The organism is Frigidibacter sp. MR17.24 (assembly GCF_037095655.1).
Classification (GTDB): domain Bacteria; phylum Pseudomonadota; class Alphaproteobacteria; order Rhodobacterales; family Rhodobacteraceae; genus Frigidibacter.
Window position 1 is genome coordinate 384,118 of the sequence record NZ_JBAWKE010000001.1, and the last position, 112,073, is coordinate 496,190.

Genomic DNA, 112,073 nt, shown 5'->3' on the forward strand with positions numbered 1-112,073 from the left:
CACGGCGCGGTGCGGGCGGTGCCGGCGGCGCTGGTGGCCCCGGTGCTGGCGGGCCTCGTGCGGGCGATGGCCGACGACTACGGCGCGCTGGCGCTGATCGACCTGGCCGAGACCGCGCCCGACCGGTTCGAGATCGTGCTCGACCTGCTCGAGGATCGCTATGCCCCCGGCCGCGGCTTCCGGCTCGCGGCGGCGGCGGGGGGCGAGTGAGCGATGGGCGCCGACCGCCTCCGTCGCCCGGCGCGGCTCCGCCCCGTCGGCGCCTGCGCCCCGCCCGCCGGCCTTGGCCGCGAGGGGCGCCAGGCCCTGGTCGGCGCCGCGGCCCTGTCACCGCCCGCGCCCGCGCCCGCGACGGCGACCGCGACCGCGACGGCGACCGGGCCCGACGCCGCCGCCATCCCGTGCCCGACCGAGGGCCGCCGTCCCGACCGGCCCGCGCGCGCCATGACCGGACTGACCGGAGCCCCTGTCGGCGACCCTGACGGCGACCCTGTCGGCGGCCGGGCCGACGCGGACGGGTCGCCGGTGCCGGGCGCGGCCCCTGATCCGCGGGCCGGCGCGGCAACCGGCCGCGCCCCCACGACAGCCGGCCCCGGCTGCCGCTCCGGCACTATCGCGGGGACCATCGCCGGGACGGTCGCAGCCGGCCAAGCTCCGGCCGACTGCGCGGGCGCGGGTCCCGAGCACGCCCCCGGCCCCGCGCCCGTCGCGGCCTCCGGCCCGGCTCCCGCGCCTCGCCTCCGGCCCGGCCCGAAGTCCGGCCCGCAGTTTGGCCCGCAGTCCGGCCCTCGGTCTTTCCCGCAGTCCGGCGTCCTGTCGGTTCCCCTATCCGACCTCCTGTCCGGCCCGGCGGGCCCGGGCGAGGCGACGGTCGCCGGCGGCCGCGTCGGCGGCCCGCCCGTCGCGGGGGACGGCCCGGCGGCGCCCCCGGGTGCGGGCGGGGACGGGCTCGCCCGCCCGCCCGCCCCGACGCCGGAGCCGGCCGAGGGCCGGCGCAGTACCGATCCGGTCGCCGACGGTGGGGGCGGCGCGGGCGGCGGCGTGCAGACCGGCTGGCCCGAGCTTGGGCGGCTGATGCCGCTGTTCCTCGCGGTCTCGGCCACGGGCGAGGTCGTGGCGACGGGGCCCACGCTCGCGCGCATCCTCGGCGCGCCGGCGCCCGGCCGGCCCTTCGACGCGCTGTTCCAGCTGTGCCGACCGCCGGGCGCGGCGGGCTTTGCCTGGCTCGTCGCGCATCGCCCGCGCCGGATCGAGCTTCTGGTGACCGCGGGCAAGGGCACCCGGCTGCGCGCCCAGGCGGTGCCGGCCCGGCTGCCGGACGGGGCGGGCTGGCTGTTCAACCTCGGCTTCGGGCTCGACGTCGCGGGGGCGGTCGCCGACCACCTGCTGACCGATGCCGATTTCGCCCCGACCGATCCGACCGTCGACATGCTCTACCTGCTCGAGGCGAAATCCGCCGTCGCGGCCGAGCTGCGCGGGCTGGCGCTGCGCCTGGAAAGCGCGCATCGCGACGCGCTCGCCCGGGCGCTGACCGATCCGCTGACCGGCCTTGCCAACCGCCGCGCCTTCGAGGCCGCGCTGGCCGACGCGATGCGCACCGCCCGCCGGGGCGAGGATGGCTTCGCGCTCGCCCATCTCGACCTCGATCACTTCAAGCAGCTCAACGACAGCGCCGGCCATGCCGCGGGCGATGCGGTGCTGTGCGACGTGGCCACGATCCTGCGCGCCGAGATCCGGGCCCGCGACATGGCCGCGCGGCTTGGCGGGGACGAATTCGTGCTGCTGCTGCGCGGCCCGCTCGACCAGGCGCAGGCCGAGGCGATCTGCACCCGGGTCATCGACCGGATCACCGCGCTCGGGCGCGGCGCGGTCGCGGCGGAACCCGGCGCCGCGCGCACGGGCGGGGTCAGCGGCAGCTTCGGCATCGCCCTGTCGCGCGACTACCCGGCCGGCGATCTGGGCCGGATGCTGGGCGATGCCGACCGCGCGCTCTACGCCTCGAAGGCGGCGGGCCGCGGCATCGTCACCCGCGCCGCGCCCGAGGGCTGAGGCCCGCCGCCGAGCCTGAGCGCACCGGGTCGCGGTCCGCCCGCGCGACCGGCCGCCGCCCGCCCTCGCGGCGCCGGTCACGCGCGCGGGTGGCCATCTGGTCCGGCACGGCGCCGCGGACGGCCCCTCGACCTGCCGCCACCGCGGCGCCGGCGCGTCCGGGCGCCGCCCGTGCCCGCGGGGCAGGCGACGGGCCGCGGCGGGCTGGTGGTGCGGGTCGGCCGCGAACGGCACCCCGGGGCGCCGCGCGAGCCGGGCGCGTCAGTCGGGGAGGGCGACGAGATGGGCGGGGATCAGCCCGCGCAGCGCGTTGCCGCACCACAGCTGCGCCCGCGGCAGGTCGCAAAGCGGCAGCGGCGCCTCGCGCAGGCGCCCCTCGGCCAGCAGCGCCGCGCGCAGCACGCCCGGCAGGCAGCCCTCGGCCAGCGGCGGCGTCGACAGCCCGTCGCCCAGATCGAAGACCAGCGTCGTGATCGTGCCCTCGACCATGCGGTCCGCGCCATTGGCATAGACAAGCTCGTCGATCCCCGCCGGCAGCGCCGCCCGGTCGCGGTCGTAAAGCGCGCGCGCCGTGGTCTTGTGGCCGCGCAACGGATCGCCCGCGTCGATCCGCGTCGGCGCCAGCGCCACGCGCCAGCCCGCGGGTCCGGCCGGCAGCGGTGCCGCCACCGCATCAAGCGCCCCGTCGCGCGCCAGCGTCAGCCGCAGCCGCAGCGGCGCCCGTCCGAACCCCGGTCCTGACCCCAGTCCCAACCCCGATCCGGCGACGGCGGCCGCCAGCGCCGCCTCGGCCGCCGCGCGGTCGAAGGCAAAGCCCAGCGCGCGCGCCGATCCCGCCATCCGGTCCAGGTGCCGCCCGGCGCGCGGCGCCGCCTGCCCGGACCACAGCAGCGTCTCGATCAGGCGGTCTCCGGCGGCCAGAGCGGCCTCGCGAAACGGCTTTTCCACAGCGCTTCCTCCCATTCGCCGCGCGGCGTGCTGTCGTGCACGATGCCGCCGCCCACGTCCAGCCGCGCGCGCCCGTCCTGCACCGCCAGCGTCCGGATCGCGACGTTGAACGCCGCGCGCCCGTCGGGCGCCGCCCAGCCGATCGCGCCGCAATAGGCCCCGCGCGCCCGGCCCTCGAGCGCGGCGATCACCTGCATCGCGCGGATCTTCGGCGCCCCGGTGACCGAGCCGCAGGGGAACAGCGCCGCGATCAACTCGGGCAGGTCCAGGGGCCCTGCAAGCGTGCCGCGCACCTCGGAGACCATCTGGTGCACCGTCGCGTAATGCTCGACCCGCCACAGCTCGGGCACCCGCACCGTGCCCGGCCGGCACAGCCGCGAGATGTCGTTGCGCAACAGATCGACGATCATCAGGTTCTCGGCCCGGTCCTTCTCGGACCGCGCCAGCGCGCGCGCGGCGGCCGCGTCGCGCGCCGGGTCCGGGTCGCGCGGCCGCGTGCCCTTCATCGGCCGCGTCGCGATCCCGCCCGCCCCGTCGAGCGCGAAGAAACTCTCGGGCGAGAGCGAGACCAGCGCCGGCGCCTCGGGCAGCGTCACCAGCGCGGCATGCGGCACCGGCTGGCGCGCCCGCAGCGCCGACCAGAGCGCCGCGGGCGCGGCGGCGCAGCGGGCCTCCATCGGGAAGGTCAGGTTGACCTGATAGCAGTCGCCCGCCGCGATGTAGTCGAGCACCCGCGCCACCCGCGCCTCGTGCTCGGCCTGGGGCACGAGGGGCGCGAAGGCGCCAAGCGCCTCGGGGTCGGGACGGGCCCCGGGCGAAGGCGGCTGCACGGGCGGCGGGGCGGCCGGCGCCAGCGGCCCCGGCGCGTCGAACACGCCAAGGTGCACCAGCGGGCCTGGCCCCCGCGGCAGGTCGGCCAGCCGCGGCTCGAAGGCGGCGGCGGCCTCGTAGGCGATCATCCCCGCGATCCAGCCGCCGGCGCGGCGCGCGGCCTCGGCGGCCTCGAGCACGCCCCAGACCTCGGCCGGGGTGTCGGCGCGCAGGACCGCCCGTGGGCGGTCGAACGCCACCGGCTGCCCGCCCGGGCCGTTCACCAGTTGCATCATCGCCCCCAACCCGGCATGCCCCCGCCTGTTCGCGTCATGGCCCCGAAGCGGCCGCAGTTCGGCGCGACCATTCGCCCAAAGCCCGGCCCCGGGCAAGGCCGCGCGCGGCACCGCCGGGCCGAAACCGACCTGGAAGATCCTGCCATGCGCCGCCTGACCCGCCTTGTGCCCCTGATCGCCGCCCTCTGCCTCGCGGGCGCGCCCGCCGTCGCGCAGGTGCTGACCGGCCGGCCGCAGGTGCATGACGGCGACACGCTGCGGCTGGGGGGCGAGCGCATCCGCCTGTTCGGCATCGACGCGCCCGAACTCGCGCAGTCCTGCACCAATGCCGAAGGGCGGGACTGGGACTGCGGCGGCTGGTCGCGCCATCACCTCGCCGCGCTGGCGGGGCGCGAGATCCGCTGCGAGGGGATCGAGCGCGACCGCTACGACCGGCTGGTGGCGCGCTGCTTCCGCCGCGGCCGGGACCTTGGCGCCCAGATGGTCGAGGACGGCGCCGCCTTCGCCTACCGCGCCTATGCGCTCGATTACGTCGATGCCGAGAAACGTGCCGCGATCGCCGCGCGCGGCCTGTGGGCGGGCGCGGCCGAGCGGCCGGCGGACTGGCGCGCGGCGCAGCGGGCCGCGGCGCCCGACCCGGCCCCGCCGCAGGCCGGCTGCGCGATCAAGGGCAACATCTCGGGCAACGGCCACCTGTATCACCTGCCGGGCATGGCCAGCTATGGCGCGACCCGGATCGACACCGCGCGCGGCGAGCGGTGGTTCTGCTCCGAGGCGCAGGCGCGGGCGGCGGGCTGGCGGCGGGCCGGGGGATCGTGACCCGGTCTTGATCCGGATCAAGGCGGGCGCGGCGGCGGGGTGCTTGACTGGTCCCGTCGCAAGAAGGGAGTGCCCCAGATGACCCATGTTCCCCACCAGATCGCCGAGGATTTCCCCGAGCATGTGGAGCGGCTGCACCTGCTGAAGATCGCCGACCCGCGCTTTGCCACGCTTGTGGCCGAGTATGACGAGGTCAACCGCGCGGTCTACAAGGCCGAGACCCTGGTCGAGCCGATCGCCGCCGCCGCCGAGACCGAGCTGCGCCAGCGCCGCGCCCGGCTGAAGGACCAGATCGCGCATTTCCTGACCGGCGGCATGGTGCCCGCGCAGGGCTGAGCCCCCGCAGGCGACGCCCCTGCGCAGGCGACGCCCCGCGCAGACGACGCCTGTCCGCAACCGGACCCGCCCGTCACGCCCGCGCTGAGCGCGCGGCGGGCGGGCTCAGGCGATCTCGTAGGGCAGCAGCCCGCGCCGCTCGGGGTCGACCCGCAGCCGCCGCTCCAGCGGCGGGACCGAGCGCTGGTGGCAGTCGCGCCGCTCGCAGATCCGGCACGAGATCCCGATCGGCTGGTAGGCGCGCGGGTTCGACGGGTCGAGGTCGTCGGCATAGACCAGCTGCGCGGCATGGGCGACCTCGCAGCCCAGGCTGATCGCATAGCGCCGCACCGGGGCGGTGAAGCTGCCCCCGGGCTTGGAGACATCGCGCGCGAGCGAGAGATAGCGCACCCCGTCCGGCGTCTCGACCAGCTGGCGCAGGAAGCGCCCCGGCGTCTCGAAGGCCTGGTGCACGTTCCACAGCGGGCAGGCGCCGCCGAAGCGGGCGAACTGCAGCCGCGTGGCCGAATGGCGCTTGGTGATCGTGCCGGCCTGATCGACGCGGACGAAGAAGAACGGCACCCCCTTCAGCCCCGGCCGCTGCAGCGTCGACAGCCGGTGCGCCACCTGCTCGATCGAGGCGCCGAAGACATCGGCCAGCCGCTCGAGATCGTGGCGGCTCTCGCGCGCGGCCTCGATGAAGGCGGTATAGGGCATCAGCGCGGCGCCGGCGAAATAGTTCGCCAGCCCGATCTTGGCGATCGCCCGCGCCGTCTCGGTCTGGAAGCGCGCCAGATCCAGCGTCGCCTCCAGCAGGTCGTTCTGCGTCAGGAGCGCGATCTGGTGCAGCACCTGGAACCGCCGCGTCGCATCCGCGATCCGGGTCGAGATCACCAGCCGGTCCGGGACCTGCTGGCGGAATTCGGCGATGTCGGCGAATTCCAGCGCGATCCCGCGCCGCTCCAGCGCCGCCGCCGCCGCCTCGACCACGTCGCGCCGCCGGCCGCCGGGGCAGGCGAAGCGCTCGGCCGCGCGGTCGACGGCGTCGATGTAGTTGTCGCAGTAGTGGAAGAAGTCGCGCACCTCCTCCCAGGGGCTGGCATGGACCGAACTGCCGTCGCGCCCCAGCGCCTCGTCCAGCGAGGCGAGCCGTTCGTGCGTCTGGCGATAGGCGCGGTGCAGCTCGAGGAAGGCGCGCGCCAGCGCCGGCGCGTTCGACGCCGCCAGCCGCAGGTCGGCGAGCGGCGGCGCGGCATCGGCGAAGACCGGGTCGGCCAGCGCCTCGCGCATGTCCGACACGATCCGCTCGGCATCGCCCGCCGTCAGCTCGGTCACGTCCAGCCCGAACTCGCCCGCCAGCGCCAGCACCACCTGCGCCGAGACCGGGCGATGGTTGTTCTCCATCTGGTTGAGATAGGGCAGCGACACCCCGAGTTTTTCGGCGAAGGCCTTCTGCGTCAGGCCCAGCCGCCCGCGCGTCTCGCGCAGCTTCAGCCCGGCATAGAGCTTCTGCGTCGCCATCCGTCCCTCCCCAGCCGGTTTGCCAAGTGAAAGGTACCCTTTGCAAAGCGCCGCGGAAAGCCCCCGCGCGCGCCGCGCCCGGCCCGTTACAGCCCCAGCCGGCGGGCGCGGTGCCGCACCCACAGGATCGACGGGATCGCCAGCAGCGACGAGGTCAGCATCAGCCCGATCAGCGGCGTGGCGCCGGTGTCGTCATGCAGCATCGCCCCGGCCAGCGCCGCCAGCGCCGCGCCGGTGCCGATCGCCATCATCCCGCCCAGGCCCGCGGCCGAGCCCGCAAGTTCGGGGCGCACCGACATCGTGCCGGCGGTGGCCGACGGCAGCAGCATCCCGTTGCCAAGCGCCATCACCCCCACCGCCGGGAAGAACACCGCCGGATGCATCGCCCCCGCCAGGTCGACCGCCAGCGCCACCGCCATCGGCAGGCTGCACAGCACCGCCCCGATCAGCACCGCCCGGTCCATCCCCAGCCGGATCGCGAACCGCCCCGACAGGAAGTTGCCCACGGCATATCCCAGCGCCGGGAAGGCGAAGAACATCCCCACCTGCCCGGGGCTCAGCCCGAAGACGACCGAGCCGACGAAGGGCGCGCCGCCGACATAGGCGAAGAACCCGCCCGAACCCAGCGCCGCCGCCAGCGCATAGCCCCAGAACCGCTGCGAGCGCAGCAGCGCCGGATAGGCCGCGAACTGCGCCCGGAACGAGCTTTGGCGCACCACCACCGTCTCGGTCATGTCGCACCAGGCGATGACCAGCGCCGCGCAGGACAGCGCGAACAGGAAGCCGATCGACGCGCGCCAGCCGAAGGCCTCGTCCAGCGCGCCGCCGATCATCGGCCCCAGCATCGGCGCCAGCGCCATGCCCATGGTGATGTAGCCGATCCGGCTTGCCGCCTCGGGGCCCGGCATCACGTCGCGCACCGCGGCCCGCCCCAGCGGCACCGCCGCGGCGATCACCGCCTGGAACATCCGCGCGACCAGGAAGGCCGCCGCCGTCTCGGCCACCATCGACCAGAAGGTCGCCACCGCGAAGATCGCCAGCACCGCCAGCATCAGCGGCCGCCGCCCGAACCGGTCCGAGACCGGCGCGATCACCAGCTGCGCCAGCGCCGAGGCCGCGAGATAGCCCGAGACCGCGAACTGCATCACCGCGTAGTCGACGCCGAAATACCGCGCCATCCCGGTCAGCGAGGGCAGGAACAGGTTGATCGACAGCGCGCTCATCGCCGAAAGCGAGACCAGCGTCAGGATGTGGGGGCTGCGCGGCACGCTCATGGCCGCGCCCCGGGGCCCAGGAAGATCAGCGCCGCGCCGCAGCCGATCAGCGCGAATCCCAGCAGGTGGCGCCAGGTCGGCGCCTCGCCCAGCCAGGCCCAGGCGAAGATCACGAAGACCGACAGCGTCACCACCTCCTGGATCACCTTCAGCTGCGCGGCCGACAGCTGCCCGTATCCGATGCGGTTTGCCGGAACCTGCAGCAGGTATTCGAAGAAGGCGATGCCCCAGCTGGCCAGGATCGCCACGGCAAGGGGGGCCGACTTGAATTTCAGGTGGCCATACCAGGCGAAGGTCATGAAGATGTTGGAAGCGACCAGCAACAACACCGTCCAGAGCGCGGGCGGCAGGGCGGGCAGGGCGAAAGGCATCGACATGGCTCCGGGGGCGGGAATGGTTGCACTGCTACCCTTTGCCGCGGCGCAGGGCCAGCGCCCGCCGCGCGGTCGTTGCGGAATTTGCGGATACGCAATTTGCAGAACGTTGCTTGCCAACACTTTGCAAATTTTCGCAATCGGACTTGGTAACAATCTTGCGCAGCGCTAGCTTGCGCAGCAATGGCGGGGTCTTGCCCCCGCGACGAACGGGGGGATCGCGATGAAGGACATCCTGCAACAGCTCGAGGAGCGGCGTCAGCAGGCGCGGCTCGGCGGTGGCCAGCGCCGGATCGACGCCCAGCATGCCAAGGGCAAGCTGACCGCGCGCGAGCGGATCGAGCTTCTGCTCGACGAGGGGTCTTTCGAGGAATTCGACATGTTCGTCGCCCACCGGGCGGTCGATTTCGACATGCAGGCCGACAAGCCGGCGGGCGACGGGGTCGTCACCGGCTGGGGCACGATCAACGGCCGCATGGTCTATGTCTTCTCGCAGGACTTCACCGTCTTCGGCGGCTCGCTGTCGGAAACCCATGCGCTGAAGATCTGCAAGATCATGGACATGGCGGTGCAGAACGGCGCGCCGGTGATCGGGCTGAACGACTCGGGCGGGGCGCGGATCCAGGAAGGTGTCGCCTCTCTTGCGGGTTACGCCGAAGTCTTCCAGCGCAATGTCATGGCCTCGGGCGTGGTGCCGCAGATCTCGGTGATCATGGGTCCCTGCGCCGGCGGCGCGGTCTATTCCCCGGCGATGACCGACTTCATCTTCATGGTGAAGGACACGAGCTACATGTTCGTGACCGGCCCCGACGTGGTGAAGACCGTGACGAACGAGGTGGTGACCGCCGAAGAGCTGGGCGGGGCCTCGACCCATACCCGGAAATCCTCGGTCGCCGACGGCGCCTTCGAGAACGATGTCGAGGCGCTGGCCGAGGTGCGCAGGCTCTTCGACTTCCTGCCGCTCAACAACCGCGAGAAGGCGCCGGTGCGGCCGTTCTTCGACGACGTCGCCCGGGTCGAGGAAAGCCTCGACACGCTGATCCCCGACAACCCGAACCAGCCCTACGACATGAAGGAGCTGATCGCCAAGGTCGCGGACGAGGGCGATTTCTACGAGATCCAGAAGGACTTCGCCGGCAACATCATCATCGGCTTCATCCGGATCGAGGGGCAGACCGTCGGCGTCGTCGCCAACCAGCCGATGGTGCTGGCGGGGTGCCTCGACATCGACAGCTCGCGCAAGGCCGCGCGCTTCGTGCGCTTCTGCGACTGCTTCGAGATCCCGATCCTGACCTTCGTCGACGTCCCGGGCTTCCTGCCGGGCACGAGCCAGGAATACGGCGGCGTCATCAAGCACGGCGCCAAGCTTCTGTTCGCCTATGGCGAGGCGACGGTGCCGAAGGTGACCGTGATCACGCGCAAGGCCTATGGCGGCGCCTATGACGTCATGAGCTCGAAGCACCTGCGCGGCGATTTCAACTATGCCTGGCCCACGGCCGAGATCGCGGTGATGGGCGCCAAGGGCGCGGTGGAAATCCTGTACCGGTCCGAACTGGGCGCGCCCGAGAAGATTGCCGCGCGGACGAAAGAGTATGAAGATCGCTTCGCAAACCCCTTTGTCGCCGCGGAAAAAGGCTTCATCGACGAGGTGATCCAACCGCGCTCGACCCGGCGGCGGGTGGCCCGCGCCTTCGCCTCGCTCCGCGGCAAGCGGCTTGAGAACCCGTGGAAGAAGCACGACAACATCCCGCTGTGATCACGACATGAGCCTGTTCCATCTCCTTGCCCAGGGCCCGCGCCCGGTCGCGCCGTTCAGCCACGCGACCGAGGCCGATGGCTGGGTGTTCCTGACCGGGCAGATGCCGACCGATCCGGCGGCGCCGGACGCGGCGCTGCCCGAGGGCATCGTGGCGCAGACCCGGCGGGTGATGGACAACCTGGCGCTCGTGCTGGAAGGTATCGGCCTTTCCTGGTCGGATGTCCTTCAATGCCGTTGCTACCTCACGCAGTTCGAGCGGGATTATCCCGCCTTCAACGAAACTTACGCCGCGTACTTCACGCCAGATCGCAGGCCCGCTCGCACCACGATCGGGGTGACCGCCCTGGCGGTCGGCGCCCTGGTCGAGATCGACTGCCTGGCGCGGCGCCCCGAGCGGCCGCACCGGCCGGAGGCCGAGCGATGATCCGCCTTGCCGCCCTGCTGCTGCTGCCCGCGCCGGCGCTGGCCGCGCCGATCGTCACGCCCTCGGGGCTGGCGGTCGAATGGGTCGAGACGCTGCAGGACGCGCACGGCCCCGAGGGGCTGACGGCGCGGTTCCGCTTCCTCGCGCCCGGGATCGCCGGCGGCGAGGCGGCGGGGCTCGACCTCGATGCGGTGTCGGCGGACATGCAGTGGCTGTGCGACAGCTTCGCGCTGCCGCGGATCGCGACGACGGGCCCGCAGCCGCGCCAGATCGTGATCTCGCTGGCGGACCGCGAGATGCCCTTCGGCGAGACCGATCCCGAGGCGACCCAGTTCTTCGAGGCCTACCAGCCCGGCGAGGGCGCCTGCGAATGGGAGATGTTCTGATGGCGCGCGCGACGGTCCGGCGGGGTTGCGGCGCGCGGGCGGGCGTGGTGGTCTTCGCACCGACCGCCCCCCTGCACGGAGACCTGCCTTGCCCCGAACTTTCCTGCTTTTCGCGCTCTGCGGCCTTGCGCTTTGCGCCTGCTCGCGCGAACCCTCGCCGCTGGTCTACATCGAAGACCCCGCCGCCCCCGCGGCTGCGGCCAACTGACACCTGCCGGGCCGCCGGCCCTGGCCGGCGCGCCTGCGCCCCCCGGTCGCGCGGCCCCCTGAGACGGAGCGCGCCATGCTGAAGCATCGCGGTTTTCCCGGCCGCCTGACCGGCACCGATTTCCAGTTCACCATCCGCCGCGCGGTCAACCGCAAGGGGGTGACCAAGATCATCCGCCGCGAGCGGTTCAAGGACCGCGCCGCGATGGACCGCCGCGCCGACGAGGCCTTCATGGCCGCGTTGTGGAACCATTTCGGCGAAGAGCCTTTCGAGCGTGGCAACCTGGATGCGGGACGGCTGTCCTGGCTGTTCGGCCGCGAAGTCGTGGCCGCAGAAGATCCTTTCGATCCGCAAAGTTACGAGGCGATGTTGAAAATCGACCTCAAGCGCGCCCAAGCGTCTTTCCCCGCCGTCTTCGCCGAGGAGCAGGACGACTGGGGCTTTGACGACGACGAGGATGGCGACTGGGAAGACGAGGACTGAGCGCGATGCTGCCGACGCCTGTTCAGCCTTGGCCGGAATTCGCCGACGCAGCTTCGGGCGTTCAGCTTTGCGTTGCATCGCAACCATTAGCCACGCATCGTCGGGATGTGGCGGCCGGCGCGATCAGCGACGCCGCACCGGTTCGTTGTAACCGTTACCCTTCCCCTGACTTCCGACCCGGTCCCGCGCGGACCGGGTCGGCTTTTCCCCCGGCCCGGCATGACGGCCCGGGCAATGCCCGCGCGTGCGACGTGCGTCGGCAAAGCGGCGCCCATGCGCGCGCTATCTGCTTTTCGGAACCGAAACCGCCGTTAATATGTTGCAAGACAACAACCCGTACGGAAGGCGGAGCATCATCATGCGCAATTCGAAACTTTTCCTCCTCGCGATTCTCGGCGCCGCGGCCGTCGCCGGATGCACCCAGACTGACGGCGGCCGCGCCGCTCTGGGCGCCGGCGCGGGGGCTCTCGTCGCCGACGCGACCGACAACAACGTGCTCGCCGGTGCCGCGATCGGCGGTGCCGCAGGCGCCCTGTGCGACGACGCCGGCATCTGCCGCCGCTCGTACTGAGCCGGGCCGCGCCGTCGGGGCGCGCAGCGATGTTGTGGCCGCCGTACCCGCCGGGTGCGGCGGCCTCGTCGTTTCCGGGCCGGCGCAGCGGCCGCTTTTGCCCGCAGAAACAATGCGTGTCGGGAACCTGTCGCGCCATGACCGGTTGCGGTTGCGATACTGCAACAGTGTGAAGGGTTCCCCATGCAACGGACTGCACTCGCCATCGGCCTCGTCCTCGTCACCGGACTCGCGGCCTGCGGACAGAACGACCTCGAACGCGGCGCGGTCGGCGCCTCGATCGCCGGCATCGGGGCCGTCGCGACCGGCAACGGGCTGGGCACCGTCGCCGCGGCCTCGGCCGCGGGCGCGGCCGCCGGTGCGCTTTGCGACGACGTCGGCGTCTGCAACTAATACGTCTTTCGACATGATCCGCTGCGGGCCGCCGGGGGGTGACACCCCCGTGCGGCCCGCTGTCGTTCGCGTCGCCATGTCCGGCCCGCGCGCCGGGTTCCAGTCACTTCGGGGGGAGCGCCGATGTTCAAGAAGATCCTGATCGCCAACCGGGGCGAGATCGCCTGCCGCGTCATCAAGACGGCGCGGAAGATGGGGATCCAGACGGTGGCGGTCTATTCCGACGCCGACCGCAACGCGCTGCACGTGAAGATGGCGGACGAGGCGATCCACATCGGCCCGCCGCCGGCCAACCAGTCCTACATCGTGATCGACAAGATCATGGAGGCGATCAAGGCCACGGGCGCCGAGGCGGTCCACCCCGGCTATGGCTTCCTGTCCGAGCGCATGGATTTCGCCGCGGCGCTGGAGAAGGCGGGCGTCGTCTTCATCGGCCCGCCGAGCCCGGCGATCGAGGCGATGGGCGACAAGATCACCTCGAAGAAGCTGGCGCAGGAGGCCGGCGTCTCGACCGTGCCCGGCTACATGGGGCTGATCGCGGATGCCGAGGAGGCGGTGCGGATCTCGGACGAGATCGGCTATCCGGTGATGATCAAGGCCAGCGCCGGCGGCGGCGGCAAGGGCATGCGCATCGCCTGGAGCGCGCAGGAGGCGCGCGAGGGGTTCGAATCGTCGAAGAACGAGGCCGCCAACAGCTTTGGCGACGACCGGATCTTCATCGAGAAGTTCGTGACCCAGCCCCGCCACATCGAGATCCAGGTGCTGGCCGACAAGCATGGCAACTGCGTCTACCTGCACGAGCGCGAATGCTCGATCCAGCGCCGGAACCAGAAGGTGATCGAAGAGGCACCCTCGCCGTTCCTTGACGAGGAGACGCGCCGCGCGATGGGCGAGCAGGCCTGCGCGCTGGCCAAGGCCGTGGGCTACACCAGCGCCGGGACCGTCGAATTCATCGTCGACGGCAACCGCAACTTCTACTTCCTCGAGATGAACACCCGGCTGCAGGTGGAACACCCGGTGACCGAGCTGATCACCGGCGTCGACCTGGTCGAGCAGATGATCCGCGTCGCGGATGGCGAGCCCTTGCCCTTCAGGCAGGAGGATCTGCTGATCCAGGGCTGGGCGATGGAGAGCCGGCTTTATGCCGAGGACCCGTACCGCAACTTCCTGCCCTCGATCGGCCGGCTCACGCGCTATCGCCCGCCGGAAGAGGGCGAGGATGCGGGCGGGATCGTCAGGAACGACACCGGGGTGTTCGAGGGGGGCGAGATCTCGATGTACTACGACCCGATGATCGCCAAGCTGTGCACCTGGGCGCCGACGCGGCTGGAGGCGATCGAGAAGATGCGCGTCGCGCTCGACACGTTCGAGGTCGAGGGGATCGGGCACAACCTGCCGTTCGTGGCCGCGGTGATGGATCACCCGCGCTTCGTGAAGGGCGAGATCACCACCGCCTTCATCGCCGAGGAATATCCCGAGGGCTTCCAGGGCGCGACGCTGACGCAGGGCACGCTGCGCCGGGTGGCGGCGGTGGCGGCGGCGATGAACCGCGTGGCCGAGATCCGTCGCGCGCGGATCTCGGGGACGCTGGGCAACCACGAACGCCGCGTCGGCACCGACTGGGTGGTGACGCTGCAGGGCGAGAGCTATCCGGTGACGATCGCGGCCGACCGCGAGGGGTCGACCGTGACCTTCGAGGATGGCACCGCGCATCGCGTCGCCTCGGACTGGACGCCGGGGATGGCGCTGTGCCGGGCCGAGGTCGACGGCACGGCGCTGGTGATGAAGGTGGGCAAGATCCCGCAGGGCTTCCGGCTGCGCCACCGCGGCGCGGATCTGAAGGTCAACATCCGCAGCCCGCGCGCCGCGGCGCTGTCGGCGCACATGCTTGAGAAGCTGCCGCCCGACACGTCGAAATTCCTGCTGTGCCCGATGCCCGGGCTGGTGGTGAAGATCAACGTCGCGCCCGGCGACGAGGTGCAGGAGGGCCAGGCGCTGGCCACGGTCGAGGCGATGAAGATGGAGAACATCCTGCGCGCCGAACGCAGGGCCGTGGTCAGCCGCGTCAATGCCGCCCCGGGCGAAAGCCTGAAGGTCGACGACGTGATCCTGGAGTTCGAGTGACCCGGGCAGCGATCGGGGCGGGCAGGGGATCAGCCGCCGAAGCGCTGGCGGCGGATCTCTTCCTGGCGCACCGGCATGCGGTCGATGCTGCGGGTCAGTTCGCGCAGTTCCTGCGGGAAGGGCTTGCGCTGGTTGACGATGCCGTCCTTGTCGACCAGCACCACCGAGAAGCCGCGCGGGCGCAGCCCCTGGCGGATCGGGCCGGGGCTGTCGGGCGCGGTGTCGGTCAGCACGATGACGTCGCGGGTGATCAGGTCCCCGGGCCGGGCGGCGATCCAGGCCATCTGCTGGCGGAAGGCGGGGTCCTGCTCGGTGTCGGCGAAGACGACGACCAGGCGGTGATCCCAGCGGAAATCCTCGATCCGCTGGTCGGCGGCGGGATGGATCAGCCGGTCCGCAGGGTCGGTCGCAAGGTCGGTCGCAGGGCCGGTCGCGGTGCCGGGGGCAGCATCGCCCGCGGCTTCGGCCACCGGAGGAGAGAGCGCCTGGGCGGCGATGCCGCCCGGGATCGCTGCCGCCAGCAGCGAGGCGAGGGCAAGGGCATGGGGTCGCGGCATCGGTCCTCCTGTCGCTTGGAATATAGGCGGCGGCACCGGCCCGGGGAAGGGCCGGCGGCCGGCCGCGGCGCAGACGACCCGCGCGGCGGGGACCAGGTCAGGGAGAGGTGAGATGAGCGGCAAGATCGAGGACTGGACGGCACTGGCGGCGCGCGAGCTGAAGGGCCGCGACCCGTCCGGGCTGGAGTGGCAGACGCTGGAGGGGATCCGGGTCAAGCCGCTGTACACCGAGGCCGACACCGCGGGCCTTGCGCATATGGGCAGCCTGCCCGGGATCGCGCCCTTCACCCGCGGCGTGCGCGCGACGATGTACGCGGGCCGGCCCTGGACGATCCGGCAATACGCGGGCTTCTCGACGGCCGAGGAATCGAACGCCTTCTACCGCCGCGCGCTCGCGGCCGGGCAGCAGGGCGTGTCGGTCGCCTTCGACCTGGCCACGCACCGCGGCTATGACAGCGACCACGCGCGCGTCGTCGGCGATGTCGGCAAGGCCGGCGTCGCGATCGACAGCGTCGAGGACATGAAGATCCTCTTCGACGGCATTCCGCTGGAGAAGATCAGCGTCTCGATGACGATGAACGGCGCGGTGATCCCGATCCTCGCGAATTTCATCGTCACGGGCGAGGAGCAGGGCGTTGCCCGCGCCGATCTGTCGGGCACGATCCAGAACGACATCCTCAAGGAGTTCATGGTCCGCAACACCTACGTGTATCCGCCCGAACCCTCGATGCGGATCATCGCCGACATCATCGAATACACCGCCGCCGAGATGCCGAAGTTCAACTCGATCTCGATCTCGGGCTACCACATGCAGGAGGCGGGCGCGAACCTGGTGCAGGAACTCGCCTTCACCCTCGCCGACGGGCGCGAATACGTGCGCGCCGCCATCGCGCGCGGCATGGATGTCGACGCCTTCGCGGGCCGGCTGTCGTTCTTCTTCGCCATCGGCATGAACTTCTTCATGGAGGCCGCGAAGCTGCGCGCCGCGCGGCTGCTGTGGTCGCGGATCATGGCCGAGTTCGATCCGAAGAAGCCCGGATCGTCGATGCTGCGCACCCATTGCCAGACCTCCGGCGTCAGCTTGCAGGAACAGGACCCCTACAACAACGTCATCCGCACCGCCTACGAGGCGATGGCGGCGGCGCTGGGGGGCACGCAGTCGCTGCACACCAACGCGCTCGACGAGGCGATCGCGCTGCCCACCGACTTCAGCGCCCGCATCGCGCGCAACACCCAGCTGATCTTGCAGGAAGAGACCGGCATCACCCATGTCGTCGACCCGCTCGCGGGCAGCTACTACGTCGAGAGCCTGACGGCCGAACTGGCCGAGAAGGCCTGGGCGCTGATCGAGGAGGTCGAGGCGATGGGCGGCATGACCAGGGCGGTGGCCTCGGGGATGCCGAAGCTTCGGATCGAGGAAAGCGCCGCGCGCCGCCAGGCCGCGGTCGACCGCGGCGAGGACGTGATCGTCGGCGTGAACAAGTACCGGCTGGCGAAGGAGGATGCGATCGACATCCTCGACATCGACAACGTCAAGGTGCGCGAGGCGCAGGTGGCCCGTCTCGGGCGCATCCGCGCGACCCGCGACCAGGCGGCCTGCGACGCGGCGCTGGCCGAGCTGACGCGGCGCGCGGCCGAGGGCGGCAACCTGCTCGCGGCGGCGGTCGAGGCCGCGCGGGCGCGGGCGAGCGTCGGCGAGATCTCGATGGCGATGGAGGCGGTGTTCGGCCGGCACCGGGCCGAGGTGAAGACCCTCGCCGGCGTCTACGGCGCGGCCTACGAGGGCGATGCGGGCTTTGCCCAGATCCAGCGCGATGTCGAGGCCTTCGCCGAGGACGAGGGGCGCCGGCCGCGGATGCTGGTGGTGAAGATGGGCCAGGACGGCCACGACCGCGGCGCCAAGGTGATCGCGACGGCCTTCGCCGACATCGGCTTCGACGTCGACGTGGGGCCGCTGTTCCAGACCCCGGAAGAGGCCGCGCAGGATGCGGTCGACAACGACGTGCATGTCATCGGCATCTCGAGCCAGGCCGCCGGCCACAAGACGCTGGCACCGAAGCTGGTCGAGGCGCTGAAGGCGCAGGGCGCGGGCGACATCCTGGTGATCTGCGGCGGCGTGATCCCGCAGCAGGATTACCAGTATCTCTACGACCACGGCGTGAAGGCGATCTTCGGCCCCGGCACCAACATCCCGGCCGCCGCCCGCGACATCCTCGCCCTGATCCGCGAGGCCCGCGCCGCCTGACCGGTCGCGCGACCAGCCGCCCGACGAACTGCCTCGCTGCGGGCATCCCGTGGCGGGCCTGCTTTCGCCTTGGCTCAAATATCCCCGGGGAGGTCCGGAGGGGCAGGCAGCCCCTCCGGCCCCTCCGCCTGCGCCGAGGCCGCCGCCCCGGCCGCGCGCTCTTGCTCCCCGGTCCTCCCCGTGCCCGCGCGCCCTGCCTGCCCCCCCGGGCCGTCCCGCTCACATCCCCTTGAACGCCCCGGAACGCCCCCGCCCGTCCCGCGTTGACCCATCGACGCTCACGCAACGGAAAGGACGCCCTGATGCGCACCCCCGAAGATCTCAAGCACCACCTGTGGAAACATCTCTCCAGCGACCGCACGCTGATGATCGGCCTCGAGACGCCGGCCGACGACCATCCCCGGCCGATGACCGCGCTCGTCGACGAGGAGACCGGCAAGCACGAGGGTCCGCTGTGGATCTTCACCGCCAAGGACACCTCGCTCGCCCGCGCGCTCGCCGGCGGGGCCGAGGCCGCGGTGGCGACCTTCGTCGCGAAGAACAATGACCTTTATGCGACGATCCGCGGCTCGCTCACGCTCGACACCGACCGCGCGGTGGTCGAGCGGCTGTGGAACCCCTTCGTCGCCGCCTGGTACCCCGAGGGCAAGGACGACCCCTCGCTGGTGCTGCTGCGCTTCGACCTCGACCGGGCCGAGATCTGGGAAACCGGGTCGAGCCTCGTGACCGGGACCAAGGCGCTGTTCGGCAAGGACCTGCGCGACGACTTCCGCGATCGCCAGGCCGAGGTCTCGCTGCACTGAGGCCGGGGGCGGGGGTCACACCCCGTCCGAAGGCGCCTCGTTCTAGGTCGCCCTGTGCGAAGACGCCCGACCGTGCCCGCCGCTCCGCGCGGCCGGGCCCGGTCTGCTGTCCGGGGCTCGCACAGGGTGCGGCGGCGACCGGGCTGGGCCGACAGGCTGAAGGACGCCGACCCTACGCAGCGATGGGCGGCTGGACGGGCTGCCGCACCGCGCCGCGGCTTGCCCGCGTCGACGCCGGGCCGACAAGGATCGGCCGGAGGGGCGGTTCGCGGCCCTTCCGGCCATCCGTACGCTCGCAGAGGAGACCGGGCAGGCGACCTCTGTCGCCGGGAGCTGGCGAAGCCACGTCATCTCGGTGACTGCGCCGGAGATGCGAAACAGTCGTCGCCTTGGTCGTTGCGGGTATCAGGTTGGCAGGGCGGTGCGTTCTGACCGGAAGGGCCGACGCCTTCACGGACCCGTCGGCCGCGCGGTTGCGGCATGAACGGGTGTTGCCCGGTGCGCGGTCGTGTCGCGTGGCGGCAGGTGTCGTGGGCACGGGCGGAGGATCGTCGGGCGTCTTGCGCGCGGATACGACAACGCGCCCGCCGGGTCGGTGGGGGCGCCGTAGGCCCGGGGGGCCGATCCGGTCGCGATCCGGTCCGGGCGCCGTGGCGGCCAGGACCGGACTGCGACCGGCGCGGGATCACATCTGCTGCTGGGTCTGCGAGGCTTCGCTGGTGAGCGCGGCGCCGCCCGACTGGATGTCGCGGCCCGCGCCCTTCATCGTCTCGCAGGCGGTGAGGGCGAGCAGGGCGGTCAGGACGAGTGCGATGCGCATGGGGATCTCCTTGGTTGGATCAGGCGCTGGATGGGGGGCCGGCACGCGCTGCGGTCCGGGCTCCGGGTTCGGGGGGCAAACGCCGCCGCCCGGCGCGCGTTCCCCGAAGATCGCGGAAAATTATGCCTGACGCTCGGGCACGCCCCGCGGACAGCCCCGGCCGGCGCCGGATGCCGCGTCCGGCCACCGCCCGGCGTTGCCGTCCGCCCTTAACCCTCTGTTAATCATGTGCCGCGCAGGCTCGGGCGATGCACCCGCGCCTTGGCCCCGTTCTGGTCCCGTGCCTCGTGCTGGCGGGCTGCGCCTCGCCGGCACCCGAATTCTTCGGCGCGACGCGCACCGACCTCGTGCTGTCGGGGCTGCGCTTCACCGTGTTCCAGAAGGGCGAGCGGGCCGAGGTGATCCGGCTCGACTACCTGACGCTGCCGCAGCGGGCGGGCGTGCAGACCCTGATGATGCAGGCGGCCGAGCAGGCCAGCGGCTGCCGGGTCGAACGCGGCAGCTTCACCACCGGCGTCCCCGGCGATACCGGCGAGGCCCGCATGGACCTTGATTGCAGCCGCGCGGGCCCGGGCGCTTCGGGCGGGTGACGGGGCGGGTGACAGGCCGGACGACAAGCCGGGCTGGCCGCGGGCCAGCCGCCGGTCAGCCGTGGGCCGGGCAGGGAACGGGCTGGGCAGGGAACAAGCTGAACAGGATACGGGCCGGGCAGAGTACGTGCTGGGCAGAGTACGGGCCGGGCAGAGTACGGGCTGGGCAGAGTACGGCTGGGCAGAGTACGAGCCGGGCCGGGGATGGACCGGGCAATACACGGGCCGGGGGGCGGGGCGGGCGGTGGGGGTGGTCAGTCGCGCTCTTCCGCGCCGCCGCCGCCGGTCAGGATCTCGGGCAGCCAGCTGCGCCGGCCGTGGCGCCAGTCGGCAAATTCGGCGGTGACGGTCTCGGGGTCGTAGACCTCGCTGACCCAGTCGTGGAAGCCGATGCCGGTTGCCGCCTGCGCCGCGGCGTAGCTGCGCAGGAACTGGTCGAGCACGCCGGTCGGCCCGCCCCGGAAATGCAGGAAGCGCCAGTGCAGTTCGCGCATCGCCTCGGCCACGGGGCGGTTCTCGATCATCAGAAGCCACAGCGCGGCGGCAAAGCCGGTGCGGTCGGCCCCCGACTTGCAGTGCATGATCACCGGCGTCTCGATCCGGCGGAACAGCGCCTCGAGCTCCAGCAGCCGGTCGCGGCCGGGCAGGCGGCGGGCGCGCAGCGAGGCGTCGATCAGCGTCAGCCCCAGCGCCTCTGCGGCCTCGGCCTCGAACAGCCAATAGCTTTCGGGCCGGTCGCCGCGCAGGTTCAGCACCGTGCGGAAGCCGCGGTCCTTCCAGATCCGCATCCGCTCGGGCGAGGGCTGGTTGGCGCGCCAGACGCCGTCGCAGACCTTGTGGTCGTTGGCCCAGAGCAGCCGCAGGATGCCGTGGTCGCGGAAGTTCATGTGCAGCCGCGCCCGCAGCCGGCCCCAGGGCGCGCTGAGATCGAAGGGCGCGCGGCCGCCCGAGCGCTGGGTCGGGCGCGGGCGCGGCAGCGTCAGGCGCCGGCCCTCGGCGCGGGCGCCGTCATCGGGCGCCTCCGCATCCGTCGCCGGATTGCCCTTCGCGCCGCGCTTCGCCGCGCCCGTCGCCGCGTCCGTCGGCTTGCCAGCCGGGTCGCACGGCGGCGCCGGGGGCGGGGCGCCGGGATCGGCGGGCTCGTCCTCGGGGCCTCGGTCGGTCATGCGGGTCCTTCGCGCAAGCGTGGCGGGATCGGTTGCGCCGGACTTAGCGACTCGGCCCCGGGCTGGCAAGCGAGGCGGATTGACCTTGCCTGTCGCCGGGCATACGCATTTGCCGCCGGAGCCGCACCCGCAGGGGCGCGATCCCGCGCCATCCAGCAGATGAAGATCCCGGAGTCTCCATGTCCCTTGCCCACGGTCGCAGCTATCTCGCCATTCCCGGCCCCTCGGTGATGCCCGACCGGGTGCTGAACGCGATGCACCGCGCGGCGCCCAACATCTACGAAGGCGCCATGGTCGAGATGACCAAGGGGCTGATCCCGGATCTCAAGCGGGTGGCGCTGTGCTCGGGCCATGTCGCGATCTACATCGCCAACGGCCACGGCGGCTGGGAGGCGGCGATCGCCAACATGTTCTCGCGCGGGGACACGGCGCTGGTGGCGCTGACCGGGCGCTTCGGCGTGGGCTGGGCGGAGGCCGCGCGGCGCATGGGCGTGCAGGTCGAGACGATCGACTTCGGCCTCAAGACCCCGGCCGATCCCGAGGCGATCGCGGACGCGCTGGCCAAGGATGCCGGGCACCGGATCAAGGCGGTGCTGGTCACCCATGTCGACACCGCGACCGGCGTGCGCAACGACATCGCCGCGATCCGCGCGAAGATGGACGAGGTCGGCCACCCGGCGCTGTTGGCGGTGGACTGCATCGCCTCGCTCGGCTGCGACGAGTTCCGGTTCGACGACTGGGGCGTCGACGTGATGGTCGCGGCCAGCCAGAAGGGGCTGATGGTGCCGCCGGGCCTGTCGTTCGTGTGGCTGTCGGACAAGGCGGTCGCGGCCTGCGCGGGCGGCGACATGGCCACGCCCTACTGGGACTGGACGCCGCGGATCGACGTCAACGAATATTACCAGTTCTTCTGCGGCACCGCGCCGACCCACCACCTGTTCGGCCTGCGGGAATCGCTGACGATGATCCTGGACGAAGAGGGGATCGAGAACGTCTGGGCCCGCCATCGCACCCTGTCCGAGGCGGTCTGGGCCGCGCTCGAGGCCTGGGGCAAGGGCGGCGACATCGCGATGAACATCGCCGACCCGAACCGGCGCGGCCGGTCGGTCACCGCGGTCAGGATCGGTGGCGGCGGCGCCGGGCGGCTGCGCAAGTGGCTGGAGACCGAGGCCGGCGTGACGCTGGGGATCGGGCTGGGCATGGCCGCCCCGTCGGACCCGAACTATGGCGACTTCCTGCGCATCGCCCACATGGGTCACCTGAACGCGCACATGGTGCTGGGCGTGCTGGGCACGATCGAGGCGGGGATGATCGCGCTGGGGATCCCGCATGGCAAGGGCGCGCTCGAGGCCGCCGCGGCGGTGATCGCCCGGGGCTGAGGCCCCGGGGACTTTCGCGAGAGATCCGCGGGACATCCGCCTGACCATCGCGATCACGGGACCCCCGTGATCGCACCCGTCAGATGGTCCGCTCGGGCCGCCTGCTTGATCCGCGTGATCGGGCGGTCAGCTCGGGCCGCCTCCTCAGCCCGGTTCCTCAGGCTGTCTGGGCGGCGTCGAGCTTTTCCTGCGCCGCGACCCACATCGCCTCGGCCCGGTCGAGCCCGTCCATGACCTCGGCGTATTTCTTCTGCCAGACCTCGATCTCGCCCGCCCGCGACGCCTCGTAAAGGTCGGGATCGGCAAGCTTGGTGGCCAGCTTGCCGCGCATCTCCTCGATCTTGGTCACCCGCTCCTCGCATTTGCGGACCTCGGCCTTCAGCGCGAGGATCTCGTCGCGGGTCGCGCGCTTCTTCTCGGGCTTCGGCTTCTCGGCCTTGGACGGGGCGTCCGATTGCAGCAGCAGCGCGCGATAGGCCTCGAGATCCTCCTCGTAGGGCGTCACCGCGCCGCCCTTCACCAGCCACAGCCGGTCGGCCACGAGGCTGAGAAGATGCATGTCGTGGCTGACGAGGATCACCGCGCCGGAATAGTCGGTCAGCGCCTCGATCAGCGCCTCGCGGCTTTCGATGTCGAGGTGGTTGGTCGGTTCGTCGAGGATCAGGATGTGCGGCGCCTCGATCGTCGACAGCAGCAGCGACAGACGTGCCTTCTGGCCGCCCGAAAGCCGGCCCACCGCCGTGTCGGCCTGATCGGCGCCAAGGCCGAAGCCCGCGAGCCGGGCGCGCAGCCGCGGCGGCGCCTCGCCCGGGCGGACGCGCTGCACGTGCTGGATCGGGGTCTCGTCGAGGTAAAGCTCGTCGACCTGATGCTGGGCGAAATAGCCGATCCGCAGCTTGCCCGAGCGGCTGATCTTGCCCGCCATCGTGTCGAGCTTGCCCGCGAGCAGCTTCGACAGCGTCGACTTGCCCTCGCCGTTCTTGCCCAGAAGCGCGATGCGGTCGTCCTGATCGATCCGAAGGTCGAGGCCCTTCAGCACCGCGCGGCCGTCGTAACCCACCGCCGCGCCTTCCAGATTGACGATCGGGGGCGAGAGTTCCTCGGGCTTGGGGAAGTTGAAGACGTGTTTCGCCGCATCCTCGGGCGCGGTGATCGACACCATCCGTTCAAGCTGCTTGACCCGGCTCTGCGCCTGGCGCGCCTTCGAGGCCTTGGCCTTGAAGCGGTCGACGAAGCTTTGCAGGTGGGCGCGGCGGGCCTCCTGCTTCTTGGCCTCGGCCGCCTGCACCGCGCGCTGTTCGGCGCGCTGGCGGGCGAACTGGTCGTAGGGGCCGGTCCAGAGCGTCAGCTTGCGGCTGTCCAGATGCAGGATCGCGCCGACGGCGCGGTTCAGAAGGCCGCGGTCGTGGCTGATGATCAGCACGGTATGGGGATATTTCGCCAGATAGCTTTCCAGCCACAGCGCGCCCTCGAGATCGAGGTAGTTGGTCGGTTCGTCGAGAAGCAGGTAGTCGGGCTGGGCGAACAGCACCCCCGCCAGCGCCACCCGCATCCGCCAGCCGCCCGAGAAGTCGGAACAGGGGCGCAGGATGTCCTCGGCCTCGAACCCGAGGCCGCGCAGGATGGAAGCCGCGCGGCCCTCGGCCGACCAGGCGTCGATATCGGCGAGCCGGGTCTGGATCTCGGCGATCCGGGCGGGGTCGGTGGCGGTCTCGGATTCGGCCATCAGGCCCGCGCGCTCGGTATCGGCGGCCAGCACCGTGGCCAGGAGCGTGTCCGAGGACGACGGCACCTCTTGCGCGACGCCGCCGATCTTGGCGCGGGCGGGGATCGTGATCGATCCGCCCTCGAGCGTGAGTTCGCCCCGGATCAGCTTGAACAGCGTGGTCTTGCCGGCGCCGTTCTGGCCGACGATGCCGACCTTGTGGCCGGTGGGGATGGTGGCAGAGGCGCCCTCGAACAGGGGGCGGCCCTCGACGGAATAGGTGATGTCGGCGATCCTGAGCATGGCGCCTGCCTGCCCGATGCCCGCGTCCGCGTCAACGTCCCTCGCGGGGGGGGCGACCTTGGTCCGGGTGTTGTCGGCGGCGCCGGGGCGGCAGGGTGGCGCGAAACCGGGCAGGAGGCGGCGATGCAACCGATCAAGGCGACCCCGGCGGCGCTGGCGCTGCTGGAGGAGATCCGCGCCGAGGCGGGCGAGGTGCTGTTCCACCTGTCGGGCGGCTGCTGCGACGGCACCGCGGCGATGTGCTTTGCGGTGGCGGACTTCGCGCTGGGGCCCGGCGACCAGTGCCTGGGGCAGGTCGCGGGGGCGGGGGTCTGGGTGTCGGCCGGGCTCGCGCCGCTGTGGCGGGACGCGCGCCCGCATCTCGATGCGGTGCCGGGGCGGGCCGGCGGCTTCAGCCTCGACGGCGGGCGGGGGCGGCGCTTCCTGCTCGGCACAGAGATCTGCGCGCGCGGCTGAGGGCCGCGCGCCAAGGACCGCCCGCGCCCGTGGTAGCGCCCGACGTCAATCCGCGGTGACGGGTCGGCCCGGCGCCGGCAGGTCGGCCAGCGCCGCGGCGAGGCGGCGGAATTCCTCGGCCATGGCCGCCTGCAGCGCGAATTCGGGGCTGGGCAGCAGGCCCGGATCCTCGTCGCCGCCCTGGAAGGCCGAGCGGTCGGCAAGCCAGGCCTCGATTTCCGGCCGGATCGGCGAGCCCGCGCACAGCCGCACCAGAAGGCGGCGCTGCGCAAGCTGCATGCCCTCGATCCGCGCCAGCCGCGCCTCGGTCGTGGCGTTTTCAGGACGGGTCGTGGCCATCAGTTCGACCCGCCCGGAGGCTGCTGCTGGCCGACGGCGGGATCGCTCGGGGCCGGATCGACGGTGGTGGTCGGGTCGGGCGTTCCCGGGGCGGCGGCCGTCGGCTCGACGGCGGTGGCATCGTCGGTCGGTCCGGGGGCCTCTGCGCTCTCGTCGGTCAGCCACCACAGGATCAGGCCGACCGCGAAGACCACCACGGCCAGCATGCCGACCAGCGGCGCGACGTGGCGGCGCTTCTGCGCCTCGATGTTGGTGCGGGGTGCGGACATCGGATCTCCTCCCTCTCCCGCCTCCCTCGACCGGCGATGGCCGGCTGGGTGGCGGCAATCTGCAGGGGCAACGCTCGGAGCGCGTGATCGTTCCCGCCCGGCCACAGCGGGCCAGAGCGGAGGGTCAGCCAAGCCTGCCGCGGCGCCACCGCCCAGGCCGGCGCTCGCCCCCGACACTCAGCCCGACACTCAGCCCTGCACTCACCCCTGCGCGGCGCCGATCACCGGCGGCGGCTCGGCCGGGGCCGCGGCGGGCGTCGCCGCGGGGGCCTCGGTCGCCTCCAGCGGCGGCTGCGCCGTGCCGGTCATGCCGACGTCGTTGCCCGCCGCCTCGGCCCCGACAAGGCCCAGCGTCGCCGGATCCGCCGGGTTGTAGGCCGGCACCGCCATCAGCTGCTCAAGCGTCCAGGGCGCGACCAGCACCTCGGCGCCCGACTGCGCATCGGGCCGGATCCGCAGTTCGGACACCGGGATCGCCACGGTGTGGCTGCCCATGCCCATGAACCCGCCGAGCGCGACCAGCACGTGGCTCACCCCGTCCTCGGCCGCGTCGTCGCGCACGAGATCGCTGACCTCGCCCAGCGGCTGTCCGGCACTGTCGCGCAGCGGCATGCTGCGCAACGCCTCGGGCGAGGGGCGCAGCACGATCTGCGGCTCGCGCGGCACGATCTGCGGCCGGGCAAGCGCGGCGGTGCCCGGCAGGGCGATCGCAAGCGCGAGGAACAGCGCCCCTGCGGCGCGGCCAGCGCCCTGCGGCGCGGATGCGGCTTGGGTCATTCGGTCGGTCCTTTCGCGGGTGGCAGGCCGCTGACCGGCGGGATCGTTTCCGATCCGCACCGGATCCTGGCCGGTTCTCGGGGACTGTGCCGTCACAGGCTCACCCCGCCAACGCGAGAGTAGCGATTTGGTTCGCCGGTTTCGCTGCGCTGCAGGATGCCGCCCGCGCGGGCGGCCGAAACCGGCGGGAACCCGCCGTCAGAGACCGCGCGACAGCGCCGCGACGCCGGTGCGGGCGACGTCGGTCAGGCCCAGCGGCCGCATCAGCTCGGCGAAGGCGTCGATCTTCTCGGGTGCGCCGGTGATCTCGAAGACGAAGCTCTCCAGCGTCGAATCGACGACATTGGCGCGGAAGATCTCGGCCAGCCGCAGCGCCTCGATGCGCTTGTCGCCCGCGCCCGCCACCTTGAACAGCGCCAGCTCCCGCTCGACCGAGGGGCCCTCGACCGTCAGGTCGTGCACCTCGTGCACCGGCACCAGCCGGCCGAGCTGGGCCTTGATCTGCTCGATCACGCCGGGCGTGCCGCGCGTCACCACGGTGATGCGCGAGCGGTGCCCCTTGTGGTCGATCTCGGCCACGGTGAGGCTCTCGATATTGTAGCCCCGCCCCGAGAACAGGCCGATCACCCGCGCGAGCACGCCCGCCTCGTTGTCGACGATCACCGCCAGCGTGTGGCTTTCCACCACGTCGCCATGCGGCGATTTCAGGTCATAGGCCGAATGGCTCGACGAGCCCTTCTTGATGTTCAGCGCATTCATGGTCTTCGACTTTGTCCAAATATCCTCGGGGGTCCGGGGGCAGACAGCCCCCGGCGCTCGCCACTCGCGCTGTCAGACCAGCGCCGCACCCTTGCCCGAGATCGCGTCGCTCTCGGTGACCTCGCCCAGGATCATCTCGTTGTGCGGCTTGCCCGACGGAATCATCGGCAGGCAGTTCTCGTGCTTCTCGACCAGGCAGTCGAAGATCACCGGCCCGTCGTAGTCCAGCATCGCGAGGATCGCGTCGTCGAGATCGGCCGGGTCGTCGCAGCGGATGCCCTTGCAGCCGAAGGCCTCGGCCAGCTTCACGAAATCGGGCAGGCTTTCCGACCAGGAATGCGAGAAGCGGCCGCCGTGCAGCAGGTCCTGCCACTGGCGCACCATGCCGAGGCGCTCGTTGTTGAGGATGAACTGCTTCACCGGCGCGCGGAACTGCACGGCGGTGCCCATCTCCTGCATGTTCATCAGCCACGACGCCTCCCCCGCGACGTTGATCACCAGCGCGTCCGGATGCGCGATCTGCACCCCGATCGAGGCCGGCAGGCCATAGCCCATGGTGCCGAGGCCGCCGCTGGTCATCCAGCGGTTCGGATCCTCGAAGCCCAGGAACTGCGCCGCCCACATCTGGTGCTGGCCGACCTCGGTGGTGATGTAGCGGTCGCGGCCCTTGGTCAGCGCCTCGAGCCGCTCGAGCGCGTACTGCGGCTTGATCACCTTGGCGTCAGGCTTGTAGGCAAGGCAGTTGCGCGCGCGCCACTGGGCGATCTGCGCCCACCACTTCTCCAGCCCGGCCGCGTTGACCTTGCGCCCGCGCGCCTTCCAGACCTTCAGCACGTCCTCGAGCACGTGGCCGACATCGCCGACGATCGGCAGCTCGACCCGGATGATCTTGTTGATCGACGAGGGATCGATGTCGATATGGGCCTTCACCGATTTCGGGCTGAAATCGGCGGTGCGGCCGGTGATGCGGTCGTCGAACCGCGCGCCGACGTTGATCATCAGGTCGCAGCCGTGCATGGCGAGGTTGGCCTCGTAGAGGCCGTGCATCCCCAACATCCCCAGCCAGTTCTTGCCCGATGCCGGATAGGCGCCAAGGCCCATCAGCGTCGAGGTGATCGGGAAGCCGGTGGCGCCGACCAGCTCGCGCAGCAGCTGGCTGGCCGCGGGGCCCGAGTTGATGACGCCGCCGCCGGTGTAGAACACCGGGCGCTCGGCCTGCTCGATCAGCTCGACCAGGCGCGTGATCGCCTCGATGTCGCCCTTGACCTTCGGCTGGTAGGGCGAGGGCCGGATCTGGCGCGGGTCGCAATAGGTGCCGGTCGCGAACTGGACGTCCTTGGGAATGTCGATCAGCACCGGGCCCGGGCGGCCCGAGGTGGCGACATGGAAGCCGTTGTGGATCGTCTCGGCCAGCTTGTCGGGCTCGGTCACCAGCCAGTTGTGCTTGGTGCAGGGCCGGGTGATGCCGACGGTGTCGGCCTCCTGGAAGGCGTCGGTGCCGATCATGAAGGTGGGCGCCTGGCCCGACAGGACCACGAGCGGGATCGAATCCAGCAGCGCGTCGGTCAGGCCGGTGACCGCATTGGTCGCGCCGGGGCCCGAGGTGACCAGCACCACGCCCGGCTTGCCGGTCGAGCGGGCATAGCCCTCGGCCATGTGCACCGCGCCCTGCTCGTGCCGCACCAGGATGTGGCGGATGTCGTTTTGCTGGAAGATCTCGTCATAGATCGGCAGCACGGCGCCGCCCGGATAGCCGAAGACCACCTCGACCCCCTGGTCCTTCAGCGCCTGAACCACCATCTTCGCGCCGGTCATCTGCCGTTGCATGATCCGTCTCTCCTCTGGTGCGCCGGGCCTGTCCTGGCCCCGCGCCAGCCTCCGTGTAGGGCACTTCCGTGTAAGGCAATAAAAAACCCCCGTCGGACGGGGGCGCATGGGGAACCGTTATGGTCTGCCGTCACCGGCCCATGCGCCATCGTCCCCGAAGTACAAGAATGCCGGACATCGCCGTCAGCCCCTATTGCCAGTGGCGCGGACATTATGAACGGGCGCGGGGGGCGTCAAGGGCGGAAATGCGATGTTTCTGTCCCCGGGCGTCGCAAATCTTTGCATTTGTTTCGCCCCGGGGTCGCCTTGCGCAATCACGCCGTGGCCATGCTGACGACATAGGCCGCATAGCCGCCAAGGAAGCCCAGGCCCGCCAGCCGCCCGAGCCGCCCGAGCGCAAGGCTTGCCGCCACCACCAGCAGCGCGACGCCAAGCGCGATCGGCAGGTCGAGCGTGGCGAAGCGGGCATCGGCCTGCATCGGCGCGATCATCCCGGTGATGCCGAGGATGCACAGGATGTTGAAGATGTTCGAGCCGAGCACGTTGCCGACGGCGATGTCGCCCTGCCGGCGCATCGCGGCCACGACCGAGGTGGCGAGTTCGGGCAGCGAGGTGCCGACCGCGACCACGGTCAGGCCGATCACCGCCTCGGAGAAGCCGAGGTCGCGGGCGATGGTGGTGGCCGAGGTCACGAGGAGCCGGGCCGAGACCAGCAGCACGACGAAGCCCGCAAGTGTGACCAGCACCGAGCGGCCGAGCGCGGGGGCGGGGCCCTCGGTCGGCGTCTCGCCGGCCCCGGTGCCAGTGTCGCCGCCGACCTCGCCGCCGGCGGTCTCCGGCGCCCCGGTGCCGCGGATCGCGACCCAGAGGTAGATCACGAGCGCGACCGCGAGCGCCGCGGCCTCGGGGCGGGCCAGCGTCCCGCCAAGGATCGCGAGCCACAGCGCGACCGTCGCCCCGACCATGACGGCAAGGTCGCGCCTGAGCCGCCCGAAGGCCAGCCCCACCGGGGCGATGGCGGCGGTCAGCCCCAGGATCAGCAGAACGTTGGCGATGTTCGAGCCGACGACATTGCCCAGCGCGATCGCCGGGCTGCCGGCGAACGCCGCCTGCAACGAGACCAGCAGCTCTGGCGACGAGGTGCCGAAGCCGACCACTGTCAGGCCGATCACCAGCGGCGACAGGCCGAAGCGCCGGGCGATGCCCACCGCCCCCTTCACCAGGAACTCGCCACCGAAGAACAGCCCGACGAGGCCTGCGACAAGAAGGAGGTAGGTCACGTATCACCCTGAGCAGATTTCATTTCCGCTTCGGATGTCGGGTGCGCGGTGCCGGTTTTCAACCATGGCCCCCCCGGAAGTCCGCGCCGCCCCGAAGTTCGGGCCCGCGCGCGCGTGGGATGGCCGGTGGTGGGATGGCCGGTGGTGGGCCGGCCGGGTTCGGCAGCGGGGCCGGGCGCGCGGGAGGGTGTGCAGCGGCTGGAAGGAGCGCCGCCCGGAACCCGCCCGCCACCGCCCGGGCGGCGGCGCCCTGGGGGCCCGCGCTCAGCCCTTGACGGGCCGGGTCTCGGGCAGGGCGATGCGGGCGACCTGCTCGGCGATCGGGTCGACCGACAGCGGGTGCGTTTCGGCGCTGTGCGCGGCCGGGTCGCCGATCGGCTGCCACTCGCCGCCCTTGTAGATCTCGAGCGCCGAGAAGTTCGACTTGTAGCCCATCTTGCGGCTGCCCGGCACCCAGTAGCCGAGGTAGACGTAGGGCAGGCCCACCTGCCGCGCCAGCTCGACATGGTCGAGGATCACGTAGGTGCCGAGCGAGCCCTTGATCCGTTCGGGATCGTAGAAGCTGTAGACCATCGACAGCCCGTCATCGAGCACGTCGGTCAGGCAGACGGCGGTCAGCCGGCGGCGGCGCTCGCCCTCGGGCGGGGGGGCGCTGTATTCGATGACGCGGGTCTTGACCGGCGTCTCCTCGATCATCGCGGCGAATTCGAAGATGTCCATGTCGGCCATGCCGCCATCGGCGTGGCGATGGTCGAGATAGCGGCGGAACAGCGCGTACTGGTCCTCGGTCGCCCAGGGGCTCGTGGCCTCGCGCCGCAGGTCGGCGTTCTTGCGCGCGATCCGCTTCTGGGTCTTCGAGGGTTCGAAATCCGCGACCCGGATCCGGGCCGAGAGGCAGGCCGCGCAATCGGCGCAGGACGGCCGGTAGAGCACATTCTGCGACCGCCGGAACCCCTGCTTGGACAGCGAATCGTTCAGCCGCGCCGCCCCGTCGCCCTGCAGCGCCGTGAACAGCTTCCGCTCGGCGCGGCCGTCCAGATAGGGACAGGGCTGCGGGGCGGTGACGTAGAACTGCGGCGCGATCGGAAGCGTGTGGCGCATGACTGCTCTGCGGTTCGCGGCGGAACGGTGGGTTGCGGGGAGGAATTGGCCGGGATGGCGGCACGTTACCAAGCCGTCACAGATCCGCCAAGCGGATTTCTCGTGGCGCGCCGGTGGCGCCCGGATGGCTTGCCGGTGGTGCCCGGGTGGCGCCCGCGGCGGCGGGGCCGCGCCCCGCGTGGCAGGACCGCCGCGCAAGGCGCTGATCTTTCTGGGTGCCTGCGGGCCGCCCGGGGGCGCGGGCCCGGCGCGGCGGGCGCGGCCGGGCGGCGGGTGGTGGCCTCAGCCGGGGCGGTTGATCGCGGTGGTGCCCAGCACGATGTCGTGCAGGCCCTGGCCACGGGCGGTGGTCGCCATCATCACCGCCGACAGGATCTGGGGAATCACGAAGGCCACGGTGACCGAGTAGGCCAGCGTGTGGATCAGCGCCATGCCGGTGTCGAAGCGCTGGCCGGCGCGGTCGCGCAGCTCGATCCCCATCAGCCGCATGCCCCAGGTCGCCGAGCGGTTGGCGATGGTGATCCAGCGATAGAGGAAGCCCAGGCACAGGAACAGCAGCGGCAGGAAGAACAGCGCCGTGAAGGCGGTGAACGGGATCGCCACCAGCGTCAGCAGCCCGATCAGGACGACGTCGACGATCCAGGCGAACAGCCGCTTCGCCGGCACGCTGGCATAGAATTCGGGCTCGGCCCCCGGGTCGGGCAGGCCCCAGAACTGGTCGGTCATCGGATCGGTGCGGTCGCGGAAGCCTTGGGTGTTCATGCTGGACAATATGGTGTCTCCGGACACGGGGGGAAGGGGCGACGGGAAGCGGCGACGGCGGGCAGGGGCGACGGGGCGCCCCGGTCCCCGGGGCGCGTGCCGGCGGCGGGGCCGGGCTGGCCTCTGGCCGGCTGGCCCCGAAGCGCGGGCCCTGAACTGGACCTGAACCGGCTCCGAAAGGCTGGCCCCCGCAAGGCTTGATCTCGTGCGGCCGCCACCCGTGCCGGCTGGCGTCGGCACGGGTGGCGGGGGGCGCGCGGGCGGGACGCCAGCCCCCGGGCCGCGCGGGGCGGCCCGGGCGGCGTCGGATCAGGCGCCGGTGGCCGGCAGCGTGTCGTCGCGCGACGCCTCGTCGCGTGCGGTGCGGGCGCGTTCTTCCATGTACTGGTCGAACTCGGCCTTGTCCTTGCTCTCGCGCAGGCGGCGCAGGAAGCCCTCGAACGCCTCCTGCTCGCGCTCGAGCCGGTCGAGCGTGTCGGCCTTGTAGGCGTCGAAGGCGGTGTTGCCGGACGAGCGGAACCGCGTTGCCGAGAAGGCGCGGGATTGGCCGCCCTCGCGGCGGCGGGCACAGCTGAACATGCGTCTGCTCCAGATCATGTAGGCAAGAAGTGCCAGCCCGACGGGCCAGCAGAAGACGAAGCCAAGGACCATGGCCGCGATCCATGCGGGCTTGCCGCGATCGTCGAGCCAGGCCTCCGCTCGCCGGAACCAGTGAAGCGGGCCGCTGGCGGCGGCGCCGTACCGGTCGACGGTGGAAAGGGTCATTCGGGTCCTCCGGGTTGGGGTGGTCGTTTCTCTTCATGTGAAGCCTGTTCACATGGATCGATATGGCCAGCCCGGAGCCCCGATCAAGAGGCTATGTGAAAATAGTTCACATGCCGTCCGCCGCGGCGCGAGGATCAGGCGGTGAAGGCCGCGACCGTGGCGCCAGAGGCTGCGCGCAGCGCCTCGGGGGCGATGGCGAAGATGTGGCGCGGGGTGCCGGCGGCGGCCCAGACCTGCGCGAACTCCATCAGCCGCGGGTCGAGGAAGCTTGGGCAGGGCGTCAGGTGGCCGAGCGGCGCCACGCCGCCGATGGCAAAGCCGGTCGCGGCGCGGATCTCGGCGGCGTCGGCCTTGCCCAGCGGCTCGCCGGCGATGGCGGCGGCGCGGGCGGGGTCGACGCGGTTGCCGCCGGCGGTGACGAACAGGATCACCCTGCCCGTCGTCTCGCCGCGGAAGATGATCGACTTCGCGATCTGGTCGATCTCGCAGCCCGCGGCCTCGGCGGCCTGCTGCGCGGTGCGCGTGCTCTCGTCGAACTCGACGATCTCGACCGCGACCCCGGCCGCCTCCAGCGCCGCCGAGACCCGCTTCAGGCTCTTGCTCATCCCGTCTCTCCCGTGTCGGCCCGCCGCGACGCGGCCTGATCCGGCGCGAGACTTTCCGATCCGGCCCCCCCGCGCAAGGCCCCCGCGCAAGGCACCCGTGTGCAAGGCACCCGCGCGCAAGGCCCACCCCGCGGCCGCGGCGGCCGCCGTCGGGCGCGACCCGCCCGCAGCGCCGCCCGGGGAGGGGGTGGGCGCCCGGGCGGTGATCGCGCGGCGCGCGGCTGGCGATTGACGGTGCCGGGGGGGCGGATAGTCTCGGGCCATGTCCGGCTTCGACTTCTCCTCGCGCCTCGCGCGGCTGCCCCTCGCCTTCGACCCCGCCCGCGGCGCCGAGGCGCGCGCGGCGCTGCCGGGGCTGACCCCCGCGCTGGGGGACCTCGTCGCCGGCGCGGCCGGCTCCTCGCCCTATCTCGCGGGGCTGGTCGGACGCGAGGCCGGCTGGCTGGCCGAAGCGCTCGACGGCAGCCCCGAGCAGGCGCTGTCGGACTGCCTCGGCGCGCTGGGGGGCGAGCCGGCCGAGCGGCTGCCCGAGGCGCTGCGGCAGGCCAAGCGCCGGGTGGCGCTGGTGGCGGCGCTGGCCGATCTCGGCGGGGTCTGGCCGCTGGAGCGGGTGACCGGCGCGCTGACCGCGCTGGCCGACCGCGCCGTCGATGTCGGGCTGCGGGCGCTGGTCGCGGCCGAGATCCGGCGCGGCAAGATCCCCGGCATCGCCCGCGGGGACGAGGGCGATCCCGCCGGTCTCTTCGCGCTGGCGATGGGCAAGATGGGCGCGGGAGAGCTGAACTATTCCTCGGACATCGACTTGATCTTCCTCTACGACGACGACCGCTTCGATCCCGCCGACCGCCCCGAGGCGCGGGCGGCCTTCATCCGGGTGGTGCGCAGGCTGACGGGCTGGCTGTCGGACGTCACCGCGGGCGGCTACGTCTTCCGCACCGACCTGAGGCTGCGCCCCGACGCCTCGGTCACGCCCGTGGTCATCGCCACCGGCGCGGCCGAGCAGTATTACGAGGCCGAGGGCCGCAGCTGGGAACGCGCGGCCCACATCAAGGCGCGGCCCTGCGCGGGCGACCTTGCCGCCGGGGCGCGCTACCTCGCGCGGCTGACCCCCTTCGTCTGGCGCCGGCACCTCGATTTCGCGGCGATCCGCGACGTGCACGACCTGCGGCTGAAGATCCGCGATCACAAGGGTCTGGGCGGGCCGATCGTGCTCGATGGGCACGACATGAAGCTTGGCCGCGGCGGCATCCGCGAGATCGAGTTCTTCACCCAGACCCGGCAGCTGATCGCGGGCGGCCGCGACCCCGGCCTGCGCGACCGCACGACGCTTGGCGGGCTGGCGGCGCTGGCCGCGCGCGGCTGGATCCCGCAGGACGTGGCGACGCGGCTGGCCGCGCATTACCGCGCCCACCGCGAGACCGAGCACCGGCTGCAGATGGTGAACGACGCCCAGACCCACAGCCTGCCCACCGCGCCCGACGCCTTCGATAAGCTGGCGCGCCTGTCGGGCGAGGCCGATACCGCGCGCTGGCGCGAGGCCATCCTCGGGCGCCTGCGCGAGGTCGAGAGCCTGACCGAGCCGTTCTTCGACCCCGAGGCCACGCCCTGCGCCCCGGCGCCCGCGGGCCCGGTGCCCGAGGGCGCGGCCGAGGTGACGCGGCGCTGGCCAAGCTATCCGGCGCTGCGCTCCGAGCGCGCGCGCCAGATCTTCCGCGCGCTCGAGCCCGAGCTGCTGGGGCGGCTGGGGCGGGCGGCCGATCCGACGGATGCGCTGCGCCAGTTCGACGGCTTCCTCGCCGGGCTGCCGGCCGGGGTGCAGCTGTTCTCGATGTTCCGCGCCAACCCCTCGCTGATCGAGCTGATCGTCGACATCTGCGCCACCGCGCCCAGCCTCGCGCGCTATCTCTCGCGCAACGCGCGCGTGCTTGATGCGGTGATCGGCGGCGGCTTCTTCGCGCCCTGGCCCGGGCAGGGCGCGCTGGCCTCGGAGCTGGCGGCGCAGATCTCGGGCCTGGCCGATTACGAGGCGGCGCTGGACCGCGCCCGGGTCTGGCAGCGCGAATGGCATTTCCGCATCGGCGTGCACAACCTGCGCGGCCTGATCGACGCCGACGAGGCGGGGGCGCAGTATGCCGATCTTGCCGGAGCGGTGCTGAACGCGCTCTGGCCCCGCGTCACCGCCGAGATCGCGCGCCGCCACGGGCCGCCGCCGGGCCGGGGCGCGGCGATCGTCGGCATGGGCAGCCTTGGCATCGGCCGGTTGAACGCGGCCTCGGACCTCGACCTGATCGTGATCTACGACGCGGCCGGGCAGGAGGCCTCGACCGGCGAGCGCCCGCTGGCGGCGCGGGCCTACTACGCGCGGCTGACGCAGGCGCTGGTGACGGCGCTGTCGGCCTCGATGGCCGAGGGCCGGCTTTACGAGGTCGACATGCGGCTGCGGCCCTCGGGGCGGCAGGGGCCGGTCGCGACCTCGATCGCGGCCTTCGAAAGCTACCAGATGACCGAGGCCTGGACCTGGGAGCATCTGGCGCTGACCCGGGCCCGGGTGATGGCGGGGCCGCCGCCGCTGGCCGAGGCGATCGAGACGATCCGGCGCCGGGTGCTGGCGGCCAAGGCGGCCAATCCCGCCATCGCCGCCGATACCCAGGCCATGCGCGACCGCATCTTCGCCGCGCGCGGCCGCGACGGGGCCAGGGATGGCGGCGGGGTGAAGACCGGCGCGGGGCGGCTGCAGGACATCGAGCTGTTCGCCCAGTCGCTGGCGCTGCGCACCGCCGACCCGGCGCGCGCGCTTGCGGGGCAGCTGCGTGCGGGGCGCCGGGCGGGGCTGATCGCGCCCGACGAGGAGGCGGCGCTGAACGCCGCCGGCCGGCTGCTGTGGCGGATGCGCGCGGCGACGCGGCTGGTCGCGGGCGAGCGGATCGAGCCCGGCGAGGCCGGCGAGGGCGCCCGCGCGGTGCTGCTGCGCGAGACCGGCACGCGGGATCTTGCAGACCTCGACGCGGGGCTGTCTTCTCGCACCGCCGAGGCGGCCGCGATCATCGACCGCCGCCTTGCGGCCGATGCCGCGCGGGCCGGGCAGGGCACGGGTGACGGCGCGGCTGAGGGCTCGGCTGACGGCGGCGCGGACGAGGGGGCGGAGCATGGCACAGGCTGAGAACCCGGATGATCCCAAGGGGCTGATCCGCGAGAGTTACCGGATCGAGGGCATCGGCGCCGCCGAATGCCGGTCGATCTTCCTCGACTGGGCGCTGTCGCTGCCCGCGGGGGTGGCGCCCGAGGCCGCGATGGGGCGGCTGGCGGCGCGCCACGGCGTGCTGGCCCCGACGCATCCGATGACCGCGCTTCTGGCCGAGGGCCGGCTGCCCGCGCCCACGGCGGCCGCCGGGCGGCGCGGCGGCGCGATGGGGCGGCGGCGCCCGCAGTAGCGCCGGCGCCGGCTGCGGCACTCAGGGACGGGACACCGGGGCCGGGGCCCCCGGGTCATGCCTGCGGGTGACGGGCTTTGGGGCCCGTGGCGGGAACACCGGCGGAACTTGGCCGGTATTGTGGTGCAACAGTCTGGAAACAGACTGTTTTCCTTGGCAGATGGGCAGTTCGGGTCCAGTCTTTGGGCCAGACGATCCCCGTGCCAGACCCCGCGACTCCCCCCCGAAGGATCTTGCATCATGACCCTGAAATACCTGGCCGGCCACTGGTGGGACGGCGATCTGTGCTGGGACGGCCTTGGCTGGTCGCGCCGCACCCGGTTCCATGACGGCGGCCCGCAACGCCCCGCGCCCGCCCGGGCGGCCCCCCCGCGCGAGGCCGCAGCCCACAGTGCGGATCACGGCGGGGACCACGGGTCTGACCGGGCCGGGACCTGCACGCTCTTTTACGGCGCGCGGCGGCCCGACTGCCCGGTGCCCTGCTTCACCCCCGGCACGCTGGTCACCACCGTGCGCGGCACGATGCCGATCGAGGCCCTGCGCCCCGGCGACCGCGTCGTCACCCGCGACAACGGCCCGCAGCCGGTGGTCTGGATCGGCGAGAACTTCATCGCGCCCGACCGGCTGGCGACGACGCCGGGCCTCGCGCCGATCCGCATCGGTGCCGGCAGCCTCGGCGGCGGCCTGCCCGAGACCGACGTCGTCGTCAGCCCGCGCCACCGGATGCTGTGCGGCGGCGACCGGGCGCTCGACCTCTTCGGCGATACCGAGGTGCTGGTCGCGGCGCGCGATCTCGCCGGGCTGCCCGGCGTCGCCACCGACACGGTCGCCGCGGTCACCTACCTGCACCTGCTGTTCGAACAGCATCAGGTGGTGATGGCCGACGGCGTCTGGTCCGAAAGCTTCCAGCCCGGCGACTGGATGGCCGAGGGCATGGATTCGGCGCAACGCACCGAAATCCTGTCGATCTTCCCGGAACTGGCCGACCGTCCCGCCGCCGACGTCTACCCCGCCGCCCGCCGCGGCCTGTGCCCCGACGAGGCGCGGATGCTGGTCGACTGACGGTTTGAGCCGGGAGGCAATCGACCGGGGGCCGGTCGATCGGGAAGCCAGTCGATCAGGAAACCGGTCGACCGGGGCGCTTGCCGGGCCAGAGGCGGAGGCGTCCCGCGGCAAGGCCGGGGGCGCGCGCCCGCCGCGGCGGGGCTCAGCCGAGCGCGGCCTCGAGCGCCTTCAGCGTCGCCACCGGGTCCTCGGCGCTCCAGATCTCCTCGCCGATGCCGACGAAATCGGTGATCGGCGCCAGTGCGGCCAGCGTCGCCGCGTCAAGCGCGCCCTCGGCCACCACCGGCACCTCGATCATCTCGGACCACCAGGCGAACAGCTCCGCCTCGGCCCGGGTGCCCGACCCCAGCGCGGTGGCGCCGGCCGGGCCGAAGGCGACGTAATCCGCGCCCAGCTCGCCCGCCGTCATCCCGTCGTGACGCGACACGCCGCAGAAGGCGCCGACGATCGCATCCTCGCCCAGCTCCTTGCGCGCGGCCCGCACCGAACGCGCGCCATCGGGCAGGTGCACGCCGTCAAGGCCCAGCCGCTCCACGAATTTCACATGGGTGTCGATGACGATCGGCACGTCGCGGTCATGCGCCACCAGCCGGCAGGCATCGGCGGCGCGCAGCAGCCGGTCCTCGTCGCGCGTGGCAAGCGCGAGGCGCAGGCAGGCGATCTCGACCGCGTCGAGCACGCGGGCCAGCTGATCGGGGAAGCTGTCGATCTCGAAGGCGGGCGGGGTGATCAGGTAGATCTGCGGGCGGTCTTCGGCGGCCATGGTCAGTGACGGTCCCGTGGTTTGGATCGCGGCTTCCTAACGCAGATCCGCGGGCTTGACCACAGTCTGCGGTCGCGCTCGCCGATGCAGCCCGGCCGGTCCCCGGTCAACCGCACCCGGCCCGTGCACCCGGCCACGCGCCGTGCCCGGGCGTCGCCCGGTTCAGCGCGCGGGCTGCGACAGCACCCGCAGCGCGGCGCGCACCACCTCGCCCAGCGTGAGGTCCTGCGTGCGGTGGCGCTGCGCGGCGGCGCGGGCGGCCTCGGCCCGGGCGATGCGGCGCTGGCGCACCTTCTCGGGATCGGGGCGCGTCGGCGGCCCCGCAAGGGCCACGGCCGGCAGCGCCAGCTGCGACGCGGCGCCCTCGACCGGCTGCAACAGCGCGATCTTGCGCGCCGAGCCCAGCGCGGCCAGCTCGGCCAGCGTGAGGTCGGCGGGCAGCACCTCGGCCCGGCCGGCGACCCGGGGCGCAAAGCCCAGCGCATCGCTGCTCTCGCCCAGCCGGAAGCCCGCGTCGTCGCGCGGCGGGGTCCCGGCCCGCGGGAACACCTGCGCCACGACTTCTTGCTGGCCGAACGCCTCCTCCCCATCCGCCGCGGGGGCGAGCGCGAGCGCCTCCGCGCCGGCTTCGGCGTCGATGGTATCGGCGCTGTCGGCCTCGGGTCCGGCCTCGGCGATCATGCCACCCGGCGGCACGGCCAGCCCGGCCGGGGCGGGGGCGCTGCCCTGCTGGATCTCGCTGGTGGCGGACATGATCAGGTTGACGGCGGCAAAGCTGCCGACGGCGGCGCCGATCATCGCCGCGATGCCGATCGCCACCACCGCGGCAGTGTCGCGGCGCCTGCGGGCGGTCGCGGGCTGCGCGCCCGGCTTCACCTCTGCCCCGGGCGCGGCGACGACGGGCGCGTGGTCCAGCGCGCCCGACAGCAGCAGCGGCTCGGGCGGCGCGGCGCGCGGGGCGGGGACAGTATCGCGAACCGCGTCACCGACCGCGGCGGGGGCATCCTCGATCAGCGTCAGCCCCGGCCGGGACCCGCGCGTCACCACGGCGCCACCGGTCGGCGCGGCGGCGGGCGTCAGCGGGGGCGTGGCCTCGGCAAGGACGGTGGCGGTGCGGCCCGGCGGCCGGCCAATCCAGCCGGCGCCGGCCTCTGCCATCCCGTCGGGCCGCGGCGAGGCGTGCCGGCGGGAAAAGCCGTAGGCGGGCGCTGCCGGTGCCGCGCCCGGCCGGCGGCCCGGGGCCGCGTCCTCGCGGGCCTCCGCTTGCGGCCGGGGCGCGATCCGCAGCGGCACCGGGCGCGCGCCGCGCTCGGGCAGCGTGAGGCGGGCGTAGGGACGCGGCGGCAGGCCCTCGGCAGCCTGCCCGGACGGGGTGACGGATGGGATGTCGCACGGGGTGTCGAGGGGCGCGAGCGGGCGCGCGGGCGGCGCGGGCTCGATCGTCGCCTCGACCATCCGCTGCGCGGGGCCAAGCGCCACGCCGGGCGGCGCGATGCCGAACAGCCTGCCGTCGCGATAGGTGGCGGTCAGCGACAGCGTCGCCCGCTTGGTGCGGAACATCGGTGGGCTCGGCGCAGGGGTCGGCGGCGCGGCCGGTGCCGCCTGCGGCCAGCCCGGGACGGGGCCAAGGCGGGGGCCGGGCGCGGGCCGCTCGGGAGCCGGGACGGGGGCCGGGGGGGCGGCCTGCTGCAACTGGCCACGCGCGGCGATCGCGGCCTGCCGCTGCAGCCGCGCCGCGGCGAGCCGCTGGTCCCAGTCGCCGCCCTCGATGAGCTCGGCAATCGAGGGGGCAGTGTCGTGCCGGTCCTTCATCCCATGCTCCTGCTGAAAAGGCAGTGGCCGATACTCAAATACCATCAAAAGTTGTTCTACCATACGTAGCATTGGTCGCCGCAGGGCGACAATGGCGCTGTGCCGCAGCGACGGTCCATCGGGGCTAGATGCTGCAGATTTCCGCTGTTTCAAGCGCGAAAAACCGCCGGCCCGGGGGGCCGGCTGCCGTCGGGGCAGCGTTGCACCCCCGGATCGGACCCCGGTTTCTGCCCGGGCGAATCCCCCGCGGCGCCGCACCGCCGCAGCCGGAAGCACACGCCACGGATGCAAAGACCCCCGGCGCGGGCGGCGCCGGGGGTCCTGTCCTGCTGCGGTCCGGCCGGATCGGCTCAGAGCTTGCCGGCGTTCTGCTGCACCATCATGAACGTGTCATAGTTGTATTCGGCGATCTGCGCCCAGGTGTAGTTCTCGGAGCGGAAGGCCTTGATCGAGTCCCAGATCTTCTTGAAGTTGGCGTTCGAGGCTTCCATCTCGGCATAGACCTCGTTGGCCGCGTCGAAGCAGGCCGACAGGATCTCGGGCGAGAACGGGCGCAGCTGGGTGCCCTGGCCGACCAGCGACTTGATCGCCGTCGGGTTCTTGTAGTCGTATTTCGACAGCATGTCGTGGTCGACGGCCTGCGCGGCGGTCTTCAGCAGCGCCTGATAGGCCTTCGGCAGTTCCTCGACCTTCGACTTGTTGAAGAAGAAGTGGACCGTCGGGCCACCTTCCCACCAGCCGGGATAGTAGTAGTAGGGCGCGACCTTGAAGAAGCCGAGCTTCTCGTCGTCATAGGGGCCGACCCACTCGGCGCCATCGATGGTGCCCTTTTCCAGCGACGGGTAGATGTCGCCGCCGGCGATCTGCTGCGGCACGACGCCGAGCTTCTCCATCACCTTGCCCGCGAAGCCGCCGACGCGGAACTTCAGGCCCTTCAGATCCTCGACGGTGTTGATCTCCTTGCGGAACCAGCCGCCCATCTGCACGCCGGTGTTCCCGCCCGGCAGGCCGTAGAGGCCCTGGGTCGCGAGGAACTCGTTGTAGATGTCGATGCCGCCGCCGTGGTAGTCCCACGCCGCCTTGCCGCGCGCCGAGAGCGAGAACGGAACCGCCGCGCCCAGCGCATAGGTCGGGTCCTTGCCCCAGAAGTAGTAGGCGACGGTGTGGCAGGCCTCGACCGTGCCCTGGCTCACCGCGTCGGCGGCCTGCAGGCCCGGCACGATCTCGCCCGCGGCGAAGACCTGGATCTGGAAGTTGCCGTCGGTCGCCTCGCTGAGGTATTTCGACAGGACTTCGGCGCCGCCATAGATCGTGTCGAGCGACTTCGGGAACGACGAGGTCAGGCGCCAGGTCACCTTCGGCATCGACTGCGCGATCGCGGGCGCGGCGAGGACCGAGGCGGCGGCCGCACCGGCGCCACCGATCGAGGCCTTCGTCAGGAATGAACGACGATCCATAAGGGCTTCTCCTCCCAGAGATAAGTAGACGTTCGCCCAGTGCCTTGCGGCCTCCCCCCGGGCGACTGGATCGTTGATGGCATGGGCGCCAAGCCTCTGTCCAGCAAAGACGTGCCGCGATGCGGCCACCACGGCGGGTGACGCAGGGCCATCCCGTCCGCGACCCGGCGCGGTCGCATTCAAAGGCGGCAAATGCGAAGGCCTTGGGCGGCGGCCGCGTGGCTGTGCCCGGAAAATGGGCGCGCCGGCCCGGGGCGGCGCCGGCTGCCGGGCCGGCCTCAGGACCGGCGGGCAAGCCCGTGAGTCGTCTGACTTATTGCGCGCCGCCGCAGGTCCGACGGGCTTTGGTCATAGCGGCCGCGGAACGCCCGCGCCAGCGTGCCCGCCGACGAGAAGCCGGTGGCCCGCGCGATGTCGGCCACCGCCATGCGGGTGTCGGTCAGCAGCTCGCGCGCGGCCTCCAGCCGCAGGTTCAGCGCAAAGCCCCCGGGCCCGGTGCCGAACTCGGCCCGGAACAGCCCCTCGAGCCGGCGCGGCGACAGGTTCAGGTCGCGCGCGATCTCGGCGGCGGAGGGCGGGTCGGCGATCGAGGCGCGCATCCGCGCGATCGCCGCCGCCACCCGCGGATCGGCGGCCTCGGGGCGCGGCGCCTCGGTCTCGGGCGGCTCGGCCTCGGGCGCGGGGGCGGCCGGGCCAAGCCCCAGCGCCCGCGCGGTCTCGGCCGCGGCCTCGGCGCCGATGCGCGCCTCGATCAGCGCGAGCGCCAGCTGTGCGGCCGCCCCGGGCGAGGCGGCGCTGAGCCGGTCGCCGTCCAGCCGGACCGCGCCGTCGGCGAATCGCAGCCGCGCCGGGATCGCGAAGGGGGCCGGCAGGCCGTCGTCGTCGAGCGGACAGGCGATGGTGCGTCCCTCCAGCAGCCCGGCCTGCGCCAGCAGCGCAAGCCCGCCACCCACCGCCCCGACGATCGCGAACCGCGCCGAGGCGCGGGCGATGGCCCGGGCCGACTCGCGCGCCTCGGCCCCGGGCGGGGCCAGGACGATCAGGCAGTCGCCGCCCGCCTCGCGCAGCGCGCCAAGACCGCCCAGCTCGCTGCCGTCGGCAAGCGTCACCGCCCGCCCGGTCGCCGAGACCGGGCGCAGCGCGAAGGCGTCGTGTCGCGACAGCGGGTCGACCAACCCCGCGAAGGCCAGAGATCGCGTTCCCGGAAGCACGAGGATCGTGACGGCCAGCGGGGCCTGCGCGGGAGTGAGGAGAGGGTGAAGCGCGGGCATGGTCAAAGGGGTAGCCCCGCGCGCGGCGCTCTTCAACCCGCGGCAGAGCGCCCGCGGCCGCAACCGGCCGGTCGCCGCCGGTGGCCCCGCCGGCGGCTGGTCCGTTTGCGGCATCCGCGCGTCGGAAACAGAGGGGCGCCGGTGGCCCCGGCAGTGCTGCTCTGGCCGGGGCTAGGGGGCGGGCCGCCGCGGGCGCCGGCCCCGGGCGCGAGGGGATGCGATGGACGTCGACTATGTGATCGTGGGCGCGGGCTCGGCCGGCTCGGTGCTGGCAGAGCGGCTGAGCGCGGGCGGCCGCGCGCGGGTGCTGGTGCTGGAGGCGGGCGGCACGGACCGCAGGCTTTTCGTAACGATGCCATTGGGTTACGGAAAGCTTTTCTATGACCCGAAGGTCAATTGGTGCTTTGCCGCCGAACCCGACCCAGGCCTGGCCTGCCAGTCCGACCACTGGCCGCGGGGCCGCATCCTCGGGGGCTCGTCCTCGATCAACGCCATGGTCTGGATCCGCGGCCATGCCTCGGATTACGACGACTGGCAGGCGGTGGCCGGTCCCGACTGGGGCCCCGCGGCCGCGCTCGCGGCCTATCGCGCGATCGAGGACAACGAGGCGGGCGCCGATGACTACCGCGGCCGGGGCGGGCCGCTTCACATCTCCGCGAACCGCCGGAATCTGCACCCTTTGACTCAGGCTTACCTCGAGGCCTGCGCCACGGCGGGACTCGCGCCCACCCCCGACTTCAACGGCGCCCGGCAGGAGGGCGCGGGGGTGTACCAGCTGACGGTGAAGTCGGGCCGGCGGATGTCGACGGCGCGCGCCTTCCTGCGCCCGGCGATGGCGCGCGACGGCGTGCGGGTGCTGACCGGGGCCCAGGTCACGCGGGTGCTGTTCGAGGGGCGCCGCGCCGTCGGCGTCGAATACCGCCGCCACGGCCGCACCGAGACGGTGCGCGCGGGGCGCGAGGTGATCCTGTCGGCGGGCGCGGTGCAGTCGCCGCAGCTTCTGATGCTGTCGGGGCTCGGCCCGGCGGCCGAGCTGCGCGCGCTCGGCCTGCCGGTGATCGCCGACCTGCCGGCGGTGGGGCGCAACCTCAACGACCACCAGGGGCTGAACTACACCTGGCGGATGAAGGTGCCGACCCTGAACGAGGTGCTGCGCCCCTGGTGGGGCAAGGCGCTGGCCGGGGCGCGCTGGCTGCTGACCGGCTCGGGCCCGCTCGCGGCCTCGATCAACCAGGGCGGCGGCTTCTTCCGCACCGACCCGGCGATGACGCGGCCGAACATGCAGCTTTACATGCAGGCGTTCTCGACGCTGCTGCCCCGCGCGGGCGAGCGGCCGGTGCTGACGCCCGATCCGTTCCCGGGCCTGTCGCTGGGGCTGTCGAACTGCCGCCCGACCTCGCGCGGAACGATCACGCTGCGCTCGGCCGACCCGTTCGCGGCCCCGCGCATCACCGTCAACGCCTATTCCACCCCCGAGGACGTCGCCGAGATGCTGGCCGCGGTGAAGATGCTGCGCACCATCGCCGCCCAGCCCGCGCTCGCCGCCCTGATCGATGCCGAGCTGCGCCCCGGCCCCGAGGTGACCGAAGACGCGGCGCTGATCGAGGATTTCCGCGCCCGCTCGGGCACGGTCTACCACGCCAGCTGCACCGCCCGGATCGGCACCGACCCCGCGACCTCGGTCCTCGACAACCGCCTGCGCGTCCATGGCATCGGGGGGCTCAGGGTCTGCGACGCCTCCGCCTTCCCGACCCTGATCGGCGGCAACACCAACGCGCCCTCGATCCTGACGGGTTGGATCGGGGCCGCCCTGATCGCGGCGGACCACGCCTGACGAAGCGGCGCCCCGTGTCGACTTTGCACAAATATCCCGGGGCCCGGGGCAGAGCCCCGGTCCGCCCCGACCGGCCGCGCGCCGCCCTCAGACAAACCCGCGGGTCGGCCGGTCGAAGACCTTGCGCCCCAGCAGGCTCGCCACCAGCTCGACCATCAGCACCGCCGTGCGGCCGCGTTCGTCGAGGAACGGGTTCAGCTCCACGAGATCGAGCGAGGTGACGAGCCCCGATTCGTGCAGCAGTTCCATCACCAGATGCGCCTCGCGGAAGGTGGCCCCGCCCGGCACCGTCGTGCCCACCGCCGGCGCCACCGACGGGTCGAGGAAATCGACATCGAGCGAGACGTGCAGCATCCCGTCCGCGGCCTGGACCGCGTCGAGAAACTCGCGCAGCGGCGCCACGATGCCGAATTCGTCCAGCACCCGCATGTCGTTGATGTCGATCTCGGTCTTCTGCAGCGCCGCATGTTCGGCCGGGTCGACCGAGCGGATGCCGTACAGGCTGATGCGCTCGGTCGGGATCGGGGCGGGGAACGGCGGGAAGGCCTCGAACCCCTCGCGCCCCGAGATGTAGGCGACCGGCGTGCCGTGCAGGTTGCCCGAGGTCGTGGTCAGCGGCGTGTGGAAATCGGAATGTGCGTCAAGCCACAGCAGGAACAGCGGCCGGCCGACGGCATGGGCATGGGCCGCGACCCCGGCGACCGAGCCCAGCGACAGCGAGTGGTCGCCGCCCATGAAGATCGGGAAGCCGCCCTCGGCCAGCGCGGCCTGGCCCATCGCGGCCAGCGCCTCGGTCCAGCCGACGGTCTCGGCCAGCGAATGCACGGCCGGGTTCGGGCTCGTGACCTCGCGCAGCGCGGGCAGGGTGGCGTCGCCGCGGTCGGTGCAGCCGTGGCCAAGCTCGCGGATCGTGCGCGCAAGGCCCGCGGTGCGATAGGCGGCCGGGCCCATCAGGCAGCCGGGGCGCTTCTGGCCGCTGTCGACCGGCGCGCCGATCAGGTGGCAGTTCAGGGGCATCGGGCCCTCCCGTTCGCTTCGGTGTCGCCGCGACGATAGGGCGCGCGCCGGGGCTCGGAAAGCCGCGCCCTCGCGGCAGGCCGGGGCCGGGCGCGAAGGCCGGCCGCCGCGGCGGCCCGGGGCGCGCTGCGCGGGGTCTTGCCGACACGCGAAAAAGGCGCCGGGGACAACGGCGCCTCTTCGAGGGAAGGTGATCGGTCGTGAGGTCTCAGCTGCCCCAGGTGCGCACCGGGCCGCAGTCCATGTGCACAAAATTCGAGCGGGTGTACTTGCCGACGCCGCCGCCGGTGCAGGCCATCGCGGCCTTGTACATCTGGTTGACCGAACGCGACGACAGCCGCAGGTCGGCCGCCTGGCCCTTCATGTGCAGCGAGTGCTTGGCGACCCCGCGCGAGCGCGAGCGCAGCATCGCGTTCGTCTCGGGCGAGCGGTAGCCCGACAGCATCATGTAGGGTTCCGACGTGTCCATCAGCCGGTGCGCGGCCGCGGCGACATCAAGGTTGCGGGCGTCGTAGTTGATCACCTTGTCATTGCGCCAGTCGCGCATGAAGTGATTGATTTCGCCCAGTGCTTCCGGGATGTACTCGCCGTCGATCCAGTAGATCGTGTCGATGCTCTCGCCGGTGCGGCCCGAGTACATCCGCACCCGTCGGACGTCGCCCGCACCGCGCAGGAAGCCGAAGGCGTTGGAGTAGGTCGGAGCCGCGACCGCCGCGGTCGCCGCGAATACCCCGAGGAGCCCGCGGCGCGAGATCCCGTTCGAGTTGAAAAGTGTCATGCTTAGCGCCTGTCCCGTCGCCCAGGGTCGCGTTCGGCGCGACCTCTGCTGAAGTTGTCCCCAAGTGCCCGGTTTTTATGCCATGGCTTCGCTTGTGTGCCAACTGTGGAAAACTCTTCGTTCACGATGACACGAGCGGATCGGCAGGATTTTGCGCATCGCGTGCCGCGACTGCTCAATTCCCGGGCAACGTGGCCGCCCCGCCACAGTCGCGTGACCCCCGAAGATGTGCAATTTACACTTCCCGAGAGAACCGGGAAACTCGGGTTTATTCCATACTTCCGTGGGGCGAGGGACGCATGTCGGAGCGAATGACGAACCGTGCAACTGTGGCATCCGGGTTCCGTCGGCGCTCTGCCGCACTGCGGCATCTGGTGGGCTCCGCGGCGCTGGCCGGCCTTGTTTCCCTCGCTCCGGCGAAGGCGAGCGAGCTTTGGATCCCGCCGCTGACCGTCGCCGGCGACGAGACCGCCGCGGTGTCGGCGCAGGCCGCGGGACCCGAGTCGCTGATGACCGTGGCGATGACGCCGTCGCGCCCGGCGACGCCCTTCGCCCGCAGCCTTGCCGACGCCGCCTCGGGCGCGGGGGACGAGGCGATCGCGGCCTATTACGCCGAAAGCGACTGGCAGCCGCTGTTCACCGCGCCCGATGCCGCGCCGCGCCGGGTGGCGCTGATGCGCGCGCTCGACGGGGCCGGGGCGCACGGGCTGCCGGTGGCGCGCTATGACACCGACGGGCTGCGCGCGCGGCTCGGCACCGTGCGCACCGAGGGCGACCGCGCCCGCGCCGAGGTCGCGATGGCGCGCGCCTATCTCGCCTATGCCTCGGACGTCGGCTCGGGCGCGCTGAACCCGGCACGGGTCGATCCGCAGATCGTGCGCGCCGTGCCGCACCGCGACCGGCTGGAGCTGCTGCGCGCCTTCGCCCGGGCCGAGCCCGCGGCCTTCCTGCGCGCGCTGCCGCCGCAGGTGCCGGAATACGCGCAGATGATGAAGGCCAAGCTCGATCTCGAGCAGGCGATCGCGCGCGGCGGCTGGGGCGCCGCGGTGCCCGAGGGCGCGCTGCGCCGGGGCGACCGCGGCCCGGCCGTGGTCGCGCTGCGCGACCGGCTGATCGCCGAGGGCTATCTGGCCCGGACCGCGACTGCGGTCTTCGATGACGCGATGCTGCGCGCGGTGCAGGATTTCCAGATCGACATGGGGCTCGAGCCCGACGGCGTCGCCGGCGCCGGCACCATCGCCCAGATCAACGCCCGCCCCGAGGCGCGGCTGCATGCCGTGGTCGCGGGGCTCGAGCGGCTGCGCTGGATGAACGGGGTCACGCTTGGCCGGCGCCATATCTGGGTGAACCTGCCCGACTTCACCGCCCGGATCTACGACGACGGCCGGCTGACCTTCGAGACGGTCGCGGTGATCGGCATGGATCAGGCCGACCGGCGCACGCCCGAATTCTCGGACGAGATGGAATACATGGTCGTGAACCCGAGCTGGCACGTGCCGCGCTCGATCACGGTCAAGGAATACCTGCCGATGATGCAGCGCAACCCGAACGCGGCGAGCCATCTCGAACTGGTGGATTCCCGCGGCCGCGTGGTGCCGCGCGGGGCGGTGAACTTCGCCGCCTACACCCCGCGCAGCTTCCCCTACGCGATGCGCCAGCCGCCCTCGGACGGCAATGCGCTGGGGCTGGTGAAGTTCATGTTCCCCAACAAGTGGAACATCTATCTGCATGACACGCCGTCGAAATCGCTGTTCCTCAAGGAGGTCCGCGCCTTCTCGCACGGCTGCATCCGCCTGCAGCAGCCCTTCGACTTCGCCTACCAGCTGCTGGCCAAGCAGTCCGACGATCCCGAAAGCCTGTTCCAGCGCGTGCTCGCCTCGGGGCAGGAGCAGTCGATCACGCTGAAGGAGCCGGTGCCGGTGCATCTGGTCTATTACACCGCCTGGCCGACGCCGCGCGGGCGGATGGAGTACCGCAACGACATCTACGGCCGCGACGCCGAGATTTTCCGCGAGCTGACGGAGGCCGGTCTGGTCCTCGCCTCGGCCAGCGATTAAGTCCTCGGCCGGGCGGGGGCGACCCCGCCGCGCAAGACCGGAGGGCCCGAGCCATGACCGAACCGCATTCCGTCACCATCGCCGACATCGCCGCCGCGCTTGGCGCGCGGGCCGAGGGCGACACCTCGATCCGCGTCACGTCGGCCTCGGAACCCGGGGCGGCGCGGGCCGATCAGGTGGCGCTGGCGATGGACCCGAAATATGCGCCGGGCCTTGCGGCGGGCGCGGCGCGGGCCGCGGTGCTGTGGGACGGCGCGGACTGGCAGGGGCTGGGGCTGGAGGCCGCGGTCTTCGTCACCCGGCCGCGGCTGGCGATGGCGGGGCTGACCCGCGCCTTCGATCCCGGCCCGGCGATCGCGCCCGGCATCCACCCGATGGCCGTCATCGACCCCACGGCCGAGATCGGCGACGGCGCCGCGATCGGCCCCTTCGTGGTCATCGGCCCCGGCGCGCGGATCGGCGCGCGGGCGCGGATCGCGGCGCAGGTCTCGGTGGCCGAGGGCGCGCGGATCGGCGATGACGCGCTGATCCTGCAGGGGGCGAAGATCGGCGCCCGGGTGGTGATCGGCGCGCGCTTCATCTGCCAGCCCGGCGCGGTGATCGGCGGCGACGGCTTTTCCTTCGTCACCCCCGAGAAATCCGGCGTCGAGGAGATCCGCGAGACGCTGGGCCAGCGCGCGGGCTTCGCCCAGCAGCACTGGACCCGGATCCATTCGCTGGGCACGGTCGAGATCGCCGACGATGTCGAGATCGGCGCCAATGCCACGATCGACCGCGGCACGGTCAAGGCGACGCGGATCGGCCGCGGCAGCAAGCTCGACAACCTCGTGCATGTCGGCCACAACGTCGAGATCGGCGAGGATTGCCTGCTGTGCGGGCAGGTCGGCATCGCCGGCTCGTCGCGGATCGGCGACCGGGTGGTGCTGGCGGGCCAGTGCGGCGTGTCCGACAACATCTTCGTCGGCGACGACGTGATCGCGGGCGGGGCGACCAAGATCTTCACCAACGCGCCGGCGGGCCGGGTGCTGCTGGGCTATCCGGCGATCAAGATGGAAAGCCACGTCGAGGCCTGGAAGAACATCCGCCGCCTGTCGCGGCTGTTCGCGCAGGTGGCAGAGCTTAAAGAAGCTGTTACAAGGCTGGGCCAGAAGGACTGACCGGCCGCAGGGCCGCGTGGAAAGCCCGGAGAAGACCATGGACGTCCATAGCCGCATCATCGCCATCCTCGCCGAGCAGGCGGTTCTGGACCCGTCCGAGGTGACGCCCGAGGCCACGCTGGACAGCCTTGGCATCGACAGCCTGGGCCTGGTGGAGTCGATCTTCGCGATCGAGGAGGCCTTCGACATCTCGGTGCCGTTCAACGCCAACGACCCCACCGCCTCGGAGTTCGACATCTCGTCGGTGGCGGCGATTGCCGCCGCGGTCGAGGGGCTGATCGCCGAGCAGCACGGCTGAGATGGCCCGCGTCGTCATTACCGGGGCCGGCACGATCAACGCGCTGGGCCATGATGTCGCCTCGACCTTCGAGGGCTTCCGCGAGGGGCGCTGCGGCATCGGCCCGCTGGCCTTCCGCGATGTCGACCGCCTGTCGATCCGCATCGGCGGGCAGGTCACCGGCTACGACCCCGAGGCCCGCTTCAACCGCCAGCAGATCGCGCTTTACGACCGCTTCACCCAGTTCGCGCTGATCGCTGCGCGCCAGGCGATCGAGCAGTCGGGCCTCTCGTTCTCGGGCAACCTCGGGTATGAGACCGGGGTGGTGCTGGGCACCGCCGCCGGCGGCATGAACACCTGGGACGACAATTACCGGCTGGTCTACGAAGAGGGCAAGAACCGCGTCCATCCCTTCGTCGTGCCGAAGCTGATGAACAATGCCGCCGCCAGCCACGTCTCGATGGAATGGAACCTGCGCGGGCCCGCCTTCACCGTCTCGACCGCCTGCGCCTCGTCGAACCACGCGATGGGGCAGGCGTTCAACATGGTGCGCTCGGGGATGGCGAAGGTGATGATCACCGGCGGCTCCGAGGCGATGCTGACCTTCGGCGGCATCAAGGCCTGGGAAGGGCTGCGGGTGATGTCCAAGGACGCCTGCCGCCCGTTCAGCGCCAACCGCAACGGCATGGTCCAGGGCGAGGGCGCGGGCGTCTTCGTCTTCGAGGAGTTCGAGCATGCCCGCGCCCGCGGCGCCGCGATCCTGGCCGAGGTGATCGGCTTCGCGATGTCCTCGGATGCCTCGGACATCGTCATGCCCAGCCAGCAGGGCGCCGAGCGCGCGATCATCGGCGCGCTGCGCGACGCGCGCATCGACCCCTCGGCGGTCGGCTACATCAATGCCCACGGCACCGGCACGGCCGCGAACGACAAGACCGAATGCGCGGCGGTGGCCCATGCCTTCGGCACCCATGCCGACCGGCTGATGATCTCGTCGACGAAATCCGCGCATGGCCATTGCATCGGCGGCACCGGCGCGGTCGAGCTGCTGGCCTGCCTCATGGCGCTGACCGAGGGCGTGATCGCGCCGACGATCGGCTACGAGGAGGCGGACCCGGAATGCGCGCTGGACGTCGTGCCGAACGAGGCGCGCGCGGCGCGGGTCGAGGTGGCGATGTCGAACGCCTTCGCCTTCGGCGGGCTGAACGCGGTGATCGCGCTGCGCCGCGTCTGACTGCGCCGCGTCTGACCGGCCCGGCGGCGCGCCCGACCTTCCGACAGGCATCCGTCCCGGGGTCCCGGCACGAAAAGGGGCGGCCCCGCGAAGGGCCGCCCCGATCGGCCGCGGTGCGGGGCGATCAGTTGCGCGGCTTCAGCACCGAATCCTTGTTGGCCTCGTTCACCGCGTCGAGACCGGCGGTGAAGCCCTTGAGCGAGATGTTCAGCGCGACGCGCTCGTTCGGGGCGGCCAGCGGCGCGATCGCCAGCTTGGCGCTGTTGCCCTTCTTCATCGCGTCGATCTCGGCCTGGGTGAAGCCGACGCGGGCGACGCAGCCCTGCGGCGCGCAGAAGGTGAACGGGTAGCGCTTGGCCTCGCCGTTGTCGATCTGGAAGGTCACCTGCTCGGTCAGCAGGGTTTCCAGCGGGGTCATGATCGTGGCGCCGGCCACGGCCTGCTGGCCCGGCGGCAGGCCGAACAGGCTGAACTCGGCGACCGAGTTGCCCTGGCCGTCCTTGAGCAGCTGGAACAGCTGGCAGGGATCGGTGCCGTCCTCGGTGTGCACGCAGCGCTGCTGCCAGTCGCCATGGGTCGCGGCGATGTAGGTGCTGCCCGGGGCATCCTCGGCCGGTGCGTCGGCGGCGGGGGCGTCCGCGGCCGCCGCGGGCGCGTCGGTCGCGGGGGCTGCGGCGGTCTGCGCGATGGCGGCGAAGGGCAGCGCCAGGCCGAGCCCGAGGGCCGCAACCGTCGCCGCAAGCCGCGCGCGGGTGATGTCGCTCATCTTGTTCCGTCTCCTCAGACACGAGTCTGACGCGCGGTCTAGCATGGGCACCGGGAGGTGTCAGGCGCAAAACCCAAACTTTTCCGTGCGTCTGGTCCGTCCCTCTGGTCCCTGCGCCTGATCCGTTCGCCCGACCGGCCGCCATGCCGCGGGCTGGGTGGGAGGGCGGGTCGGGTCTGAAGGTGGGTGTCCCCGAGGGCGGTGCCGCAATGCAAAAGGGCCCCGGCAAGGGGCCCCTTCACGCGATCAGTTCTCCCCGTCGGACTGGCCGACTTAGTCATTGATCAGAACGTTACGGTTTCGTGACCCCTGCGTCAACAGCGCCGCGTGGCCCGGGCAGGGCTGCCCGGTGCCGCGGCGCGCAAATGCGCAGGGGCGCTGAAAAAAGCCGCATCCGGCAAACCCGGACGCGGCCAGTTGACAGGGAGGAAGAGACCGGAGGACGCACAGGCCGCGCATCCCCCGCAGCCCGAGACTGGCATGCAGGCCTTAACAAGGTATTGTGGCACCGTTGGAAACGGCGCCGGCGGGGCGCGCGGCGGCGGCAAGGGCCGGCGCGGGCGGCGCCCGGGGTGGCAGCGCGATGGGGGCGGGGGCGATGACGGAAGCCGGATCGGGAATGATCGACGAGACCACGATCTTCGTGGGCGGCGGCGGCGCGGGCCATGCCGAGGCGCAGCGGATGCTGCTGAAATACGGCAACCGCCACGGGCTGGTGGCCGGCGCCACCGGCACCGGCAAGACGGTGACGCTGCAGACGCTGGCCGAGGGCTTCTCGGCCGCCGGCGTGCCGGTGATCCTGGCCGACGTGAAGGGCGATCTCGCCGGGCTGGCGATGCCCGGCTCGGACGCCGCCAAGCTGCACGCCCCCTTCGCCGAGCGCGCGGCCACCATCGGCTACGCGCTGTCCTACGGCGCCTTCCCGGTCGCGTTCTGGGATCTCTGGGGCGAGCAGGGCCACCCGGTGCGCACCACCGTGGCCGAGATGGGGCCGCTGCTGCTGTCGCGGCTGATGGACCTGACCGAGGCGCAGGAGGGCGTGCTGAACATCGCCTTCCGCATCGCCGACGAAGAGGGGCTGGCGCTGCTGGACCTCAAGGACCTGCAGGCGATGCTCGCCCATGTCGGGCAGAACGCCAAGGAGATCGGGCTGCGCTACGGCAATGTCTCGGCCGCCTCGGTCGGCGCGATCCAGCGCCAGCTGCTGGTGCTGGAGGGCGAGGGCGGGGCGCGGCTGTTCGGCGAGCCGGCGCTGGCGCTCGGGGACATGCTGCGCCGCGCGCCGGACGGGCGCGGGCAGGTCAACATCCTGGCCGCCGACCGGCTGATGGCGGCGCCGCGGCTTTACGCGACCTTCCTGCTGTGGCTGCTGTCGGAGCTGTTCGAGGAGCTGCCCGAGGTCGGCGACCCGGACCGCCCGACGCTGGTGTTCTTCTTCGACGAGGCGCACCTGCTGTTCGACGATGCCCCGAAGGCGCTGGTCGACAAGGTCGAGCAGGTGGCCCGGCTGATCCGGTCGAAGGGCGTCGGCATCTACTTCGTCACCCAGAACCCCGAGGACGTGCCCGACGACATCCTGGGCCAGCTTGGCAACCGGGTGCAGCACGCGCTGCGCGCCTTCACCGCCAAGGACCAGAAGGCGCTGGCGCGCGCGGCGCAGAACTACCGCGCCAACCCCGCCTTCGACACCGAGACCGCGATCCGCGAGGTCGGCACCGGCGAGGCCGTGACCTCGTTCCTGCAGGCCAAGGGCGTGCCGGGCATGGCCGAGCGCACGCTGATCCGCCCCCCGGCCAGCCGGCTGGGCCCGATCAGCCCGGACGAACGCGCGGGCGTGATCGCCGCGACCGGGCTGCAGGCGAAATACGCCACCGCCGTCGACCGCGATTCGGCCTTCGAGATCCTGCGCGACCGGGCCGAGCGCGCGGCCCGCGCCGCGGCCGAGGCCGAGGAGGCCGAGGAGCGCAAGGCCGAAGACGAGCGCGAATTCGCCCGCGCCCGGCGCTACGAGGGCAAGGCGGTCGGCCGGTCCTCGGCCAAGCGGGCGCCGCGCGCGAGCCGCTCGGACAGCATCGTCGAGACCTTCGGCAAGAGCCTCGCGCGCCAGCTCGGCAGCCAGGCCGGGCGGACGCTGGTGCGCGGCATCCTCGGCGGGTTGTTCAAGTCGCGCTGACGGCGCACGCGGGCCTCCCGCGCCGCCGGCCGTGCCCACTGACGGGCCACGCGTCCGCCCCGCGCTGGCGGGCAGGTGCGCATCTTGCGCTGACAGGGGCACGCGCCTCGCGTTGCCGCGCGCCGCGCTGGTCCCCGGCGGTGGGGCCTCCGCCGCCCCCCCCGGCGGCTCGGCGGAATTTCGCGGCTCACGGAACCGTTAACGCGCCGGGGCGTTGACCGGGCATTCCAGCCACCGTCCTACGGGAGCCGACGATGTCCCTGCTGCGCCCGGCCGCCTTCGCGGCCCTTCTCCTCGTGCCTGCCAGCCTGCTGGCCGGTCCCGCCGCCGCCTCGAGCGATTGCCGCAGCGGCAGCTCCGAGAACCTGTTCCGCGACCATTGCAGCCTGAGCATCGTCTCGATCGCCAAGGAGGACGCCCGCCCGGCCCGCAGCCTCGGCGCCAAGCGCATCGTTGTCGAACGCCATCAGCCCGCCTTCCAGATCGGCGACGATTTCCCGGTCTACAAGCACAACATCCTCATGGACCCGCCCCGCTACGGCCTGCCGCCGGTCAACGGCAACTGGCGCTATTACCATGTCGAGGGCGACACCTACCGCGTCGATGCCGGCAACCAGAAGGTGCTCGAGATCGTCGATACCTCGGCCAGCCACCTGCTGCGCTGAGACAGAGCCGACAGCACGGACCCGACACCACTGACTGACGGGCGCGGGGGAGCCACCCTCGCGCGCGTCCTGCGTCGAGCGCCAACCGCGTCGGTCAGCCCGGCCTTTGCGCAAGGGAGCGACCATGGACGCAGTGCGGTCGGGTCGACCCGGGTCCGCGAGCCGCCGTGCCGCTCCTGCCCGATGCCCCGGTCCGACCACTCGGCCCCGCGCGGCGCCTCGCCTTGATCAGGCGCGCCGTCCCGACCCGCCGCCGCCAGCTCCCCGGGTCCTGTCACCTCGTCCCCGGCCCGCACCTGCGGACAGCCATGGCTGAACCGCCCGCCGCCCGCATAGCCGCGATCCCGGCCGCCGTCACCGCGGGGCCCCCACGGTGTGCGCCCGGCGGGTTACCGCCAGCGCCATCCCCAGTCAGCGCGATCACGTCCACGTCTGTCAGTGCCGGATCGATCCCGTGCGCCCGCGGCCGGCAGGGCGGTACCGACGCCGATGATCCGGCCGCCGCCGAGCCGCAGCCCGGCCAGCCCCTCGGCCGGCACCGGGAGGGTCCCGCCGCCCTGCATCGCGATCCCCTCGGCCCCGGTCGGCGGCACGCGCCGCCACGGGCAAGGGCAAGGCTCACCGTCGTGCGGATGATCGACACCGCCGGGCTGCCGGTCACCGCGGACTTGCCGGGCCCGGACCCGCGCGCCGTCGGTGCCGCCCGGCCTGCCGATCTGTGCCCGGCCGCGCAGTCCCCGCGGAATGACGGGTTTTGCGCGGCGCCTTCGGCCCCGTCCCGGGCACCGGGGGCGCGGCAGGGCCCGGATTGCGGCCCCTGATCAGCGTGTTCACTATTTGTTTGCGGTTCGGGGTTGGAGACTCGTCGAACCTGTCCTAGATCTGCGCAGACCCCGCCGCTCTCCCCCGCGGCGGGCAGCCCGGGGGTGTCGGATGGCCGAGCAGAAGTTCATCGAGGTGCGCGGCGCGCGCGAGCACAACCTCAAGGGCGTCGATGTCGACATTCCCCGCGACCAGCTCGTGGTGATCACCGGGCTGTCGGGGTCGGGCAAGTCCTCGCTCGCCTTCGACACGATCTATGCCGAGGGGCAGCGGCGCTATGTCGAAAGCCTTTCGGCCTATGCGCGCCAGTTCCTCGACATGATGGGCAAGCCCGATGTCGACCACATCTCGGGCCTCTCGCCCGCGATCTCGATCGAGCAGAAGACGACCTCGAAGAACCCGCGCTCGACGGTGGGGACCGTCACCGAGATCTACGACTACATGCGTCTGCTGTGGGCCCGCGCCGGCACGCCGTTCAGCCCCGCCACCGGCCTGCCGATCGAGGCGCAGCAGGTGCAGGACATGGTCGACCGGACCATGGCGCTGCCCGAGGGCACGCGCGCCTACCTGCTCGCGCCGATCGTGCGCGACCGCAAGGGCGAGTACCGCAAGGAGATCGCCGAACTGCGCAAGCAGGGCTACCAGCGCCTGAAGGTCGACGGCGCCTTCCACGAGATCGACGATGTCCCGGCGCTGGACAAGAAGTTCCGCCACGACATCGACGTGGTGGTCGACCGCATCGTCGTGCGCGAGGGGATGGAGACGCGGCTCGCCGACAGCTTCCGCACCGCGCTCGACCTTGCCGAAGGCATCGCGCTTCTGGAACTCGCGCCGCCCGCCGACGCGCCCGAGGGCTGGGAGCCCGAGCGCATCACCTTCTCCGAGAAATTCGCCTGCCCGGTCTCGGGTTTCACGATCCCCGAGATCGAGCCGCGGCTGTTCTCGTTCAACGCGCCCTTCGGGGCCTGCCCGTCCTGCGACGGGCTGGGGATGGAGCTGTTCTTCGACGAGCGTCTGGTGGTGCCGGACGTGTCGCTGAAGCTGCCCGAGGCGGTCGCGCCCTGGGGCAAGTCGAAAAGCCCGTTCCAGACCCAGACCATCGACGCGCTGTCCAAGCACTACAAGTTCGACCGCAAGGCCAAGTGGAAGGACCTCGCGCCCGAGGTGCAGGACCTGATCCTGCACGGCTCGAAGGGCGAGGAGATCAAGTTCCGCTTCGACGAGGGCGGCCGCGTCTACGAGGTGTCGCGCAGCTTCGAGGGCATCATGCCGAACCTCGAACGCCGCTACCGCGAGACCGACAGCGCCTGGTCGCGCGAGGAGATGGAGCGCTACCAGAACAACCGGCCCTGCCGCGCCTGTTCCGGCTATCGGCTGAAGCCCGAGGCGCTGGCGGTGAAGATCGGCGGGCTGCACGTGGGGCAGGTGGTCGAGATGTCGATCCGCGAGGCCCATGACTGGGTCGGCACCGTGCCCGAAAGCTTGAGCCACCAGAAGAACGAGATCGCCCGCGCGATCCTGAAGGAGATCCGCGAACGGCTCGGGTTCCTCGTGAACGTCGGGCTCGACTACCTGACGCTGTCGCGCGCGGCGGGAACCCTGTCGGGCGGCGAAAGCCAGCGGATCCGGCTGGCCTCGCAGATCGGCTCGGGGCTGACCGGGGTGCTCTACGTGCTCGACGAACCCTCGATCGGGCTGCACCAGCGCGACAACGACCGGCTGCTGACCACGCTGAAGAACCTGCGCGACCAGGGCAACACCGTGCTGGTGGTCGAACATGACGAGGATGCGATCCGCCACGCCGACTACGTCTTCGACATCGGCCCCGGCGCCGGCGTGCACGGCGGCCGCGTGATCGCGCACGGCACCCCCGCCGAGGTCGAGGCCGATCCCGCCTCGCTCACCGGCCAGTACCTTGCCGGCACGCGCGAGATCGCGGTGCCCAAGACCCGGCGCAAGGGCAACGGCAAGACGCTGGTGGTCGAGGGCGCCTGCGGCAACAACCTCAAGGACGTGACCGCGACCTTCCCGCTGGGCAAGTTCGTCTGCGTGACCGGCGTGTCGGGCGGCGGCAAGTCGACGCTGACGATCGAGACGCTCTACAAGACCGCCGCGATGCGCCTGAACGGCGCGCGCGAGACGCCCGCGCCCTGCGACACGATCAAGGGGTTCGAGCATCTCGACAAGGTCATCGACATCGACCAGCGCCCGATCGGCCGCACGCCGCGGTCCAACCCCGCGACCTATACCGGCGCCTTCGGCCCGATCCGCGACTGGTTCGCGGGCCTGCCCGAGGCGCAGGCGCGCGGCTACAAGCCGGGGCGGTTCTCGTTCAACGTCAAGGGCGGCCGCTGCGAGGCCTGTCAGGGCGACGGCGTGATCAAGATCGAGATGCACTTCCTGCCCGACGTCTACGTCGAATGCGAGACCTGCAAGGGCAAGCGCTACAACCGCGAGACGCTGGAAATCAAGTTCAAGAACAAGAGCATCTCGGACGTTCTCGACATGACGGTCGAGGATGCGCAGGACTTCTTCGCCGCCGTCCCCTCGATCCGCGAGAAGATGGACGCGCTGGTGCATGTGGGGCTGGGCTACATCAAGGTCGGCCAGCAGGCGACGACGCTCTCGGGGGGCGAGGCGCAGCGGGTGAAGCTGTCCAAGGAGCTGTCGCGCCGGGCGACGGGGCGCACGCTCTACATCCTCGACGAGCCGACGACGGGCCTGCATTTCGAGGATGTGCGCAAGCTTCTCGAGGTGCTGCACGAGCTGGTCGAGCAGGGCAACACCGTGGTGGTGATCGAGCACAACCTCGACGTGATCAAGACCGCCGACTGGATCATCGACATCGGCCCCGAGGGCGGTGACGGCGGCGGCGAGATCGTCGCGGCCGGCACGCCGGAAAAGGTGGCCGAGGCCGAACGCAGCCACACCGGGCGCTATCTCAAGCCGATGCTGCAACCGCGCAAGCTGGCGGCGGAATAGCCCGGACCGGGAACGGCGAAGGGCCCCGGAGACGATCCGGGGCCCTTCGCATCCGTCGACCGGCGCCTTACGGCTTGGCGCCCCTGTCCCTGACGTCCGGTGTTCCGGCCCCGGCCCTCGGCGCCGCAGCACGCGGGGTCCGATCCCCGCATGACCCGGCCGCCGAGCGGCCCGGGCCCGGGTTTCAGTCCTCGGCGGTGGCCTCGGCGCGGCTCTTGCCCGAGACGTCCATCGCCAGCGTCGCGGCCATGAAGGCGTCGAGATCGCCGTCAAGCACGCCTTGCGTGTCCGAGGTCTCGTGCTGGGTGCGCAGGTCCTTGACCATCTGGTAGGGCTGCAGGACGTAGCTGCGGATCTGGTTGCCCCAGCCCGCGTCGCCCTTGGCCTCGTGCTGGGCGTTGATCTCGGCGTTGCGGCGGTCCAGCTCCAGCTGGTAGAGCCGCGCCTTCAGGGCGTTCATCGCCGCCTCGCGGTTCTGGTGCTGCGACTTCATCGACGAGGTGACGACGATGTTGGTCGGAAGGTGGGTGATCCGCACCGCCGAGTCGGTGGTGTTGACGTGCTGGCCGCCGGCGCCCGACGAGCGGTAGGTGTCGATGCGGATGTCGTTGGCCGGAATGTCGATCTCGATGTTGTCGTCGACGACCGGATAGACCCAGACGCTGGCGAACGAGGTCTCGCGCGTGCCCTTGCCGAAGGGCGAGATCCGCACCAGCCGGTGTACGCCCGATTCCGACTTCATCCAGCCATAGGCATTCGGACCCGAGACCTTGTAGGCCACCGACTTGATCCCGGCTTCCGACCCGGCTTCCTCGGACTGCAGCTCGACGGTGAAACCGCGCTTCTCCGCCCAGCGCACGTACATCCGCTGCAGCATCTCGGCCCAGTCGCAGGCCTCGGTGCCACCGGCGCCGGCGTTGATCTCGAGGAAGCAGTCGTTGCCGTCGGCCTCGCCGTTCAGCAGCGCCTCAAGCTCCTGCTGCGCGGCGAACTCCTTCAGCTCGCGCAGGGCGGCCTCGGCCTCGGCGACGACCTCCTGGTCATCCTCCATCTCGCCCAGCTCGATCAGCTCGGCATTGTCGCGCAGCCCGCTGTCGATCTTGCGATAGGTCTCGATCTGGCCGATCAGCGCGGTGCGGTCGCGCATCAGCTTTTGCGCGCGTGCGGGATCCGACCACAGGTCGCCATCCTCGATCATCGCGTTCATCTCTTCCAGCCGGTGCGGCGCCGTCTCCCAGTCCATGCGCTGGGCGAGAAGCTTCAGCGACTTGCGGATCGCTTCGCAGATGTTCTGGATCTCGGTGCGCATGGTCGGGCCTCTCGGATGGTCAGCGCGTGACATAGACGCTGGCGGCGAAAGGGGCAAGGGCGCGCCCGGCCCGGGCGGCGCCCCCGAAGGGCCTCCGGCGGGGATATTTGCGCCAAGGCGAATGAGGCTTTCGCGTTGGTCCAAATATCCCGGGGGGCCCCGCAGGGGCGGGGGCGGCGCCCCCTCGACGCCGGTGTCAGTAAAGCCCGCCCGAGCTGAGCGTGCCGAAATTGGCCTTGCCGGGGATCACGGCCTGGCGCCCGGACGAGGTGGTGACGGTGCGGCCCTCGCCGCCGCCGCCGGTCTCGCCATAGCCATAGAGCGGCAGGTTCTGGCCCATGGCGAAGCCGCCGTCGACATAGGAGCCGATCATGCCGAACGGGTCGGCGCCCTCGCGGAAGTACTCGGCCACGACGTTCGGGCCGCTGGCATTGTCGGGCAGGCGCGCGCCGGTGAAGCGGTCGATCTTCACGAAGTAGCCGCCGGGCGGCACCGCGAAGCGGCCGCCGCCGTATTTCTTGATCGCCTGTTCCATGAATTCCTGGAACACCGGCCCGCAGGTCGAGCCGCCGCCGGCGCGGCCGAGCGAGCGGGGGTTGTCGTAGCCGATGTAGCAGCCCGCGACGAGGTTCGACGAGAAGCCGATGAACCAGACGTCCTTGGCATCGTTTGTGGTGCCGGTCTTGCCCGCGATCGGCACCGGCAGGTGGATGCCGCGCGCCGTGCCGCGCTGCACAACCCCCTCCATCATCGAGGTCAGCTGGTAGGCGGTGATGGCGTTCATCACCCGCTCGCGGTTCGAGTCGATGCGCGGCGGCTGGCCGGCGGGCAGGGTCTCCGCGGCGCAGGTCTCGCAGATCCGCTGGTCGTGGCGGTAGACGGTGCGGCCCCAGCGGTCCTGCACCCGGTCGACCAGCGTCGGCTCGACCCGCTCGCCGCCGTTGGCGAACATCGCGTAGGCCGCCACCATCTGGTAGAGCGTCGTCTCCTGCGAGCCCAGCGCATTGGCCAGGAACGGCTTCATCGGGCTGTAGACCCCGAAGCGCTCGGCATAGCGCGCGACGGTGTCCATGCCGATCTCCTGCGCGATCCGGATCGTCATCAGGTTGCGCGACTGCTCGATCCCGGTGCGCATCGGCGTCGGGCCGTAGTACTTGTTCGAGGCGTTCTTGGGCCGCCACATCCCCTGCGGCGTGTCGACCTCGATCGGGGCGTCGACCACGATCGTCGCCGGGGTGAAGCCCGAATCGAGCGCCGCGGCATAGACGAAGGGCTTGAAGGACGAGCCCGGCTGACGCTCGGCCTGGGTGGCGCGGTTGAAGACCGAGGACTGGTACGAGAAGCCGCCCTGCATCGCCACGACGCGGCCGGTCTGCACGTCCATCGCCATGAACGCGCCCTCGACCTCGGGCACCTGGCGCAGGGTCCAGCGGATCAGGCTGCCGTCGTCGTCGCGGGTCATCCGCCGCACCAGCACCACGTCGCCCACGTCGACGAGGTCGCTGACCTGGTTCGCGCGCGGCCCGAGCGAGCCGTCGGCAAGGCGCTTGCGGGCCCAGGTCACGTCCTCGGCCGGGATGGTCACCGTCTCGCGGAAGCCCTCGACGCCCAGCGTCGCGTCGCTGCGCCCCAGCGACAGCACCACGGCGGGGAACCACCCCTCGACGTCGCGCGGCGCGCCCGAGGCCTGCAGCGCGTCGCGCCAGCCGTCCTCGGTGGTCAGCGCCTCGGCCGGCAGGGTGATCCCGGTGCCGCGCCAGACGCCGCGGTTGCGGTCGATCTTCTCCAGCGCCGACTGCAGCGACTGCGCGGCGACGTCCTGCATCTCGGGGTCCATCGTCGCGCGGATCGACAGGCCGCCGCCGAAGAACTCGTCCTGGCCGAAGCTGCGCGACAGCTGGCGGCGGATCTCGTCGGTGAAGTAGTTGCGCGGCGGCAGCTGCTCACGGAAGGCCGGGAAGTCGCCGCCCTGCACCGAGCGGATCGGCATCGCCACCTCGCGCGCATAGGTCGGCTCGTCGAGATAGCCGTTCTGCTCCATCTCGCGCAGCACATAGTTGCGCCGCGCCAGCAGCCGGTCATGGTTGCGCACCGGGTGGAAGTTCGACGGCGACTGCGGCATCGAGGCCAGCATCGCCGCCTCGTGCGGGGCGAGCTGGGCGAGCGACTTGTTGAAGTAGATCTGCGCCGCCGCCGCCACGCCATAGGCGTTCTGCCCCAGGAAGATCTCGTTGAGGTACAGCTCGAGGATCTTGTCCTTCGGCATCGCCTCCTCGAGCTTGGTGGCCAGGATCAGCTCCTTGATCTTGCGCTCGGCCGACCGGCTGGAATCCAGCAGGAAGTTCTTCACCACCTGCTGGGTGATGGTCGAGGCGCCGCGCACGCTCTCGCCGCGGGTCTGCACCGCCTGCAGCAGCGCCGCGGCCATGCCGCCGGCGTCGAAGCCGTGGTGGATGTAGAAATTCTTGTCCTCGGCCGAGATGAAGGCTTCCTTCACCAGCAGCGGGATGTCCTCGGCCGGCACGTAGACGCGGCGTTCCTCGGCGAATTCGTCGATGATGCGGCCCTCGCCGGAATAGATCCGGCTGATGGTCTTGGGGCTGTACTGGGCGAGCTGCTCGTGGCTGGGCAGGTCGCGCGAATACATCCAGAACACCGCGCCCACCGACAGCGCGGCGAAGGCCGCGCCGAGCGTGACGAGAGAGAACAGGGCGCCGACGATGTTCAGCAGAAAACGGGTCACGGGGGGGTGGCCTCCGGGCTTGGGTGGCCGACCTATACAGAGCGCCGCGGCCCCGGTCAAAGCAACTCCCCGTCAGCCCGCCGCGCCCCCTCGGCAGGATCCCGTCCGGACGTTGCCGGCCGCGCGATCCCGGCAGCCCGTCGCGCGTGCCGATCCCCGATCCGCGCCGGCGGCCGCGCGCCGCAAACCCGCAAGGGAATGCCGGGATGGCGCGCCCCACCTGATCCGGGGGCGCCGGACCGACCCCCGGGGGCCGCGGGGCGGACCGGGTGCCGTGGGCGCAGCAGGCCGCGCGCGTGGAGGCGGCGCGGCGGCGGTTGCGCGCGCGCCCCGGGCAGCGTGCGGCGGGCAAGGTCACAGATCCGGTCGCCCGCCGCGGAGTTTCAGCGCAAGGGCGCGCCGGCCCCGCAGCCCGCTGCGGCCCCGAGGTTGCGCTGCCCGCAGGACCGGGGCGGGCAGGCCGGGCCGGTCCCGCCTCGTGCCCGCCGCCGCCCCCGGCGAGCACCCGGGAACGGCCCGCGGTCCATGCCGGGTCCGGCTTCGTTGCGCATCGCGCTCCACCGACCGGGTGCGGCGGTGCCCGTCCCGCGTCGCGGCGCGCGCGGGACGGGCTCTCGGATCATGCGGCCGCGGGGGCGCCGGCACCCGGGCAAGGGTCTGTCTGCGGGGGAGGGTCATTCTCGGGGCGGCATCGCGGACGCAGGCCCGTGCCGGGCGCGCCTGTCCTCTCAGGGCTCGGCGCCCGGCGCGGGCGATCGGGCGCCGGGGCGGGGCTGCGGGACCGAAGGTGCCCGGCCTCGTCGGGCAGGCCTGCCGACACGGAAGCAGCAGGGGGCGGGCCGGGCGGTCCAGGTGCCCCGGGGATCGCCGCCCGGCGCGCTCACTGCCGCAGCAGCCGCGCCTCGGCCGCGTCGGCGGCGCCCCAGTCGTCGAGCGCGCCCAGCACCGCCTGCGCCATCCGCTCGCGCCAGGCCGGGTCGGCGAGGCGCGCGCGGTCCTCCTGCGAGGACAGGAAGCCCAGCTCCAGCAGCACCGAGGGGATGTCGGGCGCCTTGAGCACGGTGAAATCCGCGCGCTGCACCGGGTGGCGGTGCATCCTCAGCCCCGCCGCCTTCAGCCGCGCCGCCAGCGCCTGCGCCAGCCGGTCGGACCGCGGCCCGGTCTCGGCCCGCGCGAGGTCCATCAGCACCCCCGCCACCTCGTCGTCATGCCCGTCGAGATCCACCCCCGCCAGCAGGTCGTCGCGGTCGTGGCGCGCGGCCAGCTCCTCGGCGGTGTGGCCGGCGGCGGCGGCGGCGGCGCCCAGCAGGTAGACCGTCGCGCCATGCGCCTCGCCCTCGGCGATGGCGTCGGCATGGACCGACAGCATCAGGTCCGCCCCCCAGGCCCGCGCGACCGAGACCCGGGTGTCGAGCGGCACGAACACGTCCTCGGCCCGGGTCATCTGCACGTCCATCCCGGCGCGGATCAGCAGGTCGCGCAGCTGCAGCGCGAAGGCCAGCACCAGCGGCGCCTCGGACAGCCCGCCGGCCTCGGCCCCGGGATCGAGCCCGCCGTGGCCGGGGTCGATCAGCACCCGCAGCGGGCGCGAGCCGTCCTGGCGCGGATGCGGCGCGGGGATCACGGCGGGGGCGGGCAGGGCCCAGGGCCCGGCCGTGGCCTCGCTGTCATGGGCGCGGGCGGCGGCGGCAAGGCCGGCGGCATCGCTTGGCACCAGCGAGACGTTGATCCGTGTCGGCGCCGTCTCCTGCCAGGCCGAGGCGACGACATAGGGCGCGTCAAGCTCGGCCACCAGCCGCGACCAGCCGGGGTGGAACGCACCCCAGCGCAGCGCGGTCACATGGGCCGAGCGGTCGATCGCGGCGGGGTCGATCCCGTCGAAGGCGACCTCGCGGAAATCCATCACCAGCCGCGGCGGATCGTCGAGCATGAAGACGCGGAACGGCACCGGCTGGCTGAGCGCGAGCCTGAGCGAGATCGCGCCTTGCCCCGCCCCCCGCTCCGGTACCTTTCCCGGGGCCCGGCCCGAGGTCTGCCCCGGCGCCGCTTCCGGGGCCAGGTCCTCGATGCCCGAGGCCCGCGGGTCGAGCCGCGCCAGCGCCGACAGCTCCTGCCCGGCCGGCGGCGGCACCTGCGGCGCGGCCGGGGGCTGCGCCGGGGGCTGCGCCTGAGCCTGAGCCTGCACCCGTGTCTGCGCCTGAGCCTGCGCGAGGCCGGCGACGGCCAGCGCCGTCGCGACGAATGTTCCGAAAATCCTGCCGTTCATGCCCCAGCCCGTCCGGCCGCCACCATAGCCGCGCCGCGGCGCCGCCCCAAGCGAAACTGCCGTGATCGGCCCCTTATCCCGTCGCCTGCCCGCGCTGCGCCATGAAGCGCTGCAACCGCGCCAGCCCCTCGGCGATGTCCGCCGTCGCCCGCGCATAGGAAAACCGCAGCGTGCCCGCGCCGCGCCCCGGATCGAAATCCAGCCCCGGCGTCACCGCCACGTCGCATCCAGCAAGGATCTCGGCCGCGAAGGCGCGCGAATCCGTCGTCAGCTGCGAGACGTCGGCATAGATGTAGAACGCCCCGTCCGGCGGCGCGATCCGGTCGAACCCGGCCTTCGGCAACCCCTCGAGCATCAGGCGCCGGTTCTCGGCGTAGACGGCGCGGTTCGCCTCCAGCTCGTCGATGCATTCCAGCGCGCCGAGCGCGGCGACCTGGCTCGCATGCGGCGGGCAGATGAACATGTTCTGCGCCAGCCGCTCGACGGTGCGGATCTGCGCCTCGGGCACGACCATCCAGCCGATCCGCCAGCCGGTCATCGAGAAATACTTCGAGAACGAGTTGATCACGTGCACCTCGTCCGAGATCTCGAGCGCCGAGACCGCGCGGCCGTCATACTGCAGCCCGTGGTAGATCTCGTCCGAGACGAAGGCCGCGCCGCGGGCCTGCGCCGCGCCGATCAGCCCGGCAAGCTGGTCGTGCCCCAGCATCGTCCCCGAGGGATTGCCGGGCGAGGCCACGATCAGGCCTGCGATGTCCTCGGCCGCGGCGACGGCGGCGGGGGTCGGCTGGAACCGGTCCTCGATCCGGGTCTCGATGCCGACCGGGGTCAGGCTCAGCGCCTTCAGGATCTGGCGATAGCTCGGGTATCCCGGCGCCCCCAGCGCCACCCGGTCCCCGGCATCGAAGAGCGTGGTGAAGGACAGCAGGAACGCGGCCGAGGAGCCGGCGGTCACCACCACCCGCTCGGGGTTCAGATCGACCCCGTACCAGCGGCGGTAGAGATCGGCGATGCCCGCGCGCAGCGCCGGCAGCCCCAGCGCGACGGTATAGCCCAGCGCGTCGGCCTCCATCGCGCGGGCGAGCGCGGCGCGCGCGCCGGCGGGGGCGGGGGTGGCGGGCTGGCCCACCTCCATGTGGATCACGTGCCGGCCCGCGGCCTCGGCCTGCCGCGCCGCCTCCATCACGTCCATCACGATGAAGGGATCGACATCGCTGCGTCTTGATACCCGCATACCCGACCTCCAGGCTCGGCCGTGCCATGCGCACCGGCCGTCGGGCCGCTTCTCCCCGCCCGGGCGCCGCAGGTCAAGCCGTGGCGGGGCCGGGACGCCCGGTCCTAACCCACCTTACCGCGGATCATTCTGGTCGGGGGTCAGTTCGGTCGGGGGGCTTGCCGTTCCGGGCCGCCGGCCGGCGCCATGGGCCGGTGCCGTTCCCTGCCGGCCCGCGCCACCGCCTTGCGCCACCTGCCCTCGCGTGTCATGCCGGGGCAGACACGAGCTTGCCCCGTTTCCGTCCCGCGCGCGCCCGCGCGCATCCTGTCCCCCCAGCCGCGGCACCGCCGCCGACCGGAGAACGCCATGACCTTCCGCTCCATCGCCCTTTCGGCCGCGCTGACTGCCGCGGTGGCCGCCGCCGCCGTCCCCGCCGCCGCCTTCGACATCACCCAGATGACGCCCGAGGAAAGCGCCGCCTTCGGCGCGCAGGTGCGCAGCTATCTCGTCGACAATCCCGAGGTGATGATCGAGGTGATGAACGCGCTCGAGGCCCGGCAGCAGCAGGCGCAGGCGGCCTCGGACAGCGACATCATCGCCGCGAATTCCGCCGCGCTCTACCAGGACGACGGCTCGTGGGTCGGCGGCAATCCCGAGGGCGACGTGACCGTGGTCGAGTTCCTGGACTACCGCTGCGGCTATTGCCGCAAGGCCCATTCCGAGGTGCAGGAGCTGGTGAAGTCCGATGGCAACATCCGCTATGTCGTCAAGGAATTCCCGATCCTGGGCGAGGACTCGGTGACCGCCTCGCGCTTCGCGATCTCGGTGCTGCAGACCGCGGGCCCCGAGGCCTATGCCAAGGTCAAGGACGCCTTCTACACCTCGTTCCGGGGCGAGATGTCGGAAGACAACCTGCGCGGCCTCGCCAGCGCGGCCGGCGCCGACCCGGCCAAGGTCATCGCCCACATGGCCACCCCCGAGGTCGAGGCGGTGATCCGCGCCAACCACGAGCTTGCCGGCAAGCTGCAGATCCAGGGCACGCCGACCTTCGTGATCGGCGAGCAGATGCTGCGCGGCTACCTGCCGCTCGACGGGATGCGCCAGGTGGTGGACGAAGCCCGCGGCTGACCGCCGCCATCGCGCCGTCTCGCCAGCTCCGCGCGGGCCGCGCGGGCCGCGCGCGGGTGCCACGACCCGCCGCGGCGCCGCAACTCACGTTTTCGTCCGAACGCCGCCATCCCGGGCCCGGGGTGGCGGCGTTCTGCCGATGACCCTGCGAAAGCCGCAACCCCCCGCCGATCGCCGCGCCGATGGTTTGCCTAACGCCGCGACACCCGCCAGACGGCCGCCACCGCCCGGGCACCCGCGGGTGCAGGCACCGGCAAGTGCCAGGGCGGACGGATCGGCACGAACGGCAGGGGACATCGCATGGGGCAGGGATCGACGGCGCGGACGGCGCGCCGCAGCGGCATCATCGGCGGGGCAGGTGAAACGGTGGGCCTCGCGGCACGCGCCCGGCGACCGGGCGCGATGCTCGGGCTCGCGCTGGGGCTCGGCCTCGCGCTGGGCGTCCCCGCGCTCCCCGCCGCCGCGCGCGGCACCGCGCCGGAGACGGTCGTCGTCGCCTCGATGGCGCCGCGAGAGCTGGCCGCGGCGGTCTCCGAGGCGACCGACCGCTCGCGCGGGCGCAGCCGGATCTGGTGCGTGCCCTATGCCCGCGACGTCTCGGGGATCGAGATCCGCGGCAACGCCCGCACCTGGTGGGCGCGGGCGGGCGACGACTATCCGCGCGGCGCCCGGCCGGTGGTGGGCTCGGTGCTGAACTTCCGCGCCACCGGCGCGATGCCGCTCGGCCATGTCGCCGTGGTCTCCGAGGTGCTCGGGCCGCGCACGATCGAGGTGACGCAGGCGAACTGGATCCGCAACCGCATCACCAGCGACCGCGTCGTCGACGTGTCCGAGGCCAACGACTGGTCGGCGGTCCGGGTGCTGAACGCCACGGGCTATGGCCGGGTCAACCCGACCTACGGCTTCATCTATCGCCCCGCCACCCAGGGCTGAGCCGCCGCGCCCTGCGCCGGCGCCGGGGCTGCAGGTGCAGCGGCGGGCCGGTTCCGCAGCCGCAGCTTGCAGCGAAACCTGTGCTGACTTATATGCGGGACCAACGGGGACCTGCTGCCGCGGTCCGGGCCGCACCCTTGCGCCCGGGCAGCGGCCGCATTCGTCCCGGGCGAACCGCGCGGCCCCTCCGGCCGCGGCGCCAGACCCAAAGGATGACCGATGGCACCGCGCCGCAAGAAAGTGTACGAGGGCAAGGCCAAGATCCTCTACGAGGGCCCCGAGCCCGGCACCCTGATCCAGTACTTCAAGGACGACGCCGCCGAGACCGCGCCCCATCGCAAGCAGACGATCGAGGGCAAGGGCGTGCTGAACAACCGCCTGTCCGAATTCTTCATGCAGGGCCTGACCAACATCGGCGTGCCGAACCATTTCATCCGCCGGGTGAACATGCGCGAGCAGCTGATCCGCCAGGTCGAGATCATCCCGCTGGAAGTGATCGTGCGCAACTTCGCCGCCGGCAACATCGCCAAGCGGCTGGGGCTGGAAGAGGGCAGCGCGCTGCCGCGCCCGATCGTGGAATACAGCTACAAGTCCGACGATCTGGGCGACCCGATGGTGTCGGAGGAATACATCGTCGCCTTCGGCTGGGCCAACCAGCAGGATCTCGACGACATCGTGGCGCTGGCGCTGCGGGTGAACGACTTCCTGTCGGGGGTGTTCTACGGCGTCGGCATCAAGCTGGTGGACTTCAAGATCGAGATCGGCCGGATCTGGGACGGCGATTTCATGCGCCTGATCGTGGCCGACGAGATCAGCCCCGACTGCTGTCGGCTTTGGGACGTCAAGACCGGCGAGAAGCTCGACCGCGACGCGATGCACGAGAAGGGCGCCGGCCCGATGGCCGATCCCTACACCGAGGTCGCGCGGCGCCTCGGCGTCCTGCCCACCAATGTGGCGCAGGTCGGAAAGCCCACGCTGATCAACTGATTGACCAACGAACCTAAAGACCTGGACGAAGGAGCGATGCCGATGAAGGCGCGGGTGCATGTGATGCTGAAGGACGGCGTTCTCGATCCCCAGGGCGAGGCCGTGCGCCATGCGCTTGGCACGCTGGGCTTCGCCGGCGTCGAGGGCGTGCGGCAGGGCAAGGTCATCGAGCTCGACCTCGCCGCGACCGACAAGGCTGCTGCCGAGGCCGAGGTGAAGGCGATGTGCGAGAAGCTGCTCGCCAATACCGTCATCGAAAAATACACTGTCGAAATCGCCTGATTTCAATTTGATACGGATCGATCTTCGCGTGTTGCGCGAAGGTCTTCCGCCGGGGTGCGCGCGATGAAGACGAGTGTTGTTTCCGCTGCGGCCGTCGCCGCCTTCGCGCTGGCCGCGCTGACCGCGATGCCGGCCGCCGCGATCGACAGCTGCGCCGGCGGCACCGGGGTGGTCACGCCCGACGGCGCCTCGGGCACGGTGATCGGCGCCGAGGGCGCGCTGTGCCAGGTGCAGGACGAGACCGGCGTGCTGAGCCTGATCGCCCCCGAGATGCTGATGGCCGATTTCGGCGCCGTGCAGCCGGTGGCGGCGCCGCCCGCCGCGCCCGAGGCCGATCTGGTCACCGGCTACTACCTGTGCGGCGAGGAGGCGACCGGCTTCGAGGTCGAGCTGTCCGAAGAGGGCAGCTATGCCCAGGACGGCGCCGGCGCGGGCAGCTATTCGGTGGCCGAGGGCCAGGTGAGCTTTGCCGACGGCCCGCTGGCCGGGCGCGTGCTGCCGGTCGTGGGCGGGCTTCTGGCGGTGCCGGGCGCCGCCGGCGGCGCCCCCGTCGCCTGCGAGCTGATCGAGGAGTGATCCCCGTCCCCCGGGCGCCTTGGCGCGCAGGGCCTGGCGCCCGCGGCGCGCCGACGGGCACGGGCGGCCGGGCACGGGCGGCCGGGCACGGGTGACGCCACGGCAGATCCGCCCCGCCGGGCGCCGCCGTTCCGCGCCGCGGCGCGGCCCGGGTGCTGCGCGCGCAGGGGGCCCGGTCTAGTCGTGCCACGATGCGCGGACCCCACCTCTTGCGGCTCCGCGCACGGATGCATAAGACTCCTTCAAGACTACAGGACTACCACATCTCCGGAGCCTTTCCGGGGCGACAGGAAGAAGGCAGGCTGAGGCATGAAAGACCCCATCGATCTCTACATGAACACGCTGGTTCCGATGGTGGTCGAGCAGACCAGCCGCGGCGAACGGGCCTATGACATCTACTCGCGCCTGCTGAAGGAGCGGATCATCTTCCTGTCGGGCCCGGTGCACGACGGCATGTCGACGCTGATCTGCGCGCAGCTGCTGTTCCTGGAGGCCGAGAACCCCTCGAAAGAGATCTCGATGTACATCAACTCGCCCGGGGGCGTCGTCACCTCGGGCCTGTCGATCTACGACACGATGCAGTACATCCGCCCCAAGGTCTCGACGCTGGTGATCGGGCAGGCGGCCTCGATGGGGTCGCTGCTGCTGACCGCGGGCGAGAAGGGCATGCGCTTCTCGCTGCCCAACAGCCGCGTCATGGTCCACCAGCCCTCGGGCGGCTACCAGGGCCAGGCCACCGACATCATGATCCACGCCCGCGAGACCGAGAAGCTGAAGCGCCGGCTGAACGAGATCTACGTCAAGCACACCGGCAACCCCTATGAAAAGGTCGAGGCGGCGCTGGAGCGTGACAACTTCATGTCGGCCGAAGAGGCCAAGGAGTGGGGCCTGATCGACGACATCCTCGCCGATCGCGGCAAGGCCGAAGAGACGAAGTAACGTTTCGCGGCGTGTGAGCGATAACCGCGAGAACGCCGCGTTTTTGACATTGAGATGACGGGGGGGCTGGCCTAGTCTTTCGCCCAGCCCCCCCGGTTCACGTCCGGGGAAGGCGCCGGGGCGCAGGTCTCCGGGGCAGGCCGCAGAGGATATCGAATGGCGAACAATTCCGGCAGCGACAGCAAGAACACGCTCTACTGCTCGTTCTGCGGCAAGAGCCAGCACGAGGTGCGCAAGCTGATCGCGGGGCCGACTGTGTTCATCTGCGATGAATGCGTCGAGCTGTGCATGGACATCATCCGCGAGGAGACGAAATCCTCGGGGCTGAAGTCGACCGACGGCGTGCCGACGCCGCGCGACATCTGCAAGGTTCTGGACGACTACGTCATCGGCCAGGAACATGCCAAGCGCGTGCTGTCGGTCGCGGTGCACAACCACTACAAGCGGCTCAACCACTCGGCCAAGTCGAGCGAGATCGAGCTGGCGAAATCCAACATCCTGCTGATCGGCCCGACCGGCTGCGGCAAGACGCTGCTGGCGCAGACGCTGGCGCGCATCCTTGACGTGCCGTTCACCATGGCCGACGCGACGACCCTGACCGAGGCCGGCTATGTCGGCGAGGATGTCGAGAACATCATCCTCAAGCTGCTGCAGGCGTCGGAATACAACGTCGAGCGCGCCCAGCGCGGCATCGTCTACATCGACGAGGTCGACAAGATCACCCGCAAGTCCGACAACCCGTCGATCACGCGGGACGTCTCGGGCGAGGGCGTGCAGCAGGCGCTGCTGAAGATCATGGAAGGCACCGTGGCAAGCGTTCCGCCGCAGGGCGGCCGGAAGCATCCGCAGCAGGAATTCCTGCAGGTGGACACGACGAACATCCTGTTCATCTGCGGCGGCGCCTTCGCCGGTCTCGACCGGATCATCGCCCAGCGCAACAAGGGCTCGGGCATGGGCTTCGGCGCCGAGGTCAAGGATCCCGACGCGCGCGGCGTGGGCGAGCTGTTCAAGGAGCTGGAGCCCGAGGACCTGCTGAAATTCGGCCTGATCCCGGAATTCGTCGGCCGTCTGCCGGTTCTGGCGACGCTGACCGATCTGGACGAGGCCGCGCTGGTCACCATCCTGACCGAGCCGAAGAACGCGCTGGTCAAGCAGTACCAGCGGCTGTTCGACATCGAGGGCGTCAAGCTGACCTTCACCGACGACGCGCTGTCGGCGATCGCCAAGCGCGCGATCAAGCGCAAGACCGGTGCCCGCGGCCTGCGCTCGATCATGGAGGACATCCTGCTCGACACCATGTTCGAGCTGCCGGGTCTGGATGGCGTGAGCGAGGTCGTGGTCAAGGAGGATGCGGTCGACGGGTCGGCCAAGCCGCTTTTGGTCCACACCGAGGGCCGCAAGAAAGAGACCGCCTCGGCCGGCTGACTAGTCCCGGTTCGGATCCTGTTCTGGAAAGGGCGCCCCCGCGGGCGCCCTTTTCGCTGTGCGGGGCCCGTGCGGGGCCGGTGCCGGTGGCGTCAGCTGGCGAAGCCGGGGGCGAGGCGGATCGCGCCGGTGATCAGCCCGCGCCAGTTGCGCTGGGTGCCCAGATGCGCGGCGACGGCGGGGTGGCGCGCGTCGAGCACGCCCGCGCGGATCAGCAGCCCCGTGATCGCCGCCTCGGAGGCGCGGGTCGAGCCGTCGGTGATCTTCAGCGCGATGCCGCGCCGGCTTTCGGGCAGGATCGCGACGAAGACCGCCTCGGCCCCGGTCTTGATCGCGACATGCCCGCCCATCGCCCGCATCAGCGTGGTGCAGGCGCGGCCCTCGCCGGCGACCATCTCGGGGTGGGTGGCCATCGCCCGGGTCAGCCGGGCCATGGCGCGCGCGCGGGCGTCGCCCTCGGGGTCGGCGGCGGCGAAGGCGGCCATGGCCCGCGCGAGGCCCGCGACGGTGGTGGCGAAGTTCGGCGCCGAGCAGCCGTCGATGCCGACACCCAGCACCGGGGTTTCGGTGACCTCTTCGGTGGCGGCGCGGATCGCGCGTTGCAGCGGGTGGTCGGCCTCGGTGTATTCGGGGCCGGCGCCGGCATGGCGGGTCCAGGTCAGGAAGCCCGCGTGCTTGCCCGAGCAGTTGTTGTGGATCTGGCACGGCGCCTCGTGCGCGAGGCGCAGGCGCAGGTCCTCGTCGTCATCCTTGGGCCGGTGGCTGCCGCAGCGCAGGTCGGGCTCTGCCAGGCCGAGCGCGTCGAGCCAGGCGGTGACGGCCTCGACATGCATCCCCGAGCCCTGGTGGCTGGCGCAGGCGAGGGCGAGCTGGCGCGGGGTCAGCCCGGCGGCATCGGCCGCGCCGCTTTCGATCAGCGGCAGCGCCTGGATCATCTTGCACGACGAGCGCGGGAAGATCACCGCCTCGGGGTCGCCCCAGCTGTGCTCGATCCCGCCGGGGCCCCAGATCACCGCGTGGCCGCGGTGCAGGCTTTCCAGCTGCCCGCCGCGCCACAGCTCGACCAGGGGCACGTCCGCGGGAGAGGTGGGCAGGTCGGGATTGTTCATTTTCGCCCTCACACATGCGCGATTTTCCGCCCTGACGTCTTTCCACGCCGAAGGGTTGTTTGCTAAGGACGTGCGTATCGGGTTGGACTGGCCGCCGCCACGGAAAAGGCGCAACACAAGCGCGGACCGGCGGATGCTCGCAGGCGCGGGACGGCCGGGAACGAGGCTTCGAAGACAGAGGGACACATGACGTCACTGAAATCGCTGGGTACCGGATTTGGAACGATCGCGGCCGCCGTTCTGGCCACGGGCCTGGTGGGCGCATCGACCGGCGCGGCCCTCGCGCAGGAATCCACGAACCGGGTTGCCGCGAAGACGGACTGGAGTGTGTTCGTCGAGGAGAGCCCGAAGGAGTGCTGGGGCGTCTCGGCGCCGAAGCAGACCGTGAACACCCGCGACGGCGCCGCCGTGCAGGTGCAGCGCGGCGACATCCTGCTGTTCATCACCTATCGCCCCGGCGCGCCGGCGGGCGAGGTCAGCTTTACCGGCGGCTATCCGTTCGCCGGCGGCTCGACCGTCGAGCTTGAGGTCGGCGGCACCAAGTACAACCTGTTCACCGACGGCGAATGGGCCTGGTCGGGATCGCGCGACGAGGATGCCAAGATCGTCGGCGCGCTGAAGGGCGGCTCGGAGGCGGTGCTGACGGCGCGGTCCTCGCGCGGGACCCAGACCAAGGACACCTTCTCGCTCATGGGTTTCACCGCCGCGATGGACGAGGCGGCGAAGCGCTGCGCCAGCTGATCCGTCCCCGGACAATCGATGTCACAAGGGGCGCCCCCACCGGGGCGCCCTTTTGCGTGGCGGGCGGGCGATGACCGGCACGGGGGGCGAACAGGGCACCGGCGACGATCCGACCCTGCGGTTCTACGAGACGCGGGCGGCCGAGCATGCCGCGCGGGCCGGCGGGGCCGCGGACGGGGAGCTTGCCGGCTTCGTCGCGGCGCTGCCGCGCGGGGCGCGCGTGCTCGAGCTTGGCTGCGGCGCGGGGCATGACGCGCTGGCGATGCTGCGCGCGGGGATCGACCTGCATCCGACGGACGGGGCCGTGGCGATGGCCGGGCTGGCGGCCGCGCGGCTGCGGGCGGCGGGGCAGGCGCGCGCGGTCGCGGTGCTGCGCTTCGGCGATCTGGCGGCCGAGGCGGCCTTTGACGGGATCTGGGCGCGGGCCGCGCTGCTGCATGTGCCGCGCGCCGACCTGCCGGGCGTTCTGGCGCGGGTGTTCCGGGCGCTGCGGCCCGGCGGGGTGCAGGTGGCAAGCTTCAAGGCGGGGGTGGCCGAGGGCCGCGACGCCCACGGGCGGCTTTACAGCTATCCCACGGCGGCAGAGCTTGTGGCCTTCTACCGCGCTTCGGCCGGGTGGGAGATCGAGACGGTCACGACCCGCGCGGGCGGCAGTTTCGACGGACCGCGGGGCACCGACTGGATCTGGATCCGCGCCCGCCGGCCCGCCTGAGCGGAGTGCGCTTCCTTTTCGCGCGAGAATCCCCTATATACCGGCCTTCACTCCCGCCGCCCGGAATGACCATGACCGAACAGAGCCCCCCGCCGGTGGCCGCTGCCGCCACCCTCACGCAGGCCCCGATCACCCAAGACGTCCTGACGATTCCGCGCAAGCTGCCCGAGGGCGGCAAGGTGAACATCGTCGGGCTGACCCGGGACCAGCTGCGCGACGCGCTGATCGCCGCCGGCACACCCGAGCGGCAGGCCAAGATGCGGCTGGGGCAGGTCTGGCAGTGGATCTATCACTGGGGCGTGCGCGACTTCGCCGGCATGACCAATCTGGCCAAGGACTATCGCGCGCTGCTGTCCGAGCATTTCGAGATCGCGCTGCCCGAGGTGGTGACGCGCCAGGTCTCGGCCGACGGCACCCGCAAGTACCTGCTGCGCATCGCCGGCGGCCACGAGGTCGAGGCGGTCTACATCCCCGAAGAGACCCGCGGGACGCTGTGCATTTCCAGCCAGGTCGGCTGCACGCTGACCTGTTCCTTCTGCCACACCGGCACGCAAAAGCTGGTGCGCAACCTGACCGCGGGCGAGATCGTGGGCCAGGTGCTGGTCGCGCGCGACGACCTGGGCGAGTGGCCGCAGCCCGGCGCGCCCAAGGACGAGACGCGGCTGGTGTCGAACGTCGTGCTGATGGGCATGGGCGAGCCGCTCTACAACTTCGAGAACGTGCGCGACGCGATGAAGGTGGTGATGGACGGCGAGGGCATCAGCCTGTCGCGCCGGCGCATCACGCTTTCGACCTCGGGCATCGTGCCCGAGATCGCGCGCACCGCCGAGGAGATCGGCTGCCTGCTGGCCGTCAGCTTCCACGCCACCACCGACGAGGTGCGCGACCGGCTGGTGCCGATCAACAAGAAATGGAACATCCAGACGCTGCTGGGCGCACTGCGCGACTATCCCAAGCTGTCGAATTCCGAGCGCATCACCTTCGAATACGTGATGCTGAAGGGCGTCAACGACAGCGACGAGGATGCGAAGCGCCTGGTGAAGCTGATCCGCGGCATCCCGGCGAAGATCAACCTGATCCCGTTCAACGAATGGCCCGGCGCGCCCTACCAGCGCTCGGACTGGGAGCGGATCGAGGCCTTCGCCGACATCGTCTACAAGGCCGGCTATGCCAGCCCGATCCGCACGCCGCGGGGCGAGGACATCATGGCCGCCTGCGGCCAGCTGAAGTCCGCGACCGAGCGCCAGCGCAAGTCCCGGCGCGAGATCGAGGCCGAGGTCGCCTCGGGCCCGCCTGCCGAAACCGGGGCCGAGGCGCGGGCCTAAATCCGGGCCTGGATCCGGGCCCGAGCCCTTGCTTCGCCCCGGACCGTCAGCGCGGGCCGGGGCGGCGCGGTCGGTCGGCGGTGACGCGGCCCGACAGCTGCCCCGGCCTGCAGTCCCTGTCGGCGCCCTTGCAGCCCTTGGCGGGGCAATGGGCCGTGAGAGAGATCCTGCCGTCTCCCGAGCCCGAGCCGTCGCAGGCGGCCGGGGCGGCACGCGGGCAGCGCGTGAGGGCGCCACGGGCGCAGCGGGCCGGTCGCATCGACATCTCCGATCGACATCCACAGGGAGCACGGGACCGGGCGCGACAGCGCGCGCCCCGGCACGGTGGCGCGAATCGCGCCGGGCAGGGTGGCGGGATTTCGGCGCGATCCGCGGGGCGCGGGGCTGGGTGCCGCAGTGCCGCAGACTCGGGTCTGGCAGACACGGGCTTGGCACTGGACCTCGGGCGGCGCTCTTGTATAAGGGGCTGACGGTCTTCGGAGGATAGCCCATGTCGTTCCTGCTTCGCGTGGCCACCTGGTGGAACAGCCAGACGATCGGCACGATGGTGTTCACCAAGCGCTTCGGCCAGAAGGTCGGCGAGGACGAGCAGGGCAACATCTATTACCAGTCCAAGGACGGCAAGAAACGCTGGGTGATCTACAACGGCGAGATCGAAGGGTCGCGCATCGCCCCCGACTGGCACGGCTGGCTGCACCACACCTGGGACACGCCGCCGACGCAGGCACCCCTGGTGCACAAGCCCTGGGAAAAGCCCCACCAGGAAAACCTGACCGGCACGCTCGCCGCCTATGTTCCGCCGGGGTCGCTGAAGCGCCCCGAGCTGCTGGAACGGCGCGATTACGAAGCCTGGCAACCGGAATAAGACGACATGGCCGATACCAAGGCGGAAATCCTCACCGGCGGCGTCGTGCTGGCGGCCGCTGCAGCCTTTGCCGTCTGGGCGGGGCTGGGCGCGGGCCTGGGCGGCTCGGGCGGCAAGTATGACCTGACCGCCAGCTTCCGCTCGCTGCAGGGCATCTCGCCCGGGGCCGAGGTGCGGATGTCGGGCGTGGCGATCGGCGAGATCTCGAAGATCGTGCTGAACCCGCAGACCTTCTTCGCCGATGCCACCGTGACGATCCGCGACGACATCCAGCTGCCCGACGACAGCGCGATCCTGGTGTCGCAGGACGGCCTGCTGGGCGGCGCCTATATCGAGATCGTGCCCGGCGGCAGCCCGATGAACATCGAGCCCGGCGGCGAGATCGTCGATACCCAGGGCGCGGTCAGCCTGATGTCGCTGCTGATGCGCTTTGTCGGCGGATCGGGCAGCTCGGACGGCGGGTCCGACGCCGCGGCGCCGGACGCGTCGGGTGCTGCAACGGGCGGCGGGGCCTCGCAGTGAGGACCGGCCACCGGGCGAGGACGGGCCTCGCGGCGCTGGCGATCGCCACGCTGGTCGCGGGCCTGCCGGCGCTGGCGCAGGACGACGCCGAGGGCGAGGGCGACGGTTCGGGCGAGAGCGTGCTGCAGGACGACGAGGATCTGCCGGCCGTGCCCTCGACCCCCGAGGCGCTGCAGCCCGAAAGCTCGGTCGACAGCACCGCGGCGCAGACCGTGGCCTCGGCCCCGGCGGCGATCCTGCGCGGGCTGGACCGGGTGACGGGCGAGACGCTGGACCTGCCGCTGCGCGTCGGCGCCACCGGCGATCTGTTCCGGCTGCAGGTGACGCTGTCGGACTGCCGCTATCCGGTGAACGACCCGGCGTCGAATGCCTATGCGCATCTGACGATCCACGAACGCGGCGAGGTCGTGTTCGACGGCTGGATGGTGGCGGCAAGCCCGGCGCTGTCGGCAATGGACAATCCCCGCTACGACGTCTGGGCGCTGAGCTGCGCGCGCTGAGCCGCCCGCCCGCGTCACCGCCACGAAGGCCGGTCAGCGAGTGGGTTGGCCAAGCAGGCTGGCGGCGGGGCAGAGCCGGCCCGCGGGCCCGAAGCTGACATCGAGCGAGAGCGCCAGCGCCAGCCGTTCGCGGAAGGCGGTGCGCGTGATCTCGATCCCGCCGAGCGAGGCGAGGTGCGGGGTCAGGAACTGGGTGTCGCACAGCGTGTAGCCGCGCGTCGTCAGCCGCTGCACCAGCCATGCCAGCGCCGCCTTCGACGCGTCGGTCTTCTTCGAGAACATCGATTCGGCGAAGAACGCGCCGCCCTGGCTGATGCCGAAGGTGCCGCCGACCAGCCGGCCGTCCTGCCAGACCTCGAGCGAATGCGCCCGGCCAAGCCGGTGGGCGGTGGTGTAGACCTCGCGCAGGGTGGCGTTGATCCAGGTCTCGTCGCGGTCGGCGCAGAGCGTCACCACCTCTTCGAAGGCGGTGTCGGTTGTGGCGGTGAACTCGCCCCGCCGCAGCCGCCGCGCGAGCGAGCGCGAGATGTGGAACCCGTCGAGCGGCAGGATCCCGCGGACCTTGGGGTCGATGACGTGCAGGTCGCCGTCGTCGCGGCTTTGCGCCATCGGGAAGGTGCCCTGGGCATAGAGCGAGAGCACGCGCAATGCGAAGGGCAGCCCGCTCATCGTGCGTCGTCCCGGGCCGGATCGAGATCCGGGGCGCGGCGGGGCGCGCGTCGCGCGGGCGCGGCGGACGCCGGGGCGCGGCAGGGCGCCCCGGCGGTGGTCTGCCCCGGGCGGGGCAGGATCAGGCGAAGGCCTCGGCGAGCCACTTTTCGAGCCAGTGGATCGAGTAGTCGCCGGCGAGGATGTCGGGCTCCTCCAGCAGCGCGTCGAACAGCGGCACCGTGGTGTCGACGCCGTCGACGATCAGCTCGCCCAGCGCGCGCTTGAGACGCGCCAGCGCCTCGGGCCGGTCGCGGCCGTGCACGATCAGCTTGCCGATCAGGCTGTCGTAGTAGGGCGGGATCGAATAGCCGGCGTAAAGCGCCGAATCCATCCGCACGCCGAGGCCGCCGGGGGCGTGGAACACCTTCACCTTGCCCGGGCAGGGCGCGAAGTTCGGCAGCCGTTCGGCGTTGATCCGCACCTCGATCGCGTGGCCGTTGATCGTCAGGTCATCCTGGCCGAAGGACATCGGCAGGCCGGCCGCGACGCGGATCTGTTCGCGCACGAGGTCGACGCCGAAGATGCCCTCGGTCACCGGGTGTTCCACCTGCAGGCGGGTGTTCATCTCGATGAAGTAGAACTCGCCGTCCTCGTAGAGGAACTCGATCGTGCCGGCGCCGATGTAGTTGATCGCCGCGACCGCGTCGGCGCAGGTCTTGCCGATCCGCGCGCGCAGTTCCGGCGTGATGCAGGGGCCGGGGGCTTCCTCGAACACCTTCTGGTGGCGGCGCTGCAGCGAGCAGTCGCGTTCGCCCAGATGCACGGCGCTGCCCTTGCCGTCACCGAAGACCTGGATCTCGATGTGGCGCGGACGCTGGAGGTATTTCTCCATGTAGACTTCGTCGTTGCCGAAGGCGGCTTTCGCTTCCGAACGCGCGGTGCGGAACGCGACCTCGAGATCGGCCTCGGTCTTGGCGACCTTCATGCCGCGCCCGCCGCCGCCGGCGGTGGCCTTGATGATCACTGGGTAGCCGATCTGGGCGGCCACGGTCAGCGCCTCCTCGACCGTCGCCACGCCGCCGTCCGAGCCGGGCACGCAAGGCACGCCCAGGCGCTTCATCGTGTCCTTGGCGGTGATCTTGTCGCCCATGATGCGGATGTGTTCCGCGGTCGGGCCGATGAAGGCGATGTCGTGGTCTTCCAGCGCCTGCACGAAGCTCGCGTTTTCGGACAGGAAGCCGTAGCCCGGGTGGATCGCCTCGGCCCCGGTGATCTCGCAGGCCGAGATGATCGCCGGGATCGACAGGTAGCTTTGCGACGACGAGGGCGGGCCGATGCAGACCGACTCGTCGGCCATGCGCACGTGCATCGCGTCCGAGTCGGCGGTGGAATGCACCGCGACCGACTTGATGCCCATCTCCCGGCAGGCGCGGATCACGCGAAGCGCGATCTCGCCACGGTTCGCGATCAGGATCTTCTCGAACACGAGGCCAGCCTCACTCGATGATCATCAGGGGGGCGCCGTATTCGACGGGCGTCCCGTCCTCGACGAGGATGCGCTTCACGGTCCCGGCCTTGGGCGCGGGAATGTGGTTCATGGTCTTCATCGCCTCGACGATCAGCAGCGTCTGCCCCTCGGTGACGGTCGAGCCCACGGCGACGAAGGCCGAGGCGCCCGGCTCGGGCGACAGGTAGGCGGTGCCGACCATGGGCGAGGTCACGGCGCCGGGGTGCTTGGCGGGGTCCTCGGGCGCGGCGGCGGGCGCGGCGGCGGCGGCCGGGGCGGCGGCGGCGGGCGCGGCCATCGGCGCGGCGGCGGGGGCCTGCATGTAGACCGGGGCGGCGGCGACCGCGGGCTGCTTGACGACGCGGACCTCGAGGCTGTCGTCCTCGCCGTATTCGCGCTTCACGGCCAGTTCCGTCAGCTCGTTCTTGTTCAGAAGCTCGGCGAGCGCCTGGATGAAGGCCACGTCCTGCTCGTTGGGGTTCTTGGTCATGCCGTCCTCGGGTGATGCGACCCGCTGTTGGCGCGGGCTTAGCCGTACTGGGGCCGGGTTATACGCCACCACTCCCGGGGAGGAAAGGGCAGCTGCCGCCGCTTTCCTGCACGGAATCCGTTCATTTCGCCGTGGCGGGCGGCGCGGCGCGCGTCGCGGCGGGCGGGGACGGGCCGCGGCCGGCGCCGGCGGCGCGCGCCGGGACTCGGCCGCAAAGGGGGCCGTGCCCCGGGCGGGGCGCCCTTGCGCGCGGTGTCCGGCGCCTGCGCCGGCCGCGATCCGGGCCCGGCGCAGGCGCCGCGATCTTGACCGGCGCGGGCGTCGCGATCCGTGCTAGCATCGCCCGGGACATGTCGCGTGGAGGAGGGACCATGGCGGGGCAGGACGAGATCACGTCGCATTACGCGATCGAGGGGCTGCTGGACCGGATGCTCGGCAGCCTCGGGGTGAGCGACCGCAGCCCGGGCAGCCTGCCGGCGGCATCGCTGCGGGCGGTGGACGAGTTCCACATCAACGGCGCCGAGGCGACCGAGCGGCTGATCCCCGAGCTGCGGGTGGCGCCGGGGGGGCGGGTGCTGGATCTCGGCTCGGGCGTCGGCGGGCCCGCGCGGCACGTGGCCGAGGCGACCGCGGCCGAGGTCACGGGGATCGAGCTGACGCCGGTGTTTCGCGACGTGGCCGAGGCGCTGTCGGTGATCGCGGGGCTCGACGGGCGCACGCGCTTCGTGCTGGGCAGCGCGACCGAGCTGCCGTTCGACGCGGGCAGCTTCGACGCGGCGATGCTGTTCCACGTCGGCATGAACATCGCCGACAAGGCGGCGGTGATGGCCGAGGCGGCGCGGGTGCTCAGGCCCGGCGGCCGCTTCGTGGTCTACGAGGTGATGCGCCTGGGCGAGGGGCAGCCCGCCTTCCCGGTGCCCTGGGCCTCGGGGCCGGGCGCCTCGTTCCTCGAGACGCCGCTGACCTACCGGCGGCTGGCCGAGGCGGCGGGCTTCGAGGTGATCGCGCTCGAGAGCCGGGCCGAGGCCGCCAAGGCGTTCTTCGCGCGGATGCGCGCGGCGCTCGAGGCGGCGAAGGCCGAGGGCCGGCCGCAACCGCCCGGTCTGGGCAGCCTGCTGGGGGCCGAGGCGCCGGCGAAGATCGCCAACATGATCGCGGCGCTCGCCGATGGCGTGATCGCCCCGGTCGAGCTGATCCTCGAGCGCGCCGCCACCGATCCCGCGCCGGCCTGACACGCGGCCGCCGGGCGCGCGGTGGTTCGTTGCAGGGCGGTTCGGTGCAGGGCGGTCCGGTGCGCGGACGGCCCGACGCGCGTCCGGTTCACGCTCGGCGGTCTGGTGCGTGACGGGCCCGCACAAGGCGGCCCCTGACATGGTGGCTGACATCTGCCGGCCCACACGTCCCGGCCCGACACGCGGCGGCCCGGAACGCGAGGAGCTGACACGGGGCAGTCCGACGTGGGGCAGTCCGACACCCGGCAGACCGACACGCGGCAGTCCGCCCCACGCGCGGCGTCTTGGTCAGCGGCGGCCCGATGCGCGACAGTCAGCCGCGCGGCGATCGCGCGGCGGCCATCCTCGACGCTGGCTGAAGGCCGGCGCCAGCGGGGCGCGCCGGACCCTTGGTGCCCCCGCGCGGGGGCACGGCCCCCTGCACGCAGACCACTGCGGCGGCAGCGCGGCAACGCGGGGGGCAAGCCGGCCGCCGCCCGCCGCCCCCGCGCCGTTTGGCGTCCGCGGCGCCGCGGGGCGGTTACCAGCCCGTTGCGGGCCCATCGCCGCGCATGGCGCGGGTCGGGACCGCGCTGCGCGCCGGGCCGGCATTCCGGCGAAGCCGCGCGCGCCGTCGCGTCAGGCCCCGCACCGCGCAGACCGGGGCCGCTGTGACGTGACGGCCGGGCCGGACGGTCCCCCGGGCGCGAGGGGGGCTCGGAAGGCACAGGCCCGGAGGCTCGTCGGCGCAGGGGCCCGAGGCGCCGTCGTCGGCGCGTCCGTTCCGCGGATGCCGCGCCGTTTGCACCCGGGCGGCGAGTGTTGCAGGATCGCGCGCGGCGGGACACCCGCCCGGTCGAGCCGCACCCGGGGAGGATGCGGGGGCCGTTCCCTGCCCGAGGCCACCCATGCACGACTTCTTCTCTGCCCGCCGTCCCGAGACGATCGCCCCGCAGGCGATGATCGCCACCTCGCACCCGCTGTCGACCGCGGCGGGGATCGAGATCCTGGGGATCGGCGGCAAGGCCGTCGACGCGGCGCTGGCGGCGGTGGCGGTGCAATGCGTGGTCGACCCGCTGATGACCGGGATCGGCGGCGACTGCTTTGCGCTCTATGCCGCCGCGGGCGGGCCGGTGAAGGCGCTCAACGGCTCGGGCCGCGCGCCCGCCGCCGCGAGCGTGGCCGCGCTGAAGGCCGCCGGCCTCGGCGACGAGATTCCGCAGACCTCGCCGCATTCGGTGACGGTGCCGGGCGCGATCTCGGCCTGGTGCCTGCTGCACCGCGACCATGGCACGATCCCGCTCGCGCGGCTGTTCGAACGTGCGATCCACTATGCCGAGGCGGGCTTCCCGGTGACGCCGCGTGTGGCGCAGGACTGGGCCGCCAATGCCGCGCTGATCGGCGGCGACGCCCATGCCGCCGCGGTGTTCCTGCCCGGCGGCCGCGCCCCCGAACCCGGCGAGGTGATCCGCCAGCCGAAGCTCGCGCTGCGCCTGCGCGAGATCGCGACCGGCGGCGCCGCCGCCTTCTACCGCGGCGATACCGGCGCCGCGATGGCCGGCCATCTCGCCGCGCTTGGCGGTCTGCACACGGCCGAGGACTTCGCCAACGGCACCGATGCCGCGTTCTGGACCGATCCGATCCACGCCGGCTATGCCGGCCACGACATCTACGAATGCCCGCCGAACGGGCAGGGGCTGGCGGCGCTGGTGATCCTGAAGATCCTCGAGGGCTTCGATCTGGGCCCCGACGTGCCGCTCGCCGACCGGCTGCACCTGCATGCCGAGGCCGGCAAGCTGGCCTATCACCACCGCGACGCGCTGATCGCCGATCCCGCCGCCTGCGAGGGCCTGGCCGACAGGCTCCTGTCCGACGAGGTGATCGGCGCGCTGCGCGCGCGCATCCGCATGGACCGGGCGCTGCCGCCCGCGCTCTGGGACGAGCCCGAGCACAAGGACACGATCTACCTCACCGTGGTCGATGCCGAGGGCAACGCGATCTCGTTCATCAACTCGATCTTCCACGGCTTCGGCTCGACCCGGCTCGATCCGGTCACCGGGGTGCTGTTCCATTCGCGCGGCGCCTCGTTCCGGCTGATCGAGGGCCACCCGAACGCGATTGGCCCGATGAAGCGGCCGATGCACACGATCATCCCCGGCATGGTGATGAAGGACGGCCACGCGATCATGCCCTTCGGGGTGATGGGCGGGCAGTACCAGGCCTCGGGCCATGCGCAGTTCCTGTCGAACGTCTTCGACCGCGGCCTGGACCTGCAGGCGGCGATGGACGCGCCCCGCAGCTTCGCCTTCGGCGGCACGCTCGAGGTGGAACCGGGCGTGCCCGAGGCCGTCCGCCGCGACCTCGAGGCGCGCGGCCACGTGGTGAAGGTCGCCACTTCGCCGATCGGCGGCAGCCAGGCGATCCGCATCGACCGCGCGGCCGGCGTGCTGCGCGGCGCCTCGGACAGCCGCAAGGACGGGATGGCGCTGGGGTTCTGAGCGCGTTTCGTCCTCGACTTTGTGCAAATATCCCGGGGTGCGGGGCAGAGCCCCGCTCCGCCGGTCTTCCCTTGCGCGCGCCCCGGTCATAGAAGGCGCGGGTCCGCCAAGGGGGCCCGTGCCATGACCGACCGTTTCAGCTTCCGCCTCGACGCGACCGATGGCGCCGCGCGCACCGGCGTGATCTCGACCCCCCGCGGCGAGATCCGCACGCCGGCGTTCATGCCCGTCGGCACCGCCGCCACGGTCAAGGCGATGCTGCCCGAGAGCGTGCGCGCCACCGGCGCCGACATCCTCTTGGGCAACACCTATCACCTGATGCTGCGCCCCGGGGCCGAGCGGGTCGCGCGGCTGGGCGGGTTGCACCGCTTCATGAACTGGGAGCGCCCGATCCTGACCGACTCGGGCGGCTTCCAGGTGATGAGCCTCGCCGGCCTGCGCAAGCTGACCGAGGAGGGCGTGACCTTCGCCAGCCATGTCGACGGCTCCAAGCACCACCTCTCCCCCGAGCGCAGCATGGAGATCCAGAAGCTTCTGGGCTCGGACATCGTCATGGCCTTCGACGAATGCCCGGCGCTGCCCGCGACCGAGGACGAGGTCGCGAAGTCGATGCGCCTGTCGATGCGCTGGGCGCAGCGCTCGCGCGATGCCTTCGGCGACCGGCCCGGGCACGCGCTGTTCGGCATCATGCAGGGCGGGGTCACCCGCGCGTTGCGCGAGGAGAGCGCCGCGGCGCTGACGGGCATCGGCTTTGACGGCTATGCCGTCGGCGGGCTCGCGGTCGGCGAGGGGCAGGCGGCGATGTTCGGCGTGCTCGACTATGCGCCGGGTTTCCTCCCGCAGGACAAGCCGCGCTACCTGATGGGCGTGGGCAAGCCCGACGACATCGTCGGTGCGGTCGAGCGCGGGATCGACATGATGGACTGCGTTCTGCCCTCGCGGTCGGGCCGCACCGGGCAGGCCTGGACCCGGCGCGGGCAGGTGAACCTGAAGAACGCGCGCCATGCCGACGATCCGCGCCCGCTCGACGAGGCCTGCACCTGCCCGGCCTGCACCGGCTATTCCCGCGCCTACCTGCACCATGTCTACCGCGCGGGCGAGATGATCGCGGGCATGCTGCTGACCTGGCACAACCTGCACTATTACCAGGAGCTGATGGCGGGCCTGCGCGGCGCCATCGCCGAGGGGCGGCTGGCCGCCTTCGTCGCCGCGTTCCACGCGCTGAGGGCCGAGGGCGACATCGAGCCGCTCTGAGCGGCTCCGGGCCGGGTCGGGCCAGGGCAGGTCAGGTCGAATCGGGGCGGGCTGCGCGGGGTCTCGCGGCGCGGGGTCTCGGGCGGCGGAGGGGGCGCTGCCCCCGCTGCGCGTGCCGCGCAGCCCCCCGGGATATTTCGGCAAAGTCGAGGCGGGGGCGGGGTCAGGCCACCAGCAGGTTCAGCCCCAGCGTCACCGCGCCGCCGATGGCCGCGAGGCCGAGGAGCGCGAGAAGCCCGTCGCCGATCAGCAGCGCCAGTGCCATCAGCGACACCGCGCTGCCGAGAATCGACGAGCTGAAGGGCACCAGCTCGAGCATCGGCATGACCGCGCCGCACAGGAAGCACGCCAGCAGCAGCAGCCACGAGAACGGCGCGTGCACCAGCAGGCCCAGCCTGCGGCCGGTCCAGCGGTCGATGAACCGGGCCGGGCGGTCGAGCCAGCGCAGCGCGGTGGCGAGCCGCGCCCCCGGCACCGCCCGGCGCCGCAGCACCCCCGGCAGCCAGAGCGCGCGCTTGCCGATCAGCATCTGCCCCGCGATCAGCGCGATCGTCAGCCCGCAGACCGAGGACAGCAGCGGGATGCCGCTGAGCGGCGAGACCACGATCACCGCCGGGACCACCAGCGCCGGCGTGAACGAGGCCGTGCCGAGGCGGTCCATCACCCGCCCGATGCTGACGCTGTGTTCGCCACCCAGCCCGCGCAGCCGGTCGAGCACGCCGCCAAGGCCCTCGGGCGCGTCGCCGCCCTCGCGCGGGTCGCCGTCATCGGGCAGCGCATCCGGGCCGGCGCCCGGCCGGTCGGCGGCGCAGCTTTCGGCACCGTCCTCGCCACGGACCCCGGGGCGATCGGAGGGGCGGTCGGCGCGTCGGTCTGCGCGGGCAGGGACCGGTTCGGGTGGGGAGGGATCGGGCAAGGGGGGACTCGCGTCGTTTGCGTCATCCGGCCAACCGCGGGGCGGAGGCGAAGTTCCCCGCCGCCGTGTTGTCCGGTGCCGTGTTCTCTGCTGCCTTTGGGGCAGGGCGCGTCACTGCCGCATCGTGCCGGCGGTTTCAAGCCGCTGGTGCCAGCCGAGCGCCTCGTCGAGCAGGTGCGGCGTGTGCCCGCCGCGCGCCGTCGCGCGGTCGAGGTAATCGCGCGCCATGTCGCGGTAGTCCGGGTGGACGCAGTTGGCGATGATCAGCGGCGCGCGTTCGCGGGGTGCGAGGCCGCGCAGGTCGGCCAGCCCCTGTTCGGTCACCAGGATGTCGACGTCATGCTCGGTGTGGTCGACATGGCTGACGAAGGGCACGACCGAGGAAATCGCCCCGGCCTTGGCCGTGGACTTGGTCACGAAGACCGACAGCCAGGCGTTGCGCGCGAAATCGCCCGAGCCGCCGATGCCGTTCATCATCCGCGTCCCCGCGACATGGGTTGAGTTCACGTTGCCGTAGAGGTCGAATTCCAGCGCCGTGTTCACCGCGATGATGCCCAGCCGCCGGATCACCTCGGGGTGGTTCGAGATCTCTTGCGGGCGCAGGATCAGCTTCGGCTTGTAGCGGGCGAAATCGGCCATCACCCGTTCGGTGCAGGCGGCCGAGAGCGTCATCGACGAGCCCGAGGCGAAGGTCATCTTGCCCGCATCCATCAGCTCGAACGTCGAATCCTGCAGCACCTCGGAATACATCCTGAGGTCGTGGAAGGGGCTCTCGATCAGCCCGTGCATCACCGCGTTGGCGATCGTGCCGATCCCCGCCTGCAGCGGCGCCAGCGTCTCGTCGAGCCGGCCGGCGCGGACCTCGTGCTTCAGCAGCTCGGTCAGGTGGCCGGCGATGGCGGCGGTCTCGGGGTCGGCGGGCAGGACGGTCGAGGCGCTGTCGTGGTTCTGCGTCACCACGATCGCGGCGATCTTCTCGGCCGGGATCGGGATGTAGGGCAGGCCGACGCGGCTGTCGCAGGTGACCACCGGGATCGGCATCCGGGCCGGGCGGCGCTGGGGGATGTAGATGTCGTGCAGACCCTCGAGCCAGAGCGGCTGGCTCAGGTTCAGCTCGACGATCACCTTGTCGGCGAGGATCGCGAACGAGGCCGAGTTGCCGACCGAGGTCGTGGGCACGATGCCGCCGTCGGGCAGGATCGCCACCGCCTCGACCACCGCGATGTCGACGCCCGGGATCTGGCGCGAGCGCAGCTGTTCGACGGTTTCGGACAGGTGCTGGTCGATGAACATCACCTCGCCCGCGTTGATCGCGCGCCGCAGGCCCGCGTCGGACTGGAACGGCATGCGCCGCGCGAGCGCCCCCGCCTCGGTCAGCAGCCGGTCGATGTCGTTGCCAAGCGAGGCGCCGGTCAGCAGCGTGATCTTCAGCGGCTCCGCCTTCGCCCGTTCGGCCAGCGCCAGCGGCACCGCCTTGGCCTCGCCCGCGCGGGTGAAGCCCGACATGCCGACGACCATGCCGTCGCCGATCATCGCCGCCGCGGCCTCGGCGGTGGTCACCTTGTCGCGCAGGGCGTGGTTGCGGATGCGTTCGTGAATGGCCATGGGGTCCCCCCGACTCGTCTCTCGGGGGGACCCTAGGGGGCCGTCCTGACCCCCGCAATCGACGCCGGCAGGCCCGCGGCGCCGGGCGCAACCCGGCCATGCCGCGGCTGCATGGCCCGCCGCGCCGGGGGCGCGCCCGGGGCCGCGCCGGGGCCGCGGAGGCGCTTGCCGGCGGCCGGGCTTCGCGGTCTGGGCCGTTCGGGTCGGGCCGTGCGGGTCGGGCAGGTCAGCCCGCGCGGATCAGGCGGCGTGGGTGGAGGCGAGCGCGGCGGCGGGCAGGTGCAGGCGCACCCAGGTGCCCTCGCCGGGGCGGCTGCGGGTCTCGTAGGCGGCGCCGAGTTGCATCGCCGAGGCCAGCATCAGCCGGCTGCCGAGACCGGGGCGCGTGCCCTCCTCGTGGCCGATGCCGTCATCGGCGAAGTGGAACGACAGCCCGCCGCCCTCGACCGTCGACCACTCGATGCTGACGCGGCCGTCGCGCCCGTCGGGGAAGCCGTGCTTGATCGAGTTGGCGACGAATTCGTTGACGATGATCGCGAGAGCCGAGGCCAGCGCCACCGGCACCTCGAGGTTGGGGCCGGTGGTGGCGAGCGTGAGGTTGCCGCCGAGGCTTTCCGACAGGTCCCCGGTCAGGTGGTCGAGGAAATCGGCCAGCGGCAGCAGCCCGGTGCTGGTCTTCTGCATCTCGGCATGGACGCGGGCGACGGCGCCGATGCGCTGGCGCGCGGCGGCGATCGCGGGGCGGGCCAGCGGGTCGACGGCCGCCTCCTGCATCCGCATCAGCGACGAGATCTGCTGCAGCGAGTTCTTCACCCGGTGGTCGACCTCGCGCGCCATCGTGTCCTTGAGCGCGAGCGCGCGGCGCAGCTCGAGCTGGGCCATGACCTGGCGCGACAGGATCCCGAGCGCCCGGGTCTGGAAATCGGTGAGCCGGCGCGGCTCGTGGTCGAGCACGCACAGCGTTCCCAGCGCCAGCCCCTCGGACGAGACCAGGGGTTGGCCGGCGTAGAACCGCAAGGTGCCGCCGGTGCCCACGAAGGGATTGTCCGCGGTGCGCGGATCGAGGTGGGTGTCGGGGATCTGCAGCAGGTCCGGCCCGAGGATCGCATGCGTGCAGACCGAGTACTCGGTGCCGGTTTCCTGCAGGTCGGTGCCGTGGTGCGACTTGAACCACTGCCGGTCGCTGCCGACCATCGAGACCAGCGCGACCGGGCAGCCGCAGATCTCGGCCGCGAGGGCGGTGAGTTCGTCGAATTCGGGTTCGGCCGGCGTGTCGAGCACGGCGAATTCATTCAGAAGCGCGAGGCGTTCGGCCTCGCGCGGTCCGGGTGTGGCGCGCATGGTCAATTCCCTGACAGGACCTTTCGGTCCCGACGTCCCCTGATTCTCGCACCCGCCCCACAGGTACGGGCGCGTCTTTAGCAGGATCGCGGGGCTGCGACAAAATGGCTTTTGCCTGTCGCCGATCACTTTTTTGGCGATGGCGGTCGCCGACGCCGCCGGCCCCGCCGGTCCGGGCCCCGCTGCCGGGCCCCGCCGCCGGCCCCCCGTCGTCCCTCGTGTCTGGGCCGGTGTCGCCCCCCCCCCGTGTCGGGCCCTTCGGTGGCGGCCGGCGGGAGCGCGATTGGTCCTGCTTGCGGACGGGGGGGATGGGGCGCTACTCTGGCCGACAACCCGTGCCCGGGTCCGGTTGAAACGGGGGGATCGGCCCCCCAGATATTGGACCGGACGGTTCAGAAGAGCCGGACAGACGGGGAGGGCCGATGGTCGCCGTGAAGCGGGGCCGGTTGCCCTCCTGCCAGAGAGGATTGAGCATGAACGAACCCCTTGCCACCAGCTATCCGGTGCTGCCGCTGCGCGACATCGTGGTCTTCCCGCACATGGTGGTCCCGCTGTTCGTGGGCCGAGAGAAATCGGTGCGGGCGCTTGAGGAGGTGATGGCCGACGACAAGCAGATCCTGCTGTCGAGCCAGATCGACCCCGCGATCGACGACCCGACCGCCGAGGGCATCTATCGCACCGGCGTGCTCGCGGCCGTGCTGCAGCTGCTGAAGCTGCCCGACGGCACCGTGAAGGTGCTGGTCGAGGGCCGGGCGCGCGTGAAGATCACCGAGTTCGTCGACAACGAGCAGTTCTTCGAGGCGAAGGCCGAATTCCTGACCGAGACCGACGGCGATGCCGACACGGTGCGCGCGCTGGTGCGTTCCGTCGGCGAGGAGTTCGAGCGCTATGCCAAGGTCAAGAAGAACATCCCCGAAGAGGCGCTGACCGCCGTCGCCGAGGCGCGCGACCCGGCCAAGCTTGCCGACGTGTCGGCCGGCCATCTGGGGATCGACGTCGGCCAGAAGCAGGAGCTTCTGGAGACGCTCGACGTCGCCGAGCGGCTGGAGAAGGTCTATGGCCTGATGCAGGGCGAGATGTCGGTCCTGCAGGTCGAGAAGAAGATCAAGACCCGCGTCAAGTCGCAGATGGAGAAGACCCAGCGCGAGTACTACCTCAACGAGCAGATGAAGGCGATCCAGCGCGAGCTGGGCGATGGCGAGGACGGCCAGAACGAGATCGCCGAGCTGGAGGAGAAGATCGCCAAGACCAAGTTCAGCAAGGAAGCCGCCGACAAGGCCGCGGCCGAGCTGAAGAAGCTGAAGTCGATGTCGCCGATGTCGGCCGAGGCCACGGTCGTGCGCAACTACCTCGACTGGATGCTGAGCCTGCCGTGGGGCACCAAGTCCAAGGTCAAGAAGGACCTCAAGCTGGCCGAGGACGTGCTGAACCACGACCACTTCGGGCTTGAGAAGGTCAAGGAGCGGATCGTCGAGTATCTGGCCGTGCAGGCCCGCTCGACCAAGCTCAAGGGCCCGATCCTGTGCCTCGTCGGTCCTCCGGGCGTGGGCAAGACCTCGCTTGGCCGGTCGGTGGCGAAGGCCACGGGGCGCGAGTTCATCCGCATCTCGCTCGGCGGTGTCCGCGACGAGTCGGAGATCCGCGGCCACCGGCGGACCTACATCGGCTCGATGCCCGGCAAGATCATCCAGGCGCTGAAGAAGGCCAAGACCACCAACCCGCTGATCCTGCTCGACGAGATCGACAAGATGGGCCAGGACTTCCGCGGAGACCCGGCAAGCGCCATGCTCGAGGTGCTGGACCCGGAACAGAACGCGACCTTCGTCGACCACTATCTCGAGGTGGAATACGACCTGTCGAACGTGATGTTCCTGACCACGGCCAACAGCTACAACATGCCGGGGCCGCTTCTCGACCGGATGGAGATCATCTCTCTCGCCGGCTACACGGAAGAGGAAAAGCTCGAGATCGCCAAGCAGCACCTGCTGCCCAAGCAGATCAAGAACCACGGCCTGAAGAAGGGCGAGTTCGCGGTCACGGACGCGGCGCTGACCGAGATCGTGCGCAGCTACACCCGCGAGGCCGGGGTGCGCAACCTCGAGCGCGAGATGGCCAAGCTGGCGCGCAAGGCGGTCACGCAGATCCTGAAGAAGGAGGCCGACAAGGTCACGGTGACGCCCGAGAACCTCGAGGACTTCCTCGGCGTGAAGCGCCATCGCTACGGCCTGGCCGAGAAAGAGGACCAGGTCGGCGTGGTGACCGGGCTTGCCTGGACCTCGGTGGGCGGTGACCTGCTGCAGATCGAGGCGCTGAAGCTGCCGGGCAAGGGCCGGATGAAGACGACCGGGAAACTGGGCGACGTGATGAAGGAATCGATCGATGCGGCGTCGAGCTACGTGCGCTCGATCGCGCCCTCGATCGGGGTCAAGCCGCCGAAGTTCGACGCGATCGACATCCACGTCCACGTGCCGGACGGCGCGACGCCGAAGGACGGCCCCTCGGCCGGCCTCGCGATGGTGACCTCGATCGTCTCGGTCCTGACCGGGATCCCGGTGCGCAAGGACATCGCCATGACCGGCGAGGTCAGCCTGCGCGGCAACGCCATGGCGATCGGCGGGCTGAAGGAGAAGCTGCTGGCGGCGCTGCGCGGCGGCATCACCACGGTGTTCATCCCCGAGGAGAACGCCAAGGACCTGCCCGAGCTGCCCGACAGCGTGAAGCAGGGGCTGGAGATCGTGCCGGTGACCCATGTGCGCGAGGTTCTGGCCCGCGCGCTGGTGCGCCAGCCCGAGGCGATCGAATGGGACGAGGCGGCCGAGGAGGCCGCCGCGCTGGCCCGCGCCGCCGCCAAGCCCGACGCGCCGGGCGCCACGGCGCACTGACGCCGGCACCATCGACAGGAAAGGGCGCCCCCGGGCGCCCTTTTTGCTGCGCGCCTCCGGGCCGGGCAGGCGCTGCCGCCCGGCCCCCGCCGCGGGCGACGCGGCGCCGCCTTCCGCGGCGACCGGTGCCGACGCGGGGTCGGCATCCGGGCCGCGATGGTCCAGAGGCGGCGCTCGGGTCCCGGGCGCGGACGCTCGCCGCGCCGCGTCCGACGCCGCGCCGAACGCGCAGGGGCAGGGGCATCAAGCCCCCTGCCGTGCCGTGATCCGGGCCAAATTCCTGGTCTGCCGGGCCTGCGCGCCGACGGCGGGCTTTGGTGGCACAGGCGCCCCGCGGGGGCGCCGAGAAGGCGGCCGACATCGCCCGGTGCCGGTCGATGCGGGGCCTGTCGCGCTGCCCGAGGGGCAAGCGAAAGAATCCTGCAGGGACCTCTTGCAGCCCCGGCTGTCTGCCGCTAATACCCCCGCTACCGGGTGATTAGCTCAGTGGTAGAGCGCTTCGTTCACATCGAAGATGTCGGGGGTTCAAATCCCTCATCACCCACCATGAATTCCCTGAAGGCGCTGCACCATCGTGCGGCGCCTTCTGCAATTGCGCCAGGCATTTGGGGTCGGCAAACCCGTCGCCGCGACCGGCCCGGTCGGATGCGGGCCCCCGGTGCGGCACGCGACCGCCCGGCGCGCCGGAGCGCCCGGATCGGTCGGCGTTCGGAAACGTGTCTGCGACGGGCAGTCACGACCCAGAGCGGCTGCGCGACAGGGGGCACGGCCACGATACGGCGCCCGGCTGGCCCGACCGCAGGCGCGCGAGGACAGCGGGAAAGCGTTTCGCTCTCGCGCTGGCGCCGCGCATCGTCCGGGGGGGCATAGCTCGCGGTGCGTGGCGGCGATCGCGGCGAGGGTCGCCTTCGGACCCTTGGATGGCGCGTCACCATGGATCATCGCGGTCGCGATCAGCGGGGCGGTGCGAGCCCAGAGGCGGTCACCCTCGACGCGTCCGGTCTGGAGGACGGTCTGCAAGGCGCGCAACCGGCGAAGACGTCAGGGCAACGCGACGCGAAGACGCTGGGCGCGCGCGCGTCGGCGACCCGGAGTGGGGCCGAGACAGGCCGGAGACGCCCGCTGCGTCGGAAGCGGCGGCGGGCGCACCAGCTTGCCATCCCTCGCCCTGTCGACATCGGGTTGGGGCGGATGCGTCATGGCTCGATCACGGCATGGACCGCCACGCCGGGCGCAAGCGTTTGCGAAACTGCCCGGGCGTTGGCCGCGTCCGGCCGGAGAGGGTGGCCCGACGCATGATCTAGACGCCCGGAAAACCGGGAGACGAGGCGCCGAAGACCAGTCCTGTGGCGCAAAATGCGAAGAGCGCTTCCCGTCACGAGATGCGGATCACATTTGGAGACGACGCCAGACACGGCACCGCAGGGCAGGGATGCCCTCTGCCCTCATCATGGGGGGCACCGGGAGATCGATCAGAGCCGGGTCGCCGCCGAACCCCGCAAGGCCTGCCTCCGGTTCGGCGCTCAGTCACGGCCGCGGTCCGGGGCTGCCCCGTTCCGTCCGCTGCGCGCGATCGACACCGGTCGGCGCCGTGCCCTGAAGCGGCCGGCCGGACAGCCTTGCGGCATGGCCGTGGTCTTTGCCGCTCGCGGGGCGATGGGGCGGCCCCCCGAAAGGGTCCGCTCGGCCCGGCCCGTGGCGGAGAGTCGGCCCGGGCGCGGCGGGGGGCGCGCCGAGGGCGCTCTGCACCGGCCCTCGTGCAAACCCGTGCACCACGCCGCTGGCGCCGGACCGATGCGGCCTAGGCCGCGAGGTCGCGCATGACCGATATCAGGTCCGACTTGCCCTCGAAGCCGATCCCCGGAAGCTCGGGCATCGTGATGTGGCCGTCCTCGACCCGCACCCCGTCCGGGAAGCCGCCATAGGGCTGGAACAGATCGGGATAGCTCTCGTTGCCGCCAAGCCCGAGACCCGCCGCGATGTTGAGCGACATCTGGTGCCCGCCATGCGGAATGCAGCGCGCGGGCGACCAGCCGGCCTGCTCGAGCACCTCGAGCGTGCGCAGGTACTCGACCAGGCCGTAGGACAGCGCGCAGTCGAACTGCAGCCAGTCGCGGTCGGGGCGCAGGCCGCCGTGACGGATCAGGTTGCGCGCGTCCTGGTGCGAAAAGAGGTTCTCGCCGGTCGCCATCGGCCCGGGATAGAACCCGGCCAGCGCCGCCTGCAGGCCGTAGTCCAGCGGATCGCCCGCCTCCTCGTACCAGAACAGCGGATAGGCGCGGAGCATCCTGGCATAGGCGATCGCCGTCTCGAGGTCGAACCGGCCGTTGGCATCGACGGCCAGCCGCGCCTCGGTGCCGATCTCGTCGAGCACGGCCTCGATCCGGCGGCGGTCCTCGTCGAGGGGGGCGCCGCCGATCTTCATCTTCACCACCGTGTAGCCGCGGTCGAGATAGCTGCGCATCTCGGCGCGCAGCTGGGTGTCGTCCTTGCCGGGATAGTAATAGCCGCCGGCGGCATAGACGAAGACCCGCGGATCGGCCTCGCGCCCCTTCTGCGCGGCCAGCAGGCGGAACAGCGGCTGTCCGGCGATCTTGGCGACCGCGTCCCAGACCGCCATGTCGATGGTCCCGACCGCGACCGAGCGTTCGCCGTGGCCCCCGGGCTTCTCGTTCGTCATCAGCGCCGACCAGATCCGGTGCGGGCAGAGGTTGTCGCCGGCCTCGGTCAGCAGGCTGTCGGGGCTGGCCTCGAGCACGCGGTCGCGGAACCGCTCGCGGATCAGCCCGCCCTGGCCGTAGCGGCCGTTCGAGTTGAAGCCGTAGCCCACCACCCGTCGCCCGTCGCGCACCTGGTCGGTGACGACGGCGACGAGGCTGGCGGTCATCTTCGAGAAATCGATGTAGGCGTTGCGGATCGGCGAGGCGATCGGCTTGGTCACTTCGCGGATGTCGATGATGCGCATGGTTGGCTCCTTGTGCGACGGGGGGCGCCGGACCGGGTCCGGCACGGAAGGGTCCGGCGCGCGGCCTGCGCGCCGGGCGGACGTCGGGGCGGGGGCGGGGTCAGCGGATGAGGATGGCCCGGAAGTCGTTCACATTGGTGCCGGTCGGCCCGGTGACCAGCTGGTCGCCGAGCCGCTTGAACAGGCCGTGGCCGTCGTGCGCGCGCATCGCCTCGGGCAGCGGCAGGCCCGCGGCGCGGGCGCGGGCGGCGGTGCCGCCGTCGACGAAGGCCCCCGCGACCTCGGCTGCGCCGTCGACGCCGTCGGTGTCGGCGGCGAGCGCGGTGATCCCCTCGATCCCGCCGATCGCCTCGGCAAGGCCCATCAGGAACTCGACGTTGCGCCCGCCCCGGCCTTCGGCGCCGGGACGCAGGGTGACGGTGGTCTCGCCGCCGCTGAGCAGGATGCACGGCGCCGCGAAGCCGCTGTGGCCGCAGGCCGCGGCACGGGCGAGGCCGCCGAAGGCGCGGCCGACCTCGCGCGCCTCGCCCTCGATCGCGTCGCCCAAGAGGTGGCAGGGCACCGTCGCGACGGCGGCCGCCGCCAGAAGCGAGCGCTGCGGCGAGGCGACGATGCGGGTCTCGGTCGCGGCCAGCCGGGGGGCGCCGGGCGGCGGCGTCTCGTTCGCCGGATCGGCCAGCGCGGCGGCGATGCCCGGCGGCGGATCGATGCCGTGGCGCGCGAGGATCGCCCGCGCCTCGGCCAGCGTCGTCGGATCGCCGACCGTGGGGCCCGAGCCGATGGCGGCCGGATCGTCGCCGGGCACGTCCGAGATCAGCAGCGTCACCACCCGCGCCGGATGCGCCGCCGCGGCGAGCCGCCCGCCCTTGATCGCCGAGACATGGCGGCGCACGCAGTTCATCGCCTCGATCGGCGCGCCCGAGGCAAGCAGCGCCTGCGTGAGCGCGGCCTTCTCCGCCGCGGTCACGCCGGGGACGGGCAGCGACAGAAGCGACGAGGCCCCGCCCGAGATCAGCGCGACCATCGTGTCGCCGGCGCCAAGGCCCTGCGCCAGCGCCAGCATCTCGGCCGCGGCGGCGGTGCCGGCGGCGTCGGGGACGGGATGCGCCGCCTCGCGCACGCGGATGCCGTCACAGGGCACGCGGATGCCGTCACAGGGCACCGACTGGCCGTAGCGCGTGACCACGAGGCCCTCGCACGGGCCCCAGGCCTGCTCGAGCGCCGCCGCCATCGCCGCCGCCGCCTTGCCCGCGCCCACCACGACGACGCGGCCCGTGTCCGGCCGGGGCGGCAGCGCCGGCGGCAGGGCGCGCGCCGGCTGCGCCGCCGCGACCGCCGCGTCGAACAGGGCGCGCAGCAGCGCGCGGTCCGACGCGCCGCTCATCCCAGCGCATCCGCGATCGCCTTGCCGCAGGTCTCGGTGTCGGCGCTGCCGCCAAGGTCGGCGGTGCGATGCGCGGGCGAGGCCAGCACCTCCTCGATCGCGCGCAGGATCGCCGCCGCCGCCTCGGGGTGGCCAAGGTGGTCGAGCATCATCGCGCCCGCCCAGACCTGCCCGACCGGGTTGGCGATGCCCTTGCCGGCGATGTCGGGGGCCGAGCCGTGGACCGGCTCGAACAGCGAGGGGAATCGCCGCTCGGGGTTGATGTTGCCCGAGGGCGCGATGCCGATCGTGCCGGTGCAGGCCGGCCCGAGATCGGACAGGATGTCGCCGAAGAGGTTCGAGGCGACGACGACGTCGAAGCGGTCGGGATGCAGCACGAAGAACGCGGTCAGGATGTCGATGTGGTACTTGTCGACGGTGACGCCGGTGTAGGATTTCGCCATCTCCGCCACGCGTTCGTCCCAGTAGGGCATCGTGATCGAGATCCCGTTCGACTTCGTGGCCGATGTCAGCCGGCCGCTGCGCGACAGTGCCAAGTCGAAGGCGTAGCGCAGGATCCGGTCGACGCCGGTGCGGCTCATCACCGTCTCCTGCACGACGATCTCGCGCTCGGTGTCCGGGTACATCCGCCCCCCGATCGAGGAATATTCGCCCTCGGTGTTCTCGCGCACGATCATCATGTCGATGTCGCCGGGGCGGCGGCCGGCCAGCGGCGAGGGCACGCCGGGCATCAGCCGGGCCGGGCGCAGGCTGACATACTGGTCGAAATCGCGGCGGAACTTGATCAGCGAGCCCCAGAGCGAGACGTGGTCGGGCACCGTCTCGGGCCAGCCGACCGCGCCGAAGAAGATCGCGTCATGGCCGCCGATCCGGGCCTTCCAGTCATCGGGCATCATCTCGCCATGCGCCTGGTAATAGTCGCAGGACGCGAAGTCGAAGCGGTCGAACGAAAGCCCGATCGCGTGCCTGCGCCCCGCGGCCTCGAGCACGCGAAGGCCTTCGGGCACGACTTCCTTGCCGATGCCGTCACCGGGGATGACGGCGATCCTGAGGCTGTTGTCGGTCATGGCAGGGCTCACTGGTTGCGGGCGCGGATCGCGCCGATGACGGCCTCGGTGACCTGATCGGTCGTCGCGGTTCCGCCGAGGTCGGGGGTGTGCAGGGCGGCATCGGCGGTCACGGCCTCGACCGCGGCCATCAGGCGCGCGGCGGCGGCGGGCTCGCCCAGGTGCTCGATCATCATCGCGGCGCTCCAGAAGGTCGCGACCGGGTTGGCGATGCCCTTGCCGGTGATGTCGAAGGCAGAGCCGTGGATCGGCTCGAACATCGAGGGGGCGCGCCCCTCGGGGTTGAGGTTCGCGGTCGGCGCGATGCCGATCGATCCGGCCAGCGCCGCGGCGAGGTCGGACAGGATGTCGGCATGCAGGTTGGTCGCGACGATGGTGTCGAGCGATCCGGGGGTCATCGTCATCCGCACGGTCATCGCGTCGACCAGCATCCGGTCCCAGGTCACGTCGGGAAAGTCGCGGGCGACCTCGGCGGCGATCTCGTCCCACAGCACCATGCCGTGGCGCTGCGCGTTCGACTTGGTGACGACCGTCAGCAGCTTGCGGGGGCGCGAGCGCGCCAGCGCGAAGGCGTGGCGCATGATCCGCTCGACCCCGGCGCGGGTGAAGATCGACACCTCGGTCGCGATCTCGTGCGGCTGGCCGCGATGGCTGCGCCCGCCCTGTCCGGCATATTCGCCCTCGGAATTCTCGCGCACGATCACCCAGTCGAGGTCGCCCGCACCGACGCCCTGCAGCGGGCTGCGGATGCCGGGCAGGATCCGGGTCGGGCGGACGTTGGCATATTGGTCGAGCGGCTGGCAGATCGACAGCCGCAGGCCCCAGAGCGTCAGGTGGTCGGGCACGTCGGGCGCGCCGACCGCGCCGAAGAAGATCGCGTCGAACGGGCGCAGCAGCTCGGCCCCGCCCTCGGGCATCAGCGCGCCCTCGCGCTTGTAGCGATCCGATCCCCAGTCGAACTCCGTCACGTCGAGCGCGAAGCCGCCGTCGCGCGCCGCCAGCGCCCCGAGCACGCGCAACCCGGCCGCGATCACTTCCTTGCCGATGCCATCCCCGGGGATGGCGGCGATCCTGTAGCGTGTCATCTGCATGTGGTCCCGTTCAGAGGAAGGGGCTGGCCGGCAGCCGCAGCAGCAGCACGTCCGACATCAGCCAGGTGAAGGCGGCGACGACCCCGACGGCGATCGCGACGCGCAAAGCCCAGGTCGCGGGCGCGCGCCGCTCGTATTCCGCGATCAGCATCATCGCGAGGAAGGCCGCGAGCGACGCGGCGGCGAAGCCGAGGGTCGGGATCAGGAACACCCACAGCCCGAACACCGCCGCCAGGCCCCAGCGGCGGGGGTGCGACTCGCCGGGCTGCGGCTGGTAGCCCGATGTCCGCCCGGTCGTCGCGACGACCAGCAGCACCGCCGACAGCGCGATCAGCATCACCGAGATCGCCCGCGGGAAGACCGCGCCCATCGGGCTGAGCCCGAGCGTGGCGCGCAGGGCCAGCGCGCCCAGCGCGACCAGCGCCACGGCGATCGCGATGACGCCCAGCGGGCGTCCGCGCCGCGCGGCCGGGGCGTGGCTGGCCTCGGTCGCGGCTTCGGGCGTCGCGGCGGTCTCGGCTCCCATCTCTGCGGCGGCGGCGCGCCGGCGGGCGCGGCGGTCGGCCCAGAACGGATAGCACAGCGTGACCAGCGCGGCGCACAGGATCCCGAGCGAGATCGGGCGGCCGAAATACATCCCGGCCAGGTTGTGCGTGGCGCTGCCGATCAGCCAGGTCTGCACGAAGCCCTGTTCGGCGATCTGGCCCAGCACCAGCCCCAGCACGATCGGCGAGGGGGCGAAGCCCAGCCGGTTCAGCCCCCAGGCGATCACGCCCAGCACGAACATCATCTGCGTGTCGAAGGTGTTGGAATGGATCGCGAAGGACCCGATGACGGTCAGGAAGGCCACCGTCGGCACCAGCAGCGCCTTGGGGAACGAGGCGACCGAGCGATAGGCATAGCGCCCGATCAGCAGACCCGCCGGCAGCATCAGCAGCGTCGCGATCAGCAGTCCGTAGATGAAGGTGTAGACGGTGCCCGCCTCGCTGGTGAACAGCTGCGGCCCGATCTTGATCCCCTGCACCAAGAGCGCGCCGAGGATGATCGCGTCGGGCGGCGTGCCGGGGATGCCCAGCACCAGCGTCGGGATGAAGCCGCCGCCGACGGTGGCGTTGTTCGCGGCCTCGGTCGCGATCACGCCGTCGGGCTCGCCCTTGCCGAAATTGGCCGATCGGGGCGAGGCGCGGCGGGCCTCGGTATAGCTCACGAGCCCCGCGATCGAGCCGCCGGCGCCGGGAAGGATCCCGATCACCGTGCCGATCACCGACGAGCGCAGGACGTTGAGCCGCGAGCGCCAGGCGATGCGCGAGGCCTCGCGCAGGCGAAAGCCGCGATTGTCCTGAAGGATCTGCAGGTGCTTCTCGGGCGTCGCCACCAGGTCGAGGATCACCGGCACGCAGTAGAGCCCGATCAGCGCCGAGGTCACGTCGATCCCGCCGAGGAAGGCGGGGATGTCGCCGGTCAGCCGCACGTCGCCGCCGACCACCGCGACCCCGACCATCGACAGCAGGAGGCCGAGGCAGGCGCCGATCAGCCCCTTGAGCGTGTTGCCCACCGACAGCGCCGCGATCAGCGTCAGCCCGAAGATGGCCAGCCAGAAGTATTCGGGCGGCCCGAAGGCCAGCGCCACGCGGGCCAGCGGCGGCGCAAGGAACAGAAGCGCGAGCGCCCCCACCAGCCCGCCGGCGACCGAGGCCAGCGTCGCGAGGGTGACGGCAAGCCCGCCGTCACCGCGCTTGGCCATCGGGTAGCCGTCGAAGGTGGTGGCGATCGACGACGGCGTGCCGGGCGTGTTGACGAGGATCGCCGCGAAGGCGCCGCCATAGATCGCGCCGGTATAGATGGCCCCCAGCGCGATCAGGCCCGAGGCCGGGGCCATGGTGAAGGTGAACGGAACCAGCACGGCCACCGCCATCGTGGCCGAGAGGCCGGGCAGGGCGCCGATCACCGTGCCGAGGATCACCCCGGCCAGCGCCAGCACCAGGTTGAAGGGCGTCAGCGCGTCGACGAGATAGCCGAGCAGTTCCATTCCGCCGCCGCCTTACTGACCGATGCCGAGCGCCTTGGCGCCCTCGGCATATTCGGCGGTCATCTTCTGCATGAAGGCGGGCATCTCCCCGTAGCCGATGTCGGTCAGCACGAAGCCGCCGTCCTCCATCTTCTTCTTGAACTCGGGATCGGCGTTGATCTCGCCGATGATGTCCGAGATGCGCTGGCGCAGCGGCTCGGGCGTCGAGGCGGGCACCGCCACGCCGCGATAGGCGCCCCCGACGATGTCGTATCCCAGCTCCTTGAACGTGGGCACGTCGGGGAAGGCGGGCATCCGCTCCTCGGCGGCGACGGCCAGCATCCTGAGCGCGTCGCCCTGGCTCATCGCCGAGGTGGCATAGTTGAAGCCGGCGACGGTCTGCTTGCCCAGCACCGCGGTGACCGAGGGGCCGGTGCCCGAGAACGGCACGTAGGTCGTGGTGATCCCCGCCATCTCGTCAAGCTGGGCCTGGCCAAGGTTGTTGGCCGATTTCGCGCCCGAACCGGCGAAGGTGACCATGCCGGGGTTGGCCTTGGCATAGTCGATCAGCTGGGCCAGCGTCTCGTATTCGCTGTCCGCGGTCACGAAGATCGCGTTCGGCGTGTAGTGGAAGTAGTAGACCGGCGTCAGGTCTTCGGTCTTGTAGCCGACCTTGCCCTCCATCGGCTGCAGCACGGTGTGGGGCAGGTTGATGCCCATCACCGTGTAGCCGTCGCCGTCGAGGTCGTTCAGATGCGACCAGGCCTGCGCGCCGCCGGCGCCGGGCTGGTACTGCACCACGACGTCATGGCCGGTGTGCTTGGCCCAGACGCTTTGCTGGAACCGCGCCGAGACGTCGGATTCCCCGCCGGCATCGAAGGGGATGATGTAGTTCATCGCCTTGTCTGGGAAGGCTGTGGCGTCCTGCGCCGCGGCCGGCATCGCGGTCGGTGCCACAAGGGCCAGCGCCCCGATCAGGGCTGTCGCCAGCCGGATGGTGATGGTCATGTCTTTCCTCCCTATGATGCGGCTGCGCCTCTCCCCTGGCGCAACCGATGACGGGGAGGCCCGGTGGGCCCACCGGGGACAGCCGCGCGCGGGCGCGCGGTCGGCGGGCCTCTCCTCCCCACCGCTCGACACTGCCCGCCGGTCGAGCGGGCGGCCCTCCAGCCGCCCCTGGACCGTATTTGGTGAATTAAGGTTTTTGAATTTCCAAGAATTCACATCATTAGTGAATTCGCGGAAGGAGTGATCCGATGAGCGGCGACAGCGACATGCATTTCTTCGTCAAGCTGGCCCGGCGCGGAAGCCTGGCCGAGGCGGCGCTGGACCTCGGGCTGACGGCCTCGGCGGTCAGCAAGCGGCTGGCGCGGATCGAGGACCGGCTGGGCGCGCGGCTGATGAACCGTACCACGCGCCGCATCGCGCTGACCGGCGAGGGCGAGGCCTATCTGCTGGGCGCGCTCGAGGTCGTGGCGCGGATGGACCGCCTCGAGCAGGAGATCGCGGCCGCGCGGGGCGAGCCGCAGGGCCTGCTGCGGGTGAACGCGACCTTCAGCTTCGGGCGCAAGTACATCGCGCCCGCGCTCGCGGCCTTCGCGGCGCAGCATCCGGGGGTCGAGGCGCAGATCGTGCTGTCGGACGCGCCGCTGCGGCTGGTCGAGGACGGGTTCGACCTGCAGGTCCGCTTCGGCACGCCCACGGCGCTCAACAGCGTCTCGTCGCTGCTGTTGCGCAACCGCCGGATGCTGATCGCCTCGCCCGCCTATCTCGAACGGCACGGCAGCCCGCGCCGTCTTGCCGACCTCGCCCAGCACGCCTGCATCGTGCTGCGGCAGGAGACGGCGGCCTATGATGTCTGGCGCTTCGAGGATGGCACCAGCGTGCGCGTCGCGGGGCACCTGTCGACCAACGATGGCGAGATCGCGGTGGACTGGGTGCTGGCCGGGCAGGGGATCATGATGCGGTCGGAATGGGACGTGGCCGGGCATGTCCGCGCGGGGCGGTTGCGGGTGCTGCTGCCGCGCCATGTCAACAGCGCCGACATCGTCGCGCATTACCCGCAGCGCCACAACGTCTCGGCCAAGGTGCGGCTGTTCGTCGACTTCCTGCGCCGCGAACTGCGCCCCGTCGTGCCCGGCCTGCAGCTTCCCGAGGATCTCGGGGAATTCGCGGCCGCGCTTCCCGGCAGACGCTGAGACCGCCGCCGTACGGCAACGGGGACGGGGACCGGGCGGCGGTCAGGCCCCGGGGCAGGTCGGCCGGATGCCGGCACCCCCGGCGGCTTCGTGTCGCCGCCGATCCGAGGATACGGGACGGCCCGTCAGGCGGCGGTCGTCCCCTGCGGCGCGGGATGCCGGGGCGACGACGGCCGCGGGCAGCCCCGCGCCGCCGGTCGTGAGGCGGCCGAGGCGGGAAGGGCGAGCGGCGGTGCCCGGCGGATCAGGGCCCTGCCCGAAAGCCGCCGCCCCCCGGCCTGGGCCGCGACAGGGGCGCCGGGACCGGCCATGCCCGACACCGGACGACCTCTCCGGGGCAGGGCGCGCGCCACCGATCCTGCGGGCCGGTGGCGCGCGCCGTCCCACGGATCGCCCGGGTGCCCGGGATGACAGCGGGACCCAAGGGGCGACGCCGGCGGTTGCATGAGCCCGCGTCATGATCCTGCCGCCCGCAGCCGGTCGATCAGCACCCGCATCGCCGAGCTGACATTGCGCCGGCCCATGTAGCACAGGTGATAGCCGTCGAAGGGCGGGCAGAACTCCGCAAGCACCCGGCGCACCCGCCCGGTCAGAAGGTCCGCCCGCACGTCCGGCAGCGGCAGGTAGCCGATCCCGTGACCGGCCCGCACCGCCTCCATCACCAACCCGGGATCGTTGAGGATGAAGGGGCCGGTCAGCCGCTTCACCACCTCGACTCCGCCGATCTCGAACTCCCAGTCATAGACCGGCCCGTCGGCGCGGTGCCGCATCAGAAGGCAGTCGTGGGCCTCCAGCGCGTCGGGATGCACCGGCGTGCCGCGCCGCGCGAGGTAGTCGACGCTGGCGACCGCCGCCATCTCCAGCCGCGGCCCGACCGGCACCGCGATCATGTCGGGGCTCAGGTGCTCGCCCAGCCGGATCGCGCAATCGAAGCGGTCCTCGGCCAGATCGGACAGCCGCCCCTCGGTGCTGATCTCGATGCGCACCTCGGGATAGTCGCGCACCAGCTGCGAGACCACCGGCCAGAGGATGTCGCGCGTGGCCGGCGCGCCCGAGGTCACCCGCACGAGGCCCGAGGGACGCTCGCCCAACGTGCGCAGCTCCTCGATCCGGTTGCCGAGCAGCTGGAAGCTCGGGCGCAGCGTCGCGAGAAGCTGGTCGCCCGCATCGGTGGGCGTCACCTTGCGGGCGCTGCGGTTCAGAAGCCGCACGCCGATCCGGTCCTCGAGCCGCCGGATCGCGTGGCTGACGGCGGATTGCGACACGCCCAGGCGGTGCCCGGCGCGGGTGAAGTTCCCCTCTTCGGCGACGGCGAGCAGGGTCGACAGATCGCCAAGCAGATCACGGTCCATGGATGGCAGCCTCCTCTGGCCTGCGGGTCTTGTGGGGCAGCAACAGGCGCGGCGCAAAGGAAAAGCGCCGACGAAGCATGAATTCGGTTCATGCCGGCGATAAGGCCGGACGGCCTTATCCGCGCCCGGCCCGGTGTCAGATTGGGGCGCAGACACAGCAGCCCATCCGGAGCCCACGACATGACCGACACGTCCCCCGCCACCGATCCCCGGGATCCCGCCCGCCGCGACCTGCTTCTGTCCGCGGGCATGGGTGCCGCCGCGCTCGGGCTGGCCGCTCTGGGCGCCGACGCGGCGCTGGCGCAGGCGACCGACGCCTGGGACAAGACCTTCCCGCAAAGCGACCGGGTCGAGCACCGCAAGATCGGCTTCACCAACCGCTACGGCATCGCGCTGGTCGGCGACCTCTACCTGCCGAAGGACCGCGGTGCCGCGCCGCTCGCCGCCCTGGCCGTCGCCGGTCCCTTCGGCGCCGTCAAGGAACAGGCCGCCGGTCTCTATGCCCAGGAGATGGCCGAGCGCGGCTTTGCGGCCCTCGCCTTCGATCCCTCCTACATCGGCGAGAGCGGCGGCGCGCCGCGCTACGTCGCCTCGCCCGACATCAACACCGAGGACTTCATGGCCGCGGTCGACGCGCTTGGCCTGCAGGAGGCGGTGGATCGCGATCGCATCGGCATCATCGGCATCTGCGGCTTCGGCGGCATGGCGCTGAACGCGGCCGCGCCGGACAAGCGGGTCAAGGCCGTGGCGGTGACCTCGATGTACGACATGAGCCGGGTGATGGCGCGCGGCTATGACGACGCGATGACCGAGGAAGATCGCGCCGAGGCGCTGACCGCGATGAGCCTGCAACGCTGGGAAGACGCGGCCTCGGACCAGGCCCCGAAGCTGGCGGGCGGTCTGCCCGACACGCTCGAGGGCATCGATAACCCGGTGATCGCCATGTACCATGCCTATTACAAGACGGATCGCGGCTATCACCCGCGCTCGCTGAACTCGAACGGCGGCTGGAACGTCACCTCGGCCATGTCCTTCATGAACATGCCCCAGCTTGGCTACATCCACGAGATCTCGCCGCGCCCAGCGCTGATCATCGCCGGGTCCGAGGCGCATTCGCGCTATTTCAGCGAGGATGCCCATGCCGCCGCGCGCGCGCCCAAGGAACTGGTGATCATCGAGGGCGCCAATCACTGCGACCTCTACGACCGCAAGGACGTCATCCCCTTCGACCGCCTTCAGGCCTTCTTCGAAACCCACCTCGCGTGACGCCGCGGACCCGCGCCCCGACCGCGGGGGGCGGGTCCGCCTTGCACAAGCCCAACACGGAGACGACACGGATGAAGACGCCCATACTCGCGGCGGCGCTGATGCTTGCCGCATCCGCCGCACCTGCCCAGGAGATGACGCTGACCACCCCGTCCGAGCGCGGCGGCCAGATCGGCAGCCCCGAAACCTTCACCGGCACGGTCTTCGTCGCGCCGGTCTTCGGCCCCGGGATGAACGAGGTCAGCGCGGGCGAGGTCACCTTCCTGCCCGGCGCACGCTCGGCCTGGCACACCCATCCCGTCGGCCAGTACCTGATCGTGACCGCCGGAACCGGCTGGTACCAGGAGGAGGGTCAGCCGAAGCGGGTGATGCGCCCCGGCGATGTCGTCTTCGCGCCGGCGGGTGTGAACCACTGGCACGGCGCGACCGGGGCGACCCCGGTCACCCATTACGCGATCCAGGCGGCCGAAGACGGCAGCGCCGTGACCTGGGGCGCGCCGGTCTCCGACGCGGATTACGCAGGCTGAGCGGAGACGCCCACCGGGGGCCGGACCCGCCGGCCCCCGCGCATCCCAGACACCCCGAACAGTCAGGAGCCCAAGGTGAAACCCCAGATCCTTGCCTCAGCCATCGCCCTTGCCGGCACCGCCGCCCCGGCGCAGGACCTGTCGCGCACCCTGCCGGACGCCGTGACCGCCGTCGCGCCGGCCCTTGCCGACTACGCGACCCGGGACCTTTTCGGCACCGTCTGGACCGACGGGACGCTGTCGATGCGCGACCGGGCGCTGGTCACCGTCGCGGCACTGATCACGCGCCACGAGACGGATGCGCTCGGCCGCCATGTCGCGCTGGCGGTCGACGCGGGCGTGACCCCGGCGGAGCTGTCGGAGACCGTCACCCACCTGGCCTTCTACACCGGCTGGGGCAATGCCACGGCGGCGGCCGAGGCCATGGCCCCGGTCTTCGCCGCGCATGGCGTGCGCGCACAGGACCTGCCGCCCCTCGATCCCGAACGGCTGCCTCAGGACGCCGAGGCCGAGGCCGCGCGGGAAGCGACCGTCCAGACCAACTTCGCCGAGGTCAGCCCCGGCGTCGTCGCCACCACGCGCGAACTGCTGTTCAACGACCTCTGGCTGCGCCCGGACCTCGCCCCGCGCGACCGCAGCCTGGTCACGGTCGCCGCGCTGATCGCGGCAGGCCAGCCAGAGCAGATGACCTTCCACCTGAACCGGGCCATGGACAACGGGCTGACCCAGGCAGAGGCGGGGGCGATGCTGTCGCACCTTGCCTTCTACGCGGGCTGGCCCAGGGTGTTCTCGGCCCTGCCCGTCGCGCGGCAGGTCTTCGCCGACCGCGCGAACTGAGATCCCGCGGCGCGGCTCCGGCCCCGCCGCCCCTGCAAACGGAGAGACCCCATGAAGATCACCAAGGCCGGCAGCAACCCCTCGGCCCCGGGCCCCGCGGACTATTTCACCGGAACCGTGCGGATCGACCCGCTGTTCCAAGCCGAGGCCCCGGGCCGCACCAGCGGCGCCCATGTCACCTTCGAGCCCGGCGCCCGCACGGCCTGGCACACCCACCCGGCGGGGCAGACCATCATCATCACCTTCGGCCGCGGCCGGGTCCAGCGCGAGGGCGGCCCGGTCGAGGAGGTCTCGGCGGGCGACGTGGTCTTCTTCCCCGCCGACGAGAAGCACTGGCACGGCGCCGCGCCCGAAACCGCGATGTCGCACATCGCGGTGCAGGAGAGCATCGACGGCACGCCGGTGACCTGGCTGGAAAAGGTCTCGGACGCGGACTACGCCGGCTGAGGCCGGCGACAGCTCCCGGGGGGCCCCGAAGGTTCCCGGGCGGCCGGTGGCCGGGGGGGGGGCGCGACGGGATCAGTCGCCCGGCGCGATCGCCCCTGACCGGCGAAGATCGGCGATCTCTGCGGGGCCGAAGCCCATGTCGCGCAGCACCGCGTCGGTATCCGCGCCCAGCGCGGGCGGCGGGCGGTCGATGACCGGATCGCCGCCGCCCGAGATCCGGAACGGCGCCACCGGCAGGGTGAGCGGCACCTCCGACCCCGGCAGCGTGCCCGGCTGCTGCAAAAGCCCGCGCGCCGCCAGCTGCGGATCCGCCAGCGCCTCGGGCAGGGTGCGGACGCGGGCGGCGGGCACGCGGTGGTGGCGCAGCAGCGTCTCCCACCGCGCGCAGTCGCCGGTGGCGAAGATCGCCGCCAGCGCCGCCGCATCCTCGGCATGGCTCTCGCGGCCCGCGTCGAAACTCTCGCGCACCATGTCCGGCCGGCCAAGCGCCGCCCACAGCCTGCGCTGCTGGCGCAGGTTCGAGGCGCCGATCATCAGCAGGCCGTCGCGGGCCGCGTAGGTGCCAAGGCAGGCCGAGGGGAAGCGGTTGCCCTGCGGCCCCGGGGCCTGCCCGCCGACCGTCAGCCCGGCGATCGGCGCCGACATCAGCATCAGCGCCGCCTCGAACATCGACAGGTCGACATGCGCGCCCACGCCCTCGGTCGCGCGGCGCAAGAGCGCGGCCGAGATCGCGAAGGCCGCCATGTAGCCGGTGGCATAGTCGACCACCGGCGCCCCGGCGCGCAGCGGGCCGCTGGCGTCGGTGCCCGTCATCGCCATCAGCCCCGAGGTCGCCTGAAAGACGTTGTCATAGCCGGTCTCGGCGGCGCGCGGCCCGGTCTGGCCGTAGGCCGAGATCGAGCAGTAGACCAGCCGCGGGTTCAGCGCGGCCATCGCCGCATGGCCCAGCCCCAGCGCGTCGAGCGCGCCGGGGCGGAAGTTCTGCACGAAGACATCCGCGCCCGCCACCAGCCGGCGCATCACCGCCTGCGCCGCGGGGTGCTTGAGGTCCAGCGCCACCGACCGCTTGCCCGAGCCCTGCGCCAGATAGGCCGTGCCCATCCGCGCGGCGTTCAGCGCGGGGTCGGTGCCCTGCAGGCGCGACTGGTCGGGATCGTCGGGCCGTTCGACCCGGATCACCTCGGCCCCCAGCGCCGCCATCTGGTAGGCGGCGAAGGGCCCGGCCAGCACATGGGTGGCGTCGATCACCCGCAGGCCTTCGAAGGGACGTGCCATGGTGGTGGCCCTCCTCAGTCGCAGCGCGCGCTCATGCCGCCGTCGACGACGATCTCGGTGCCGGTGACGAAGCGCGCCTCGTCCGAGGCGAGGAACAGCGCCGCGTTCGCCGTGTCGCGCCCGTCGCCCATCCAGCCCATCGGGATCCGCGCCACCCGCGTGGCCAGCAGCGCCTCGACATCGCCGCCCGCGCGCTGGCCGGCCAGCCGCGTCTCGACCATCGGCGTGTGCAGCTGGCCCGGCACCACCGTGTTGACCCGGATGCCGCGCGGCGCGAATTCGACCGCGGTCACCTTCGAGAACTGCAGGATCGCCGCCTTCGACGAGGCATAGGCCACCTGCGCCGCCCCGGTCCAGCGCGTGCCCGAGGTCGACGAGGTGTTGACGATCGCGCCCGCGCCCTGCGCCACCATCTGCGGCAGCACCGACTTGCAGGTCAGGAACACGCTCTTGAGGTTGAAGTCCATCTGCCGGTCCCAGTCGGCCTCGCTGAGGTCGACCGCGCCGCCCTTCGCCGATCCGCCGACGTTGTTGACAAGGATGTCGACGCGGCCGAAGCGGGCGACGCAGGCCGCGACCATCGCCGCGACCGCGGCCGCGTCGGTCACGTCGCACAGATGCGGCTCGACCTCGCCGCCGGCGGCGCGGGTGCGCTCCAGCGTCTCGGCCATGGTCTCGGCCCTGAGGTCGACGGCGAAGACCTTCGCGCCTTCCTGCGCGAAGCGGACGCAGGCGGCGCGGCCGTTGCCCCAGCCGGGGCCGACGCAGCCCGCGCCGGTGATGATCGCGACCTTGCCGGCAAGCCGGCCGCCTTGGGAGGTGTCGGGCATCATGCGGTCTCCTTGAAGCCGTAGAGGCGGGCGGGGTTGTCGACCATCAGCGCCTGCAGCTGGCCCGGCCCGGGCGCGATCCGCGGCAGCAGGTCGAAGAGGTCGCCATCGTCGGGCGGCGCGGCGCGATAGTTCGGATGCGGCCAGTCGGTGCCCCAGACCACCCGGTCGGGATGGCGCTCGACGACCTCGCGCGCGAAGGGCACGGCATCGTCATAGGGCGGCTCGGCGCGCGAGGCGCGTTCGCTGCCCGAGACCTTGCACCACAGGTGATCGTGGTCGAGCAGCCGCAGCAGCGCCTCGAACTCGGGCTGGTCGCGCCCCTGCGAGGCGTCGATCCGCCCGATGTGGTCGATGACCACCGGCACCGGCAGGTCGACGAGGTCGGGCGTCATCGCCTCGATCAGCCCGGCCTCCATGTGCAGCTGCAGGTGCCAGCCCAGATCGGCCAGCCGCGGTGCCAGCGCCCGCAGCGCCGCGCCGTCGGCCCCGGGGGCGAGATGGCTCATGTAGTTGAAGCGCAGGCCGCGGAAGCCCTGCGCGTCAAGCCGGCGCAGCGCCTCCGTCGCGATGTCGGGCGGGGCGAGCGCGATGCCGAGATAGCGCCCGGGCCGGGCCGCGATCGCATCGGCGACGACGCTGTTGTCGAAGCCGTGGCAGCCCGACTGCACGATCACGCAGCGCTCGATCCCCATGCGGTCGTGCAGGGCGAACAGCGCCTCTTTCGGGGCATCGGCGGGCTTGAAGCCGCTGGAGGCCGCATAGGGGAAGACCGCCTGCGGGCCGAAGACGTGGCAATGGCAGTCGGTGGCGCCGCGGGGCAGGGTGACGGCGGTCATCCGCGGCGACGGGTGCCAGGTCAGGGGCTGGTCAGTCATCCGACAGCTCCCGTTCGCCCTCGCCGAGGGGCGGCACCCGGAAGATGTTGATGGTCAGCGAGATCAGCGTGTAATAGCCCAGCAACCCCACCAGATCGACCATCCGCGCCTCGCCCAGCACGGCGACGGCCCGGGCATAAAGCGCGTCGTCGACGTCGCGCGTCTCGTGCGCGGCGCGGGCGACGTCATGGACGACCTCGGCCTCGGGGTCGGCGAAGTCGGGGCGGCGGTTCAGCCGGATCGCCTCGATGATCCCGGGGTCGAGCCCGGCCTTCAGGGCATGGCCACGGTGGACCTGCCATTCGTATTCGGACCCGAAGACCCGGCCGGTGACGAGGATCGCCAGTTCCGACAGCCGCTGGTCGAGGCTCGAGTCATAGCGGCAGTAGCGCCCGAGGTCCTGCGCCTTCGCGGCCAGCTCCGCCCGGTGCAGCCAGACCGCCAGCGGGCCGCGCACGCCGCCGCGGGGGCCCTGCGCGATCTGGTCGTGGATCTGCTGCTGGCGGTCGGAATAGCCCGCGGGGTCGGGGGCGGCGAGGCGTTGCGGGGGCCAGGGTCTGGGGCCGTTTCTGGGGCCGGTCATGCGGGGATCCTTTCGGTGGCGCCAAAGGCGGGAACGGCGGCGGCGAAGGCCGCGAGCCAGCGCACGAGGCCCGGGTGGCCGTCGCGCCAGTCGACGGGCCGGCGCCAGTCGAGATAGCCCAGCGCGCAGGCCAGCCCGATCTGGACCAGCCCCGCGCGGTCGGGGGCGGGGGGCGCGGCCTCGAAGACCGCCAGACCGCGCAGCACCTTGCCGCGCTGGTGCTCGAGCCAGCGCTCGGAGATCTGGCCCGGCTCGCGGAAGCGCCCCTCGTAGACCATCAGCAGCGCGGCCTCGGCGATGCCGTCCGCCAGCCGCGCCGCGGTCAGCACCCGCGCCCGGTCAAGCCCCGCGCGGCCCGAGGGCAGCAGCCGGTCGCCGCCGGCGATGCGGTCGAACATCTCGAGGATGACGCCGCTGTCGTAGAAGGCCTCGGTCCCCAGCATCAGGCAGGGCATCTTGCCCAGCGGGTTCTGCCGGCGCAGGTCGTCGCCGGGGTCGAGCGTGTCGGCGGCGCGGATGCAGATCCGCGGGGCCAGATCCAGCACCTCGGCCGCGATGCGGACCTTGCGGCCGAAGGGAGAGGTCAGGGTGGTGCGCAGCTCCACCGCGACC

97 protein-coding genes, 1 tRNA gene and 1 pseudogene (1 of these 99 running past the window's edge) are annotated in these 112,073 nt (G+C 71.9%); 50 read left to right on the forward strand and 49 right to left on the reverse strand.

Features of this window, described 5'->3' with window-relative positions:
* Both V8J39_RS01870 and V8J39_RS01875 read left to right on the forward strand, forming a co-directional pair.
* Window positions 1-210: pseudogene (locus V8J39_RS01870) on the forward strand (heme NO-binding domain-containing protein); the annotation flags it as partial.
* A gap of 831 nt (window positions 211-1,041) precedes the next feature.
* The gene (locus tag V8J39_RS01875) at window positions 1,042-2,049 is read left to right on the forward strand and encodes a GGDEF domain-containing protein (RefSeq protein ID WP_336459169.1); all 1,008 of its coding nucleotides are present in this window, start codon (window positions 1,042-1,044) and stop codon (window positions 2,047-2,049) included.
* A gap of 261 nt (window positions 2,050-2,310) precedes the next feature.
* Here V8J39_RS01875 and V8J39_RS01880 read toward each other — a convergent pair whose 3' ends face one another.
* Together V8J39_RS01880 and V8J39_RS01885 are read right to left on the reverse strand one after the other, a co-directional pair.
* Window positions 2,311-2,997 (reverse strand): aminotransferase class IV, encoded by a 687-nt coding sequence (locus tag V8J39_RS01880; RefSeq protein ID WP_336459170.1) that lies wholly within the window; start codon window positions 2,995-2,997, stop codon window positions 2,311-2,313.
* The gene (locus V8J39_RS01885) at window positions 2,949-4,103 is read right to left on the reverse strand and encodes an aminodeoxychorismate synthase component I (protein WP_336459171.1); all 1,155 of its coding nucleotides are present in this window, start codon (window positions 4,101-4,103) and stop codon (window positions 2,949-2,951) included. Before V8J39_RS01885 ends, V8J39_RS01880 begins: the two co-directional genes overlap by 49 nt.
* 144 nt (window positions 4,104-4,247) lie before the next feature.
* Here V8J39_RS01885 and V8J39_RS01890 point away from each other — a divergent pair, with 144 nt between their 5' ends.
* On the forward strand, window positions 4,248-4,922 hold the full coding sequence (locus V8J39_RS01890) for a thermonuclease family protein (protein WP_336459172.1): 675 nt from the start codon (window positions 4,248-4,250) through the stop codon (window positions 4,920-4,922).
* 78 nt (window positions 4,923-5,000) lie between these two features.
* Complete coding sequence (locus tag V8J39_RS01895; protein ID WP_336459173.1) at window positions 5,001-5,258, forward strand: YdcH family protein; 258 nt, start codon at window positions 5,001-5,003, stop codon at window positions 5,256-5,258.
* Between the two features lie 105 nt (window positions 5,259-5,363).
* Here the strand turns inward: V8J39_RS01895 and V8J39_RS01900 are convergent, their stop codons facing one another.
* The 3 genes from V8J39_RS01900 to V8J39_RS01910 all read right to left on the reverse strand — a co-directional run bounded on the left by V8J39_RS01900 (window position 5,364) and on the right by V8J39_RS01910 (window position 8,391).
* Complete coding sequence (locus V8J39_RS01900; RefSeq protein WP_336459174.1) at window positions 5,364-6,758, reverse strand: helix-turn-helix domain-containing protein; 1,395 nt, start codon at window positions 6,756-6,758, stop codon at window positions 5,364-5,366.
* Between the two features lie 86 nt (window positions 6,759-6,844).
* Window positions 6,845-8,032, reverse strand: coding sequence for a multidrug effflux MFS transporter (locus V8J39_RS01905; protein WP_336459175.1), 1,188 nt, complete (start codon window positions 8,030-8,032; stop codon window positions 6,845-6,847).
* On the reverse strand, window positions 8,029-8,391 hold the full coding sequence (locus V8J39_RS01910; RefSeq protein ID WP_336460171.1) for a DMT family protein: 363 nt from the start codon (window positions 8,389-8,391) through the stop codon (window positions 8,029-8,031). The genes V8J39_RS01905 and V8J39_RS01910 overlap by 4 nt, the downstream gene beginning before the upstream one ends.
* Window positions 8,392-8,629: 238 nt before the next feature.
* Here V8J39_RS01910 and V8J39_RS01915 point away from each other — a divergent pair, with 238 nt between their 5' ends.
* The 7 genes from V8J39_RS01915 (at window position 8,630) to V8J39_RS01945 (ending at window position 14,754) form a co-directional block, all read left to right on the forward strand.
* Window positions 8,630-10,162 (forward strand): acyl-CoA carboxylase subunit beta, encoded by a 1,533-nt coding sequence (locus V8J39_RS01915; protein WP_336459176.1) that lies wholly within the window; start codon window positions 8,630-8,632, stop codon window positions 10,160-10,162.
* 7 nt (window positions 10,163-10,169) lie between these two features.
* Window positions 10,170-10,589, forward strand: coding sequence for a RidA family protein (locus V8J39_RS01920; protein WP_336459177.1), 420 nt, complete (start codon window positions 10,170-10,172; stop codon window positions 10,587-10,589).
* Window positions 10,586-10,975 carry a DUF6497 family protein gene (locus V8J39_RS01925; RefSeq protein ID WP_336459178.1) on the forward strand — a complete coding sequence of 130 codons (390 nt, stop codon included), beginning with the start codon at window positions 10,586-10,588 and terminating at the stop codon, window positions 10,973-10,975. Before V8J39_RS01920 ends, V8J39_RS01925 begins: the two co-directional genes overlap by 4 nt.
* A gap of 283 nt (window positions 10,976-11,258) precedes the next feature.
* A complete protein-coding gene (locus V8J39_RS01930) occupies window positions 11,259-11,666 on the forward strand; it encodes a hypothetical protein (RefSeq protein WP_336459179.1) in 408 nt (135 codons plus the stop codon).
* 358 nt (window positions 11,667-12,024) lie between these two features.
* On the forward strand, window positions 12,025-12,237 hold the full coding sequence (locus V8J39_RS01935; protein ID WP_336459180.1) for a hypothetical protein: 213 nt from the start codon (window positions 12,025-12,027) through the stop codon (window positions 12,235-12,237).
* 183 nt (window positions 12,238-12,420) lie between these two features.
* A complete protein-coding gene (locus V8J39_RS01940) occupies window positions 12,421-12,630 on the forward strand; it encodes a hypothetical protein (protein WP_336459181.1) in 210 nt (69 codons plus the stop codon).
* A gap of 123 nt (window positions 12,631-12,753) precedes the next feature.
* Window positions 12,754-14,754, forward strand: a complete 2,001-nt coding sequence (locus tag V8J39_RS01945) for an acetyl/propionyl/methylcrotonyl-CoA carboxylase subunit alpha (protein WP_336459182.1) — start codon at window positions 12,754-12,756, stop codon at window positions 14,752-14,754.
* 29 nt (window positions 14,755-14,783) lie between these two features.
* Here the strand turns inward: V8J39_RS01945 and V8J39_RS01950 are convergent, their stop codons facing one another.
* Window positions 14,784-15,311 (reverse strand): DUF4174 domain-containing protein, encoded by a 528-nt coding sequence (locus V8J39_RS01950; protein ID WP_336459183.1) that lies wholly within the window; start codon window positions 15,309-15,311, stop codon window positions 14,784-14,786.
* 112 nt (window positions 15,312-15,423) lie between these two features.
* Between V8J39_RS01950 and scpA the strand changes: the two genes are divergently transcribed.
* Together scpA and V8J39_RS01960 are read left to right on the forward strand one after the other, a co-directional pair.
* A complete protein-coding gene (scpA, locus tag V8J39_RS01955) occupies window positions 15,424-17,556 on the forward strand; it encodes a methylmalonyl-CoA mutase (RefSeq protein WP_336459184.1) in 2,133 nt (710 codons plus the stop codon).
* Between the two features lie 302 nt (window positions 17,557-17,858).
* On the forward strand, window positions 17,859-18,359 hold the full coding sequence (locus V8J39_RS01960; protein WP_336459185.1) for a pyridoxamine 5'-phosphate oxidase family protein: 501 nt from the start codon (window positions 17,859-17,861) through the stop codon (window positions 18,357-18,359).
* Window positions 18,360-19,044: 685 nt separating this feature from the next.
* Here the strand turns inward: V8J39_RS01960 and V8J39_RS01965 are convergent.
* Window positions 19,045-19,179, reverse strand: a complete 135-nt coding sequence (locus tag V8J39_RS01965) for an entericidin A/B family lipoprotein (protein WP_336459186.1) — start codon at window positions 19,177-19,179, stop codon at window positions 19,045-19,047.
* 248 nt (window positions 19,180-19,427) lie between these two features.
* On the opposite strand from V8J39_RS01965, the gene V8J39_RS01970 reads away from it, so the two are divergent.
* Window positions 19,428-19,769, forward strand: coding sequence for a hypothetical protein (locus V8J39_RS01970; RefSeq protein WP_336459187.1), 342 nt, complete (start codon window positions 19,428-19,430; stop codon window positions 19,767-19,769).
* A 254-nt stretch (window positions 19,770-20,023) separates the two neighbouring features.
* Here V8J39_RS01970 and V8J39_RS01975 read toward each other — a convergent pair whose 3' ends face one another.
* Window positions 20,024-20,935 carry a fused DSP-PTPase phosphatase/NAD kinase-like protein gene (locus tag V8J39_RS01975; protein WP_336459188.1) on the reverse strand — a complete coding sequence of 304 codons (912 nt, stop codon included), beginning with the start codon at window positions 20,933-20,935 and terminating at the stop codon, window positions 20,024-20,026.
* A 179-nt stretch (window positions 20,936-21,114) separates the two neighbouring features.
* On the opposite strand from V8J39_RS01975, the gene V8J39_RS01980 reads away from it, so the two are divergent.
* Window positions 21,115-22,314, forward strand: a complete 1,200-nt coding sequence (locus V8J39_RS01980; protein ID WP_336459189.1) for a pyridoxal-phosphate-dependent aminotransferase family protein — start codon at window positions 21,115-21,117, stop codon at window positions 22,312-22,314.
* 157 nt (window positions 22,315-22,471) lie between these two features.
* Here V8J39_RS01980 and V8J39_RS01985 read toward each other — a convergent pair whose 3' ends face one another.
* The gene (locus tag V8J39_RS01985) at window positions 22,472-24,322 is read right to left on the reverse strand and encodes an ABC-F family ATP-binding cassette domain-containing protein (protein WP_336459190.1); all 1,851 of its coding nucleotides are present in this window, start codon (window positions 24,320-24,322) and stop codon (window positions 22,472-22,474) included.
* A gap of 123 nt (window positions 24,323-24,445) precedes the next feature.
* Between V8J39_RS01985 and V8J39_RS01990 the strand changes: the two genes are divergently transcribed.
* Window positions 24,446-24,778, forward strand: a complete 333-nt coding sequence (locus V8J39_RS01990) for a DUF779 domain-containing protein (RefSeq protein ID WP_336459191.1) — start codon at window positions 24,446-24,448, stop codon at window positions 24,776-24,778.
* 45 nt (window positions 24,779-24,823) lie between these two features.
* Here the strand turns inward: V8J39_RS01990 and V8J39_RS01995 are convergent, their stop codons facing one another.
* From V8J39_RS01995 to V8J39_RS02040, 10 genes are all read right to left on the reverse strand, one after another.
* On the reverse strand, window positions 24,824-25,117 hold the full coding sequence (locus V8J39_RS01995) for a hypothetical protein (RefSeq protein ID WP_336459192.1): 294 nt from the start codon (window positions 25,115-25,117) through the stop codon (window positions 24,824-24,826).
* The gene (locus V8J39_RS02000) at window positions 25,117-25,386 is read right to left on the reverse strand and encodes a hypothetical protein (protein WP_336459193.1); all 270 of its coding nucleotides are present in this window, start codon (window positions 25,384-25,386) and stop codon (window positions 25,117-25,119) included. Before V8J39_RS02000 ends, V8J39_RS01995 begins: the two co-directional genes overlap by 1 nt.
* A 201-nt stretch (window positions 25,387-25,587) precedes the next feature.
* Window positions 25,588-26,163 (reverse strand): PRC-barrel domain-containing protein, encoded by a 576-nt coding sequence (locus tag V8J39_RS02005; RefSeq protein WP_336459194.1) that lies wholly within the window; start codon window positions 26,161-26,163, stop codon window positions 25,588-25,590.
* A 198-nt stretch (window positions 26,164-26,361) separates the two neighbouring features.
* Window positions 26,362-26,922, reverse strand: coding sequence for an acetolactate synthase small subunit (gene ilvN, locus V8J39_RS02010; RefSeq protein ID WP_336459195.1), 561 nt, complete (start codon window positions 26,920-26,922; stop codon window positions 26,362-26,364).
* Between the two features lie 72 nt (window positions 26,923-26,994).
* Window positions 26,995-28,749 carry an acetolactate synthase 3 large subunit gene (locus tag V8J39_RS02015; protein WP_336459196.1) on the reverse strand — a complete coding sequence of 585 codons (1,755 nt, stop codon included), beginning with the start codon at window positions 28,747-28,749 and terminating at the stop codon, window positions 26,995-26,997.
* Window positions 28,750-29,063: 314 nt separating this feature from the next.
* Entirely contained in the window at window positions 29,064-30,029 is a 966-nt protein-coding gene (locus V8J39_RS02020; RefSeq protein WP_336459197.1) for a calcium/sodium antiporter, read from the reverse strand.
* Window positions 30,030-30,293: 264 nt separating this feature from the next.
* A complete protein-coding gene (locus tag V8J39_RS02025; RefSeq protein WP_336459198.1) occupies window positions 30,294-31,130 on the reverse strand; it encodes an arginyltransferase in 837 nt (278 codons plus the stop codon).
* A 282-nt stretch (window positions 31,131-31,412) separates the two neighbouring features.
* Entirely contained in the window at window positions 31,413-31,892 is a 480-nt protein-coding gene (locus V8J39_RS02030; RefSeq protein WP_336460172.1) for an RDD family protein, read from the reverse strand.
* 309 nt (window positions 31,893-32,201) lie between these two features.
* A complete protein-coding gene (locus V8J39_RS02035) occupies window positions 32,202-32,657 on the reverse strand; it encodes a DUF2852 domain-containing protein (RefSeq protein WP_336459199.1) in 456 nt (151 codons plus the stop codon).
* Window positions 32,658-32,791: 134 nt separating this feature from the next.
* Window positions 32,792-33,262, reverse strand: coding sequence for a YbaK/EbsC family protein (locus V8J39_RS02040; protein WP_336459200.1), 471 nt, complete (start codon window positions 33,260-33,262; stop codon window positions 32,792-32,794).
* Window positions 33,263-33,524: 262 nt separating this feature from the next.
* On the opposite strand from V8J39_RS02040, the gene V8J39_RS02045 reads away from it, so the two are divergent.
* From V8J39_RS02045 to V8J39_RS02055, 3 genes are all read left to right on the forward strand, one after another.
* A complete protein-coding gene (locus V8J39_RS02045) occupies window positions 33,525-36,422 on the forward strand; it encodes a glutamine-synthetase adenylyltransferase (RefSeq protein ID WP_336459201.1) in 2,898 nt (965 codons plus the stop codon).
* Complete coding sequence (locus V8J39_RS02050) at window positions 36,409-36,693, forward strand: hypothetical protein (RefSeq protein ID WP_336459202.1); 285 nt, start codon at window positions 36,409-36,411, stop codon at window positions 36,691-36,693. Before V8J39_RS02045 ends, V8J39_RS02050 begins: the two co-directional genes overlap by 14 nt.
* A gap of 240 nt (window positions 36,694-36,933) precedes the next feature.
* A complete protein-coding gene (locus tag V8J39_RS02055) occupies window positions 36,934-37,755 on the forward strand; it encodes a Hint domain-containing protein (RefSeq protein WP_336459203.1) in 822 nt (273 codons plus the stop codon).
* Window positions 37,756-37,900: 145 nt separating this feature from the next.
* On the opposite strand, the gene V8J39_RS02060 is transcribed toward V8J39_RS02055, so the two are convergent.
* The 4 genes from V8J39_RS02060 to V8J39_RS02075 all read right to left on the reverse strand — a co-directional run bounded on the left by V8J39_RS02060 (window position 37,901) and on the right by V8J39_RS02075 (window position 43,061).
* A complete protein-coding gene (locus tag V8J39_RS02060) occupies window positions 37,901-38,521 on the reverse strand; it encodes a thiamine phosphate synthase (RefSeq protein WP_336459204.1) in 621 nt (206 codons plus the stop codon).
* 162 nt (window positions 38,522-38,683) lie between these two features.
* On the reverse strand, window positions 38,684-40,333 hold the full coding sequence (locus V8J39_RS02065) for a hypothetical protein (RefSeq protein WP_336459205.1): 1,650 nt from the start codon (window positions 40,331-40,333) through the stop codon (window positions 38,684-38,686).
* A gap of 350 nt (window positions 40,334-40,683) precedes the next feature.
* Complete coding sequence (locus V8J39_RS02070) at window positions 40,684-41,790, reverse strand: TRAP transporter substrate-binding protein (RefSeq protein WP_336459206.1); 1,107 nt, start codon at window positions 41,788-41,790, stop codon at window positions 40,684-40,686.
* A gap of 278 nt (window positions 41,791-42,068) precedes the next feature.
* Window positions 42,069-43,061, reverse strand: coding sequence for a helix-turn-helix domain-containing protein (locus V8J39_RS02075; RefSeq protein WP_336459207.1), 993 nt, complete (start codon window positions 43,059-43,061; stop codon window positions 42,069-42,071).
* Between the two features lie 220 nt (window positions 43,062-43,281).
* On the opposite strand from V8J39_RS02075, the gene V8J39_RS02080 reads away from it, so the two are divergent.
* Window positions 43,282-44,895: a GMC family oxidoreductase gene (locus V8J39_RS02080; protein WP_336459208.1), complete on the forward strand. Its 1,614-nt coding sequence runs from the start codon at window positions 43,282-43,284 to the stop codon at window positions 44,893-44,895.
* Window positions 44,896-44,982: 87 nt separating this feature from the next.
* On the opposite strand, the gene rocF is transcribed toward V8J39_RS02080, so the two are convergent.
* Both rocF and V8J39_RS02090 read right to left on the reverse strand, forming a co-directional pair.
* A complete protein-coding gene (gene rocF / locus V8J39_RS02085) occupies window positions 44,983-45,912 on the reverse strand; it encodes an arginase (RefSeq protein WP_336459209.1) in 930 nt (309 codons plus the stop codon).
* A 208-nt stretch (window positions 45,913-46,120) separates the two neighbouring features.
* The gene (locus V8J39_RS02090) at window positions 46,121-46,690 is read right to left on the reverse strand and encodes a YcbK family protein (protein ID WP_336459210.1); all 570 of its coding nucleotides are present in this window, start codon (window positions 46,688-46,690) and stop codon (window positions 46,121-46,123) included.
* A gap of 509 nt (window positions 46,691-47,199) precedes the next feature.
* On the opposite strand from V8J39_RS02090, the gene V8J39_RS02095 reads away from it, so the two are divergent.
* The 4 genes from V8J39_RS02095 to V8J39_RS02110 are packed head-to-tail and all read left to right on the forward strand — an operon-like array spanning window position 47,200 to window position 51,412.
* Window positions 47,200-48,747, forward strand: coding sequence for a L,D-transpeptidase family protein (locus V8J39_RS02095; protein ID WP_442902559.1), 1,548 nt, complete (start codon window positions 47,200-47,202; stop codon window positions 48,745-48,747).
* Between the two features lie 53 nt (window positions 48,748-48,800).
* A complete protein-coding gene (gene lpxD / locus V8J39_RS02100) occupies window positions 48,801-49,904 on the forward strand; it encodes a UDP-3-O-(3-hydroxymyristoyl)glucosamine N-acyltransferase (RefSeq protein WP_336459212.1) in 1,104 nt (367 codons plus the stop codon).
* A gap of 37 nt (window positions 49,905-49,941) precedes the next feature.
* A complete protein-coding gene (locus tag V8J39_RS02105) occupies window positions 49,942-50,202 on the forward strand; it encodes a phosphopantetheine-binding protein (protein ID WP_336459213.1) in 261 nt (86 codons plus the stop codon).
* Window position 50,203: 1 nt separating this feature from the next.
* Entirely contained in the window at window positions 50,204-51,412 is a 1,209-nt protein-coding gene (locus V8J39_RS02110; protein WP_336459214.1) for a beta-ketoacyl-[acyl-carrier-protein] synthase family protein, read from the forward strand.
* A 124-nt stretch (window positions 51,413-51,536) separates the two neighbouring features.
* On the opposite strand, the gene V8J39_RS02115 is transcribed toward V8J39_RS02110, so the two are convergent.
* Window positions 51,537-52,178, reverse strand: a complete 642-nt coding sequence (locus V8J39_RS02115) for an invasion associated locus B family protein (protein ID WP_336459215.1) — start codon at window positions 52,176-52,178, stop codon at window positions 51,537-51,539.
* Window positions 52,179-52,797: 619 nt separating this feature from the next.
* On the opposite strand from V8J39_RS02115, the gene V8J39_RS02120 reads away from it, so the two are divergent.
* The 3 genes from V8J39_RS02120 (at window position 52,798) to uvrA (ending at window position 58,820) form a co-directional block, all read left to right on the forward strand.
* A complete protein-coding gene (locus V8J39_RS02120; RefSeq protein ID WP_336459216.1) occupies window positions 52,798-54,351 on the forward strand; it encodes a helicase HerA-like domain-containing protein in 1,554 nt (517 codons plus the stop codon).
* A gap of 254 nt (window positions 54,352-54,605) precedes the next feature.
* Window positions 54,606-55,016 (forward strand): hypothetical protein, encoded by a 411-nt coding sequence (locus V8J39_RS02125; protein ID WP_336459217.1) that lies wholly within the window; start codon window positions 54,606-54,608, stop codon window positions 55,014-55,016.
* A 933-nt stretch (window positions 55,017-55,949) separates the two neighbouring features.
* Window positions 55,950-58,820 carry an excinuclease ABC subunit UvrA gene (gene uvrA, locus V8J39_RS02130; protein ID WP_336459218.1) on the forward strand — a complete coding sequence of 957 codons (2,871 nt, stop codon included), beginning with the start codon at window positions 55,950-55,952 and terminating at the stop codon, window positions 58,818-58,820.
* Between the two features lie 184 nt (window positions 58,821-59,004).
* On the opposite strand, the gene prfB is transcribed toward uvrA, so the two are convergent.
* From prfB to V8J39_RS02150, 4 genes are all read right to left on the reverse strand, one after another.
* The gene (gene prfB, locus V8J39_RS02135) at window positions 59,005-60,129 is read right to left on the reverse strand and encodes a peptide chain release factor 2 (RefSeq protein ID WP_336459219.1); all 1,125 of its coding nucleotides are present in this window, start codon (window positions 60,127-60,129) and stop codon (window positions 59,005-59,007) included.
* 196 nt (window positions 60,130-60,325) lie between these two features.
* Window positions 60,326-62,872, reverse strand: a complete 2,547-nt coding sequence (locus V8J39_RS02140; RefSeq protein ID WP_336459220.1) for a penicillin-binding protein 1A — start codon at window positions 62,870-62,872, stop codon at window positions 60,326-60,328.
* 880 nt (window positions 62,873-63,752) lie between these two features.
* Window positions 63,753-65,138 carry an N-acetylmuramoyl-L-alanine amidase gene (locus tag V8J39_RS02145; protein ID WP_336459221.1) on the reverse strand — a complete coding sequence of 462 codons (1,386 nt, stop codon included), beginning with the start codon at window positions 65,136-65,138 and terminating at the stop codon, window positions 63,753-63,755.
* 73 nt (window positions 65,139-65,211) lie between these two features.
* Complete coding sequence (locus tag V8J39_RS02150) at window positions 65,212-66,372, reverse strand: pyridoxal phosphate-dependent aminotransferase (protein ID WP_336459222.1); 1,161 nt, start codon at window positions 66,370-66,372, stop codon at window positions 65,212-65,214.
* Window positions 66,373-66,720: 348 nt separating this feature from the next.
* Here V8J39_RS02150 and V8J39_RS02155 point away from each other — a divergent pair, with 348 nt between their 5' ends.
* The 7 genes from V8J39_RS02155 to clpX all read left to right on the forward strand — a co-directional run bounded on the left by V8J39_RS02155 (window position 66,721) and on the right by clpX (window position 72,624).
* Window positions 66,721-67,482 carry a DsbA family protein gene (locus V8J39_RS02155; RefSeq protein ID WP_336459223.1) on the forward strand — a complete coding sequence of 254 codons (762 nt, stop codon included), beginning with the start codon at window positions 66,721-66,723 and terminating at the stop codon, window positions 67,480-67,482.
* A gap of 300 nt (window positions 67,483-67,782) precedes the next feature.
* Complete coding sequence (locus V8J39_RS02160) at window positions 67,783-68,415, forward strand: CHAP domain-containing protein (RefSeq protein ID WP_336459224.1); 633 nt, start codon at window positions 67,783-67,785, stop codon at window positions 68,413-68,415.
* 219 nt (window positions 68,416-68,634) lie between these two features.
* The gene (gene purC / locus V8J39_RS02165; RefSeq protein ID WP_336459225.1) at window positions 68,635-69,402 is read left to right on the forward strand and encodes a phosphoribosylaminoimidazolesuccinocarboxamide synthase; all 768 of its coding nucleotides are present in this window, start codon (window positions 68,635-68,637) and stop codon (window positions 69,400-69,402) included.
* 42 nt (window positions 69,403-69,444) lie between these two features.
* The gene (gene purS, locus V8J39_RS02170; protein WP_336460173.1) at window positions 69,445-69,684 is read left to right on the forward strand and encodes a phosphoribosylformylglycinamidine synthase subunit PurS; all 240 of its coding nucleotides are present in this window, start codon (window positions 69,445-69,447) and stop codon (window positions 69,682-69,684) included.
* A 63-nt stretch (window positions 69,685-69,747) separates the two neighbouring features.
* On the forward strand, window positions 69,748-70,260 hold the full coding sequence (locus V8J39_RS02175) for a hypothetical protein (RefSeq protein WP_336459226.1): 513 nt from the start codon (window positions 69,748-69,750) through the stop codon (window positions 70,258-70,260).
* A gap of 309 nt (window positions 70,261-70,569) precedes the next feature.
* A complete protein-coding gene (clpP, locus tag V8J39_RS02180; RefSeq protein WP_336459227.1) occupies window positions 70,570-71,199 on the forward strand; it encodes an ATP-dependent Clp endopeptidase proteolytic subunit ClpP in 630 nt (209 codons plus the stop codon).
* A gap of 156 nt (window positions 71,200-71,355) precedes the next feature.
* The gene (gene clpX / locus V8J39_RS02185; protein WP_336459228.1) at window positions 71,356-72,624 is read left to right on the forward strand and encodes an ATP-dependent Clp protease ATP-binding subunit ClpX; all 1,269 of its coding nucleotides are present in this window, start codon (window positions 71,356-71,358) and stop codon (window positions 72,622-72,624) included.
* A gap of 92 nt (window positions 72,625-72,716) precedes the next feature.
* Here the strand turns inward: clpX and V8J39_RS02190 are convergent, their stop codons facing one another.
* Window positions 72,717-73,733: an asparaginase gene (locus V8J39_RS02190; RefSeq protein ID WP_336459229.1), complete on the reverse strand. Its 1,017-nt coding sequence runs from the start codon at window positions 73,731-73,733 to the stop codon at window positions 72,717-72,719.
* A gap of 186 nt (window positions 73,734-73,919) precedes the next feature.
* On the opposite strand from V8J39_RS02190, the gene V8J39_RS02195 reads away from it, so the two are divergent.
* The 6 genes from V8J39_RS02195 (at window position 73,920) to V8J39_RS02220 (ending at window position 78,398) form a co-directional block, all read left to right on the forward strand.
* Window positions 73,920-74,474, forward strand: a complete 555-nt coding sequence (locus V8J39_RS02195) for an invasion associated locus B family protein (protein ID WP_336459230.1) — start codon at window positions 73,920-73,922, stop codon at window positions 74,472-74,474.
* Window positions 74,475-74,544: 70 nt separating this feature from the next.
* Window positions 74,545-75,186: a class I SAM-dependent methyltransferase gene (locus tag V8J39_RS02200; protein WP_336459231.1), complete on the forward strand. Its 642-nt coding sequence runs from the start codon at window positions 74,545-74,547 to the stop codon at window positions 75,184-75,186.
* Between the two features lie 71 nt (window positions 75,187-75,257).
* On the forward strand, window positions 75,258-76,511 hold the full coding sequence (gene rlmN, locus V8J39_RS02205; protein WP_336459232.1) for a 23S rRNA (adenine(2503)-C(2))-methyltransferase RlmN: 1,254 nt from the start codon (window positions 75,258-75,260) through the stop codon (window positions 76,509-76,511).
* Window positions 76,512-77,001: 490 nt separating this feature from the next.
* Window positions 77,002-77,376 (forward strand): NADH:ubiquinone oxidoreductase subunit NDUFA12, encoded by a 375-nt coding sequence (locus V8J39_RS02210; RefSeq protein ID WP_336459233.1) that lies wholly within the window; start codon window positions 77,002-77,004, stop codon window positions 77,374-77,376.
* A 6-nt stretch (window positions 77,377-77,382) separates the two neighbouring features.
* On the forward strand, window positions 77,383-77,898 hold the full coding sequence (mlaD, locus tag V8J39_RS02215) for an outer membrane lipid asymmetry maintenance protein MlaD (RefSeq protein WP_336459234.1): 516 nt from the start codon (window positions 77,383-77,385) through the stop codon (window positions 77,896-77,898).
* Window positions 77,895-78,398 carry a DUF2155 domain-containing protein gene (locus V8J39_RS02220; RefSeq protein ID WP_336459235.1) on the forward strand — a complete coding sequence of 168 codons (504 nt, stop codon included), beginning with the start codon at window positions 77,895-77,897 and terminating at the stop codon, window positions 78,396-78,398. Before mlaD ends, V8J39_RS02220 begins: the two co-directional genes overlap by 4 nt.
* Window positions 78,399-78,431: 33 nt before the next feature.
* Here the strand turns inward: V8J39_RS02220 and aat are convergent, their stop codons facing one another.
* The 3 genes from aat to accB all read right to left on the reverse strand — a co-directional run bounded on the left by aat (window position 78,432) and on the right by accB (window position 81,046).
* Window positions 78,432-79,067, reverse strand: coding sequence for a leucyl/phenylalanyl-tRNA--protein transferase (gene aat / locus V8J39_RS02225; RefSeq protein WP_336459236.1), 636 nt, complete (start codon window positions 79,065-79,067; stop codon window positions 78,432-78,434).
* A gap of 121 nt (window positions 79,068-79,188) precedes the next feature.
* The gene (gene accC, locus V8J39_RS02230; RefSeq protein WP_336459237.1) at window positions 79,189-80,535 is read right to left on the reverse strand and encodes an acetyl-CoA carboxylase biotin carboxylase subunit; all 1,347 of its coding nucleotides are present in this window, start codon (window positions 80,533-80,535) and stop codon (window positions 79,189-79,191) included.
* 10 nt (window positions 80,536-80,545) lie between these two features.
* Window positions 80,546-81,046: an acetyl-CoA carboxylase biotin carboxyl carrier protein gene (gene accB, locus V8J39_RS02235; protein ID WP_336459238.1), complete on the reverse strand. Its 501-nt coding sequence runs from the start codon at window positions 81,044-81,046 to the stop codon at window positions 80,546-80,548.
* Window positions 81,047-81,417: 371 nt separating this feature from the next.
* Between accB and V8J39_RS02240 the strand changes: the two genes are divergently transcribed.
* The 3 genes from V8J39_RS02240 to tgt all read left to right on the forward strand — a co-directional run bounded on the left by V8J39_RS02240 (window position 81,418) and on the right by tgt (window position 86,009).
* The gene (locus tag V8J39_RS02240; protein ID WP_336459239.1) at window positions 81,418-82,278 is read left to right on the forward strand and encodes a class I SAM-dependent methyltransferase; all 861 of its coding nucleotides are present in this window, start codon (window positions 81,418-81,420) and stop codon (window positions 82,276-82,278) included.
* Window positions 82,279-83,165: 887 nt separating this feature from the next.
* Entirely contained in the window at window positions 83,166-84,755 is a 1,590-nt protein-coding gene (locus tag V8J39_RS02245) for a gamma-glutamyltransferase family protein (protein WP_336459240.1), read from the forward strand.
* Between the two features lie 123 nt (window positions 84,756-84,878).
* Window positions 84,879-86,009: a tRNA guanosine(34) transglycosylase Tgt gene (gene tgt, locus V8J39_RS02250; RefSeq protein WP_336459241.1), complete on the forward strand. Its 1,131-nt coding sequence runs from the start codon at window positions 84,879-84,881 to the stop codon at window positions 86,007-86,009.
* Between the two features lie 163 nt (window positions 86,010-86,172).
* Here the strand turns inward: tgt and V8J39_RS02255 are convergent, their stop codons facing one another.
* The 3 genes from V8J39_RS02255 to V8J39_RS02265 all read right to left on the reverse strand — a co-directional run bounded on the left by V8J39_RS02255 (window position 86,173) and on the right by V8J39_RS02265 (window position 89,871).
* Entirely contained in the window at window positions 86,173-86,925 is a 753-nt protein-coding gene (locus tag V8J39_RS02255; protein ID WP_336459242.1) for an exopolysaccharide biosynthesis protein, read from the reverse strand.
* 111 nt (window positions 86,926-87,036) lie between these two features.
* The gene (locus V8J39_RS02260) at window positions 87,037-88,530 is read right to left on the reverse strand and encodes an acetyl-CoA hydrolase/transferase family protein (RefSeq protein ID WP_336459243.1); all 1,494 of its coding nucleotides are present in this window, start codon (window positions 88,528-88,530) and stop codon (window positions 87,037-87,039) included.
* 240 nt (window positions 88,531-88,770) lie between these two features.
* Entirely contained in the window at window positions 88,771-89,871 is a 1,101-nt protein-coding gene (locus tag V8J39_RS02265) for a histidine kinase dimerization/phosphoacceptor domain -containing protein (RefSeq protein ID WP_336459244.1), read from the reverse strand.
* Window positions 89,872-90,344: 473 nt separating this feature from the next.
* Between V8J39_RS02265 and lon the strand changes: the two genes are divergently transcribed.
* Window positions 90,345-92,753: an endopeptidase La gene (gene lon, locus V8J39_RS02270; RefSeq protein ID WP_336459245.1), complete on the forward strand. Its 2,409-nt coding sequence runs from the start codon at window positions 90,345-90,347 to the stop codon at window positions 92,751-92,753.
* Between the two features lie 472 nt (window positions 92,754-93,225).
* A tRNA-Val gene (locus V8J39_RS02275) sits at window positions 93,226-93,300 on the forward strand.
* A gap of 1,254 nt (window positions 93,301-94,554) precedes the next feature.
* Here V8J39_RS02275 and V8J39_RS02280 read toward each other — a convergent pair.
* The 6 genes from V8J39_RS02280 to V8J39_RS02305 all read right to left on the reverse strand — a co-directional run bounded on the left by V8J39_RS02280 (window position 94,555) and on the right by V8J39_RS02305 (window position 102,276).
* Window positions 94,555-95,718 (reverse strand): mandelate racemase/muconate lactonizing enzyme family protein, encoded by a 1,164-nt coding sequence (locus V8J39_RS02280; protein ID WP_336459246.1) that lies wholly within the window; start codon window positions 95,716-95,718, stop codon window positions 94,555-94,557.
* A gap of 100 nt (window positions 95,719-95,818) precedes the next feature.
* Window positions 95,819-97,102, reverse strand: a complete 1,284-nt coding sequence (locus V8J39_RS02285; RefSeq protein ID WP_336459247.1) for a glycerate kinase type-2 family protein — start codon at window positions 97,100-97,102, stop codon at window positions 95,819-95,821.
* A complete protein-coding gene (locus V8J39_RS02290; protein WP_336459248.1) occupies window positions 97,099-98,169 on the reverse strand; it encodes a tartrate dehydrogenase in 1,071 nt (356 codons plus the stop codon). Before V8J39_RS02290 ends, V8J39_RS02285 begins: the two co-directional genes overlap by 4 nt.
* Before the next feature lie 8 nt (window positions 98,170-98,177).
* Window positions 98,178-99,254 carry a tartrate dehydrogenase gene (locus V8J39_RS02295; protein ID WP_442902539.1) on the reverse strand — a complete coding sequence of 359 codons (1,077 nt, stop codon included), beginning with the start codon at window positions 99,252-99,254 and terminating at the stop codon, window positions 98,178-98,180.
* A 16-nt stretch (window positions 99,255-99,270) separates the two neighbouring features.
* Entirely contained in the window at window positions 99,271-101,289 is a 2,019-nt protein-coding gene (locus tag V8J39_RS02300; protein ID WP_336459250.1) for a tripartite tricarboxylate transporter permease, read from the reverse strand.
* A gap of 12 nt (window positions 101,290-101,301) precedes the next feature.
* Complete coding sequence (locus tag V8J39_RS02305; RefSeq protein ID WP_336459251.1) at window positions 101,302-102,276, reverse strand: Bug family tripartite tricarboxylate transporter substrate binding protein; 975 nt, start codon at window positions 102,274-102,276, stop codon at window positions 101,302-101,304.
* Between the two features lie 248 nt (window positions 102,277-102,524).
* Here V8J39_RS02305 and V8J39_RS02310 point away from each other — a divergent pair, with 248 nt between their 5' ends.
* The gene (locus V8J39_RS02310) at window positions 102,525-103,466 is read left to right on the forward strand and encodes a LysR family transcriptional regulator (protein ID WP_336459252.1); all 942 of its coding nucleotides are present in this window, start codon (window positions 102,525-102,527) and stop codon (window positions 103,464-103,466) included.
* 455 nt (window positions 103,467-103,921) lie between these two features.
* Here V8J39_RS02310 and V8J39_RS02315 read toward each other — a convergent pair whose 3' ends face one another.
* Entirely contained in the window at window positions 103,922-104,818 is an 897-nt protein-coding gene (locus V8J39_RS02315; protein WP_336459253.1) for a LysR family transcriptional regulator, read from the reverse strand.
* Between the two features lie 180 nt (window positions 104,819-104,998).
* Here V8J39_RS02315 and V8J39_RS02320 point away from each other — a divergent pair, with 180 nt between their 5' ends.
* From V8J39_RS02320 to V8J39_RS02335, 4 genes are all read left to right on the forward strand, one after another.
* The gene (locus tag V8J39_RS02320) at window positions 104,999-106,084 is read left to right on the forward strand and encodes an alpha/beta hydrolase (protein WP_336459254.1); all 1,086 of its coding nucleotides are present in this window, start codon (window positions 104,999-105,001) and stop codon (window positions 106,082-106,084) included.
* Window positions 106,085-106,155: 71 nt separating this feature from the next.
* Window positions 106,156-106,611, forward strand: a complete 456-nt coding sequence (locus V8J39_RS02325) for a (R)-mandelonitrile lyase (RefSeq protein ID WP_336459255.1) — start codon at window positions 106,156-106,158, stop codon at window positions 106,609-106,611.
* 75 nt (window positions 106,612-106,686) lie between these two features.
* Window positions 106,687-107,448, forward strand: a complete 762-nt coding sequence (locus V8J39_RS02330; protein ID WP_336459256.1) for a carboxymuconolactone decarboxylase family protein — start codon at window positions 106,687-106,689, stop codon at window positions 107,446-107,448.
* Window positions 107,449-107,499: 51 nt separating this feature from the next.
* Window positions 107,500-107,895 carry a (R)-mandelonitrile lyase gene (locus V8J39_RS02335; protein ID WP_336459257.1) on the forward strand — a complete coding sequence of 132 codons (396 nt, stop codon included), beginning with the start codon at window positions 107,500-107,502 and terminating at the stop codon, window positions 107,893-107,895.
* A gap of 72 nt (window positions 107,896-107,967) precedes the next feature.
* Here the strand turns inward: V8J39_RS02335 and V8J39_RS02340 are convergent, their stop codons facing one another.
* The 5 genes in view from V8J39_RS02340 to V8J39_RS02360 are tightly spaced (at most 14 nt apart) and all read right to left on the reverse strand, a layout consistent with a single transcriptional unit that may run on beyond the window.
* A complete protein-coding gene (locus V8J39_RS02340) occupies window positions 107,968-109,170 on the reverse strand; it encodes a CaiB/BaiF CoA transferase family protein (RefSeq protein ID WP_336459258.1) in 1,203 nt (400 codons plus the stop codon).
* 14 nt (window positions 109,171-109,184) lie between these two features.
* Window positions 109,185-110,000: an SDR family NAD(P)-dependent oxidoreductase gene (locus V8J39_RS02345; protein ID WP_336459259.1), complete on the reverse strand. Its 816-nt coding sequence runs from the start codon at window positions 109,998-110,000 to the stop codon at window positions 109,185-109,187.
* Entirely contained in the window at window positions 110,000-110,878 is an 879-nt protein-coding gene (locus V8J39_RS02350; protein WP_336459260.1) for an amidohydrolase family protein, read from the reverse strand. The genes V8J39_RS02345 and V8J39_RS02350 overlap by 1 nt, the downstream gene beginning before the upstream one ends.
* Window positions 110,871-111,461 carry a carboxymuconolactone decarboxylase family protein gene (locus tag V8J39_RS02355; RefSeq protein ID WP_336459261.1) on the reverse strand — a complete coding sequence of 197 codons (591 nt, stop codon included), beginning with the start codon at window positions 111,459-111,461 and terminating at the stop codon, window positions 110,871-110,873. Before V8J39_RS02355 ends, V8J39_RS02350 begins: the two co-directional genes overlap by 8 nt.
* A protein-coding gene (locus tag V8J39_RS02360; RefSeq protein ID WP_336459262.1) for a glutathione S-transferase family protein crosses the window boundary here: on the reverse strand, window positions 111,458-112,073 show its 3' portion. It continues 35 nt past the right edge of the window; only the last 616 of its 651 coding nucleotides appear in the window; its start codon lies off the right edge, out of view — the gene reads right to left on this strand; it ends in the stop codon at window positions 111,458-111,460. The genes V8J39_RS02355 and V8J39_RS02360 overlap by 4 nt, the downstream gene beginning before the upstream one ends.

Excerpts from the sequence above, each read along its gene's own strand:
- V8J39_RS01885 (WP_336459171.1), bottom strand. The coding sequence starts at position 4,103 with ATGATGCAACTGGTGAACGGCCCGGGCGGGCAGCCGGTGGCGTTCGAC.
- V8J39_RS01890 (WP_336459172.1), top strand. The coding sequence starts at position 4,248 with ATGCGCCGCCTGACCCGCCTTGTGCCCCTGATCGCCGCCCTCTGCCTC.
- V8J39_RS01895 (WP_336459173.1), top strand. The coding sequence starts at position 5,001 with ATGACCCATGTTCCCCACCAGATCGCCGAGGATTTCCCCGAGCATGTG.
- V8J39_RS01900 (WP_336459174.1), bottom strand. The coding sequence starts at position 6,758 with ATGGCGACGCAGAAGCTCTATGCCGGGCTGAAGCTGCGCGAGACGCGC.
- V8J39_RS01905 (WP_336459175.1), bottom strand. The coding sequence starts at position 8,032 with ATGAGCGTGCCGCGCAGCCCCCACATCCTGACGCTGGTCTCGCTTTCG.
- V8J39_RS01915 (WP_336459176.1), top strand. The coding sequence starts at position 8,630 with ATGAAGGACATCCTGCAACAGCTCGAGGAGCGGCGTCAGCAGGCGCGG.
- V8J39_RS01920 (WP_336459177.1), top strand. The coding sequence starts at position 10,170 with ATGAGCCTGTTCCATCTCCTTGCCCAGGGCCCGCGCCCGGTCGCGCCG.
- V8J39_RS01925 (WP_336459178.1), top strand. The coding sequence starts at position 10,586 with ATGATCCGCCTTGCCGCCCTGCTGCTGCTGCCCGCGCCGGCGCTGGCC.
- V8J39_RS01930 (WP_336459179.1), top strand. The coding sequence starts at position 11,259 with ATGCTGAAGCATCGCGGTTTTCCCGGCCGCCTGACCGGCACCGATTTC.
- V8J39_RS01935 (WP_336459180.1), top strand. The coding sequence starts at position 12,025 with ATGCGCAATTCGAAACTTTTCCTCCTCGCGATTCTCGGCGCCGCGGCC.
- V8J39_RS01940 (WP_336459181.1), top strand. The coding sequence starts at position 12,421 with ATGCAACGGACTGCACTCGCCATCGGCCTCGTCCTCGTCACCGGACTC.
- V8J39_RS01945 (WP_336459182.1), top strand. The coding sequence starts at position 12,754 with ATGTTCAAGAAGATCCTGATCGCCAACCGGGGCGAGATCGCCTGCCGC.
- V8J39_RS01950 (WP_336459183.1), bottom strand. The coding sequence starts at position 15,311 with ATGCCGCGACCCCATGCCCTTGCCCTCGCCTCGCTGCTGGCGGCAGCG.
- scpA (WP_336459184.1), top strand. The coding sequence starts at position 15,424 with ATGAGCGGCAAGATCGAGGACTGGACGGCACTGGCGGCGCGCGAGCTG.
- V8J39_RS01960 (WP_336459185.1), top strand. The coding sequence starts at position 17,859 with ATGCGCACCCCCGAAGATCTCAAGCACCACCTGTGGAAACATCTCTCC.
- V8J39_RS01965 (WP_336459186.1), bottom strand. The coding sequence starts at position 19,179 with ATGCGCATCGCACTCGTCCTGACCGCCCTGCTCGCCCTCACCGCCTGC.
- V8J39_RS01970 (WP_336459187.1), top strand. The coding sequence starts at position 19,428 with ATGCACCCGCGCCTTGGCCCCGTTCTGGTCCCGTGCCTCGTGCTGGCG.
- V8J39_RS01975 (WP_336459188.1), bottom strand. The coding sequence starts at position 20,935 with ATGACCGACCGAGGCCCCGAGGACGAGCCCGCCGATCCCGGCGCCCCG.
- V8J39_RS01980 (WP_336459189.1), top strand. The coding sequence starts at position 21,115 with ATGTCCCTTGCCCACGGTCGCAGCTATCTCGCCATTCCCGGCCCCTCG.
- V8J39_RS01985 (WP_336459190.1), bottom strand. The coding sequence starts at position 24,322 with ATGCTCAGGATCGCCGACATCACCTATTCCGTCGAGGGCCGCCCCCTG.
- V8J39_RS01990 (WP_336459191.1), top strand. The coding sequence starts at position 24,446 with ATGCAACCGATCAAGGCGACCCCGGCGGCGCTGGCGCTGCTGGAGGAG.
- V8J39_RS01995 (WP_336459192.1), bottom strand. The coding sequence starts at position 25,117 with ATGGCCACGACCCGTCCTGAAAACGCCACGACCGAGGCGCGGCTGGCG.
- V8J39_RS02000 (WP_336459193.1), bottom strand. The coding sequence starts at position 25,386 with ATGTCCGCACCCCGCACCAACATCGAGGCGCAGAAGCGCCGCCACGTC.
- V8J39_RS02005 (WP_336459194.1), bottom strand. The coding sequence starts at position 26,163 with ATGACCCAAGCCGCATCCGCGCCGCAGGGCGCTGGCCGCGCCGCAGGG.
- ilvN (WP_336459195.1), bottom strand. The coding sequence starts at position 26,922 with ATGAATGCGCTGAACATCAAGAAGGGCTCGTCGAGCCATTCGGCCTAT.
- V8J39_RS02015 (WP_336459196.1), bottom strand. The coding sequence starts at position 28,749 with ATGCAACGGCAGATGACCGGCGCGAAGATGGTGGTTCAGGCGCTGAAG.
- V8J39_RS02025 (WP_336459198.1), bottom strand. The coding sequence starts at position 31,130 with ATGCGCCACACGCTTCCGATCGCGCCGCAGTTCTACGTCACCGCCCCG.
- V8J39_RS02030 (WP_336460172.1), bottom strand. The coding sequence starts at position 31,892 with ATGAACACCCAAGGCTTCCGCGACCGCACCGATCCGATGACCGACCAG.
- V8J39_RS02035 (WP_336459199.1), bottom strand. The coding sequence starts at position 32,657 with ATGACCCTTTCCACCGTCGACCGGTACGGCGCCGCCGCCAGCGGCCCG.
- V8J39_RS02040 (WP_336459200.1), bottom strand. The coding sequence starts at position 33,262 with ATGAGCAAGAGCCTGAAGCGGGTCTCGGCGGCGCTGGAGGCGGCCGGG.
- V8J39_RS02045 (WP_336459201.1), top strand. The coding sequence starts at position 33,525 with ATGTCCGGCTTCGACTTCTCCTCGCGCCTCGCGCGGCTGCCCCTCGCC.
- V8J39_RS02050 (WP_336459202.1), top strand. The coding sequence starts at position 36,409 with ATGGCACAGGCTGAGAACCCGGATGATCCCAAGGGGCTGATCCGCGAG.
- V8J39_RS02055 (WP_336459203.1), top strand. The coding sequence starts at position 36,934 with ATGACCCTGAAATACCTGGCCGGCCACTGGTGGGACGGCGATCTGTGC.
- V8J39_RS02060 (WP_336459204.1), bottom strand. The coding sequence starts at position 38,521 with ATGGCCGCCGAAGACCGCCCGCAGATCTACCTGATCACCCCGCCCGCC.
- V8J39_RS02065 (WP_336459205.1), bottom strand. The coding sequence starts at position 40,333 with ATGAAGGACCGGCACGACACTGCCCCCTCGATTGCCGAGCTCATCGAG.
- V8J39_RS02070 (WP_336459206.1), bottom strand. The coding sequence starts at position 41,790 with ATGGATCGTCGTTCATTCCTGACGAAGGCCTCGATCGGTGGCGCCGGT.
- V8J39_RS02075 (WP_336459207.1), bottom strand. The coding sequence starts at position 43,061 with ATGCCCGCGCTTCACCCTCTCCTCACTCCCGCGCAGGCCCCGCTGGCC.
- V8J39_RS02080 (WP_336459208.1), top strand. The coding sequence starts at position 43,282 with ATGGACGTCGACTATGTGATCGTGGGCGCGGGCTCGGCCGGCTCGGTG.
- rocF (WP_336459209.1), bottom strand. The coding sequence starts at position 45,912 with ATGCCCCTGAACTGCCACCTGATCGGCGCGCCGGTCGACAGCGGCCAG.
- V8J39_RS02090 (WP_336459210.1), bottom strand. The coding sequence starts at position 46,690 with ATGACACTTTTCAACTCGAACGGGATCTCGCGCCGCGGGCTCCTCGGG.
- V8J39_RS02095 (WP_442902559.1), top strand. The coding sequence starts at position 47,200 with ATGACCGTGGCGATGACGCCGTCGCGCCCGGCGACGCCCTTCGCCCGC.
- lpxD (WP_336459212.1), top strand. The coding sequence starts at position 48,801 with ATGACCGAACCGCATTCCGTCACCATCGCCGACATCGCCGCCGCGCTT.
- V8J39_RS02105 (WP_336459213.1), top strand. The coding sequence starts at position 49,942 with ATGGACGTCCATAGCCGCATCATCGCCATCCTCGCCGAGCAGGCGGTT.
- V8J39_RS02110 (WP_336459214.1), top strand. The coding sequence starts at position 50,204 with ATGGCCCGCGTCGTCATTACCGGGGCCGGCACGATCAACGCGCTGGGC.
- V8J39_RS02115 (WP_336459215.1), bottom strand. The coding sequence starts at position 52,178 with ATGAGCGACATCACCCGCGCGCGGCTTGCGGCGACGGTTGCGGCCCTC.
- V8J39_RS02120 (WP_336459216.1), top strand. The coding sequence starts at position 52,798 with ATGATCGACGAGACCACGATCTTCGTGGGCGGCGGCGGCGCGGGCCAT.
- V8J39_RS02125 (WP_336459217.1), top strand. The coding sequence starts at position 54,606 with ATGTCCCTGCTGCGCCCGGCCGCCTTCGCGGCCCTTCTCCTCGTGCCT.
- uvrA (WP_336459218.1), top strand. The coding sequence starts at position 55,950 with ATGGCCGAGCAGAAGTTCATCGAGGTGCGCGGCGCGCGCGAGCACAAC.
- prfB (WP_336459219.1), bottom strand. The coding sequence starts at position 60,129 with ATGCGCACCGAGATCCAGAACATCTGCGAAGCGATCCGCAAGTCGCTG.
- V8J39_RS02145 (WP_336459221.1), bottom strand. The coding sequence starts at position 65,138 with ATGAACGGCAGGATTTTCGGAACATTCGTCGCGACGGCGCTGGCCGTC.
- V8J39_RS02150 (WP_336459222.1), bottom strand. The coding sequence starts at position 66,372 with ATGCGGGTATCAAGACGCAGCGATGTCGATCCCTTCATCGTGATGGAC.
- V8J39_RS02155 (WP_336459223.1), top strand. The coding sequence starts at position 66,721 with ATGACCTTCCGCTCCATCGCCCTTTCGGCCGCGCTGACTGCCGCGGTG.
- V8J39_RS02160 (WP_336459224.1), top strand. The coding sequence starts at position 67,783 with ATGGGGCAGGGATCGACGGCGCGGACGGCGCGCCGCAGCGGCATCATC.
- purC (WP_336459225.1), top strand. The coding sequence starts at position 68,635 with ATGGCACCGCGCCGCAAGAAAGTGTACGAGGGCAAGGCCAAGATCCTC.
- purS (WP_336460173.1), top strand. The coding sequence starts at position 69,445 with ATGAAGGCGCGGGTGCATGTGATGCTGAAGGACGGCGTTCTCGATCCC.
- V8J39_RS02175 (WP_336459226.1), top strand. The coding sequence starts at position 69,748 with ATGAAGACGAGTGTTGTTTCCGCTGCGGCCGTCGCCGCCTTCGCGCTG.
- clpP (WP_336459227.1), top strand. The coding sequence starts at position 70,570 with ATGAAAGACCCCATCGATCTCTACATGAACACGCTGGTTCCGATGGTG.
- clpX (WP_336459228.1), top strand. The coding sequence starts at position 71,356 with ATGGCGAACAATTCCGGCAGCGACAGCAAGAACACGCTCTACTGCTCG.
- V8J39_RS02190 (WP_336459229.1), bottom strand. The coding sequence starts at position 73,733 with ATGAACAATCCCGACCTGCCCACCTCTCCCGCGGACGTGCCCCTGGTC.
- V8J39_RS02195 (WP_336459230.1), top strand. The coding sequence starts at position 73,920 with ATGACGTCACTGAAATCGCTGGGTACCGGATTTGGAACGATCGCGGCC.
- V8J39_RS02200 (WP_336459231.1), top strand. The coding sequence starts at position 74,545 with ATGACCGGCACGGGGGGCGAACAGGGCACCGGCGACGATCCGACCCTG.
- rlmN (WP_336459232.1), top strand. The coding sequence starts at position 75,258 with ATGACCGAACAGAGCCCCCCGCCGGTGGCCGCTGCCGCCACCCTCACG.
- V8J39_RS02210 (WP_336459233.1), top strand. The coding sequence starts at position 77,002 with ATGTCGTTCCTGCTTCGCGTGGCCACCTGGTGGAACAGCCAGACGATC.
- mlaD (WP_336459234.1), top strand. The coding sequence starts at position 77,383 with ATGGCCGATACCAAGGCGGAAATCCTCACCGGCGGCGTCGTGCTGGCG.
- aat (WP_336459236.1), bottom strand. The coding sequence starts at position 79,067 with ATGAGCGGGCTGCCCTTCGCATTGCGCGTGCTCTCGCTCTATGCCCAG.
- accB (WP_336459238.1), bottom strand. The coding sequence starts at position 81,046 with ATGACCAAGAACCCCAACGAGCAGGACGTGGCCTTCATCCAGGCGCTC.
- V8J39_RS02240 (WP_336459239.1), top strand. The coding sequence starts at position 81,418 with ATGGCGGGGCAGGACGAGATCACGTCGCATTACGCGATCGAGGGGCTG.
- V8J39_RS02245 (WP_336459240.1), top strand. The coding sequence starts at position 83,166 with ATGCACGACTTCTTCTCTGCCCGCCGTCCCGAGACGATCGCCCCGCAG.
- tgt (WP_336459241.1), top strand. The coding sequence starts at position 84,879 with ATGACCGACCGTTTCAGCTTCCGCCTCGACGCGACCGATGGCGCCGCG.
- V8J39_RS02260 (WP_336459243.1), bottom strand. The coding sequence starts at position 88,530 with ATGGCCATTCACGAACGCATCCGCAACCACGCCCTGCGCGACAAGGTG.
- V8J39_RS02265 (WP_336459244.1), bottom strand. The coding sequence starts at position 89,871 with ATGCGCGCCACACCCGGACCGCGCGAGGCCGAACGCCTCGCGCTTCTG.
- lon (WP_336459245.1), top strand. The coding sequence starts at position 90,345 with ATGAACGAACCCCTTGCCACCAGCTATCCGGTGCTGCCGCTGCGCGAC.
- V8J39_RS02280 (WP_336459246.1), bottom strand. The coding sequence starts at position 95,718 with ATGCGCATCATCGACATCCGCGAAGTGACCAAGCCGATCGCCTCGCCG.
- V8J39_RS02285 (WP_336459247.1), bottom strand. The coding sequence starts at position 97,102 with ATGAGCGGCGCGTCGGACCGCGCGCTGCTGCGCGCCCTGTTCGACGCG.
- V8J39_RS02290 (WP_336459248.1), bottom strand. The coding sequence starts at position 98,169 with ATGACCGACAACAGCCTCAGGATCGCCGTCATCCCCGGTGACGGCATC.
- V8J39_RS02295 (WP_442902539.1), bottom strand. The coding sequence starts at position 99,254 with ATGACACGCTACAGGATCGCCGCCATCCCCGGGGATGGCATCGGCAAG.
- V8J39_RS02300 (WP_336459250.1), bottom strand. The coding sequence starts at position 101,289 with ATGGAACTGCTCGGCTATCTCGTCGACGCGCTGACGCCCTTCAACCTG.
- V8J39_RS02305 (WP_336459251.1), bottom strand. The coding sequence starts at position 102,276 with ATGACCATCACCATCCGGCTGGCGACAGCCCTGATCGGGGCGCTGGCC.
- V8J39_RS02310 (WP_336459252.1), top strand. The coding sequence starts at position 102,525 with ATGAGCGGCGACAGCGACATGCATTTCTTCGTCAAGCTGGCCCGGCGC.
- V8J39_RS02315 (WP_336459253.1), bottom strand. The coding sequence starts at position 104,818 with ATGGACCGTGATCTGCTTGGCGATCTGTCGACCCTGCTCGCCGTCGCC.
- V8J39_RS02320 (WP_336459254.1), top strand. The coding sequence starts at position 104,999 with ATGACCGACACGTCCCCCGCCACCGATCCCCGGGATCCCGCCCGCCGC.
- V8J39_RS02325 (WP_336459255.1), top strand. The coding sequence starts at position 106,156 with ATGAAGACGCCCATACTCGCGGCGGCGCTGATGCTTGCCGCATCCGCC.
- V8J39_RS02335 (WP_336459257.1), top strand. The coding sequence starts at position 107,500 with ATGAAGATCACCAAGGCCGGCAGCAACCCCTCGGCCCCGGGCCCCGCG.
- V8J39_RS02340 (WP_336459258.1), bottom strand. The coding sequence starts at position 109,170 with ATGGCACGTCCCTTCGAAGGCCTGCGGGTGATCGACGCCACCCATGTG.
- V8J39_RS02345 (WP_336459259.1), bottom strand. The coding sequence starts at position 110,000 with ATGCCCGACACCTCCCAAGGCGGCCGGCTTGCCGGCAAGGTCGCGATC.
- V8J39_RS02350 (WP_336459260.1), bottom strand. The coding sequence starts at position 110,878 with ATGACTGACCAGCCCCTGACCTGGCACCCGTCGCCGCGGATGACCGCC.
- V8J39_RS02355 (WP_336459261.1), bottom strand. The coding sequence starts at position 111,461 with ATGACCGGCCCCAGAAACGGCCCCAGACCCTGGCCCCCGCAACGCCTC.